Raw genomic sequence first — 113,780 nt, 5'->3', positions numbered from 1 at the left:
GCTACGGCGTTCCCGAGTACGTCGACTTCGAGGCCTGGGCGCAGCCGTGGATGGTGGCGTCGCAGAAGTAGCAGACCCCGGAAACCGTCAGCGCGCCCGCGCCTTCGGCAGCATGACCGTGACGCGAGCTCCCCGCGGCTCGTTGCCCTCGACCGCAATGGTGCCGCGGGCGCGCTCGACGAGGGCGCGGGCTATGGAAAGGCCCAGACCGCTGCCAGGCGTGGTGCGCGCCGCGTCGGCGCGGTAGAAGCGCTCGAACACGTGCTCTCGATCCGCCGGGTCGATGCCGCGGCCGGTGTCCGCCACCGACACCGCCACGCGTCCGCCGCGTTCCTCGCAGCGCAGCTCAACGGCGTCGCCCTCTTCCGTGTACTTGAGGGCGTTGTCCAGCAGGATGCCCACCACCTGCCGAAGCGCGTCGGCGTCGATAAGCGCCTCACCCGCAGGCTGCGCAACCACCGTCAGCGTTTTGCCGCCCACCTCCGCCACGTCGGCGTACAGATCGCCCACGTCCGCCACGACGCCTGACACGTCGACCGGCTCCGCCTCGCTGTCGTCGTCGACGGGCGCATCGGCCGACGACAGCGTCATGAGGTCGTCCACCAGGCGCGCAAGGCGCTTCGTCTCGTCCGTAACCGCGCTCACATCCTCGAACTTGTCCACGACGCGGGCGTTCGGATCCGCCAGCAGCCGTTCCTGCGCGGCGCGGATGATGGCCAGCGGCGTGCGCAGCTCGTGCGAGGCGTTCTGCACGAATTCGTTTTGGCGGTTCATGCTGGCCACGATGGGCTTGATGGTCTTGCGCGACAGGAAATAGCTCGCCGCCGCCGCGCCCAGCACGGCCGCGACCAGGTAGATGACGAGCATCTTCGTGAAGTGGTCGAGCAGCGCCAGCTCGGAGTCCACGTTCACGAGCACCTGCAGATAACCGCTGCCATCGGAATCGTCCACCGCGTAATTGACGCACCGGTACGCATGGCCGCCCGCCCGCGCCTCGTACACCCGGCCGATGTTTCCCTGGTCGAAGGGAACGTCGTTGAAGTACGAGGGATAGACGGAGTAAAGGCCCTCCGTATCGAGCGGCTTTCCGTCGGCATCGCGCCAAAGGTAAATGAGCTGGGGGTTCGATGCCACGTAAGCCTCGCTGGTGATGATGATGCTTTCGGCGGAAACATCGGCGTCGCCCTCGCCTCCGCCGCGTCGAGGAACGAGCTCGATGTCTTCGCGGATCTCGGCGCTCGAGCCCAAGGCCGGCTCGGATCCGACGCTGCCGACAGCCGGATCGACGGCAACGGCCGTTGCCACATCGCGCACTTCGCCCAACTGCGCGTCGGCCGTCCGGTACACGTTCGCGCTCACCAGCTGGAACACCAGCACGCCGAACAACGAGAACAGCACGGCGAACGCCGCGAAGAACAACAAGGTGTTGCGCGCGAGTATGCGGCGGACGCGCCGTTCCTCAAACTTCATCGTCGGCCGTCCACACGTAGCCCGCGCCGCGGATGGTTTTGAGAAAGCCGTCGAAACCATGCTCCTTGAGCACCTTGCGCAACGCGCTCACGTACACTTCCACCACGTTCGACGACGTGTCGTTCAGAAAACCCCACACCCGGTCGAACAGCTGCGTTTTGGAAACGAGCTGTCCTTCGTGGCTCACCAGGTACTCCAACACATCGTATTGCTTGCCTTTGAGCGCGACCGGGGCGCCCTCCACCGTCGCACGCTTCGTGTTGGGATCGAGGACCAAACCGCGAAATGTCAGGGAGTCGAGCGTGCGCACGCCCATGCTGCGCCGCATGATGGCCTGGGCCCGCAACACCAGTTCGTCGCGATCGAACGGCTTGGCCAAGTAGTCGTCGGCACCCAGCCGCAGGCCGCGCACGCGGTCGTCGCGCGCGTTCTTGGCCGTGAGCATGAGCACGGGCGTCTCGACGCCTTCCGCACGCAGGCGCTCCATGACGCCGTAGCCGTCGAGCGCGGGCAGCATGATGTCCAGCACCACGAGGTCGTACACGTTCTGACGCGCGAAGAACAACCCCTCTTCGCCGTCAAACGCCTGGTCAACGGCATAGCGATCGCCGAACGCCTCGGCTATGGCGCGCGAGATGGCGCGGTCGTCTTCGATGATGAGTATCTTCATGCGGCCATTCTAGCATCGGCCGCCTTAAAAGTTGCTGAAACGGGCAGCGGCGTTTCAAAGGCGCGGCAGCGGCGCGGAAAACCCACCGGCGTTTCAGGAAGTTTTAAGGCGGCTTTCGCTACGATGCCCCCCGCATTGAATGCCACGGGAAGGAGAACGAATGAGTTCCAGAACCATGAAGATCGTCATCGGCGTGCTGGCCGTTGCGCTGGTGATCGTAGGAGGGCTGGCCGTGTTGAAGAACATCGGGGGCTTGGGCGGCGGGCAGGAGAACCTCGAGCTACAGAGCGGCGGAGAGCTGTCTTCCGGCAAATCGACGGGAGAAACGACCGCCGACGTCGTGACCCGCAAAGACGGCGCCGCCGTCATCGACGGCAGCAACTAGAGACGGCAGGGACGAACCATGACTAACAGCAGCGTGCAACAACGCAAAAAGCCTTCCGTCGGCCTTGTCGTTCTCGCCTTCGCGCTCGCCTTGGCGCTGGGCGGGGCCGCCTGGTGGCTCGTCGCGGGAGACGAGGCTTTCGGCGGCGTCTTGAAAGGCTTAGGCGGAAGCGACCCTGCCGAAGAGGCTCCCTTGCCGACGGCACCGGTGACGAGGGAAACCGTCGAGAAGGCCGTTACCGGCGCGGGAGAGGTGAAGGGAAGCGCCACCGAAAAGCTCAAGCCCGCGAAATGGCGCTACTTCTCCAGCTTCGACGCGCCTCTGAACAAGCTCGTACGAGCGGGCGAGCCGCTCGTGTCCTACACGTACGGCGACCCCCTGGTCGCTCCGTACGACTTGGTGGTGAAGTCCTACACCATGCCCAAGGCCAAAGAGGAGCTCTCGCAAGACGAGCACTTCGTGGAAGTGGAGCGCATGGACACCGTGCATATCGAGATGCCGGTGTCCGAAAGCGACTTGGCCAGCTTGGCCGAGGGCCAGGAAGTCGACGTCGCCATCGGTGACCAGGCGCCCCGCGCGGGCGTCATCTCCAACATCAACCAGGTGGGCGCGTACAACGCGAGCGGGTCGAAGTTCACGGTGACGGTGGACGTGGTCAACGACGGCAGCATCTGGCTGGGCATGTCGGCCACGCTCTCCGTGAAGGTGGCCATGGCCGAGAACGTGCTCGCCGTGCCCGTAAGCGCCGTGTCGGGCGCCGACGACGCGAAAACCGTGACGGTGCAGGATGCCGACGGCACAACGCGCACCGTGCCGGTGACCACCGGCATCTCCGACGGCGCGCTGGTCGAAGTCTCGGGCGAGCTCAACGAGGGCGACCTGGTGGTGTTGAACGAGGTCCCTTCCGCTTTCGACGGCGAGGCGGGCGTGATCACGACCATGGTCAGCGAGGCGTCGGTATGATGACGGAGCGCAAGGGGACGCACGCGAAGGAACGCCCCTCGTCCGCTACGAGCGTCGCCTCTTCCACCATCCGCATGGAGCGGCTGGCCAAACGCTACCCCATGGGCGACGAGGTGGTCCACGCCCTTGACGGCATAGACTTCTCCGTGGACGAGGGGGAGTTCGTGACCATCGTCGGCCCGTCGGGTTCGGGGAAGTCCACCCTCATGAACATCATCGGGCTGCTGGACGTGCCCGACGAAGGCACGTACGTGCTGGACGGCCAAGACGTGGCGCTGCTCGCCGACAACGATCTGGCCGACCTGCGCAACCGCTCGATCGGGTTCGTGTTCCAAAGCTTCAACCTGCTGGGCTCGCTCACCGCGCTGGAGAACGTGAAGCTGCCGCTGGCCTATCGCGGCACGAAATCGCGCGAAGCCGACGCCACCGCTCGCCGCTACTTGGCGAAGGTGGGGCTGGAAGGCCGCGATCATCACCTGCCGAACCAGCTTTCGGGCGGCCAACAGCAGCGCGTGGCCATCGCGCGGGCGCTCGTGGGCGAGCCGAAGATCATCCTGGCCGACGAGCCCACCGGCGCGCTGGACTCGCGCACGAGCGTCGAGATCATGGAGCTGTTCAAAAGCCTGCACCACGAGGGGCAGACGGTCATCCTCATCACGCACAACCCCGACCTGGCCGAGCAGGCCGATCGCGTGGTGCGCATCGCGGACGGCCGCTTGTGCACGAGCGCGCACGGGCACGAGGATAGGCGCCGCGCGATTTGCGGCACCGCCGGGCGCAGCGACGCTGAGCCGACAGCCGCGACGGTGCGCCCGGCGGCGGAACGGGAAGGAGAAGCCCATGCGACGCGTGCAAACGGTTAGAACCGCGCTGTCCAGCATCTCCCGCAACAAGCTGCGCACGGCGCTCACCATGCTGGGGCTGGTTATCGGCATCTCGTCGGTCATCGTGCTCGTGGGCATGGGCGACGGCTCGAACCGGCAGGTGGAGGAGCGCATGAAAGCGCTGGGCGGCGACGTCCTGTCGGCCTTCGTGTTCGACAAAGAAGGGCTTGCCTACGAGGACATGGAAGCCTTGCGCGCTCTGCCCGGCATCGGCTCGGTCGCGCCGTCGAAGGGCGTGGGCGGCGACTTGACGGCCGGCGAGCGCAAAACCCAACGCGGCGTGATCGAAGCCTCCGACGAGCACTACCTGTCCGTGCGCAACCTGAAGCTTGCCGCGGGGCGCGACCTGTCGGCCGTGGATCGCGAGAACCGCTCCAACGTGTGCGTCATCGGCACGAACACGGCGAACGACCTGTTCGGCACCACGGACTGCGTCGGCAAGACGCTCAAGATAGCCGGCATCCCGTTCACCGTGGTGGGCGTGCTGGAAAGCACCGGCCAGACGATGGGCCTGAACGCCGACGCGCTCGTGCTCGTTCCGTTGACCGCCGCAACGAACTTGGGCGGCGACGCGAAGATCGAATCCGTGTACGCGCGCCCCGCCGCCGACGACGGCGTGCCGCTGGCGAAGGCGGTTTTGACCGGCTACCTGTCGGGCGCGAAGGGCATTCCCTCCAACCAGTTCTCCGTCATGTCGCAAGACGAGATGCTGGGCGCCTCCGACCAGATCGACCAAACGATGACGCTGCTTTTGGGCGGCATAGCCAGCATATCGCTCGTGGTGGCGGGAGTCGGCGTGATGAACGTGATGCTGGTGTCGGTGACGGAGCGCACCCGCGAGATAGGCATCAAGAAGGCGCTCGGCGCGCGGAGGTCGGACATCCTGCGGCAATTCCTGACGGAAGCGCTGCTGCTCAGCCTGATCGGCGGCGCCGTGGGCATTGCAGCGGGATTGGCTTTCGGCGCATTGGCAGAGAGCCTGGGCATGGCGTTCGCGGCGTCGTGGAGCGTCGTGGCCGTGGCTGCGGCCGCCAGCACCGCCATCGGCCTGGCGTTCGGCATCTTCCCCGCCTACCGGGCCTCGCGCCTCACGCCCATCGAGGCTCTTCGACAGGAGTGACGCACAGAAGCCCGACGACGTTGTCGCCGGGCTTCCCTTCATGCCGCCCCTGTGCACAGGGGCGGCGCCAAGCCGCATTCCCGAAGTCCTCGCAACGAGCAGGGCACTACTCGGGTTTCGAGGCAAGATCCTCGTCGGGCGCCGGTACGGCGACGGAGGCCTCGGGCGCCTTCGGGGCGTTCTTCGGAGCGCCGAAAGCGAGCTTGATCGACTTCGTGGGGCAGTTCTCCAGGCAGTCGCCGCAGAGGGTGCAGGCTTCCAACGTGGGAGCGTCCACCGCCGCCACGTCGATGTTCTCGGGGCACACGGTCGAGCACGTGCGGCACCCCTCGCTCGAGACGCAGGTGGCGCAGCTCGCCTGCGGGCGCACGCCGAAGCCCAGCTTCGTACGGGCCTTTTCCATCAGGCCGAAGAAGAAGCCCAGCGGGCAGATGGCCGCGCACCAGCGCTTGAACAGGAACAGCTCGGCCAGCAGCATGAGCGGGAACACGATGAGCTCCCAGCCGGGCTGCAGCAGCACGAACACGCGGTTGAGGGCCCACAGCGTGCCGAACACGAGCCCGATGGGGCACAGCAGACAGAACACGGGGAACCCCACGGCGAACGACACCACCAACAGCACCGCCAGCACGACGCCCTGCGTCTTGATGCTGGGCGCTCCCTTGGCGCAAGCCGAGCAGGAATGCGAAGGGGCCGCCTTTTCCGCAGCGGCGGACAAGGCGTCGTCCGTTCGCCCGGAAAGCTCGACGGGCGCGCCGCCGTCACCGGAGGACGCATCCTCGCACGCCGCTCCGCCGCGGCCGTAGAGACCGCGCGGCGTATGGCCGCCGAACACGTTCTTGAGCAGTTGCGACGGGCACACCCACGAGCAGAACACGCGCCCGAGCAGAAACACGATGGCCAGCACCGCCAACACGCCCGGCAGCAGATGCCAAGGGATGCTTTGCGACGCCGCCGCCACCTGGGCAAAGCCCACCGGACACGCCAGGCAGAGCGTCCCCACGGGCAGCGCTCCGCCGAAATGCGCGGATGCCACCGCCACCACGAGCACCGCCAGCGCCACGACGATGCGCAGCGTGCGCTTATGCGTTTTCATGGCCGGCCTCCTTCTTGTCGTGCGGGCCGTTCGGGTGGACGCCTTGCGAATGAGGGGCGAGCGCCTCAGACGCGCGCTCGTAACGCCCGGTCCCCAATTCTTCGCTGGTGACGGAGCGTGCAGCATGCGCCGACGCGCACGCGCGCGAAACCACCACGATTCCCTTGTTCTGCACGCTCGAATCGTAGGCCCGCAGCGAGGCCGAGGGGCACACCTGCTCGCAACGGCCGCAGCCGTCGCAGAAGTCGGGATGCACCACGGGGCGATCGTGATCGTCCAACGTGATGGCCCCTTCCACCGGACACTCGTCCTTGCACACCGTGCAGCCCGACCAATCCCAGGCCACGCAGGCATCCTTCACCACCACGGCCACGCCCAGATCGCGCTCCCGCGGGCCGCCGTAGGAAAGCGCGTCCGTCGGGCAGGCGTCCACGCACTGCATGCAGAAATCGCAGTATCCGTGCTCGAACGCGAGCAGGGGAGTGCCGTACGCCACCAGGCTCTCGCTCAGCGGCACCGGCGTTATTATGCCGTACGGGCACGCTTGCAGGCACCGCTGGCAGCGGTTGCACGACGCCGCCAACCGCGCGTTCGACTCCGCGCCCGGCGGCCGCACGAAAGGCCGGTCGGCCTGTCCCGTAGCGGCACCGAACCCGCCCACGCCCACGAGCGCCGCGCTGGCGACGCCCGCCGCCAAGAACCCGCGCCGCGTGATATCCGTCATCGTTCACCCCTCCATCCCCAATAGCCACCGCAGGGGCGACCTGCTGCCCGCCCCTGCGCAGAGCCAACCATCTGGTCGACCTCAGTCTTCCAAAACCTCCGCTACGGCGGCGTCGTCGGCTTTCAGGTACGCCTCGGTGAAAACGGCTAAATCGAGATAGAACCCGTCCTCGGCGGCTTTCCGCATGTCGCCGGCGAAACGCTCGATCCAATTCAGCAGATGGTCCCGCAGAAACGACAGCTGCGCACGCAGGTGCCGCTCGGCGCCCGCCTCGTCGCCGGCCCTCAGCGCCTCGACAGCGCGACCGCACAAGAGCGCCATGAAGGCCAGCTCCACGGCCAGATGGTCCTCCGGCTCGGTGAAGCCGGGGTTCTTCGCAAAGCCCGCCTCGCGGTAGACGCGGAGCACCTGGCTGTAGGCGTCCTGCATCATGAGGCCGCCTTCGCTCGTGTACACCGACTCGTACGGAAACGCCTTCTGCGCCGTGCGCGGCCCCATGCCGAAGAACACGCGGTCGAACGTCACGGCCAGCTGCTCCAACCGCTCGTCATCGCACGCCGCGACATCGGCCTGCAGAGCCGCAAAGCCCTCGGCAAGCGTCGGATCGTCCGACTCCACGCGCGCCGCATCCGCCAACTCGGCGGCGAACGCCGCATCCAGCTCCTTCTCGTAGCAACGCGACAACAACGCGTAAACCCGTGCGCGGTTCTCGCAGAAATCAACCAGGTTCTCCACCAATTCGGCTGACATGACCTCTTCCATGATTGACGCTCCTTCTTCGTTGTCGTCGGCCGTCCCCCGTGGCGGAACGCAGCGGGGAGGGGTGGCTGCATTCCGCCACGGGGCGCGGTCGAACAGGGCCCGACGCGGGCAGGTTGACTCCGCCAACCTGCCCGCCGCCAAGTCTTATCGGTAAATGAACTGCTCCACACTCGTGCCCACGCCGTACATGATGACGCGCAAAACCACCGCGCCGATCACCGAGCAAGCGCACGCCGCGAACATATACCCGGCCAGCGTCGACGGCTTCACCGTACCGGTGCCGCCCTCGCCCTTCGTAGCCTTCACGCAGGCCAGAGCCGCAAGCGCCGTCGGGGCAACGAGTCCCACCAGCACGACGCCCAGCCAGAACATCACGGCCAAGTCGCCCGACACCAAGCGCTCGATGGAGCGCGAGGGAGCCTGGTACGGCGCCATGGCGATCCAGATCACGTAGGCCAGCGACGTGACCACCATGATGACGACGCCCGCCAGGGCCAGCTTCAGCGCGAAGCCGCCCTCCTCGGAGGCCTTGCCGCGCAGCAGCACGAGCCCCGCCATGAGCGTCATGCCCATGGCCAGCCCGCCGCCCAGGAACATGAGGGGCAGCGCCGCGCTATCCCAAGCGGGACGCGCCGCGATCAGGTACGAGGCGCCGGCCACCACCGGCAGCACCAGGCCCAGCACCGCGCCCAGCACGCCGAACACCTTGCTCGCGCCGGGGTACTCCTTCTTCGCCAAGATAAGGTACACCAGCGAAACGATGCCCATGATGGCGACGGTGAACAGCTCCTTGGACAGCCCGGAACCCAGGTTGCCCAGCAGGTGCGTCGCGCGTTCCGGATGGCCCATGTGCAGCACCGACACGCAGCCGCCCACGGCCAGGCACACGAACGCGATCAACGCGCTCATGAACCGCACGTCCTTGAACTTGCCCCTGAGCTCGCCCACGCCCAAGAACACGAAGCATCCCGAAGTCACGCCCAGCAAAACGCTGAAGATCAGAAGGGGCCACTGAATTTCCATGCTTACTCATCCCCTTTCCAAGAGAACTTGTCCAAGCCGTACGTCACGCCCGGATGGTTCCCCACGTCCTTGAGCTTGTGCGTGCTCTTGCGGGCGATCATCTTCGACACGTCCGACTCGGGGTCGTCCGCGTCGCCGAACAGGCGCGCCTGGCCGGGGCAGTGCTTCACACACGCCGGCTTCTCGCCCTTGTCGATGAGATGCGCGCACATGGTGCACTTCTCGATGACGCCCTTATCCTTGTCGGCGTCGTAGGTGCGCACGCCATAGGGGCAGGCCATGACGCAGTACTGGCAGCCGATGCACTTGCTGTGGTCCACCAGCACCACGCCGTCCTCGCGCTTGTAGCTGGCGCCCGTCGGGCACACGTGCACGCACTCCGGGTTGTCGCAGTGCTGGCACGCCACGGGCAGATAGTACATTTCCAGGTCGGGGTACGTGCCGGACGGGCCCACCGTCAGCACCTTGTTGTAGTAGGTGCCCAAGCCCACGTTGTTCTCCTGCTTGCACACCACGGCGCAGGAGTGGCACCCGATGCAGCTGTCAAGATCGATTGCGATGATGTTGCGCGTCATGCTACTTCGCACCTCCCTTCACGGTCACCTGCGACACGCCGTCCTGCTGGTCGTCGGCGGAGATCTGCTCGGCGCTCAGAGGCAGGAATATCTTCAGGTCGTCTTCGTTCATGCAGATGTTCTTCGGCGCGCCGTCCTCGGCCTTGTAGATCTTGCACAGGCCGCCGAAGTTGTCGGTGCCCACGGCGGGGTCGTAGGGGCCGTTGTTCTCGAACAGGATGTTGCAGTTCGAGTCCAGGGCGCCGTGCAGGTCGTCCGTGGCCTCGCGCTCGGGGAACCACCAATCGTGCTCCACGTGGATCATGCCGGGCTTGATGGCCTCCGTGAGGTTCGCACGCTGCTTGATCTTGTCCACGTACGTTTCGATGACCACCCAGTCGTCCTGCTCGATGCCGTGCTCGGCCGCCGTGGCCGGGTTGATGTCCACCGTGGGGAACATGTGCACCTCGCGCATCCACGGGCTGTTGCGGTACTCCGTGTGGAAGAACGCGTGGGAGCGGCCGCCCGTGATGAGCGTGTAGGGGAACTCGTCCAGCAGGTCGGGGCGCGACAGCCTCGTGATGGGGGGCTCGATGTACACGGGCAGCGGGCCGTTTCCGTACAGCAGCAGGTCCTCGGACCACATTTCCATCTTGCCGTTGTCGGACTGCGGATGCGCCGGGATGACCTTGCCGTCCGGCGTCTTCGTGCCGGGGAAGCGGTACACCGAACCCATCTTGTTGCCGCGGTACATGGTGTTGAAGCCGGGCTTGAAGTCGCTCGTCTTGCGCATGAAGCCCGTCTCGTACTTCGGCGCGTTGCGCACCGTGGCCATTTCCACGCCGGTCACGCTGATGCGCTCGCGGAAGTCCTCGAAGCTCGAGCAGGAAAGTTGCGGCGGAAGCGTGGCAGGGCCCTTCACCATGTAGTCGAAGAACTCGTACTTGTCCTTCCAGTACATGTCCACGTCCATGTACTTCGCGAACTCGAAGCAGATGTCCATGTCGTCCTTGCACTCGCCCAGCGGCTCGTGGAACGGCTGGCGGATGAGGTACGTGTGGCTGGTGGGGTAGCCGTGGCCGGAGTGCGCCCACTCCACGCGGTCCACCTCGTTGGGGTGCGCGGCCGGCAGGATGATGTCGGCGAGCTCGCCCGAGGGGGTCATGTACAGATCGACGTTCACGAAGAAGTCCAGGTTCTTGAAGCCCTCGATGATCTCCTTGCCGCCCTCGATGGACAGGATGGGCTCGGAGGTCTGCTGCCAGTAGCCGTGGATCTGGAACGGGTCGCCCTGGGACATGGCCTTCGTCGTGGCCGCGCCGAAGCCGCCCTGCTGGCCGTAGATGACCTGGCCGCCGGAGTTCTGCGTGGTCTCGCGCAGCTCGCCCGTGGCGTCGTCGGCCACGAGGATCTGCTGGTAGCCGGTGTTCTGGCACACGGACAGCTTCTTGATGTTCATGGCCGTTTCCTTGCGGCGCTGTCCCATGCGGCCCTGCTGGTTGGGCACGACGTCGAACATGAACGAGTCGTAGCCGGTGGCGGGTTCGCGGCCGATGTTCTGGCCGCCCTTCGTGTCGAAGTTGCCGGCCAGCGCCATCATGATGGTGAACGCCTGCGAGATGCCGGACGTGTTGATGGAGAACTCCACCTTCTGGCCGCGCGTGAAGCACGCGTGCGGGCTGGCGTCGATGTAGGTTTGGATGGCCTCGCGGATCTTGTCCTCGGGCAGCTCGCAGAACTCGGCAGCGCGCTCGATGGTCCACGGGGTGACGTGCTCCACCAGGATGTCCCAGCTCGTGCGATACGTCTTGCCGTTGATCTCATGGCTGCCGGAGAGCGCCGGCTTCGCGTCGGCCACGATGTTGCCGGCCTCGTCGAGCCACTGGAAGGCCTTCTCGCCGCCCACGCCCTGCTTGTTCTGCCAGTCGCCGGACCAGAAAATCAGCTGGTCGTGAGCCTCGTCCCACGCGGGGTACAACTCCTCGTTGCCGCCTTCCTTCATGAGCGACTCGCGCAGCTGGTAGCCCGTGCCGTTGCCGTTCGCGTCCTTCTCGTCGATGAAGAACGGGGCGTTGGTGTAGAAGCGCGCGAAGTCCTCGGCGCATTTGTCCGAGTGGATGATCTCGTTGATGAACGCCAGCACGAGCGCCATGTCGGAGCCGGGGCGGATGGGCAGCCAGATGTCGGCCTTGCTGGCCGTGCACGTGTAGCGCGGGTCGACGCAGATGACCTTCGCGCCGCGCTCCTGCGCGCGCTTCACGGTCAGCCAGTCGTAGTAGCCGCGGCTACGCTCCTGGCGGCACCAGATAAGGATGCAGTTGGTGTTGTTGCCGTCCCAGCCGGTGTACTGCGTCTCGTCGCCGTACAGGCGCTGGCTGGTGAAGTACGAGCCCACCCAGCACAGGTTGCCCACGCCGAACGTGGCCGTGGAACCCAGCTCAAGCCACAGCTTGTTGATGGCCTGGAACTGCAGCATGTCGCGGCCGGTGCCGTACTGGTGGGCGATGGTGTGCCAGCCGTACTGCTCGCCGATCTCGGTGTAGCGCTTGGCGGCCTCCTCGTAGGCCTCTTCCCAGGTGATGCGCTTCCATTGGCCGGAGCCCTTCTCGCCCACGCGCTTCTGCGGGTAGCGCACGCGCAGCGGGTTGTACAGCTCCTGCGGGATGGCGAAGCAGCGCCCGCACAGCGTGCCTTCGCTGAACAGGTCGGGGTTGCCCTCGATCTTCACCAGGCGTCCGTCCTTGACGTGCCCGAACAGCGCGCAGCGGCCGTAGCATTGCCGGCATGCGCTCGGGATGATCTTCACGTCGTCGGACGAGGTCGCTTTCGCGCCGTCTACCGCGTCGTCCGCGAAGGCAGCCCCAGCCTGCGAACCCAGCAGCAGCGTCGAGGCGGTCGCTACGGCCGAGGCCTTCACGAAGCCTCGGCGGCTCATCTTAAGTGACATCTCTCCTCCTCCTTTTGATCTCGTCGCCAAGATTCGCCGCGACAGAGCAGGAGAAAGCGCGCGAACGACGCGCAAGCGGGATGCGAAGAACAAGCAAAGTAAACTGGTGCCGGCCCCTCGCGGTGTGCGCGCCCCTCGCGCGCTTCCCTCTCCTCCATGCGGCAAATTACTTGCAGTGCTAATTATATTTACTGCAATTATTAGTTCAACATGTAAAAACAAAGAATAATCTTGAACTGCCGCCTCGAGGGGTTTTTCGCTTTGGCACAGAATGAAATACAGCGTCGAGGCCCATCGCACGACACGAAAGGGAACAAAAGCTCAAGCGACGGACGCCAAGGGAAAGCGAAGACGCGGCTTTACCGTCCCTCGCTCGACGCTTGATGCATCGCGTTTGGCACAATAATCACCGATTCTCTGCACTCGAAACCGTCATCAGACCCTTTCGAAGTCCAACCATGTGCACGCCAGACGCGTTTCCGCAGTTGGTGAAATTCGCAAAGTCAGCCAAACCGCTTTGGATCGGTCCCGGACGCAGAGAATCGGTGATTATTGTGCCAAACGAACGCTTTTCCATGTTGTGCTTGCACAGGCACGCACCCGACTGGCTCGGCCCGCCCCGCGCAATGGCAAAGCCGTCTTCGTCGAACCGCGGTTGACGAAACGAGGTCGGCAAGAAGATTCGACCGAAAAACAGTTGGTTTCTTGACGGGGGCGGCCCGCTTATGGTTTCTTGTACGATGAGAGAACGCGAAACGCCGCGCCGAACGACCCCGCTTTCCCTTTGCGCGATCGTCCGCCCGTTGCCCGGCGCGATGCGCACAACCTACGCGACGGCGCATCGCCGCCGTCCGGCGCACGTCAGAAGGGTTCAGCATGGAGAGCAAGCACAACCGCCTGATAGGCTATCTCGTGTACGACGCACAGCGCTGCATCACCAAATCGCTCGAAACCACGCTCAAACCCTACGACATCACGCCTGGCCAGTGGAACCTCATCAACCAGCTCGACCAAGCCGGCGAGCTTTCGCAAAAGGACCTGGCCGTGCTCACGCACAAGGAGCAGGCCACCATCACGCGCTACCTGGACACGCTCGAGCGCAAGGGCCTCATCGTGCGCAACAAGCACAAAACCGACCGCAGAGCGCACGTCGTGTGCACCACCGAGAAGGCCCACGAGCTTATCCGCACCGTGCTGCCGCTCACCGTCGATACGGCGAACCGCCTGATAGAGGGCATTGACCAGCAAGACATCGACACGTTCGTGAGCGTGCTGGCCGAACTCAAGAAGAATGCGGAGATCATCTCCGGGGAATGAAGGGGGTGCGCGGGCGCTGCGCGTTCGCGCACTGGACCGCCCGCCGCGCTGCGCGACCGGCGCCAAACGACCTTTCAAGTCGCGCGACGACGCTCGTCGCCATCCCTCAAGAAAGCGCGCGTTTGCCCGTTCACAAGCAGCGGGTTCCCTGCTACAATGTCCCGGCACAATTTCATAGCGTCACCCCGTTGATACGTTCTGGATCGCACGAGACAGAACGAGGAGGGGCCTCTGGAGAATCCCGTTCACGGGTGCCGAAGGGGCAAGGCGGCCGAATGGCCCGCTGAAACTCTCAGGCAAAAGGACAGAGCAAAGCTGCCAACTTGTTGCGCGCCTGCGCTTTCCCTCACCCGCATATCCTCCAGAACGGCCGCCCATCCCAACGGGTTGCGCCGAACTTGCACGTTCGCGTTCGCATCGAGGAGGAGACTGGTGGAAAGCTTTTTCAACGTTATCAACGATGGACTCGTCGCCATAGACGACTTCATCTGGGGAGTGCCGCTCATGGTGCTCATCCTGTTCGGCGGCATTTTGCTGACCGTGCGCCTGCGCGCGGTGCAGTTCCGGCAGCTGCCGCGCGCCCTGCGCTACATGGTGAAGAACGAGAAGGACGGCACCGGCGAGGTCACGAGCTTCGGCGCGCTGTGCACGGCGCTGTCAGCCACCATCGGCACCGGCAACATCGTGGGCGTGGCGACGGCCATCGTGGCCGGCGGCCCGGGCGCGCTGTTCTGGATGTGGCTGGCCGCGCTGTTCGGCATGGCCACGAAGTTCTCCGAGGGCCTGCTGGCCGTGAAGTACCGCAGCATCGACAAGAAGACCGGCCACGTGCTGGGCGGCCCGTTCTACTACATCGAGCGCGGCATGGGCAAGAACTGGCGCTGGCTGGCGAAGATCTTCGCGTTCTTCGGCATGTGCGTGGGCCTGTTCGGCATCGGCACGTTCACGCAGGTGAACTCCATCTCGTCGGCGTTCACCGGGTTCTTCGATCCCGGCAAGAACGTGACGGTGAACATCCTGGGCATGGACTACTCCGTCTTCACCGTCATCGGCTCGCTCATATTGGCGCTGCTCGTGGGCCTGGTGGTCATCGGCGGCCTGAAGCGCATCGCGAAGGTGTCCGAGCGCGTGATCCCCGCCATGGTGGTGCTGTACGTGGGCTTCTCGCTCGTGCTCATCTTCACAAACCTCGACAAGGTGCCCGGCGCGTTCGCCGTCATCTTCGAGAGCGCCTTCGGCCTGCAGGCGGCGGCCGGCGGCATGCTGGGTGCCATCATCGTTGCTATGCAGAAGGGCATCGCCCGCGGCATCTTCTCGAATGAGGCCGGCCTGGGCTCCGCGCCCATCGCCGCTGCGGCAGCGCAGACGAAAGAGCCGGTGCGCCAGGGTCTCGTGTCCATGACCGGCACGTTCCTCGACACCATCGTGGTGTGCACGATGACCGGCCTGGCGCTGGTCATGACCGGCGCGTACCAGATCCCCGGCCTTGAGGGAGCCGCCGTGACCACGGCCGCGTTCCAGGCGGGCCTGCCGTTCATTCCGGCCGACGTGGTGTCGTTCGTGCTCATGGCGTGCCTGGTGCTGTTCGGGTTCACCACTATCCTGGGCTGGGACTACTACGGCGAGCGGTGCCTGGAGTACTTCAGCAACGGCTCGATGAAGGCCGTCAAGGTGTACCGTTGGCTCTACATCGCCGCCGTGTTCATCGGCCCGTACATGACCGTGGCCGCCGTGTGGACCATCGCCGACATCTTCAACGGCCTGATGGCGCTGCCGAACATGATCGCGCTCATCGCGCTGTCGGGCGTGGTGATGAAGGAGACGCGCGACTACTTCGAGCGTTTGAAAGCCGCCGGGGGCGAGGACGCCATGGAGCCGCACCTGCCCGGCGACGACTGGGGCATCCCGCCCATCGACCCCATGAACCAGCCGGATTCCGACGCGGCGGGAGCGCAGGCGTAGGGGCTTTTGAGAGCGGCCCTGTGCGGCTTCAGCCTACGGGGCCTACCCCAACGATGCGTTCAGTTTGGTGACGATGTCCGCGAACTGCCGTTTCTCCTCGTCGCTGAGAACGGACAGCTTCTTTTCGGCGAAAGCGCGCTGTCGGTCGCGAGCCTCTTGGGCGGCGGCGCGCCCCTTGTCGGTGAGCCTGAGCAGATGCACGCGCCGATCCTGCTCGAAAGGATCGCGGAGCACCAGGCCCTCTTGCTCCATGGCTGCTATCATCGCTCCCATGGACTGCGGGCGAACGCCCACGATATCGGCCAGCTCAGCCTGGGTCAGCAGGCGCGAGGCGAACCCCTCGGCTATGGCCTCTTCGTGCGACGCCAAGATGGCCAGCGCGAGCGAAACGCCCGTCGCGCCGCCATCGGCTCGCGCCTCGCGTTCCAATACCTGGTTGAGATGCGCCAACTCGCGCATAATCGAATCGTCTTTCAACAGCCTCCCCCTCGGTCGGTTCCGTTTGCGTCGACATCCCGCCAAACAGGATTCTACCTCTGAGAAAACGTTCCTGCGGCAGCAGCTTCGGGCATGGCAGGTGCCGCAGTAGAAGCTGCTGCGCCCCCGTCGCGCTGCCGACGCAGCTTGCGCACCTCCCAGAACACAAAGGCGGTGGTCGTGAGCGTGGCAAGTCCGTCGGAAACGGGAACGCTCACCACGACGCCCTGCAACCCCGTCAGTCCGAACACGGACGTCAGCACCGGCGGCAACAGCAGGTACAGCGGGATGAGGAAGATCACCTGGCGCGTCATCTCCAGCACGGCGGCCTTGAGCGGTTGGCCGCTGGATTGGAAGTAGCTCGACCCCACGATTTGGAACCCGACAAGCGGATACAGGATCGTGTATATCTGCAACGCCGTCACGGCGAACGACTCAAGGTCGCCCGTCACGCCGAACAAGGCCACGATCTGCACCGGTATCGCGTGCGAGAGCACGAGGAAGAACGTGCCGATGGCCACGCCCGTCACCGATGCCCACTTCAACGTGTCGAGCACGCGCTGCCACGATCGAGCCCCGTAGTTGTACCCGATGATGGGCTGCGCGCCCATGATGAGGCCGATGAGCGGTGTGATGGCGAACATCGAGGCCTTCTGCGCCACGCCGATAGCCGCCAGCGCGCCCGTCACGCCGATGGGGTCCTGGGCTCCGTAGATGCCGATGACCTGGTTCAGCACAACGCTTACCACCGTCGAGGCAACCTGCATGACGAACGATGCCAAGCCCAGCGTGAGGATGCTCCCCATAAGGCGCACGTCGGGTCGGCAGCAGGAAAGACGCAGGCGGAACGGAGCGCTCTTGCACGCCGCGAAGTACCACACCACCGGCACCATGCCGCACGCTTGCCCCAGCACCGTGGCGCCGGCACTGCCGGCCACCCCCCAGCCGAGCACCAGAACGAACAGGTAGTTCAGCACGATGCACATCAGGGTGCCGAACACCATGGTGCCCAGCGCCAGGTTCGGCTTGCCCGCCGTGCGCAGGAAGTTGTTCAGACCCATGCCGAGCGATTGGAACGCGAAACCCACGCAGATGATCTGCACGAACGTTCTGGTGGGCTCCCACAGCTCGGCGCTGGTTCCGATGACCGCGAGAATCGGGTCGATAGCCGCAACGGCGGCCACGGCCACGAGCACGGCGAGCCCGAGCAGCAGCACCGCCGAGTTCCCCAGCGTCTTCTCAACCCGCTCCCTGCGCCCCTCGCCCAGCTGGATGGCGGCGAGCGCATTGCCGCCCTGGCCGGCGACCATGGAGAAGCCCATGAGGATGGTCATGACCGGCAACGCAAGCGTGGTAACCGCCACGCCCGTGCCGTCGGGAAACGCCTGCCCCAAGAAGGCGGTGTCCACCACGTTGTACAGCGAGTTGAACACCATGCTGATGATGGCCGGTATCGAGAACTCCAGCAGCAGCTTGCCGACGCGCTCCGTCCCCAGCCTATCGGCGCCCCTCGCCGCACGCGCGCCTTCCGTCGCTTCGATCTGCTCCGCCATGCAAAACCTCTCGCTCTCGTCCGTATCGCCAAACTGCTTGTTTTTTCAAGCCAACGCTTCGTGGTTCACTGAAATAAGTAAGTTTCCTTAGTATATACCGTGCTTGAAATTGAAAAGTTATTTGTAAGTTTCCTTATTGTTTTTTCATAAATACTGTTTAAAGGCCATGTTCACCTGCAATATTGCAGCACGAAAACTCTTTCTGAATATATTCTGAATACATGGTACAATTCACGCAAAACGAGAAAGGATGCCTTATGGCTATCGTTAAGCCGTCGTCGGATTTGCAGCGCAACATCTCATCCATCTACGAGCTGTGCCGTGAGACGAAAGAGCCCGTTTACATTACGCGGAACGGAGAGATCAATCTCGTGGTCATGGATGCAGAGGCGTTCGACGACCGAATGAGCTTGGAGCGAAGGATCCTTGCACGAGAGATGAGCACCTACCAGGGAATCATGCGCGGCTACGAGGATGCCCAGGCAGGGCGCCTCACACCTCTCGACGAAGTGCGCAAGGAAGCTCGCGATGACCGGTGAGGAAGCCCGACCTTATCAAGTCCTCCTCACCGAAGGGGCAAAACAGACATACAAAAGAATACCTTCTGGGAAAGCTCTGAATCGAATCGACAGGATGCTGGACGTCCTCGACACCGTTCCTGATATCGGAAGCGTCTACCGTCCTCTATACGAAGCGGCGACGCCTCCATTCGAGCTCAAAGTGGTGTACGCAGATCGCTACGGCATCTACTATCGAGTTCTCGAAGAAATCGGCCAAGTGCACGTCTACTATATCGAAGACCAACGCCGCGACCCGTTGAACCGGTTTTCATGCTGAGCGCCCCATCGCGATAAGCATTCCGCACGACATGAACGCTCGCGAAGCGACAGCCTCAGTCGATGTCCTTCATAAACTCGCCCACCGTCATATCGAAACTGTTCGCTATCTTCTTGATATTGTCCAAACTGATATTGCGACGTCCGGTTTCGCAATCCCCGATATAAGAGTGACTCAGCCCGCACACGCTCGAAAGCTTCCTCTGAGACCATCCGCGCTCGTCGCGAAGCTCTTTCATTCGCAAACCGAATTGCACACGTATGTTGGGATCAGTGGACACACGCTCATTTCATCATTGCTGACTATGCAAACTGGACACTTTAAGTGTGCAATTGCTCTTGCGAAATGGTATTGTGGTCTTGTCGTTGATCGACTCTGCCGGTTTGCCGCTATTGCCAAGCGCTACAGATCGAGAGAGCTAAGACTAATTACCCTGTCGAGGAGCCCGATAGAGCATGCCCATCGTCCTGCATCTCGATCGCATCATGAAAGAAAGAGGGATGCCTCTTAGCGAGCTCGCCGATCATGTCGGCATTACCGCTGTCAACCTATCCCGTATGAAGACAGGCAAGGTTCGGTCTATACGTTTCTCGACGCTTGACTCGCTGTGCTCGATATTGAAATGTCAGCCTGGGGATTTAATTGAGTACGTGAATGGCGAAGCGGACGAGCATACGAATCGCGCGCATCGAAATTGAAATTTTAACTTCTAGCTGCTCTAGCTGAAGTATCACCAAAATACCGTTTTCCCAGATAAAACAAGGGACGGCCTGTGTTTCACGTGAAACACAGGCCATTTTCGCAATCGTGAATATAGGACGAGCCGGGACGGTCTATCCCAGCCTCACGCCGTTGGGAACTTCGCGCTCGGGGACGGCGAGGGCGGGGAGGATGCCGTCCTCGTAGCCGATGTCGTAGATCATGCCCTCGGACACCTCGCCGGCCATCTTGCGAGGTTCCATGTTCACCACGAACAAAGCCTGGCGTCCCTCTAGCTCAGCCTTGCAATCGTCGCGCTCCTCCTTCATGCCCGAGAGGATCGTGCGCGTGAAAGCGCCGAAGTCCACGGTCATCTTGATGAGCTTCTTCGACTTCTCAACGTCGTCCACGCGAACGATGCGCCCCACGCGGATGTCGAGCTTGTCCAAGTCGTCGACGGTGATCGGCGGTTTGACGGGCGCGACCTCGATCGGATCCACGGCGCACACCCTAGCGCAGCGCGTCGGCCACTTTGCGGGCGGCGGCGGTGATGGACAGGTCGTCGATGTTCACGGTGATCTCGGCGTACTGCTCGTACAGCGGCTTGCGCTCGTCGTAAAGCTCGCGCAGGCTCATGCCGATGCCGCCCTTGAGCACCACGCCGCGCTCCTGCAAGTCGTGCAGGCGGCGCACCAGCTCCTCGTAGGATATCTGCAGGTACACCACGCGTCCGATCTCGGCCAGGTGCTTCATGGCCTCGTCGGAGTACACGGCCGAGCCGCCCGTGGCTATGATGGAGTTCTCGGCCTGGATGTCGCGAAGGATCTCGTTCTCCACCTCGATGAAGCCCTCGGGGCCGCACGCGTCGATGAGCTTCTGCAGCGTCTTGTCGCACTGGCTCTGAATGACGAGGTCGGCATCGACGAACTGGTAGTTCAGTATCTTCGCCAGCACGATGCCCAACGTGGACTTGCCCGCACTGGGCATGCCGATCAGGACTATGTTGTTCCGCTCTTGCTCCATGATGCCTCCTCTTGCGTCGAATCGACGGCTGCCAGATCGCAGGTGCCCCGGCCGTCCAGCGCAACCGCCGCCTCCAAGGACACCACGGGCCCTCCGGGGGTTTCCAGCGCCACGGCGGGCACGTCGTCGTCCGCTTTGCGTTTCAACGGAAACGTTTCGCTCACCACTATAGCAACGAAGATGAGGGCGAAGCCGCCCACGAGGCGAAGCCCTATCTCTTCCCCATACAGCAGCACGCTGAACAGCACGCCGAACACGCTTTCCAAGCTCAGGAACAACGAGGCCTGCGCCGGCGGCACGTGCGCGAGCGCCACGTTCTGGATGACGAGCGCCACGCACGAGGCGAACACCACGAGGTAGGCCATGTTTATCCAGAAGGCAGGCGTGAGCGCCTCGGCCGGGGGCAGCGTTTCGAAGCAGGCGCCGTACGCCACGCCGCACACGCCGCCCACGATGAACTGGAGCGTGGTGAGCACGAGCACGTCGTTCGTCTCGGAGAACTTCGACACGTACACGATGTGCACGGCGAACAGCAGCGCCGACACCAGCGTCATGGCGTCGCCGAAGCCCATGGACAGCTCGGAAAGCGAGCCCGTGAGCGACACCAGGCCTATGCCGGCCACGGCCATGACGGCGGCGACGAGATTGAACGCCGTGGGCCGCTTGCGCGCGATGACCCACCAGGCGAACGGCACGATGACGCAGTACGTGGCCGTAAGGAAGGCGTTCTTGCCCGGCGTGGTGTGATCGAGCCCGATGGTTTGCACCCAGAACGCCAAGTAGCACAGCACGCCCAGGATGATACCCTTCACCAGGTAGTCCTTCGCCGTCTCATGCGAGAAGGCGATGCGCAGGCGGCGGAGGAACAGCGCGAGCAGGATGGCGCCCGTGGCCAGGAAGCGGAAGCCGATGAGGTAGGCCGGCTGCAGCACGTCCACGGCGTCTTTCATGACGACGAAGCTGAGGCCCCATATGACGGTGGCCACGACCAACAGGAGTTTGTAGGCCCCGGTGGGTATGCGATCCTGTATGCCGGCTAGATTTTTCACAGCGGCCCATTATACGGCGCGGACCAGCCAATTGAAAGGGCCGGCCCGTCAACGGTTCCGACGAGCCGCGCGCACCAGGACGACGCTCGCTCTTTCGACGGCCCACGGCTCGTGCAGACCCTGCTCAGCACGTTTTTCGCCAGGCGTCGAGCAAGCCGATCGAGAACCCATTGATCGTCTTTTCGCTCGAAACCCGTGCTACCGCGCTCCTTAAAAACCCGACGCCTCCGCTGCAGGGACAGGAGCTTTCGCAGAGCCGATTCGCGCTGCACGCCTCCTTTCATGCACCCTCACGCGCAACGCGAGCAAGAAGCCCGCGAACGCGAACGCCGACACCAACAACCCGGCCGCAAGGAAGCCTTCGCTCGCCGCCTCGAAAATCGGAAACCCGGCCGCTTCGCTGCCCGCTAGCACAGCAGCGTACACACCGGTGAGCAGCGACGACCCTATGCAACCTGCAACTTGGAACCCCATGCTCATAACGGTGACGCCGTGGGGGTTCAGCTCGGAGTCCAAATGCGACAGCGCGAAGCTCTGCACCGGACCGATGACGAGCGCCGATCCGCAAATGACGGGAACGTACAGCACGGCGATGACCGGTACCGACCCCCTGGGGGTGAGCAACGCCACGAGCGCGGCGAACACGCAGACGAACGCGAACCCCACCGGCAACAGCACTTTCGCTCCCCGCTTGTCGTAAACGCGTCCTGCCAAAGGGGAAACGACGCATGACAGCAGAATGGCCGGGAACAGGGCAAGCGACGCCACGAGCGAATCCATGCCCAACACGCTCTGCAAGTAGGTGGGAACGATGATGTTCATGGCGAAAACGGTGATCAGCGCCAGCATGTTCACCACCACGCCGACGACGAACGGACGGACCGAAAGAGGACGCAGGTCTATAAGCGGCTGTTCGAGACGACGCTGCCGACGTACGAACAGCGCCAAGAACAGCAAGCCGACCGCAACCGCAACAGCGGCCACGGGAACGCTTCCCGAGAACACCGTCGAAACGCCGTACATAAGCCCCACGAGCGAAACGCCCACCAGCGCCACCGACGGCGCATCGAGACGCGGATGCGTGAGCTGGGCGATATCGTCCAGCATGACGGCCCCGAATAGGAAGCACGCGGCCGCAAGCCCCGCGAACACCCACAACAACGCATGCCAGCTGAATGCCGACAGAAGCGTTCCGGCCACGATAACCGACAATGACGGACCGAGCGTGGTCATGGTGCCCATGACGCCCATGTACGTGCCCAGTTTCTCGCGAGGAGCCACCTGCAACGTGATGTTCATGCCGATGGGGATGAGCATCCCCGTGCCGAGCGCCTGCACGATGCGCCCCGTTAGCAGCACACCGAAATCAGACGCCAGCGCCCCCACAACGCTGCCCGCCACCAACAGCGCCACCGTGACCAGAAACAACGGGCGCGTCGGTACGCTTCGGTAGGCGAACGCCGACACCGGGACCATGACGGCCGCACCCAGCATATAGGCCGTCGCCAGCCATTGCACCGTGGACACGTCCACCTGCAGGTCAACCATGATAGGCGCGAACGCCACATTGAGGAACGTTTCATTGAACGTGGCCAAGAACGCGGCGAAAGCCGCAACGGCAACGATCGTCTGGGGTTTCCGAGTTGAGATCATAAGCAGGGTACCTCCTTCACGGCCCGCTTTGCGAAGCGGAACCTTTTCCGGGCAAATAAAAAACGACACGCTCGGAACCGTCTCGTACACGTAAATCAAATCTTGTACCGTGATCAGATTTACGCGCCGAACAGGCGCCACATGTGTCGTTTGCAATCAAGAACGATATTCAGTTATTGAAACCTTGGGTATTATATCGGTCGCTTTTTCAAAATTTCAAGCACTATTTTTTCGATTTTTACCGGATGAACGCCGAGCACCTCCAGCTCGACCACCTTGCCCGCGAAGGGTCTCCCAAGCCACGGCGGCCAACCCCGCCCAGATGAGGACGAAGCTCGCCAGCTGCCAGACGTCGGGCAGCTCGCCGAAGCACGTCACGGCCAGCATCATGACGATCGTGGGGCTGATGTACTGCAGCAGACCCAGCAGCGAAAGCGGCACCTTGTTCGCGGCGGCCGAGTACAGGGCGAGCGGCCCCGCCGTCACCACCCCGCTGCCCACGGACAGCACGGCCATGCCCACGGCCGACGTGACCGCCAAGGCGTCGGGCGCCGTGCGCGCCATGTCCCAGAAGCCGGGGTCGACCCAGCCGGCCGCGAACAGCCCCGCGCCGAGGACGGCCGCGAACAGCGACTCGACGGCCATCCCGGGCAGCGCGTCGTAGCCGCCGCGCTTCTTGACCGCGCCGTACGCGCTGAACGTCGCAGCCAGCACGAGCGATATCCAAATCGACCCGCCGTGCGCCGCTGCGAACAGGGAGGCCCCGCAGGCGGCCAGCGCCGTGGCGAGCTTCTGCATGCGCGAGAGCCGTTCGTGGAAGCACGCAAGCCCCAGCACGATGCTCGTGAGGGGGCAGAGGAAGAAGCCGAGGCTCGTCTCGAGCAGATGACCGCTCGTGGAGGCCCAGATGTAGACGCCCCAGTTGGCCGCGATGAGCACGCTCGAGGCCCCGAACGTCGCCCACGCGCGGCGATCGCGCAGCAGCGGCAGGAAGCGCACGCGCAACGCGAGGCACAGCACGATCGAGAACGCGCACGACCACACCATGCGCGTGGCCAGCGCCTGCAAAGGCGGGACAGCCGAGAAAAGCTTCCAGTACACGGGGATGACGCCCCAGATGACATAGCAGATCGCGGCTTGCGCCAACGCGGTTCGCCTTCCCCGTTCGGCGCCAGGCCCCTCGCGCGGCGTTCTCGCGCCCTTCATGGCCGCGCGCCTCTACCGGCCCTGCTCTGCGGCGCGCGCTTCGTTGCGGCGCAGCAGGCGAAAGAACGCCGCGAACCCCACCAGCGCCACCACCACGATGAGCGTCACCGCCGCGTACACCGCGAAGTCCCCGTTGTCCGCGCCGCCGAGCGCACGCGCGCCCCCGGCGGCGAACGAGCTGAGCAGGGCGGCGCTCGCCATGTTGAAGTTCGCGAGCGCGAGGTTCTCGGCGTAGTGCTTCTGCCCGAACTGGCTCCGGGCGAACGCGGAGGCGATCACCGGCACGCAGCCGTACGAGAAGCCCACGAGCAAAGCCCCTGCCACGAACAGGCCCGGGACGCGCGTGCCCGGCGCGAACGACCACGCCAGCGCCACCGCGCCGAGCAAAGCCGCCAACGACGCCGACGCCATGACCGCGCGCAGCCCGAACCGGTCGAACACCACGCCGATCACGATGCGCGCGACCCCGTTCGTGGTGGACACCAAACCCACGAGCAGCGTGGCGAACCCGGCCTCGAGCCCCACGGCCAGCGCGGCCGGCTTCGCGTCGCCGATGATCATGAGCCCCGCGCAGATGGCGCAGGTGGCCCACACGCTGTAGACCCAGAACAACGGCGTGCGCACCATGGGCGTCTCATGAGATGCGCCAAGGGCTTTGCCCGCAGCCGCATGTTCGCTTGAGCCCTCGGCCGAGCCAGCAACGTTGGAGGAGCCGGACGCGAGCATCGGAGCGGGCTTGATGACGAGCGCGGTCACGCCCAGAACGATTGCGATGAGCGCCGCCAGCACCAGGAACACCGTCCTCCATCCTGCCAGGTCGATGCCCGCGGCGGCGGCCGTTCCCAAGACGAGCCCTCCCAACCCGAAGCCCATCATGAGCGCGCCCGACGAGAACCCCACGCGCTCGGGGAACCACGCGTTCACCGTGGCGATGATCACGTTGTAGGCGATGCCGCACCCGCCGCCGCACAGCACGCCGTAGGTCACGTACAACGCCGGGAGGCCGCCCGCGTCCAGCACGAGCGCGGTGGAGGCGAACCCTCCCACCAGCAGCACCCCCGCTATGAGCATGGTCGGGCGGAACGAGAAGCGCCCGTTGAGCCTGGCCCCGAAGTAGCCTCCGAAGCAGAACGCGATGATGGACAGGGTGAACACGAACCGCATGCTCTCCCGATCCCACCCGAACTCCTCCCCGATGGGCGCGGAGAAGTTCGACCACGAGTATATGAGGCCGAGAAAGAGCAGCGACAGCACGCCGGTGGCAAGGTAGCGCATGCGATGGTTCATGGGTTCCTCCTTCGTTTCGCCGCGCGCTTCGCGACGGCGGTCAAAAGCTTGATGCGGTTCACCTGGTTGACCTCGCTCGTGCCGGGGTCGAACTCGATCGTGGCGAGGTTGACGTCCTCCCCCTCGGCCGCGCATAGCGCGCGCAAGGGCTTGAGAGCGCCTTGGCCCACCACGTGCCCGGCCAAGCACCCGAACGCCCTGACGTACACGAGGTCGCCCACGCCCGCGCGGACGAACAGCCGCGCGTAGCCCGCGATGGTCCATCCGGCTCCCTGCACCAGATGGCCCGGCACCACGTCTGCGGCGGCATGTTCCAAATCCTGCACGGTCGGACACGGGAAACCGTTCGCCGCGCGGCTTCGCAGCGCGACGCATCGATCGTCCAACGCCGTGCGCAGCGGCCCGGCGACGCCCTTCTCCTGCAGCGCGTAGGCCGCCAGCGGCAGCAGGTACGGCAGCGCCGCTTCGCAGCCTTCTCGCTCGACGCACGCCGCCAAACCCGCGTTCATGCCCTCGTCGAACACGGCGGGCACCGTTCCCACCACGCCCACGACGGGCCTGCCGTCGCGCTCGGGCACGCCGAAACCGGCCACCGCATCGTCGAAGGAGTCCAAGACGCTCTCGAACGGAATCCGCTCCTCGGAGGAGAGCGCCTTGCAGAACTTCTCGCGCCACGACGAAAGCAGGTCGTCGAGACCTCGGACCCCATCCGCGCCCAGGTACGGCCGAACCCGCAGACGCGTTTGCAGAAGCACGTCTCCCAAGGCCACCGCATCGGCGACGAGCTCGACCGCCCGAACGTCGCCGGCCAACGCGTCCAGCGCCTCGTCAGCGCCGAGGACGCCCACGCCCTCCCCCAGCCCGGCCACGTCGAGCGCGTGCGCCACCAGGTACGGCGCGTCGTCGCCTCGGCAGAACACGCAGGGAGTCGGCACGATCACGCGAACCGGGTCTGCGGCGACCCCGCTGCGGGGCTCCCGCAGCAAGGACATCGCGCGGCCGGCGGCCAGCAGCGCCGCATAGCAGGCGTCGTTGTTGACCGTTTCCAACCCGGCGCGCACCACGTCCTCGCCCGCCGCCGCAGGCACGCGGCACGGCCGGCCGGCGGCGGAAAGCGCGGCCTCGACGAGCGGCGCGTGCCAAGGAGAGAAAAACGGCACGACGATCATCGCGAGCCCCCTTTCCTCAATCGGTCCTCGCGCGCCGCCACCATGGAGCGCACGCGGATGCGCGTGGCGGCCAAATCCACCATCTCGTCTATCTTGAGCGCCGTGAGCGAGCGCCCGCGCCTTTTGAGCACGGCACGTGCCTGATCCACGGTCACGGCGTCCAGCCCGCATCCGAACGAGTACAGCATCACGAACTCCAGGTCATCGCGTTCGGCGACGAATCGCGCCGCCCGCAGGATGCGCTCCGGATACTCCCAACGGCTGCGCGACCCGCCCGACCCCGTTTCCACGTTCGGCGACGGAAGCGCGTCTTCGGTGAGCACGGCGAACCCGTACGAGCGCAGCAGCGCCGGCACCGCGTGGTTCGTCGCCGGATCGACATGGTACGGGCGACCCGCCAACACCACGCCCGGCACGTCGTGCTCGGCCATGTACGCCAGGGCGTCGCGCCCGGCATCGGCGACGTCCAGACGGAAGCGCCCCAGTTCGCGCGCGGCCTCGCGGGCGGCCCGCTCCACTTCGGCAAGGGCGAGGCCGGGTGCCAGGGGCTCCAGCGCCTCGAGCAGCGTCGAGGCGAGCCCCGCGGCCGGCCCGTCGCCGTCGAGCAGAGCCTTCACGCGCGGCATGACCAGCTTCATGCCGCGCTCGTGCACGAAATCCACGTTCGCGTCGAGCACGAAAGGGTAGCCGGCGAGCACCGGACACGACCGACCGCCCGGCTTTTCGGCCTCCACGTACGGCAGGAACGCCGCCGGCACGCCGCGCTCGGCCAAGTCGACGAGATGGGCGTGCATGAGCTTGGCCGGATAGCACAGCGATTCGGAGGGAATGGTCTCGAGCGCACGCCCGCGCAGCGCCGCATCCGGCAGATGCGAGGGCACCACGCGGAAGCCCAACCGCGTGAACAGCGTGTGCCAGAACGGGTAGAGGTCGTACATGCCCAGCGCCCGCGGCAAGCCCATGTCGCCGCGCGGCGCCTCGTTCGACGGCAGCGGACGGTACGCGAACAGCCGCTTGAGCCGGTACGCGAACAGATCGGGCAAGCCGTTGTCCGGGGCGTCCTCGCCCAACCCGCGCTCGCAACGGTTCCCCACGGTGAACGTGCGCACCGCGTCCCCGTCGTCGAAGGTCGTGATCGTCAGCCGGCAGGCGTTGCCGCACCGGCCGCATATCTCCGTGCGCTTGCTGCTTTCAAGCCGCTCGACCTTCTTGCGCGAAAGCAGACCCGAGCGGGCTCCTTCTTCGGCGCGGTCGCGCGCGATGAGGGCCGCTCCGTACGCGCCCATGTGCGCGGCCAGCGCGGGACGCGCCACCTCCGCCCCGTACAGGTTCTCGAACGCCCGCAGCACGGCGTCGTTCATGAACGTGCCGCCCTGCACCACCACCCGCCTGCCGAGCGACGCCACGTCGCGCGCCCTGATGACTTTGTACACCGCGTTGCGCACGACCGAGTACGCGAGCCCAGCGGCGATGTCGCCCAGCTCGGCCCCTTCCTTTTGGGCATGGCGCACGCGCGACGTCATGAACACGGTGCAGCGCGTTCCCAGGTCGACCGGGCGGCGCGCCCGCACCGCCGCGTCGAGGAACCGGTCGAAGCGCACGTTCATAGACCAGGCCATACCGCTTAGCAGCGCCCCGCATCCGCTCGAGCAGGCCTCGTTCAGCACGATGTCGTCCACCGCCCCGTCGCGCAGCCACACGCACTTGATGTCCTGCCCGCCGATGTCCAGGATGAAGTCGGCGTCGGGCACCAGCTCGCGCGCGGCGCGCACGTGGGCCACCGTCTCAACCTCTCCGGAGTCCAGGGCGAACGCGCGTTTCAGCAGCTCCTCCCCGTAGCCGGTCACGCACGCATGCGCCACCTCCACGGCTGGCGTGCCGTCGTGGCGCAGCGGCAGGTGCTTCCACAGATCCACGAGCATCGCCTGCGCGGCCTCCACCACGCTTCCCGCCGAGCGCTCGTAGTACGTGCGCAGCACACGGCCCTGCTCGTCCGCGAGCACGTACTTGATGGCCTCCGAACCCGAGTCCACCCCCAGGAAAACGCGGCCTTCGGCGCTGCTCAAATCCGCACGCGGCGCGGCGAGGGCGGCGTGGCGTTGCACGAACGCGTCGTACTCCTCCTCCGAGGCGAACAGCGCGTCGAGCCGCTCCAGCGTCGCGTCCTGGTCCCACTGCGCGGCGTCGAGCCGTTCGATGAGCGAGGCCAGCGTCATGCCCTCGCCGTCCCACGCGTCGAACGCGGCCCCTTCGGCCACGAACAGGTGGCCGTCGGGCGGCACGACCAGATGCTCGTCGTCCAGCCCCAGGCGCAGCTTGAACCGATCGCGCAAAGCCGACAGGAAATGCAGAGGGCCTCCCAGCAGCGCGACGGTCCCCCCGATGGGCCGCCCGCAGGCCAGGCCCGCGATGCACTGCGCCGCCACCGCGTCGAACACCGACCCGGCGATGTCCTCCTTCGGCACGCCCTCGTTGAGCAGGGGGCGCACGTCCATCTGGGCGAACACCGCGCAACGCGAGGCTATGGCGTGGACGGTGCGGCAGCCGTGAGCGCACACGTTCAGCTTCTCCGCGTTCATGTCCAGCATGCCGGCGATGGTGTCGATGAAGCCTCCGGTGCCGCCCGCGCACGTGCTGTTCATGCGCAGCTCCTCGCCGCCGGTCAAAAACAGGATCTTCGAGTCCTCGCCGCCTATCTCGATGGCCACGTCCGCCTGCGGGATGCGCCGCTCGATGGCCGTGCGCGCCGCCACGACCTCCTGGGTGAACGGGAGGTCGAGCAAGTCGGCCAACTGCATGCCCGCAGACCCCGTGACGCCCACCGTCATAGGTTCGCTCGGGAAATGGACGAGGGCGCGCTCAAGCGTGTACCCCAGCGTTTCCCGCACGTTCGACAGATGGCGTTCGTACGACTCGTAGAGCAGCGTCAGGTCATCGTCGAGCACCACGAGCTTGACGGTTTTCGACCCTATGTCCACGCCTGCGTGCAGCATATCCATCCCCTCCCCCTGAGAGCCGCAGATCACGAGCTCTTCGGCTCGTCCCACGGGTACACCGGCGCGGGGCGCTCCACGCGCCGTGCCTTGGCGGCGGCCGCCAACTCCAGGATGCGGTCGTGCTCCACCTTCTTCTTGTCCAGATACGCCTGCTTCGCGCGGTCGCGCATGTCGTCGGTGATCGGCGCGCCGCAGGCCGGGCACGCATCGTCGAGCAAGTTGATGGCACCGCCGCAGACGGCGCAGATGCCGTGCTTGTCGTAACACTTGCCGCAGCGCGAGCAATCGGTGCACGCGAACGTCATGACCCACCATCTCCTAACGCGTTTGCGAGAACATGCGATCGCCGGCGCAACGATCACGTTGCACCGGCGACGAAAAGGTGGCGGGCCCGCCCGCGGGGGACGGACGGGCTCGCCGGAGAACGTAACGCTATCGGTACAGCGCCAGATGGCCTTCGGTGGTGTCGGCCAACTGCTTCATTTCCTCGAGCTCGCCGACATGCAGGGCCTTCGAGATGCAGATGGCCGCGCACGGCGCGTTGCCCTCCTCCTTCTCCAGGCAGTTCGCGCACTTGTCCAAGCGGTACGCGTACGGCGACATGAACATCTCGTGGCGGCCGTCCACCACGTCGGGCTTGCCCAGGAAGCAGCGCATGTACGTTTCCGTGACGGGCAGCTGGTAGTAATCCTGACACGCGAGCTGGCAAGCGGAGCAGCCCACGCAATAGTCGAGCTCAACGAGCACGCCAATTTTCTTAGCCATGGTTCATCCTTTCGTTATTAACGCAACAGGTCCATCAAAGTCAGCGAGGGTTTCCGTGGCGCCCGAGATCGTGGGGAGGGCGAGGGTGAAGCGTACTTCGGTACGCGAACCCTCGCACTCGCCGCGAGATTGGGCGCCACGGGAAGCCGCAGCGTCGACCCGTTCCGGCGGCCGTCAGGCCGACGGAACCAAACTATTCGGTGAACTTCGAAATCTTGCACAGGCTGCTGCGCATGGGGGCGGCGCCGAACCCGGGGTCGGATCCGTCGGCCGTGGTCAGCACGTTCGGGTTGGCTTCGTTCCAGCTGTAGCCGGGCAGGTTGAGCTCCTTGCACGCGTGCTTGTAGTTCGGGCGGCACATGCTCACGGCACCCTTGATAACGCCCTTGGATATGCGGGCCTTGGCCTTGATCTTGCCGCGCAGGCTCTCCACCCACAGCCACTCGCCCTCGGAGATCTGGCGCTCACGCGCGTCTTCCTCGTTGAGCTCGATGTAGGGCCACGGCTCCAGGATGCGCTGGTGGGCGATGTTCGTCCAAGCGGAGTGGTAGAACGCGTAGTCGCGGGCGCCGGTGGTCAGGCACAGGTCGTATTCCTTGTACAGATCGGGCGTGGAATAGGGGCTTTCGAACGGCTCGTTGTAGCTGGGCAGCGGGGAATCGTAACCGTAGGAGGGCATCTGCTCGGAATACACCTCGATGCGCATGGTGGGCGTCTGGAACTTCACAAGGCCCTTCTCATGCTGCCGCGTCGTGCGATTCTCGCCGCCGTACTCGATGAAGTAGCCCTGCTTCGCCGCCACCTCGTAGTCGGTGATGGGCTCCTTGCCGTTGGGAATGAGATGGAACTCGTTCAGGCGCCACAGCTGCATCTCCTCGGAGCTGTCCCACGGCCAGAGCTCGGGGTCGAAGCGCTTGCCCAGGTTGCGCATGAAGTCCCAGTCGTCCCACGACTCGCCGGGGGCCTTCACGGCCTTCTGCGGGATGTTGAACGGGCACGGCTCGGGGTAGAGCTCCTCGTCGAAGTTGCCCACGCGCTCGGACCAGTGCGCGGCCGGCAGCACGATGTCGGCCAACTCGGCGCCCGGCGTCATGAAGTAGTCCATGTTCACGTTGAGCTCCAGCACGTCGGACAGCAGCGCCTCGTGGATCTTCGTGGCGTTCTCGAAGCAGCCCAGCGGGTCGTTGGCCACGGAGATCATGACCTTGACGGGCCACGGCTCGCCGGTGAGCATGGCGTCCCACACGTCGTTGGGAATGTTGGCGTTGCCGTACACCTGCGTGTACATGGGGTGCTTGTCGTAGCCCAGGCGCAGCTTGGGGGGCACGCGGTCGTACGCGGTGATCTTCGGATCGAGCATGAACTCCCAGAACGTGTTGAAGTAGATGCCGCCCTTGTCGTCCAGCGGCGGGTTCAGCAGAAGCTGCAGGATGGTGATGGCGCGGCCGGACTGCAGCGCGTTCGACGTCATCATGCAGGCGCCCAGGTAGGCGGTCAGAAGCGACGGCTTGTCGTCGGTGGGGTTCGTGATGATCTCGAACATCTCCAGGATCTTCTCCACCGGGGTCCACGTGACGGCCGAAACCTTCTCGGGCGTCCAAACGGCCACCTCGTCCTTGTAGGTTTCCAAAGCGGTCTTGCACGTTTTCTTGCTGCCGTCCTTGAGCTCGACCTCGAACGCGCCCATGAGCGTGGGCTTCACGCCGTCGCGGTCGAAGCTCTCGCTCTCGGGACGCCAGATGGCGATGCCGCCGGCGTTCTTGTCCCACACCACGTAATGCTCGTCGGAGCCGTCCTCCACCAGGTCGGACTCGCGCAGCATCATGCGGGCCTCGTTGTCCACGAGGAACGGGGCGTTCGTCCAGGTGGTGAGCATCTCCTCGGCGGCCAGGAACTTGCCGCTCTGGAACATGAGGTTGGTCAGGCCGAGCGCCAGCGCGCCGTCGGTGCCGGGGCGCACGGGAACCCACAGGTCGGCCTTCGCGGCGATGTCGCGGAACACGGGGTCCACCACCACGACGCGCGAGCCGTTGCGCTTGGCGTCCATGATGCGCAGGCCGCTGTACTGGCGCGAGCGGATGGGGTTCGTGCCCCACATGACGATGGAGCCGGCGTTGCGGTAGTCGCACGCCTCGTGCGGATGGAACATGCGGCCGTAGGTAACATGCGTCTGGGCCAGGTTCGGCAGCAGGCACACGTGCGTCGGCCACACCTTGCCGCCGCCGTTCCACGTGTTGTTCAGGCGGTCGAGAAAGTGGTTCGAGCCGCGGCCCGTGCCCTGCGAGATGATGACCGACTGCGGGCCGTACTCGTCGATGGTCTCGCGGATCTTCTTCTCGATGATGTCGAGGGCCTCATCCCAGGTGATGCGCTCCCACTTGCCTTCACCGCGCTTGCCGGCGCGCTTCATGGGGTACTTGAGGCGGTCGGGATGCGCGTGGATCTCCTGCGCGGAGAACGCCTTGACGCACAGGATGCCGTCGTTCACCGGGTTGTTCGGATCGCCCTCGACGCGCACGATCTCGTCGTTGTCGTTGACCGTGAGAATGACGCCGCACTTGGAATGGCAGTCGAAACAGACGGTCCTGACTTTCTTCTCCATGATGTACCTCCGTTTTCATCTCTCTCGTCGCTTCGCAGGCAGGGCCGTGCGAAGAAAACCTTGCGTGGCGCCGTGCCCTGCGCCCGAGGGCGTTCCCCTCTCGTCAACGGGCGCAGCGCGCGGCAGGAAACGCGGCTAGAACTTCTTGTCCTTCGTTTCGGGACCGAACAGGAACACCAGCAAGCCGGGAACGATGACCATGGCGGCGGCTATGTACATGGTCACGTACACGCCGAAGCTGGTCATGACGCCCGCCAGCACGATGGGGCCGACGATGGAGCCCATGCGCCCCCACGAGGTGGCCAGGCCGTTGCCCGTGGTGCGGATGCTGGTTTCGTACAACTCGGGCGTGTACAGCGCCAACATCATGGCGTTCAGGTACTTGCCGAACTGGTAGAGCACGCCGGTGACCAGCAGCATGACGAGCGTGGTGGACGCGCCGTAGGCGATGCCGAAGATGGACGTGCACAAACCGGCGATGAGGAACGTCTTTTTACGCCCGAACTTCTTGGCGGACCAGCTGGTGAAGAACCAGGCCGGGATGCCGCCCAGAATACCGATGGTCACGAAGCCGGTGGACTGCACCACGTCGAAGCCCTTCTCGATGAGGATGGTGGTGAGCCAGGTGGTGAGGCCGTAATCACTGAACATCGAGATGAACCAGATGAAGAAGCACAGCACGGTGACCTTGAGGTACTTGGAGCTGAACAGATCCTTGAACGACGCCTTGACGTTCGTGCGCTCGATGGTCTCGACGGGAGGCAGCTCCTTGTGCCGGGCGATGGCCTCTTTCTCGAACTTCGTGCAGATGGCGTCGGCCTCCTCGTAACGGCCCTTGGCCTCCAGCCACAGCGGCGACTCGGGGCATATCTTGATGATGCCGATGATGAACAGCGCAGGCAGGGCCTCGGCCAGGTACACGCCGCGCCAGTCGAAGTGCGGCAGGATGAGCACGGTGAGCACGCCCGCCACGGCGAAGCCGACCGGCGTCATGAGCTGGTAGAGCGTCATGAACCGGGGGCGGTCCTTGCCCGACACGATCTCGCTCAGATAGCTGAGCGCGACCGGGAACTGGGCGCCCAGGCCAAGGCCCAGGATGAAGCGCATGGTGAACAGGTAGTAGATGTTGGGCGAGAACACGAGCGCGAAGCCCGCGCACCCCCAGATGAGCATCGAGACGATGATGGTCTTCTTGCGGCCCACCTTGTCGGCGATACGGCCTGCGGCGATGGCGCCGAAGAACATGCCCAGGAAGCAGATGGACGAGTAGTACCCGCCCGTCGTGGCGTCCATGCCGAAGTACTCGCGGATGGTCGGCATTAGGAAGCTGGTGCCGCCCAGATCGATGGTCTCGGCGAACCAGCCCATGAGCACGAAGAAGATGATAAGCGCCGTATGCGGCGATGTCGGGATGCGATTCATGCGATCGGCTATCGAGACATGCCTCTCCCCTTTGGCTGCAGGCGGCGCAGCACCCCCGGCGGCAACGGCATCTGCCATACGATCAACCTCCTCTAGTTTTGATTTCCCCTTGCCGCATCGGCAGGTGCGATGCGGCCGAATTGGAGCGGTTGCGTGCGTCCCCCCTTTCCCGCTCGTTCCGCGTCAACCTTGTTCGCACAAGATACGCGGCGCGGAAGCGGCGGTCGATCAATGGCTCGTTGCGGCGGTTAAACGAATTGAGAAGGGGCGAAAAAAGCATGCGAAAGGCTATGACCTCGGTAAACGAGGCCGTGATTCTCCTGTTGCCGTTGTAGGGGCGCTCTCCTGAGCGCCCGCTCGCGCAAAGCGCGAGAACGCGAGCCGCGGTCGCTTTCCGGCTGCGCCGGAACGGGCGCTCAGGAGAGCGCCCCTACGGGCAACCGGGAAGATCTTCTACACCAGCTCGTACGTGTCGAGGTACCGTGGCTGCAGGCTTTTCTCGGCAACCGTCTTCTTGATGTAGTTCACCACCGCCTCCACATGCGGACGTGCGCGGTTCTCCGGCGTGGCCAGCAAACCGAACTCCGTGCTGAAGAATCCTTCGGTGGGCACCGTGACCACCCGGTCGGGCAGCGTGCGCAAGCCCTCGACGAGCTTGGGCGCGAAGCCCACGGCCTGATGCTCCAAGATCTGCACGAAGATGATCGCCCCGGCGTTCGTCACCGTCTTCACGTTGTCTTCCAAGATGTAGTCGTCGAGCGCGTCACCTAGCACGGTATCCTTGTAGCGGGCGACCGGGAAGGGATCGACGTCGCGAGGGCGCACGGCCTCCTGCTTGGCCAGCGGCGAGAACGACGACACCATGGCCACAAGCGGCGAGGTGAACAGCGGTTCGTACACCATGCCGTCGTTCTCGACGAGCTCGTCGATATAGCTGCGGTACTTCTCCGTCATGGGCAGCGAGATGATGCCGAACGACTCTTCGCTATCGCGCGACACGATATGCGGCACGATGCGGTAGATGTTCGACTCGTTGAGCTTCACCTCGAACGGGAACTGCCCGGGACGCTGCAGGCTCAGCAGCGCGATAAGGTACTGCGACACGCACGACGTCACCGTTATGCGCACGATGCCCTTCGCCGGCTTCATGTCGGCCAGCTTGTACTCGGTCAAAGAACCGCGTGCCTCGTCGTACAGCTCGACGATGGCGTCGATGCGGCGGCTGAGCTCCTCGCCGGCGGGCGTGAGCGCGATCATGTTGTTCCGATAGGTCATGAGCGTGACGCCGAAGTCTTTCTCAAGCTGGTGCAATGCCCGGCTGAGCCCCTGCGGCGTCATGAAATAGTGCGCGGCTGTTTTAGAGATCGACAGTGTTCGTGAGAAATCTTTGAAATAGTACAGGTACTCGATATGCATTGCGACCACACCTTCTCGTCTTCCCCAGAAACGTATGTGTGTAGCGCTCGAACGCGATGACCGCGGATAGTCTCCCCAGTCTACCCGACGGTCATCACGCTCGCAATTCCTTGACAGAGGGCGTCAGATTAACGATTCCCCCTCCCTCGTTGCCCCCTTAAGCGCCTGGGGTGGGCGGCTTCGGCTGCGGCGGCGTCGCAGGAGCCCCGGGCACTTGAGTAGCGCCGGGCATGGTGGGCACCGTGGGAGCATCGGGCCCCGGCAGCGGCTCCTTGCAGAACGGGCACGTAACCGGACGGAAGTTCGGCGAAACGATTTTCTTACCGCAGGCTGGGCAAATGAGTGGACCCGACGTGGTATCCGGCGGTCTGAAGCACATGGCAATCCCCTTTCCCCCTCGCGCATCAGCGTCGAGGAATGTCGTTCGGCTTTTTCACTATAGGAAAACGCCGCCCGGGGGACAAACAACGAACGATCTAACTCCCATCAACCGTTTGTTGCGCGGGAAGCAAGGCGCAGGACGTTGCGAAGGGCGATTTTGTCATCGATTTGTCAACTACTCCAAAGCCGGCGCAGGAGGCAACGCGCCGACAAAGGGCGGGCGGAGGCAACCCGAAGATGTCGCCCTAATGCTCGCGCAATGCGCCGTTCTTCAGCACGAGGGTGACCTTCGTGCCCACGCCCAGCTCGCTTTCCACTTCCATGCGCGTGCCCGACCCGAAATAGCCGCAAATGCGATCGTGGACGTTCTTCACGGCGATGCCGCAACCCGTGGACGACTCGGGATGCAGGATGTTCTGGCGCGCCTCCTCCGTCATGCCCACGCCGTCGTCCGCCACGCGCACCACGACGTCGTCGCCGTCCACCACGCCCGTCACGCCGATGGTGAGCTTGCCTTCCGAGGGCATGGCGTGGCGCACGGCGTTCTCAACCAGAGGCTGGATGAGGAAGGGCGGCACCATCATGTCGTCGACAGCCGGCTCGATGTCCACCTCCATGGCCACGCGATCCTCGCCGAAGCGCGCGATCTCGAACGTGAAGTAGCGCTTCGTCTGCTCCATCTCGCGCGCGAACAGGATAAGATCGGCCGAGTCTTCCAGCGTGCGGCGGTAGAACACGGCGAACTCGCGCAGCAGCACGCGCGCCTTTTCGGGGTTCGTGCGGATGAGCGAGGCGATGGTGTTGATGGTGTTGAATAGGAAGTGGGGGTTGATCTGGCTTTGCAGCGCCTTCAGTTCCATGCTGGTGGCGAGCTTCGTCTGCTCTTCCAGCGCCGACGCCGCCATCTGGGTGGACAGCAGCCGACCGAAGCCCTCGGCGATGGACTTCTGCGTCTCGCTGATATGGCGCGCGCGGCGATAGTAGAACTTGAGCGTTCCCTCCACGGTGTGCCCCACCACGAGCGGCACGATGATGGCGGCCTTGATGGTGGACGATCCAGACGGGAAGCCTATCTCCTCGGGCGTGAACAGGATGCGTCCGCGGCCGTCGGCGAGCGTGGCGTGCGTGGCGTGTGTGCGGATGACGCTGCCGGAGGGGTTGTCCGCCTCCTCGTAGCCGGCGTACCCCAGAATGTGGTCCTTGTCGGTCACGGCCACGGCGATGGCGGCCGTCGACGGCAACAGCAGCTGGCAGATGCGCTGGGCGGCCTTCTCGGTCATGCCCTCCTTCATGCAATCGAGCGTCTGGCTGGCCAGACGCAGCATGGCATCGGATTGACGCGCGCGCACCGAATCGGGATCCATGATCAAGCGAATGACGATGACCAGGGAAAACGTGAACACGATGCCGGCGACGATGAGCACGCCGATGCTGCGGTAAGGCGAGATGGACGACCATATGAGCACGAGGCCGGACAGCACCGTGATGGTGAACATGCCCATTTCCAGCGTGAAGAAGCGGGGCAGCGCGGGCTTGGCCTCCGTCGCGTCCTGTTGGACCTGTTGCAAGACGAACCTCCTCGTCGAGGGTGAGGGCACCATCCTACCAGCAACCGGCGCGATATGCACCCCCTAGTTGGCTTCGCCGAAGGCACCGCGCTTTCCCGCACGCATCGTCGGCGAGGGCATGCCGCCTCTAGCCCAAAACCCCCATCTCGTTCAACGCGAGCACGGCGGCGGCCACGATGAGGAAGCCGCCGAAGATGAAGCGCAGCGTGCGCTCGGGCACGAGGCGCACGAGGCGCGCGCCGATGACGGCGCCGGGGATGGAGCCGATGGCCACGGCGATACCGGCCAGATAGTCGATGTTGCCCAGCAGCCCCTGCTCGATGGTGCCGGGGATGGCGAGGAGCATGACGGCGATGAGCGACGTGCCGGACGCCTGCTTCATGGATATGCCCACAAGCGAGAGCATGAGCGGCACCATGATGAACCCGCCGCCGACGCCCACATACCCCGAGGCCAAGCCCGCGCCCAACCCGATAGCCGCCCCGATGAGCAACTGCTTGCGCGTGAGCTTGGTGGACGCAGCGTCCGACGCGTTACTCGAAGAAGCCGCAGCGTCGGCCGGTTCCGACGGCCGAGAGGCCGGCGGAACCGCGGAAGGCTTCATCTTCCACGCCTTAAGCAGCATATTCACGGCGGAGTAGCCTATGATGAGCGCAGCGGCCAGCATGACCATCCATGCAGGCGAGATCGTCGAAAGCCACACGCCGATGGGCGAGGTGCAGGCACCGCCCAGGCCCGCGGCCACGCCGAGCGACGGCACGCACGTTTTGTGCCTCACATGCGATACCGCGCCCGAGATCGACGTGGGGATGATGGTGAACAGCGAGGTGGCCGTCGACATGATAGGGCTCATGCCGAACGCCAACCGAAATATCGGTACCATAACCGTGCCGCCGCCGATGCCCAGCATGCCCGACAAAATGCCGATGCCGATGCCCACGATGGCGGGTATTACGAAAGAGGTGAAGATGTCCATGGACGCGCCTGCCAGTTCCTTACCAGATCAACGATATGCACGCGTCTCAGTGTAGCGGAACCGGCAGCACGCGCACGTCAGAGGCACGTCAATTCCGCGAACGTCAGACTTGCGTTGCCCGCGTGCCTATTCGGCGATGTTGAGACGGATCTCGCTCGTCACGCCGGGATCGATGCCCGCCGACGCCGCCCCGGCCGCGATGGCCTGGCGAGGAGCGTCCATGCCGGCCTGACGTTGAGCCGCCGACTTCACCAACGCCGTGCGCAGGATCTGGTCGTTCTCCATGCGAGCCATGAGCTCGGGCCACACGAATTGGAACTCGAAGTACTTGGAGCAGTTGCGCTGGGCGTACGTGGTGGCCTCGCCCGTGGCGGCCCTCGCGGCCTTGCGGTAGGCCTTCTTGTCCGGTCGTGCCAGGCTGCGCAGAAACGCCGTCAGGCGGATGCGCCGCGTGATGCCGGGTTCGAGGAACGGCCCCGGATACGGCTCGAGCGAGGAAGGCTTCACCTGCAGAAGATCGATCTGCGTGCGGCTGTACTCCATCTTGCGGAACTCGTAGAGCCAGCGGAAGATGTCTTGGCGGAAGCGCGTGCCCTCGCTCTCGGTCTCGGGCGGCAAGTGGCGCAGGCTCCACTGGTTGTCGAGCCAGATGTCCGATCCGTACATACGCAGGTCGAGCATGTAGTCCAGGTCCTCGCCGCGCGCGATCCACGGGTCGAACGACAGGCGTTTGAACGCCTCTTTGTGCAGCGCGAGGCAACCGCCGCACACGTGGTTCGAGCGAGACAGGCGCGGGCCGCGCATGGCCTTGGCCATCATCTTGTTGAACGCCTTGCCCTGCTGCCAGAAATGGTTGTACCACTTGTCCTGGCTCTTCGAGAAATACGTGCCCTCGGAGTTGAAGTAGAAGCCGGTCTTGGCCAAGATGGGGATGCCCTTCTTCGTGAGCTTTCCCAGTCCGTACATGGCCTTCTGCAAAAAGTCGGCGTCGTCCACGACCTCGTCGTCGTCGAGGAACACCACGGAATCGAAGCCGAGCGTGTTCGCCACCACCAGACCCAGGTTGCGGATGGCTCCGTATCCCGACAGGCCGATCTCCTTCGACAGCTTGCCCAAGCCCAGCTGCTCCATGCGCTGCTGGATAAGCCCGAGTTCGGGCGCCCCGACCACGGCCACGTTGAGCGACGGGTACTGGGACACCTGCGTCTGGACCTTCTCGGCCGCCTGGTTCTCGATGGAGGGCTCGCTGACCACGAGCACGACGATCTGCCCGATGCCGCGCACCTTTTGCAACGAGTGCAGCAAACGAGGCAGCTCGCCCGGAGCCGAGATGGGGGTGGCGTGATCGTAGGTGGTGAGCACGCTGCCGCCTTCCTTGCGGCGACGGGCAGAGACGAAAGTCGGTATGACGATAACCGGGTTCATGCGTTTCCTTCGGGGTCGGCGAGCCGACGGCGTCGCCTGTGCGTCCGCCGTCAAAACTGATTCATTGTACCGCGCCGACCGCGTTTTGGCCCAGCTCCCGTCTGATTACACCGAATATGCGAAGGGAACACGCGCAGGTCAGCCTTGGGACGCTTTCGTCGGTTGCTTCACCACGCCGAAGCGCTTGAGCGCCGTGAGCAACGGCAGGCCCAACACGTACATGACCAGCGCCTCGCCGAGGCCGGTGGCAACCAAGCCGAACAGGTACATGGGAATGTACGCCCCGTCGAGCGCGATGCTGGTGAACGGGATGGTGTAGAAGCCCAAGCCCTGCAGCAAAAGCGGAAGGTAAGCCGGCACGATGACCGCGTTCGCGACAACCGGGCCGAGCAGCGCGAGCTTCGGGCGCTTGCGCATCTTCCAGCACCACAGCGCGCCGAGGAGCGTGGCCAGGCTGCCGAACACCACATCGAGCAGGCCCAACGCGCCCGTGCCGTTCACGGCCAACGCGATGAGGTTCGCCACGATGCAGCCCACCGTGAGCCCCGGCACGGCCGCCGGCGTGAGCACGGCCAGCACGCACACGGCTTCGGAAATGCGGAATTGCACCGGTCCCCACGCCAGGCCCTGCAGCAGCAGAAGCGCGATGAGCGTGGCGGCGGCGTACACGGCCGCGATCATGCCCGCTTGGGCGACGTACGACGATCTTCCCTTGTTCATGGGGTGCTCCTTGTCTCCACACGGCCTATCGGCCGCGGGCTTTGGGCAACGAATAAACCGCGAGTGCAGGGCCCAACGATGCAAACACGGGGCAACGACCGAACGGAACGCGAGATTTCCCCCGAACGAAGCCGTTGCGAAGTATAGCACGAGTACGCCGGACAACGTTCTCTTATGTTCGGCACCGCCTCGCCGAAACAGCAAGAAGCCGGGTTCTTGATCGAGAGCCCGGCTTCGATTTCATGTTTGGCGGAGTGAGAAGGTTAACGGCGCTTGCCAGCGTACGTCACGTCATCGCGAGCGTTCTCCCATGAGGGCAGCTTGAAAACGCGGAATCCATCGCCTTGCAAGCGGTCCAGCTCTCCATAGAACGCTTCGCCGTAGGTGATGGCGTCGCACGGACAGCTTCGCACGCAGTACGGGTTCTCGCCCCGCGCAACAAGCGGAGCGCACTTGGTGCAGTCACCGCCCCACACCGGCAGCCACGACATAGTCAGATTCGGCCACACTCCCGCCGGACGATCGATACCGTCGCCGTTGCCCAGCGTACGAACCGTTTGGTAGTAAACATCGTCATCGAGCTGGTTGCCCACCTTGCAGGAAAGCGAGCACGTCCAGCATCCTATGCAGCGGTCAAGGTTGACCAGGATGTTCGTATCAGCCATTGTCGGCCTCCTAACCTTCGTATTTGCGCACGGCGCACGCGCAATCCCACAATGTGTCGAACGAACCGCTGACGAGCGACAGGGCCCCTGCGAAGAAGCTACCCACACCGTCGTTCTGCACGACATCCTTCCACCAGAATTCGCCCAGTTCGCCCGTTTCGGCGAAGCCTCCGTTTTCGGTCAACAACTCGGCGTACGTTCCCACTTCGTAATGTTTGCGACGCCAGCCGAACCACGCATGCACCATGCCGGGCTGTACGGACTCGTCTAGGCGCACCTTGGCAACCATGTGCCCACGATCGTTGTAAGCTTCGATCTTGTCGCCGTCCACGAAACCCTCGCGGTGCGCGTCCGCAGGATTCATGCGAATGGCGGGTTCGCCGCCGGACAACTCGCGCATCACGGGATCGTCGGTGAACATCGACTGCATGAAGAACCTCTGGCGTCCCGTGAAGAACTGGTAGGGGTGTTTCTCGTTCGGCTCGATCATCGGTGCCTCGAACGGTGGGAAGTACTTCGAAAAGCCGTAGCCGATCTCATCGAGCCGCTCATTGAACACTTCGGCGCGGGCCGATTGCGTGGGGAACACCATGTTGCAAAGCATGAACATATCGAGCGGCGGCAGATCCTCGGGAACCACCTTTATCATCTTTTCCTCTTCGAGGCGCTCCATGGTCAGCTTGGGGTCGAGCGCGTCGAACGGGGGCATTGCCTGAGACGAGTCGATGCGCAGACGGAGATAGTCTTCCTCGGTCATGTCGAAGTACTCCTCCAGACCCAGGCGTTTTCCCAGTTCGCGGTACAACCACGCTGGAGGCTTCTGCTCGTGAGGAGGCTCGATAGCGGGCTCTTGCAGCACGATATGGCCGTAATTCGCCGCGTACACGATATCCTTGCGCTCGTAGGGCATGCAATCGGGCAGCACGTAGTCGGCGTACTCGCCGGTATCGGTCATCCACACGTCGATGTCCACCACCAGCTCCATCTTGGGAAGCGTGTCGTCGACCCATCGACCGCGGTTCGAATAATTGTGCAGAGGGTTGCCCGATGCGAAGATGATGGCCTTGATCGGATACGGGTCTTCCGTTTTCACCTGCTTGAAGAACTCTCGGTTGGCGACGAACTTCGCCTTGTTAACGCCGTCGGGATGGATAAGCGGCTCGTCGTTGAAGGTGATGGGCGAGCTGGAGGGAAGGAACTCGCTCGTCACGCCGCCGCCTTCCACGCCGATGTTGCCCGTCAGGAGGCCCAGCAAGTACATGGCACGGTAGCTCTCGCCTTGGTTCTGATAACGCAGGCCGAGCGCACCGACGATATAGGCGCGATGAGCATGCGCGTACTCGTCGGTCAACCTCTCGATGCTCTCTGCGGGCAGCTTGGTCAGCTCGGCTGCGTACTCGACCGTGTACTGGGCCAAGTGGCGCTTTAGAGCGTCGAACGCCGTCTCGCACTCCTCACCGTTCACCGTGAAGTCACCCGAAAGGGCGGGCGTCGCATCGATCTCCTTGCAGCCCGGCTCCGTGGCGACGGCAGCCCCCTTGTCCTCGTCCCAAACGAAGTATCCGCCCGCCTCGGTGCGAAGCAACGTGCCGGAGGCCTTCGACATGAGCATGGGCAGGTTGGTGTGTTCGACCAGATATGCCGCGTCGTACCAGCCGTTCTGCACGATGACGTTCGCCATGCACAGAGCAAGTGCAGGGTCGGAGCCGGCGCGCACGGGCAGAAACCAATCGGCCATGCCCGCCGTGCCGTCGAAGATGAGGCCGATATCGACGATCTTCGCACCGGCGTTCTGAGCATCGACGAGGCTGCGCGCGATACGCATCTGGTTTTCCACGGGATTGGCACCCCACACGATGATGTAGTCGGACGACCTGAACACGCGCGGGTCGCAGTAGAAGCACAAAGCGGGCATGCCGAACGTGTATTGGCATGCGTACAGCGGGCCGTTGTCCAGTCCCATCGAGCAGATGGGGTCGGTTGCTCCCCACGTCGATTGCAGACGAACCGGGAGGACGTTGCCCAAGCCCATGCTGGGCGGAATGCTGGCGGAAAGGCTCCAGATGGCCACCGATTCCGGTCCGTACGTGTCGCGGATCTCCAGCATCTTGGCGGCTATCTCGTCGAGCGCCTGATCCCAGCTGATGCGCTCCCACTTGCCGCTACCGCGTTCCCCCACGCGCTTGAGCGGCCATTTCAGACGATCGGGATTGTAGGGCTGACGGCACCCCATGATGCCCTTCTGGCATATGAAGCCCTCGTCGGCAGAACTGCCGCAGTAATCAACCTGCTCGGAGCGCACGATCTTCCCGTCCTTCACGAACGTTTTTATCGCGCAGTACTCGTGGTCACCCCATCCAGGGCAGGACGTGTAGACGAAGGACTCTTCCGAACCGCTCATGTTCCTTCTCCTCTCTTTCGGCACTGCTGTGTCGATGGAGCATCGAGCAAACCCTTGTAAAGCGCCGGACTGCACGTGCGCCATCCCTGCAGCCCCCATGGTAAAATGTCCTTAGTACGAGTTGTGAAGCATTCGGCACGGCATGATCGTTGCCGTCAGGGTAAACACCCAAGTCGGGTGGCCGAAAATCGCAGCGGGCCACCGCAGCGGAAAGAGGGCATCGTGATATCCGAATACCCGAATATCACCAACCAGATCACCATGGTCCTGTTGTTCTGCCAGGCGGTGGAGCACGCCGCGGCCGAACAGGGGCTAAACTCGGGTCGAGAGTACCTCCTGCTCAAACGTATCGCCCGCAAAGACGGAAGCAGCGAGCGAAACATTGCGAACAGCATGAACATGCAGGTCAGCAGCGCATCGGGCATGCTCAACTTCATGGCGAGCGAAGGCATGATCCGTTTCGACCGGTCGCAAGACGACGGCAGACGAATCCGGTGCCACGTCACCGACGCCGGACTCGACCTCGTTAGCAGGTGCGAGCAATCTATCGATGAGCGCATAGATGATATCCTTGAGCCCGTCGCCGTGGGAAAGCGGAGCTTTTTGGATATGGGCATGGTTGCAACCGCTATCTCCCTTAGACGCGCAGAATGCGACGAAAGGGGCTTCAACAGGAACTCCGCCTATGCGGAAAGTTGTTTGCGATTCAGACGAAAACTCATTGAAATTACACGCTCTTTCGACAGCTCGCTGAACGGGTTTCGCTTGCTGCTGCTTTTGGGGGAATATCCTGACGGCATGCGTCCTAAAGACGCGTGTTCGCGCCTTCTGCTGAAAAAGTCGACGCTCAGCAGCGTAGCGAACACCCTGGTTCGACGAGAACTCGTAGATCGCACCGTCGACACACGGGACAAGCGAACTCAGATACTGCGAAACAGCAAGACCGGCGAGAACCTCGCAGCCAGGATCGTCGTGCCGATTGAGAACCACTTTATGTTCGGTCCGAAAAATTCCGACAAGCAAGAGCGTACCATGTACGGTCGCGTAGCCGAAGACATCGTCAACGCATGGTCGACACACTATCCATAGCCGACGGGGGAGGGGTCCTTCCTGGTTGGGAAGTCGAGCGCCCGCAAAGTTTCACGCCGACAGCGTTTGGGGCACCGCCTCAAGACGGTCGAGCAGGTGCTGTTTGGAGGCGGCTCCCGTTTTGCGGTAGATGTGCTTGACGTGGGTTTTGACCGTGTCCTCGGCGATGCCGAGCTCGGAGCCGATGCGAGCCCTGCTGCGCCCGCGCGCCAAGAGCCTGAGCACGTCGAACTCGCGCGGCGTCAAGCCGCAGGCGCCTGCGAGGGCGCAACACCGGGCATCGGCGGTATCGGTCGCGCGCATCATGCCGGCTCGCCTGCCTCGACCTTCGCGCCCGAGCGGCGATCGCGCACGGCGCGCACCACGCGAAGCACCGCGTAGGCCCCGAACACCGCCGTGTACACCGCCACGCTTATCTGCGCGGGCACGCCGCCGCGCAAGGCGGATGGCAGCAGCATGAGCAGCAAGTGCACGTACACCAGCCCGAAGAACGGATACGCCAAGAGCTGCACGCGCTTCCATGTGCTGGTCTTCATATGCTTCTTCACCACGTTGAACGAGGTGATTCCCAGCACCAGCAGCAACGCGAACAGCACCAGGGCCAACACCAGCGCAGCCAGCACGCTGCCGTCGACCCTTCCCGCAAACAAGCGAGGAGCATAGGAAACGAGGTACATGGTCATGTGGCCCAAGGACAGTATCCAAGCAACGATGGATAGCTCGGCGCGAATGGGCCGCAGCCAAGAACCCACCTTGGAATCGCGCCCGAACACGCCGATATACATGACCACCACGAACAAGGCCAAAGGAAGCATGCACTTCTGCACAAGCACAAGCAGGAGCGACCACACGGGCCTCGGCAACGGGATATACGCGCCAAGAACGAACACTCCAACCAGCGCGACAGCCAACACGTAAAACAACATCGGCCATCGCTTTATGGGAGTGCGCAGCACAAAGCAACCGAGAACCGTTGCCGCCAGAACGATAAAGAATTCCATGCGTTACCCTCGGTTCTTCCATTGGGAGACATCGGCTTCAACCATATAGAGGACGATTTTGCCCAGCGAAGCTAGCGCAGCGTACTCCTTGCCGTAGGTTTGAGCAGAACTCTCTTCTCGCGTTTTCTCCATGAAAGCCGAGAGCCAACACGACGCGTGCTCGTCCCAGAAACGAGCGATGCGATCACGCCAAACCTCGGCATCGCCATCACGCCCCTCCTGCAGAGCGGCAGCAAGACTTCCGTAGAGAAACGATAGGAACGAGAATTCGTTCCAAACGCTGTCGCTGGGCTCTCTTCGCGCGTTTTTAGGAAGCACGCCCGCCTCGCGCATGTGGCGCTCGACGTCAATCGTGCGTGCCGAGCGGAACAACGAGGGCGCTCCTTGATGGTTTTCCGCAGTATAGCGAAACGCGGCCTCGTACGGCCATACCGGTACGTCGTTTCCGGGGGTTAGGAACATAATAGTGTTCCCTTTGCGCAAAACTTCGATGAGCTCGGCGGCGTCCGTGCGAGCGAAATCGGTCAAGGCCGCCGAAGCTTGTCCAAGAGCCGTTTCCCCAGCATCGGCATCCAGCAGGCAAGCGAGAGCATCATCCATAAACAGTCCGCTTGACAAGGCGTTTGCCAGATCCTCATCGGGAAAAGCAAAGGCCGCCGACATAAGCTCGCATGAATCCGCCATGCCTATCGCATGAAGCAAAACGTCCTCGTTCACGTGACCCTCCTCGTCTGCCTTCTTTACCGAATCATCAGCTAGCCATCCCAGTTGAGCGAGGCAGGTCGAAGGGCCCGCAGAGCGCAGGGGCCCTTCGACCGCAGTTGCCGCACTTTGCACAGATGGGCAGATGAACAGCCGGCTTAACGAATGTAGCTGACCTTCGGGCTCGTTCCATCCTCTTCTTGCAGAAGCGTGGCCTCGCGGCTCGCAAGGTACTTCGAAACGTCGGACTCGGGGTCGTCGAGATCGCCCCAATAGCGAGCGCGAGCGGGGCATAGCTGCATGCAAGCGGGAACCTCTCCCCGATCGATGAGGTTATGGCAGAACGTGCATTTCTCCACCGTGCCCACCTTATGCGTGGGAGCATCGAACTCACCCACGACAACGTCGAGGTAGTATTCGGGCTCACTGCTGATCAAGGTGCGAACGCCCTCGTAGGGACAAGCTTTGATGCAAGACTCGCAACCGATGCACAGCTCGTTGTCGACCCAGACGATGCCGTCGTCGCGTTGCTGTGTTGCGCCCGTAGGACATACAGCGAGGCACGCCGGCTTATCGCAGTGCTGGCACTGCATTGGCAGGAAATCCAGCGTGCAATCGGGGTAGGATCCCGCAGCGCAATCGTTGCTTGTTCCTCCAACGGTGAGCACGCGATTGTACACCAGGTCTTTCGGCAGATTGTTGGCCACTTTGCATGCTGCGGCGCATGTTTGGCAGCCGTAGCAGCGGGTCATGTCGATAGCCATTCCGTAACGCGTCATGATCAACCACGCTCCCTACATCTTCTCTATCGCGACGGCCACGTCGTTGAACGCCTGGTTCGCACACACCTGGTTGTATTCCCTTGAAGGAAGGCTTGCGTAGTGTCCGTCGATGAAATCGTCTATCTGCCAGCTTCGGGCAGAGCTGATCATCTTGCGCGGAAGACCCGCGTTGATGGCGACCTTCATGACAACGAAACCTTGATCGTTGGAAAGCCTCACGATGTCGCCTTCGGCAATGCCCATCTCGGCCGCGTCATCGGGGTTGATGCGCACGATAGGCTCAGGCTCGTACTCCTTCACGTATTCGCAGTCCCACCATTGCGTGTGGGTATGGGTGCGCATATGCTCCGAAAGCAGATGATACGGATAGGTGGCGCGGTATTCGCGATCCTCGCCCGCAAACGTAGGCGTTTCCCAATGCAAACCGCGCTCGATGGATTCGTCGACTTCCTTGGCGGACACGTAAGCGCGCTTCACCGTATCCTGATACAGGTTGATGCGACCGGTTTCGGTTCCGAACACCTCGGCGGAGGCAATCTTGTCGCCTTCAGGGTAAATGCGGGCCGCCTTGTCGTTCTTGAGTTTCTCCACCGTGCAGCCTACGCTCTTCCAGTATTCGGAATCGAGCAGCGTTTCGAGGTACTCCTCTTCGGAAATGTCCCAGAATTCGCCTTTGCCCATCTTCTCGCACAGCAATTTGAATATCTGAAAATCGGGCTTGGCTTCGCCGAGAGGTTCGACGCATTTATCCTGCCAAAGCAGATAGGGGTGGGTGGAAAACAAGAATCCCAGATCCACCTGCTCGAACCAGTGTGCAGAAGGCAGGACGATATCGGCATGCTTGCACGTTTCCGTCATGCACATGTCGGCTACGACCACGAATTCGAGCTTGTCGAACCAGCCGGTGGTGTAATCGTGATCGCACATGGTGACCACCGGATTCGAACAGTGGATGTAGGCGCTCTTGATGGCGAGGTCCTCGCCCAAGAACTTGCCTGTGTCGAGAACATCTTGGATCTGCACGGTATGAATGAGATTGGCTTGCCCAGGACACGGTTTGCCCGAGGCGTCGGTGGGGCTGCATGCCTCTTTGCTATTCGAATAGAGCATCTGCGGAAGATATTCTTCTGATTGGCCGATAGCCGCTCCCGGCTTGCCCGCATTGCCCGTAAGCAGGGAAACCAGGTACACGGGCCATGCGCTGTAGTGGCCGTTGCGGTAATGGTTCATGCCCATCATGATCTCAGTGGTAACAGGACCATCCTCATGATATATACGGGCAAGCTCTCGCACATGATCTTCCGTGAGGCCGCAGACCGAGGCCGCCGTTGCCGGCGGGTACTCGGAAATGTAACCCATGGCGTTTTCGTACACCGTCTGCACCTTGACGCCGTTGACGTCGGGGACCCCCTCAAGGGCAGGCGTGGTCGTCTCGCTGAAAGCGACCGCTTTGCCAGCCGCCTCGTCCCACACTGCCGGCGGATCGACGACGGTAGGCTCTCCGGTCAGCGGGTTGGGGTCGCCCTTGGTGGGCTCCACTCCCAAATCGCTCATGCGCAGAAACGCGCCGTCCTCCTTGATGAGAAGACCGCAGTTCGTTTTGCCGCGCAACGTGCCTTGGTCTATCCATCCGTTTTCCAGCAGCACGTTCAGCACGCCCAGGGCCAAAGCGCCGTCGGTGCCCGCTTTGATGGGAACCCACCAATCGGCCTTCGAGACGGTAGCGTTGTAGACGGGATCGATGACGACGAACCGCGTTCCGTTCTCCTTGGCCTCCAAGAAGAAGTGCATGGTGTGCATGAGGGAAATGGTGGGGTTATTGCCCCAGATAATCTGGGTTTTGGCATTTTTGCGATCCGTGAGCTCGTTGGCCAGGTCGATGCCTCCCGTGGCGCGCGAGCTGCCGAAGCCCACGGCTGCGTCGACGTCGAGACTGCAGTACGAGCAGCCCATGACGTTTACGAAGCGCTGGTACGCACCCACGCTGTTGCAAGATCCGCTGAGAGCCGCGTAGTTGCCAGAGCCCAGGAAGAACATGATGGAGGTGGGTCCGTATTGCTCGGTGTATCCCTTCCATTTTTCGGCAATGGTGTCGAGGGCTTCGTCCCAGCTGATGCGCTCGAAGTCACCGGACCCGCGCTCGCCTACGCGTTTCATGGGGTACATAACGCGGTTGGCGCCGTACATGCGCCCGACATGGGTGAGCCCCTTCGTGCAAATACGGTTGTATTGAGGATCGGGCATATCGCGCGCCGACGTGCGCACCACTTGCCCGTCGCGCACATGCACGTTTAGGAAGCATCCCCCGCCGCAGTTGCCGCGGCACGTTCCGGAGAAAATTTGATCAGACGATTCAACGGCTGCCGGATCCGCTTTGTCCTTGTCATCCGTTTTTGGACTGCAACCCACCAGTGCGCCGGCGGCGGTCAAGGCCGCGGCCCCCTTGATAAAGCTTCTGCGTGAGAACCCGCGCGATGTTGCTGTCTCGGTCATGCGATGCTCCTCTCTCCCTTTTGCCGATGTTGCCGGACGAGTTGCCTGCTGCGCGCCCCGTCCGACAGCTCGAATGGCCTTGCCTGCGGAGGAGCGGGGAGGGAAGGTGTACCGCCCCCGCACGGCAAGGTTCGAAAAGCCATTCGTTCCCCCAGCTTTTCGTTGCATCTCACTCTATAAAGCTTTAGGGCTAATTACGATAAACCGGCAATAAGATTTGGATTAAGTAGTTGTTAACCCAATATTAATGATCGGTTAGCACAGCATTTTGCGCACCGATGCGAGGGCGTTTATGCGCTTTTCCGAAAGGTAGTCGCCGCGAGAGGTCGGCACCCGTGCAACTAAAGGCATCCACCCACATGGAAAGCCTCACAGAGCATCGGTCATCTTGTAACCAACCCGCTGCACGGTAAGCAGGTATTTCGGCTCGGAGGGGTTCTCCTCTATCTTCTCGCGGATCTTGCGCACGAACACGGTGATGCTGTTCGTCTTCACGTCCGCCTCGCCCTTGCCCCAGATGTACTCCTGAATCTGGTTGCGCGTGAACACCTTGCCGGGGTTCGACGCCAGAAACGCCACGATCTCGAACTCCTTCGTGGTGAGCGTCACGGGTTCGCCGCCCACCAGCACTTGATACTCGTCGAAATGCACTTCCAATTCGCCGATGCGCGCCACGCCCTCGCGGTTGCAGCAGCGCGCGAACTCGATGGTGTCCTTATGCCGGCGGATGTTCGCCTCGATGCGAAGCAACAGCTCGGTGGCGTTGAAGGGCTTGGTGACGTAGTCGTCGCCGCCCGCCTTGAAGCCGATGCTCTTGTCCACGATGTCGCATTTCGCCGAAAGGAAGATGATGGGAATGCGCCGTCCTTCCTCGCGAATACGGTGGCACAGGTCGAACCCGTTGATGCCGGGCAGCATGACGTCGAGCAGCAGCAGGTCGGGCTTCTCGTCGGCCAGAATCGCCAAACCGCTCTCCCCGTCCTTCGCACCGCAGAATTCGTAGCCGTTCTGCACGAGCAGCTTTTCGATGGCCTCGTGCAGATTGTCCTCGTCGTCTATGAGCATGACCTTGTACATGTCGCATTCCCCCTTCGGGCGCATGCGCCGCCGCGTGCGCTCCTCCCTTTAGCCGACTATCGCGTCGGACGGTATGATGATCGTGAACGTGCTTCCCTGTCCCAGCTCGCTTTCCACCGACACCGAGAAACCCTGCACGACCGCGTACTCGCGCACGAGCGCCAGTCCCAGGCCGCTGCCGTTGTACTTGCGCGTGGACGTGCTGTCCACCTGGAAGAACCGTTCGAATATGCGCTCGTGGTCCTCGGGCGCGATGCCGATGCCGTTGTCGATCATACGCAAGCGAACGTCGCCGTCCCCTCCCACGTCCACGCGCAGCTCCACGGTGCCGCCGTCGGGCGTGAACTTGATGGCGTTGCTGGCAAGGTTCTCCAGCATGCGCTGCGTCTTCTCGAAATCGCCGTTCACCAGCGGCACGTCGGACGCCACGCGCGTGCGGAACGCCACCTCGTACTTCTGGGCGAGCGGCGTCATGGTTCCTCTCACCGAGGACACGATGTCGCCCAAATCCATAGGCTCGCACGCCGTGCGGATGCTGCCCGCGTCGGAGCGGGCGATATCGAGCATGTCGTTGATCATGGCCAGCAGGATCTGGCTGTTCTTCTCGATCTCCTCCCATGAGTGGCGCTCGCTCTCGCGCTCGGGCGGGCACGCTTCGCGGGATATCTGCGCGAACGTGATGATGGACGTGAGCGGCGTGCGCAACTCGTGGTTCACCATGGACAGCAGGTCGGACTTGAACTGCGTCTCCTTCGCAAGATCGCCGTTGAGGCGCTCCAAGATGTCGCGCTGCCGCTCGAGCGCGGCGTTCGCCTTTCGCAGTTCGTCCGTGCGGTTCGCCACCTGCTCTTCCAAGTGGTCGTAAATCGTATGGAGCTCCGCCGCCGTGCTGTTGAATCGCTCGATGAGCCGGCTGATCTCCCGAGCGGCCTGCGCATCGTCCAACGACACGGCCAACCTGCCTTCGCCCATGTCGGCGAAAGCGAGCTTCATGCGGTCGAGCGGGCGGAACACGAAGAACGTGGTCACCGCGTACACCACGGCGCCGATGAGCAGCGTGATGAACAGGAAGTACGCCACGTCGCGCACCACGTTGTCGCGCATGGCCTGCTGTTGTTGGTCAAGCGGGATGACGATGCTGATGGCACCGCCCACGGAATCGAGCGTCCAGCCTTCCTTCGCCTTGCCGGTGATGTCGATCTCGCCCGCCGGCTCTCCATGGCATTCCAAGCAGCTCTTGTCCACCTCGAGCGCCTGCGCGTAGCGGAACCGCTCGACCCCTTGGAAGTCGGTCACCCCGTAGTGCTCCGTGACCGCGGCGTCGGCGTTGAACTTCTCGAGCGCCTTCGCCTCGAACTCGTCGGGCTCGTCTTGGATGTTGCGCGGATCGAAGTTGGTGTAGCGTATGGTGTAGTCGCTGCCCTTCGAGAACAGCGCGCCCACGCTCTTGCCCACCTTCGAGCAGTGCAAGCCCTTGAACTCGTACGTCCCGTCCTCCGCTGTGTTGATAACCGGCTGCGAGTTGTCCATGAACTGCCAAACGGCGTCCATCTCACGTGCGAACGTGCGGGCCTCCTCCAACATGGCCGCTTCGGTCTGCCGTTGCTGCGAGTGCAGGTCGAACAGCACGAACATGAGGAACGACACGGCGAACACCGCTGAAAGCGCGACCAGGTAGATGGTCTTCAAGCTGACTTTTTTCATATCTCCCCCAGCGGACCGCGGCCAAGCAGCCGCCCCTCCCCGCTCGCGCAGACTTTATCACGAAAGAGAGGGATACGCAAAAAGGTCAGTGATTCGAATCGACGCTTAGCGCCTCTTCCTCCGTGCGTTGCCTCCGCGCGGTTTGCCGCTGTTGGACGCCTTTTCGCCGCGCATGCGGCGAGCCTCCTCGCGACGCTCCTTCACCTGCACGGTCTCCTGTCGCAACGCTTGGTAAGAAGCGAAGCGCGCCTTGCTTAGCTCGCCGGACTCCACGGCGGCGCGCACGGCGCAGCCGGGTTCGTCCACATGGCGGCAATCGCGGAAGCGGCAGTTCTCGGCTATTCCCTCCACGTCGGAGAACGCGGCCTCGATGCCCGCGTCGGCGTCCCACAAGCCCAGCCCGCGCACGCCGGGCATGTCGACCACGTAGCCGCCTCCCGGAACGCCGATCATCTCGCGGCTCACCGTGGTGTGGCGGCCCTTGCCGTCGCCTTCGCGCACCTCGGCCGTCTCCTGCACCTCGTCGCCCACCAGCAGGTTCACCAGGCTCGACTTTCCCACGCCGCTCTTCCCGATGAACACCGCCGTGGTGCCCGGCGGCACGAGAGCGCGCACGGCCTCCACGCTGGCAGGGTCCTCGGCCGACACGACGACGGTTTCCGCAGTAGGGCCGGCCAAGTCGTGCACGCGGTCCCGCACGGACCGCACGGCCTCGTCGCTCTCGGCGAGATCGGCCTTCGTCAGCACCACCGACACGTCGGCGCCCGTCTCGTAAGCCAGCACGAGCTCGCGCTCGAGGCGCTTGAAGTTCATGTCGGAAAGCGGCTGGGCCACGAGCACGCGGTCGAAGTTGGCGGCCAGCACCTGGGGAAGCGCCCGTTCCGTAGGGTCCTTGCGAACGAACTCCCGCGAGCGCGGGCAGATGCGCTCGATGATACCCTTGTCGTGGCCTTCGGGAGCGTCCACCTCCACGAAATCGCCGATGACGGCGCGCATCCGCTCGCCCTTCACCAGTGCCGTAGCGTGTTCGCAGCGCACCAGCCGCCCCTCGTCCGTCCGCACGAGCGGATACCCCCGGTCCAACTTGACAACCTGTCCCTGCATCAGCGCTGCCGTTCCCTCAAATAGTAGAACACGCCCAAAAGCACCAAACCAAGCGCTGCGGCAACGGCACCCGGGATGAACGCGTTCACGTCGAACGCGTCCTCATGGAGTTTGCCTTTCTCCACCACCGTCACGATGTCGGCATGCAGGTCCGTGAGCCCCTCGTGCTCCGCGCACACCAGATGAAACGTACCGCGCACCTGAAGCCTCGTGCCCGTGGTGCCGTACTTTCCGTAGGTGTCGATCTTCGCGGCCTGTTCAGCGGTCATGTACACGGACACCGTGGCGTCAGAGTCTTTTTCGATGGCCATGAGCGTGATCCACCGATGCCGGCCGTCCATGCCTTCACGGATGCTATCGCCGACAACTTCGCCCACCACCTGCACGGTTTGATTGTCGTAGTACGCGTCGGCTTCGCCCAGGGCTGCGATGGACGTGTCGTAAATGAACGAGCTGTCGGGCCGCTGCTGGGGGTTTACCAGGTTCTCGTCATCGTCCGCAAACGCCGCAGGGGGAGAAAGCGCAACCACCACGAACGCGGCCACCACGAACGCGGCCAACATCCAGCCCGCACGGTGCAGGCGGAAGACGACGCGAGGGTCGCCGTGGGCTTTCGTCATTCTGTCGAGCGTCGCTCTCACCGCGCTGCCCTCTCCCGCTCGTGAGGCGCACGGCGGCGCGGCTTGAACGACACGAATATCTCCACGATGAGCGCCAGCAGCGTCACGAACTCCAAACGGCCGGCCCACATCTGCATGATGTAGAACACTTCCAAGGTGGCCGGCATGCCGGGCGAGGCCAAAGCCGAGGACACGCCGCCGTTCGACGCCATGGAAATCGATTCGAAGACGGCCTGCGTGGCATCGTAGCCATGCGCGATGCCCACGAGCGCTCCGACGACGTAGGTGAGCGCGTACAGCGTGAACACCGTCATGGCCTCCTTCACCACCTCGGGGGTGATCATACGGCGGCCGACGTGGTTGTACGCCACCACCACGCGCGCCGAGTCGGGCGCAAGCGCTTCCTTGATGGTGGCCACGATGGATTTCGCGATAATGCCCATGCGGCTGAACTTCACGCCGCCCGACGTGGACCCGCCGCTGCCGCCTACGGCCATGAGGATGGCCACCACCAGAAACGCGCCCGACGACAAGGCGCCGGTGAGCTGGTTCGTGGTGATGTTCTGGAAGCCGGTGGTGGAGAATGCCGAGACGATCATGAACGCGCCGCGCCTGAGCATGGCCGGCAGGTCCGAGAAGTTCAAGCTTGCGGACAACGAAGCCGCGAACACGCACGTCATCACGGACAACCACAGCACCATGGTGCGTATTTCCAGGTCGCGGAAGAACACGGCGACGTGGCCCTTCCACAGTTCGGAATGCAGCACGAAGTTGATGGAGCCCAGCAGCATGAGAAGCATAAGCACCACCTCGATAGGAAACGAGTGGTAGTACATGATGCTTTGGCTCATGGGAGCGAAACCGCCCGTCATGAACCCTGAGACGGACAGCCAAAACGATTGAAGCACCGCACGCAGCGGTTCCATGCCGATGGTCAAGCACATGACGGAGAGAACGGCCGTGGCCGCGATGATGAAGCCCATGCCGATCTTCGCGATGAACTGCGTGGTTTGCACGACGTTGGGCACGACGTGCTCGCTTCGTCCCTCCGACGAGTACAGGCTCGCGCCGGAGCGCTTGCCGAACAGTCCGAACGACAGCGCCACCACGATAAGGCCAAAGCCGCCCAGCAGATGCATCATGAAGCGCCACATATTGTCGGCGTACGACAGGTGGTCGAGGTCGATGATGACGCTCGCGCCGGTGGTCGTTATGCCGGACACGCCGTCGAACAGCGCGTCGAGGTAGCTGGCGTAGTGGCCCGACATGAACAGCGGGATGCTGGCCACGAACGCGAGGACGATCCACGCGAAGCCCGTGACGGCCAACGCCTGCTGGCGGCCGAGCCGACCCGGTTCGATGCGCAGGAAGCGCAGCCCCGATCCTAAAATGAGCGAAATACCGATGGTGAGCAGGTAATGCGTGGCGGGAACCCACTCGCCGCACGCGATGGCCGTGACCAGCGGCACGAGCAGCGCGACGGTGGAGAACAGCACGAGCACGCCCAGATAGTGCCCGATGACGCGTATGTCATAGAGGGAGAATCGCTGCCACATGACCTATCTCCGTCGAAGGTCGCCGCGCAGCGCAACCCGGCAGTCCGTATTCATCCCGCCACGACCCGCACCAAGATGATGAGCGTCCACAGCAGCAGCAGGAAGCACACGAGAAACAGCAGCACGATGCCATACCCGATCAGCGGGGTTGCGAGACGTTGCCGTATGCTCTGCTTCGAAGTGCGCATGCCGGTATTCTAGTACAAAAGACCCGCGCGCGATACGCCCGGCACGGCAACAGCGCGAAACGTTTGATGGTGCGAGGACGCAGCTACGGGCGATCGGGGCTCTCCTCACGTTCCTAAACGGAGGTGACGAGAAGAAAAACGGCCCGCAAGAATTGCGGGCCGTTTGGTCGAATCGGATGCTATTGCTCCAACAGCAGGTCGTCGAGGGCGGTGGCGTCGAGCTCCAACGGTTGCTCAACCTTGCACTCGTAGTTGCCGTCGACATCGATGTCGATGAGCACGTGGCTGCGGTCGCGCAGGTTGCCTTCCACCACCTTCTGGGCGATGCGGTCCACGATCTCCTTCTGAATGAGGCGCTTGAGCGGACGGGCACCGAAGATGGGGTCGTAACCGTCGATGGACAGGTGCTCCATAGCCGCCGGGGTCACGTCGAGCGTGACGCGGCGGTCGGCCAGGCGATCGCGCACCTCTTCGAGCTGAAGGTCCACGATGGGCTCGATGTTCGTCATGTTCAGCGCGTTGAACACCACCACGTCGTCGATGCGGTTGATGAACTCGGGCCGGAACGTCGCGCGCAGGGCGCCGTCGATGGCCTGCTTCATGGCCTTCTCGTCGTTGTGCTCGGCGAACTCGCGGATGAACTGCGAGCCCACGTTGCTCGTCATGATGATGATGGCGTTCTTGAACGACACCACGCGGCCCTGGCCGTCGGTCAGGCGGCCGTCGTCCAGCACCTGCAGCAGGATGTTGAACACGTCCGGGTGCGCCTTCTCGATCTCGTCCAGCAGGATGACGCTGTACGGCTTGCGGCGCACGGCCTCGGTGAGCTGGCCGCCCTCGTCGTAGCCCACGTATCCCGGAGGCGCGCCGATGAGGCGCTGCACGCTGAACTTCTCCATGTACTCGGACATGTCGATGCGCACCATGGCCTTCTCGCTGTCGAACAGGTACTCCGCGAGCGCCTTCGCCAGCTCCGTCTTGCCCACGCCCGTGGGGCCCAGGAACAGGAACGAGCCGATGGGGCGGTCGGGGTCGGAAAGCCCCGCGCGGTTGCGCCGGATGGCACCGGCCACCGAGGACACGGCCTCGTCCTGGCCCACCACGCGCTCGTGCAGCTTCTCTTCCAAGTCGACCAGCTTCGCCATCTCGCCCTGCATCATCTTCTGCACGGGAATGCCCGTCCACGTGGACACGACCTCGGCGATCTCGTCGTCAGACACCTCTTCTTTCAAGATGGCGCCGTCCTGCTGCTTCACGTTGAGCGCCTCTTCGGCGTCGTGGAGGCGGCGCTGCAGCTCGGGAATGCGGGCGTAGCGGATCTCGGACGCCTTCACCAGGTCGCCCTCGCGGGTGGCGCGCTCTTCCTCGAGCTGGGCTCCTTCAAGCTCGGACTTGAGGGCCTGCACGTTCTCGATGACGTCCTTCTCGTTCTGCCACTCCGCCTTGCGCTTGTCCAAATCCTCCTGGGCTGCGGCGATGTCGCGGCGCAGGGCTTCAAGGCGCTCCTTGGACGCCTCGTCGCTCTCCTTCATGAGAGCCTGCTCCTCTATCTGCATCTGGGTGAGCTTGCGGTCGGCGGCGTCCACCTCCTCCGGCATGGAGTCGATCTCGATGCGCAGGCGGCTGGCGGCCTCGTCCATAAGGTCGATGGCCTTGTCGGGCAGGAAGCGGTCGGATATGTAGCGGTTCGAGAGCTCGGCCGCGGCCACGATGGCGGCGTCGGTGATGCGCACGCCGTGGTGGATCTCGTACTTCTCCTTCAAACCGCGCAGGATGGCGATGGTGTCCTCCACCGTGGGCTCGGTCACCAGCACGGGCTGGAAACGGCGCTCCAAGGCGGCGTCCTTCTCGATGTACTTGCGGTACTCGTCGAGCGTGGTGGCGCCGATGGCGTGCAGCTCGCCGCGCGCGAGGGCGGGCTTGAGCATGTTGCCGGCGTCCATGGAGCTGTCGCCGGTGGAGCCGGCGCCCACGATGGTGTGCAGCTCGTCGATGAACAGGATGATCTGCCCCTCGCTCTGCCTCACCTCGCGCAGCACCGCCTTCAAGCGGTCCTCGAACTCGCCGCGGTACTTCGCGCCGGCCACCATGGAGGCCAAATCGAGCGCCACGATGTCGCGGTCCTTGAGCGACGAGGGCACGTCGCCGGCCACGATGCGCTGGGCCAGGCCTTCGACGATGGCCGTCTTGCCGGTGCCGGGCTCGCCGATGAGCACGGGGTTGTTCTTCGTGCGGCGGCTGAGCACCTGGATGGTGCGGCGGATCTCCTCGGCGCGGCCGATGACCGGGTCGAGCTTGCCCTCGCGAGCCTGCTGGGTGAGGTTCTGGCCGTACTGCTCCAAGGCCTCGAACTGCACCTTGTTCTGCTGGTCGGTCACGCGCGTGTCGCCGCGCAGTTCGTCGTAGGCCGCTTCGATGGTCTTGCGCGTCACGCCGGCCACGTTGAGGATCTTGCCCGCCGCGCCCTTGTCCTCGGAAAGGGCGATGAGCAGATGCTCGCTCGTGGCGTAGCTGTCGCCCAGCTTCTCGGCGATCTTCACGGCATTGTCGATCACGTTCATGAGCGCCGGGCCCGGCACGCCGCTCATCATCATGCCGCCGCTGGCGCTCACCTTCGGCATGTGCAGTATCTCGTCGTCCACGTTGGCAAGCAGCTGGAACGGCTCGGCGCCGATGCGCTTGATGATGGCGGACAGGTTGTTCTCCTTCGACTCCAGCAGGGCCTTCAACATGTGGATGGGCTCCGCTTGAGAAGCTTCCGCTTCGGAGGCGATGGTGATGGTTTGCTGCAGGGCCTCCTGCGCGGTAAGGGCCAATTTGTTCAGATTGCCCATGTTCATATAACGTTCCTCCTTCGCTTTCGTCCAATGGCAAAAGCCGAGAATGCAGTGGTTACGGTAAGCGCCGCAGGGCCGTGGTTATGTCGGACGCGCGCACGAGGGAGTTCACGCTTTCGCGCGTTTCCAGCTCGTGCACGCGGTCGGCCAAGCGGCGCACGCGTTTGTGCAGGTCGTCCAACTCGGTGTCGCGCTCGTCCAGGCGACCCTGAAGGTCGAGGATGCGGATGACGCCGGCCAGGTTGATGCCCTCGCCGGTGAGCTCGTTGATAAGCTCGAGCCGCTCGATGTCGGCCTGCGAGTACATGCGCGTGTTGCCGCTCGTGCGCTGCGGCGTGACGAGGCCCTTTTGCTCGTAGGTGCGCAGCGTCTGCGGATGCACGCCGGCGAGCTGGGCCGCCACGCTTATCATGTAGAGCGGCCGGTTGCGGTCGTTCCGATCGTTCATTGCCAGCTCCTCACGTCGTCCGTCGTGGCCGCCAGGAAGTCCTCCATGGCCTTCTTCTGGCCGTCGTTCATGCTCTTCGGCACCTGCACGTCTATCTTCACCTTCAAGTCGCCCGAGCCCTCGCCCTTCACGCGCGGGGCGCCCTTGCCCTTGATGTTGAGCACGGTCTCGTCCTGCGTGCCGGCGGGCACCTTCACGCGCACCTTCGTGCCGTCGGGCGCGGGCACCACGATGCTGGCGCCCAAGGCCGCCTCGGCAACGGTCACGGGGACGTTCACCTCCACGTCGGCGCCCTTGCGGGCGTAATAGGGATGCTCTTCGATCTTCGTCGTGATAAGCAGGTCGCCCGCCGCGCCGCCGTTCTCGCCGGGGCCGCCCTTGCCCTTGAAGCGCAGCCGGCCGCCGTCCACGGCGCCGGCCGGGATCTTAACGGTGAGCGTTTCCTTGTCGGCTCTGCCGGGAACGCGCACGGTCACCAGCTTCTCGGCACCCTGATAAGCTTCGTCGAACGATACGTTCAGCGTCACGTTCATGTCCTGGCCCTTGCGCGGGCGCGGCTGACGTGCGCCGCCCCCGAAGCCCGACATGTCTCCGAAGTCCCAATCGCTGCCGAAGGCGCCGTCGCCGTGGCGGATGCTCTCCAGGATGTCGGCCCAACTGCCGAACCCGCCGCCTCCGCCGCCGAAGATGTCCTCGACGTTCACGTTGCCGCCACCGCCCCATCCGTGCGGGATCTGGTTCTCGTTCGCGGTTCCGTACTGGTCGTACAGCTTGCGCTTCTTTTCGTCGGACAGAACCTCGTAGGCTTCGTTGAGCTCCTTGAACTTCGCCTCGTCGCCGCCGGTGTCGGGATGGTGCGTGCGGGCGAGCTTGCGGAACGCCTTCTTTATCTCGTCGGCCGTGGCCGTGCGTGGAACGCCCAGCGTCTTGTAATAGTCGGGAGTCGCCGCCATGCGCTCCACCTCCTTTACTCTCATGAAGCAGAAGCGGGCCTTATATCCGCCCGCTTCCGCCTGCCTCTATTTCTTATCGTTTCCGCCCTCGTCAGGCGTCTTTTCGCGTTTCGGACCTCCGCTGGTCACGGTCACCATGGCTGGTCGCAAGACCTTCGATCCCATCTTGTAACCTTTCTGGTAAACCTCGGCCACCGTCTCGTCGGGAACGCCGGCGTCGTCGACCGTCGCAACGGCTTGCGCCTCGAGCGCGTCGAACGCCTCGCCCTGCGGGTCGATGATCTCCACGCCGTCCTTCTTAAGCACGTCGACCATCTTCGTATGCACGGCGCTCACGCCGTCCAGCAGGCCCTGCTCGCCGTTCTTCGTCGCGTAGTCGATGGTTCGCTCGAAGTCGTCCAGCACGGGAAGCAGGCTCGACACCAGCTTCTCGGCGGCGCGGGCTTTCTCCATCTCGCGCTGCTCCGTGGTTCGGCGGCGGTACGTGTCCCACTCGGCATGCAGCCGAAGGAACTTGTCCTGCCACTCCGCGGCCTCGGCCTTCGCGGCAGCCACCTGCTCGCTGTCGGTCGGCTGGGCATCCATCGGCTCGCCTTCGAGAGCGGCTTCCGCCTCGGCTACGATGCGCTCGGCGTCGCTGCCCGCGGCCGGCCCGTTCGGGTCGGCCGCCTGGGCGGTGGCGCCGGGCTCAGAGGAGGGGGAAGAGGAGCCGGCGCCCGTGTCTGCGGGGTTCGCGGAAGGCCGAGGCTCCTCGGCCCCTCCGCGCGTGTCTTCGATAGGGATGTTCTTGCCTTCGCCGCGCGGCGAGCGCCCCGGCGAGGGTGTGCTCGGCTTGGCCATGGCGTTACTTCCCTTCCTTGCCGTCGTTCTCGTCGACGACCTCGTAATCGGCCTCGATGGTGTCGTCGGCAGGAGCCGTCTCGGCGGCGGCAGCGGCGGCGCCGTCGGCCGCGCCCTGCGTGGAGTACACGACCTCGGCCAGCTTGTAGCCCGCCTGCTGCATCTTCTCGGTGGCAGCCTTGATGGCGTCCAGGTCGGAACCCTCGAGCGCGCTCTTGGCCTCGGTGATGGCCTCCTGCGCGGCGCTCTTCACGTCCTCGGGGGCCTTGTCGCCCACCTCGGCGAGCGTCTGCTCGGTGGCGTTCACCAGAGCGTCGGCGTTGTTGCGGATCTCGACCTCTTCCTTGCGCTTCTTGTCTTCCTCGGCATGCTGCTCGGCGTCCTTCACCATGCGCTCGACCTCGTCGTCGTTCAACGCGGTGGAGCCGGAGATGGTGATCTGCTGCTGCTTGCCGGTGCCCAGGTCCTTCGCCGACACGTTCACGATGCCGTTGGCGTCGATGTCGAACGTGACCTCGATTTGCGGCACGCCGCGGCGCGCGGCCGGGATGCCGGTGAGCTGGAACTTGCCCAGCGTCTTGTTGTCGGCGGCCATCTGGCGCTCGCCTTGCAGCACGTGCACCTCGACGGACGTCTGGTTGTCGGCGGCCGTGGAGTAGATCTCGGTCTTGCGCGTGGGGATGGTGGTGTTGCGGTCGATCATCTTCGTCATGACGCCGCCCATGGTCTCCACGCCCAGCGACAGCGGGGTCACGTCGAGCAGCAGGATGCCCTCGACGTCGCCGGCCAAAACGCCGCCCTGGACAGCCGCACCCATGGCCACGACCTCGTCGGGGTTCACGGACATGTTCGGCTCTTTGCCGGTGAGCTTCTTCACGATGTCCTGCACGGCGGGCATGCGGGTGGAGCCGCCCACGAGGATGACCTCGTCGATGTCGCCGGCCGCCAGGCCCGCGTCCTTGAGCGCCTGCTCGACGGGCTTCTTCACGCGGTCGAGCAGGTCCTTCGTGATGCGCTCGAACTCGGCGCGCGTCAGCGTGTAGTCCAGGTGCTTCGGGCCGGAGGCGTCGGCCGTGATGAACGGCAGGTTGATGTTGGCCTGCGTGGTGGAGGACAGCTCCATCTTCGCCTTCTCGGCAGCTTCCTTCAAACGCTGCAGGGCCATCTTGTCCTGACGCAGGTCGATGCCGTTCTCGGCCTTGAACTTGTCGGCCAGCCAGTCGATGATGCGCTGGTCCCAGTCGTCGCCGCCCAGGTGGTTGTCGCCCGCGGTGGCCGCGACCTCGAACACGCCGTCGCCCAGCTCGAGCACCGACACGTCGAACGTGCCGCCGCCCAGGTCGAACACGAGGATCTTCTCGTCCTTGTTCGTCTTGTCAAGGCCGTAGGCCAGCGCCGCCGCGGTGGGCTCGTTGATGATGCGGAGCACTTCGAGGCCCGCGATCTTGCCGGCGTCCTTCGTGGCCTGGCGCTGCGCGTCGTTGAAGTACGCGGGCACCGTGATGACGGCCTGCGTCACCGGGGTGCCGAGCTGCTTCTCGGCGTCGTTCTTCAGCTTCTGCAGCACCATGGCGGAGATTTCCTCCGGGGTGTAGTCCTTGCCGTCGATGTCGACGACCGCGCGGCCGTCCTTGCCCTTCTGCAGCTTGTAGCTCACGGTCTTGCGCTCTTCCGGCGTCTCGTCGTACGAGCGGCCGATGAAGCGCTTCACGGAGGACACGGTGTTCTCCGGGTTGGTGACCGCCTGGTTCTTCGCGGCCTTGCCGACGACGCGCTCGCCGTCCTTGCGGAAACCTTCCACGGACGGCGTGGTGCGGTCGCCTTCCGCGTTCACGAGAATTTCGGGCTCGGAGCCCTCCATGACCGCCATGGCGGAGTTCGTGGTGCCCAAGTCGATGCCGAGAATCTTAGCCATTATCCTGTTCCTCTCTGTTGGAGTTGTTACCTAGTTTTTTGTCGTGCTCTGAGGTTCGTTTTCTATGCAAAGAGGCGCGCCGGGGCGCACCTTTCGCCGTCCGAACATCGGGCGACGGCGTTGACCTCTTTGCCGCTCAATCTTCTTTCGACGTTTTGCACTATATAATCTAAGTCTCTCGTTGTCAAGTTATTTCACATATCCATGTAGATGTTTTGTAACAATCAAAACTATACTCATGCAGAAGGGGCGTGGGCGGCACGATGGCGAGCGTTACGCCTTCTGCATGCGTTCGTTTACCGCACGACTCCCGAACGGTTTCTATGTGTGCGACGGATGAAGAAACGAGCCATCGGATCACGTGGGGGTGAATAGAACTTTGATGAAAAGGAGCCGTGCGTTTCACGTGAAACATGCGTACGCCATTCGAGCGGGCGCAGTTCCTGTGCTTCGTGCCGAGCTTCGTCTATCGCACCTCGACCTTCGTCTTTAGACGTCCTGAAGGACTTCGCATACCATTTTTTGAATTTCGACTTTTGGATAATGAAAAAGCTAGCTTCTGTTTCGGCGACGGTTGCAAAATCACGATCGTCCGCACATCGCAGGTGCCGTCGAAAACGCGAAGAGCCCCCGCTCTTTTTGGGAGCGGGGGCTCTTCGGCCGTTTCGGTTTCGCAGGATGTCCTGCAAGGCGCGTTAGTCTTCGACGACCTCCGGGATGGCGCCCATGGGGCACTCCTCGACGCAGTCGCCGCATGCGATGCAAGCGTCCTCGTTCACGACGTCGGCCGTGCCGGCAACCACTTCGAGCACTTCCTGCGGGCAGGCGTCAACGCAAATACCGCAGCCAATGCACTCATCGGCATCGATAACCGGGTGAGACATGTCATTCTCCTTCTCGTCCGAAAAACCCGCGGAAACACGGGTAACTTCCCCAAAAACTTACTGCCCGCAAGATACCATGGTTCCCTGCAAATGCAAGAAAAAACGACGATTTTTCAGGGTGCGGTATAAAAATGTTCACCAGCTAGTCGCGGGCCACCTGCAAGAGCGGGCTGAGAGCCTTTGAAACGAGCTAGCAAATCCTCGGCAGCTGCTCGCCCACGAGCATGTCCAAAATGCGCGTGCCGCCGAACGCCGTGCGCAGGAACACCTTCGAACCGCGCTCGGGCTGCGAGGCGGCCACCTCGCCGATGACGGCGGCGTCGGCGCCGTAACGATTGGCGCGCATGGCGGCCAGCGCGGCGTCGGCCTCTTCGGCGGCAACCACGCACACCATCTTGCCCTCGTTCGCCACCTGCAGCGGGTCGTAGCCCAACATCTCGCAGGCCCCCAGCACGGCCGGCTTCACCGGCACGGCGTCCTCGTCGACGGTGATGTCGGTACCCGACTGCGCGGCCAGCTCGTTCAACGTGGAGGCCAGACCGCCGCGCGTGGGATCGCGGAAGCAGCGCGTATGCGGCGCGGCCGCCAGCACGTCGGCGATAAGGTGGTTGAGCGGGGCGGCGTCGCTTTCCAAGTCGGACGAGAACGACAGCGACTCGCGGCAGCTCATGATGGTGATGCCGTGGTCGCCCAACGTGCCGGTGACGAGCACCTTGTCGCCGGGGCGGCACTGGGCACCGCCCAACTCCACACCCGGGGCGAGCGTGCCCACTCCGCTCGTGTTGACGAACACGCCGTCGCCGTGGCCGCGGTTCACCACCTTCGTGTCGCCCGTGACGAGCGCGACGCCCGCCTCGCGCGCGCATTCGGCCATGGAAGCGCAGATGCGCTTGAGGTCGTCGATGGGAAAGCCCTCTTCCAGGATGAAGCCGCAGCTGAGGTAGCGCGGAGTGGCGCCGCTCGTGGCCACGTCGTTCACCGTGCCGCACACGGCCAAGCGGCCGATGTCGCCTCCCGGGAAGAAATGGGGCGTCACCACGAAGCTGTCGGTGGAAAACGCCAACCGCTCGCCCGGGGCGGGCGTCGGCAGCACCGCGGCGTCGTCGCCGCGCAGAAGCTCGTCGCCCGCATAGGCGGCGAAGAACACGTCGTCGATGATGCGCTTCATCATCGTACCGCCGCTGCCGTGGCCGAGCATGACCGTGGTGTCCATATTGCTCCAATCTTTTAACGTACGTTAGCGCCAAGTTGTCGTCCTGAGCGAGCGAAGCCGCCATGTTGTCATCCTGAGCGAGCGAAGCATTCGACAGTCCGGTGGACTGTCGAACTCCCGAGCACGCGAAGCGAGCGCAGGGAGGCCCCGCGAAGCGGGGACGAAGGATCCCGTGCGGCGACAGCGGGAAGCTCTACTGCTGTCGCCGCACGGGATCCTTTCGACTCCGGCGCTTCGCGCCTCCGCTCAGGATGACAACCTAGGACGTTCGCTCAGGACGATTCCACATCTATATATGTTGTCCGGTGGTGGTGACCACCAGACGGCCGTTCTTCACGCCCTTCGTGCCAAGGATGAGGTTCGCTATGTCCTGCACGAGGCCCGTCTCGCCGCGGAGCACGATGACTTCGAGGCAGTTGTGCTGGTCGAGGTGCACGTGCATGGAAGACACGATGGAGTCGAGGTATTCGTGCTGGATGGCGTGCAGCTTTTCCTGCAGGTCGCTGGCGTGGTGGCTGAACACGATGGTGAGCGTGCCCATGACCTCCGTGCCCGGCGTCGCGCACTCTTCCTCCACGAGCGCGTCGCGCACGAGGTCGCGCACCACTTCGCTGCGATTCTTCGCCAAGCCGCGACGCGCGACGAGCCGATCGAATCGCACGAGCAGATCCTCGGGCATCGCCACCGAAAATCGCATGAGGTCGTTGCTCATGAACGCTGCCTAGACCAGGTTGACGGTAACGTTGCTGGCGGCGTCGGCATCGTCTTCCAGCGCGTCTTTCGCCTCGTCGAGCAGGGCGCGCACGTCGTCGAGCATCGCTTGGGCGGCATGCATCTTCTCGGACACGGTGGCGAAGCCGGCGTCGCCCGCCATGTGCCCTAGCGTGTGCGCCCAGCGGCGCTCCAGCTTCACATGGTCGTCGATCTGTTCGATCATCTGCTCGAACTGCCCGGTGTTCACTCCGTTGGTGCACATAAGCTGCCTCCTGTATCGTTTTACGGCGGGCGCCGAGGCGCGCATCGCCGTTTCCGTTCGTTCTTGTTATCATGATCGTTATACGTGGAAAGTCCGGCGACTGCAAGGCACAGTGTGAAAATTTCCGCAAAAGGTAACATGTACGAGGCGACGCTCGAAGAGACGCGGGAGCTGTTCGCGCCCTACCTCGAGGGCGCACGCTCCGGCACGGTGTGCATCGTGGCGATGCGGGCGCTTGGCGACGAGGCGCGAAGGGCCCTTGAGAGCTCGGCGTCGGCGTTGGGATACGGCCACGCATGCTGCACGTACGCCATCTTGCACCCGGAAGGCGCCGATGGAGATGCGGCGCTCGACGGCCAGGCGCTGTTCCTGTTGGTGGAAGGACTGGACCCGCTGGTCGTTATCGCTGCGGACGCCGTGGCGTCTCGGGCGCTCGGCGGAGCGTACCGGCAAGACGTCCCCGTCGACGCGCCCTGCCGCCTGTTCGGCCGCGACGCCGTGGCGTTCGCGTCGTTCGAGAGCATGTTGGGCGACGCGCAAAGCAAACAGGCCGCATGGGCTCTGCTGAAGAAGCTGCCGAGGTTCGGCGAGCGCTAGCTTAGGGCCCGCGGCAGGTTGACCGTAGGGACAGGCCGTTGCCCGCCCGGCGCGGCACCGGCGCAGACCCCTTGAAAACGATGCGGCGAGCGCACCGCGCGCTCGCCGCATCGTTCAGTCTTCTTCAAGCGTTCAGGCGCCGGGCGGGCAGAAGTCCGTCCCTACGCAAAAACCTCGCGCCCACTGCACTTCGAGGGCGCGGGACCGCCCCGCCGCCGGTGCCTTCCCGATACGCTCGTTTACGCGGTCACCACTTTTTCGGCGGCGTCCAGTAAGTCGTGCACTTCGTCCACCGTCTCAGCCTCGGCGTACACGCGCACGAGCGGCTCGGTGCCGGAGGGGCGCATCATCACCCATGCGTCGCCTTCCAGGTAGAACTTCACGCCGTCGCGGCGGTCGACGTCCACGACCTTCTTGCCGCACACCTCGTCGGGCGCGTAGCCGGGCACGACGCTGGCGCGGAAGTTCGCCATCTGCTCCTCGGTGATCTTGAGGCCGCGGCGCTCGAACTCCAGCTTGCCCACCTTCTGGAACATGTCGTCCACCAGCTGGCCCAGGCTCATGCCGCGCTGCGCCATGGTCTCGGCCAGAAGCAGCGCCATGAGCAGGCCGTCGCGCTCCATGACGTGGCTGGGGATGCCGATGCCGCCGGACTCCTCGCCGCCCAGCATGACGTCGCCCTTCTCCATCTCGGCGTAGATCCACTTGAAGCCCACCGGCGTGCTGGTGAGCTCCAGCCCCAGGCGCTTGCACTGGCGCGCGAGCATGGCCGACGCCGTGATGGTGGACACCACGCGGCCGTGCTGGCCCTTGTCCTCGGCCAGATGGGAGACGAGCAGCGTGATGATGCGGTGCGGGTTCACGAAGTTGCCGTGCTCGTCAACCGCGCCGATGCGGTCGGCGTCGCCGTCGTTGATGAAGCCGGCGTCGAAGCCCAGCTCGGGCACCTTGGCGATGCAGCGGTCGACCCAGGGCGGAATGGGCTCGGGGTGCAGGCCGTCGAACGTGGGATCCTCGGCGTTGTTGATCTCGCACACCTCCACGCCCAGATCGCGCAGCAGCCCGGCGAGGTGCTTGCGGCCCGCGCCGTACAGCGGGTCTACAACCACGCGCAGCCCCGCCTTGCGGATGGCGTCCGCGTCGACGCCCTGCTTGAGGGTGTCGAGGTAGGAGGTCATGAGGTCGACTTCCTCGCAAGCCCCGCGCGCGTCGGTGGCGGTTTCGGGCAGCACGGCCTCCACGCGGTCGGTGAAGTCCTTACCAGCGGCCCCGCCGTCGGCCATGCGCAGCTTCACACCCAGGTACTCGGCCGGGTTGTGGCTGCTCGTGAGCATGATGCCGCCCACCGCGTCGGCGTCCTGCGCCACCGACCAGCACAGCGTGGGCGTGGGACAGTAGTCCTGCGTGAGCCGCACGTTGAAACCGTGGGCCGCCGCGACTTCGGCCGCCAACCGCGCGTAGGCGTGCGCGTCCCGACGACAGTCGTGCCCTACTATGATGGTGCCGGGAGCATCGGCCGGGCGCCCGGCCGAGACCGCATCCTCTTTGAAAATGCGGGCCGCCGCGTCGACGACGCGCACCAGGTTGTCGTCCGTGAAGTCTTCGCCGATGATGGCGCGCCATCCGTCGGTGCCGAAGTGTATGTCTGCCACAGGTTGTCCTTTCCGCACGGGAAACTTCGAAGGCGGGCGGATGATGCGCGCCCGTCATGCTCTCGTATTATAGTCAAAGGCTTCGCCACGCGGCCGAATCTTGCCAAGTCGATGCAGGATCATCATCGAGCATTATCAAAAGAGGTTGAGTTATTCTGAAGCGAAGCGAATCTAAACGGGACAACTCGATTTTTCAAACCGCTTTCCGCAATCAAAAAAATATCGTCGTTTTTCGACTGTTGATTTCACCGTCTTTTTTCGAGCGCGCACTTTTCGAGCGCGCACTCGAAAATCTGCCGTTGTTCTTACGGTACCAAAACCGCGCTTCGAAAAACCGGTACCCGGAAATTGAAAATCGAAAATTGCCATCAGGGTATCTGCACCCGAAAAATCGAAGAGCCACGAGAGCGGGGCCGAAAAGGTTCAGAGCGCCTGACGCGCTGCTGGAATGTTTCACGTGAAACGAGGCTGGACGCAGATCGAGGCCGCAGGGGGGAGCGCGGCCTCGATCTGGACGAGTGAAGAGAGAAAGAGGGAGGAGTTTTTCTCTTGCTCGACGCATATCTTATCTGATGAATTATACTTTGTCAAGAATATCTTTATATTCGGATAAAGATATTCTTGACACGTGTTGCACAAGCGTCGTCCCATGTAAACTACTATGTTGCTTTCGGCGAGAGCGTTCCTCCCCCGCCTTGTTGTCGTTACAATTGCTGCGACGGAAAAGCTCAGGCGCGGCGGCGGCCGGCGCCGGAAACGAAAGCGAGAAAGCCATGGCGAACAAGAGCCTTGCGAAGGACCATGCCGACACCTGCGTGCTCGTCACCGGAGGGGCGGGCTTCATCGGCAGCCACACGTGCGTCGAGCTGCTGAACCAGGGATACCGCGTTGTCGTGGTAGACGACCTGAGCAACTCAAGCGAAGTCGCGCTCGACCGCGTGCGGCGCATCACCGGCGTGGACGATGATCGGCTCGCCTTCTACGAGGCGAACGTGCTCGACCGCGAAGCGCTCGCGCAGGTTTTCGAAGAGCACGACATCGACGCCATCATCCACTTCGCGGGTTTCAAAGCCGTGGGCGAGAGCGTGCAGAAACCGCTCGAGTACTACTGGAACAACTTCGCCGGCACGCTCGTGCTGTGCGACGTGGCGCGCGACCACGGCGTGAAGAACATCGTGTTCTCCTCGAGCGCCACCGTGTACGGCGAACCCGAGTTCATCCCCATCACCGAGGACTGCCCGAAGCACGAGGCCACCAACCCCTACGGCCAGACGAAGAGCATGCTGGAGCAGGTGCTCACCGACCTGTACGTGGGTGACGGCGAGTGGAACGTCGTGCTGCTGCGCTACTTCAACCCCATCGGCGCGCATGAGAGCGGCCTGATCGGCGAGGATCCGAAGGGCATCCCGAACAACCTGCTGCCCTACGTGGCGCAGGTGGCCGTGGGCAAGCTGGAGCGCGTGGGCGTGTTCGGAGACGACTACCCCACGCATGACGGCACGGGCGTGCGCGACTACATCCACGTGGTCGACTTGGCGCGCGGGCACGTGGCGGCGCTCGACTGGATGGGCGGCAAAGTGGGAACTGGCAAAGCCGACACGCTCGGCACCCTCGCCGGCGAACCGGCGGCGGACGGCACGCGGCGCGGCGTGGGCATCTTCAACCTGGGCACGGGCACGGGCTCGAGCGTGCTCGACGTCATCCACGCCTTCGAGCGCGCGTGCGGCAAAACGCTTCCCTACGAAGTGAAGCCGCGCCGCGCAGGCGACGTCGCGGTGAACTACGCCGCCTGCGACAAAGCGCGCGAGGAGCTTGGCTGGACGGCCCAATACGACCTTGAGCGCATGTGCGCCGACGGCTGGCGCTGGCAGTCGCAGAATCCGGACGGCTACGCAACGGCCTAGCGTCCGAACGCGCGCCGCGCGCCGCCCCGAGGAAAGCTCCGGTCCGCCAAATCGACCGGGACTTTCTTTTTCGCAGGAACTCCGCCTATCGGCGTTTCCGTTTGTCCTGGTACATGGCGCGGTCGGCAACATCGAACAGCTCCTGGTACGTCGACCCCTCGGAGGGGTGGCGCGCCGCGCCGACGCTCAGAGTCACCGGCACGCCCAAGTCGCGCGATACGGCCGCGACACGCTCGCGAAGGGCCTCCCGCTTCGCCGACACGACGTCCTCGTCGTCGATACCCGGAACGAACGCGACGAACTCGTCGCCGCCCACGCGCCCGACGGGGTCGTCGCACCGAAACACGTCGAACAGCGCCCGCGCAATGGCGACGAGCATCCTGTCTCCCATGCTGTGGCCGCACCGGTCGTTGATCTGCTTGAAGCGGTCCACGTCGATCACGAACAACAGCCCGCGGTCGCACCGGGCGAGCGCCTCGGCGATCTTCTCCTCGGCGGTGACCTTGTTCAAAGCCTTTGTCAGGCCGTCCACCTGAGAACGCAAGGTAAGCTGCTCCTCCAGGTCGTGCTGCTGGGTGACGTCGACCATCTTCCCGACGACGGCGTACGGCTCGGGCCCTTCGTACAGGTACCGGAAAGTGATGGAGAACCAACGGTACTCGCCGGAGAGCACGCGCACGCGAACGGTGGCCTCGCGCGTCTCTCCCGGCGGCGACGGATTCTTCAGCACCTCATCGATCTCGGCAAGATCGTCTTCGTGGAAGTCGACGAGCGTCAGGTTCCGCTCCAAGTAGCGCTCCCGCCGCAGACCGTCGAGCGAGAACACGTTGCGGGCGTTGGGGGTAAGCTCCAAAACATCGTCGACGTAGGAGTATTCGAACAGCACCGTGTCGGAAAACTCCGCAAGCACGGCGTAGCGCTCGGCCTCCCGTAACGCGCGTCGGCGGAAGCGGCTTATGACGAGAGCGACCGCGATGCACGCAACGGCGCTGACGGCGACGAGCGCCGCTCCGGCGATCACGGTGTCGCGCAGAATAACCTGGGAGTATTCGGCGATCGTGTTCTCTTGGGTGATGTTGACGATGGTCCAATCGTTCACGCTGAGTCTCACGGAGGTGAAGAACAGCATCTTGCCGTCGCGCTGCCCGATGGGCACCGTGGCGACGTCGTTGTCGTTCTCGACGTTCGCACGCATCTCCTGCACGACAGAATCCGAAAATCCGTTATCGCGCAGCACATCGTACAAGTTGAGGCCGTCGTACAACTCCGATTCGTCCGAATCGGTGATGATAGTCCCGTTGCCCTTCATGAGCACGGACCCCAGAAGCGCGACCTGGGACTTGATCTGCTTGGTTTCGATGAGGCTGTGCGCATTCACCACGCTGCGCAGCACGCCCACGACCTCGCCGTTCTTCTTCACCGGTTCGGCGATGCTGTAGAAATACCCGCCCAATCGGTTTGATTTGCGCACGTCCGACGCCACGTCGTCGCCGGCCTCGATCTTGTCCAGCGTTTCAAGGTCCTGCTCCGAGGAGGCGTCGATCCCTGCTTCGAGCGACGCGATAGAGGAATACGTCACCCGGTACGATCCACGCTCGTTCCACGATTCCAAAAACTCCGTGAACACCGCTCCTTCAGGGTCGATGTCCGACGATTCCGCCAACGTTCTTATAGTCGATATCGTATTGCGGATCTCGCTCATGGACGATTCCACTTCGACTTTCTGCGCCGTGGTGAAATCGTTCATCCCTTCGCTCGACATCTTGTAGAACTCGTTGCTGAGCGACAACGAGTAAGCAGCGAACACCCCGTACACGACGAGGCCCGCGACAAGGATCGATGCGCCGAAAACAGCGATGGTGCGAGGAGAATCGAACAAGCGCCGACGAGCGCGCCGCCCGCCCAACGTGTTGTCGCGTTCTCCCATCCGGTGGATTCTTCCTCGCTATCGAACAGCCGACCGAAAACGCAAGGTTTTTCAGCCGTCGGCTGCATCACGGAATCGTCAGTATGCCTCGGGCGGATTGAAAAAACAAGGTCGCCGAAAAAGCGGTCTCGTTTCGTTACGCGGCGCCGCCCGCCCCTGCCGTGCCGGCGGGACGGGCGGCGGTTCGCGTTTCGGGTTGAAGGCTAGGCGGCGTATCCGCCGGCAGGCGCATCCGGGTAACCGGAATAATCACCGCCGGAGTAGTCTTCGCCTCCATTGTCGTAACCGGCACCGTCATCGAGGTAGTCGCTGCTGTATCCGTAATTGGGGTCGTAGTTGGGGTCGTAGCCCGAATCGTAGCCGGAACCGCTGCCGTACGAATCGGCGCTGTATCCGTAACCCCCCGAGCCTCCGGAGCCCGACGAGTACGAGCTCGACGTGCTCGACCCGGACGAATAACCCGGACCGGACCCCGTGACGCCCACGATGCTGCTGGGATCGCCGCCTTCTTCGACCACTTTCATCATCTGCTTCGTGGCCGTAGGATCGTTCAGCACGTAAGACTGGCCGTCTACCAGCTCGTTCATGAACACGGTGGGCGCCATGGCGGAGTACACCGTCAAATCGCCCTTGCCCTTGAACTGCTCCGCCAAAGCGACGATGTCGGTGACCGACAGATCCGTCGTCACGCACTTCGCCGCGCTCTGGACAATGCCGGGAAGCTCGGTGACGGGCATTTCGAGAACCTTGTTGACCAAGGCCATGATGAGCTTGCGCTGGTTGGCCGTGCGGGTGAAGTCGCCGTCGGCGTAAGCGCGGCTGCGTGCGAACACGAGGGCCTGGTCCCCATTTAAATGCTGCGGCCCTTCCTCGATGATGATGCGCTCGCCATATGGGTTGTCCGTAGTGTTGTCGGCGTCCGTGTCGTCGATGCGCTCGTCGACCTCCACGTCCACGCCGCCAACCACGTCAACGAGCTGAATCAGGCTTTCGAAGTTGACTTCAGCGTAATGCGAGATATCCACACCGAGAAGCTGGCTGGCTTCCCTGATAGTGGAAGAAACGCCGCCGTAGTTGTACGCCGCATTGAATTTCGCACGGCCGACACCGTCTATCTCGATCATGGTATCGCGCGGGATGGACACGAGTTCGGCCAGGTTCTTCGTGGGATCCACGTACACGACGATGTTCGTGTCGGAACGGGCGCCGTCTTCGTCGCTGCCCGCACGGGCGTCGGAACCCACGAGCAGCATGTAAAACGGCTCGTCGAAGCTCTTCTTCGGAGCGAGAACGTCTTGGATGGCCTGCATCTCCTCCGACGTTTTGTTGCCGGAAAGCTCGCTGTTGATGGAATTGACGTACAGGGCGAACGCCGTGCCGCAGCCCACGACGGCCACGAGAACGGCGGCGAGCACGCCGATGGCGATTTTCTTGCCGCGACCCATGCGCTTGCCCGCGTTGCGGGAATACTGGGGATTGTTGCGGGAATACTGGCTTGCCGCCGACTGCCGCGAGTAGGCGGTGTTGGCGCTGCGCCCCTGGCTGCCGGGGGTATATGCCGATCGGTACGCCGAAGGACTGGCTTGCTGGCCTCCCCGGGAGAATTGCTCTGCGGCGCCCCTCGAGGCAATGCGTCCCGATTGGGCGGCTTTCGCCGAGCGCACGGCACGCGCAGACTGGGGTGCGCGCGACGAGCGCGCAACCGGTCGGTTGGTGCGAGAGTTTCGTGACGCCATGTACTTCTCCTCAACAGCCTCGGCCTTGCAGCGCGCAGGCGCAACGCAGGGCCGGCGGGCGCGCCGCCGCCGATTATTCCGATGGCGTCGGCCGCGCAGGCGAAGCTCGCGTCAAAAACGAGCGCCGATCCGCGCCGCCGCGATTCCACCCGGGCGACGTTCGCTTCATCGTCCGAGGTGGTATGCGCAAACCGCACAACATACCCGTATATTCTATCACCGATGGTCAATCCGCCATAAAAATGGCATGGCATAGGGACAAACCATTCACAGCCAAGCATTTCTCGGCAATTCGCCAAAACGTATTCTTGCGGTTACATCGTTCGCCGCAAGAGCGGATAGGCTTTTGTTCATGGTGAACAAAGTCGGACAGACGACAGGCGCTTCGCATGCGGCTCCAGACTATGGAAACGAGGATTCCATCGTGCTGGGCCGCAACGTCACGCGCTTGCGCAAGCAGGCCAAGATCACCAAGCAGAAGTTCGCCCTCATGGTGAACGTGGGGCGGCCCTTTCTCAATCGCATCGAAAACGGGACCGCCGATCCGCGGCTTTCCGTCATTCTCCGCCTTGCCGCCGCGTTGGACACCACGCCGCAGGAATTGCTGACCGACCAAAGCGAAGCCCCCACGAAAAGCGATGCCTCGACGCGCCATGCGCGCTTGGGCTGATCACGCCCTCTCTTGCTGAACGGCCCGACCTCGGCGCTTGAACAGCAGGTAGGCCAATCCGGCGCCAAGTCCCCCGCCTGCAGTGTCGACGATCCAATCCACGGGATCGCACATGCGCCCCGGCACGAACAGCTGGTGGAACTCGTCGGTAGCGCCGTACAAGCTGGCGCATGCGACGCCCACGAGGCAGGCGCGCCGCAGCGGCATATGGCACCGCAGCGCGTTCGCCAGCAAAGCCCCGAACAGCGTATACTCGCAAAAATGGGCGATGGAAGACACCGCGTCCGCATCCGGCCCGAGCAATTGGGCTTGCACGGCCTTCAGCTCTTGGAACAGATACGAAAGCGGACCCAGGTCGCGATCGAGGCCGGTGTCGGTGTTCGACGACATGAAGAATATGAAGCAGGCCCATAGCACGACGAGCGCCCAGCTCGCAACGACGAAGGCCGTCGATTTCCTTGGCATGGTGGCAATCCCTTCTCGGCGGTTCTCTACAACTGGTCGACGAGGCTGCGCAGCTTGTGCACAAGGCCCTGGGGTATCGGCACGTTTTCGCAGTTCATGGCATGTACATCTTCGACGCATTTGATGGCTGCGTGCAAAGCGCGACTGGCGCCGTCCTGCGTCTTGGGACGAAGCTGGCCAAGCCGTCGCTCGCTATGGATGCGACGAGCTCTTCGAGCTCGTCTTCTTCCATGGAGTAGTCGTTGTCGGGGTGCGGCTCGATCGCATCGAGGGGCAGGGACAGCGTCCTGTACGACGACCGGGCGGCGCTTCGGCTCATGGCCGCCTACCCCATCAAGTCGACGAGCATGCGAGGGTCGTCGATGACGAGATCGGCCGAGGCCTCGCGCAAACGCTCGGCGGCATGGTAGCCCCAAGACACGGCCACGGCCAAAGTGCCGGCGTTGCGGGCCACGGCGACGTCGCCCGTCGAGTCGCCCACATAGGCGGTGCGCTCGGGCACGGATTCCAACTCGGCGATCGTTCGCAGCAGTCCGGCGGGGTCGGGTTTGCGCGGGATGTCGGCGCTTTCCCCGTGCGCGACGGCGAACAGCCCGGGCAGGTACGTGCCGATGACGTCCTGCACACCTGCATCGAACTTGTTCGAAAGCACGCCGAGCCTCGCGCCGCGGCGCTTGAGCTCGGCCACGGTCTCGGGAATGCCGGCGTAGGCTTTCGTCAGCTTGTGCCCGTACTGAGGATAGAGTTCCTTCCAGCGGCCCATGGCGGCCTCGACGGCGGCCTCGTCCGCATCTGCGGGAACGGCTTGGTACATGAGCGCCTTCACGCCGTTGCCCACGAAACCGAGTATCTCGTCGGTAGTCCGCTCGGGAAACCCGCACTCGCGCAGCACGGCGTTCGTGAGAGCCACCAAGTCGGGCAGCGTGTTCAGCAGCGTGCCGTCGAGATCGAACACGAACGTGTCGACGCGCGGCGGCGCACCGGCCCCGGCGTGCGTTGAGGATGCGATTGCGGTTTCCATGGCGTTACCTCGGCTCATGATACGAAAAATCCAAGCCGAAGCTTGGATCGTGGGTTGCTATGGAGCGGGTGACGGGACTCGAACCCGCGAATACAAGCTTGGGAAGCCTCTATCCTTCTTGGTTCGCTTCTGCCCAAATTCCCTGTCTGACCTCGCATCCTTTTATTACCGAATTCGATTCTACCAAAAGTACTGGACAAAGTACTGGAAAACTCGTGCGATTCTCAAATGTTCCCGTTTTGGGGTCGGTAAGAGCGAAGGCCGCCAAAACCGGCGACCTTCGACTGAAATCTATGGAGCGGGTGACGGGACTCGAACCCGCGAATGAGAGCTTGGGAAGCTCTTGCCTTACCACTTGGCCACACCCGCATGCTAACGGATTATAACCTTACATCCCCCTCTCTTTGAAGATAATTATCGAATAATCCATCGAAAGGATCAGGCAGTCCGCCTCAGGAAGTTCATGTACCTGGTTCCGATGCCGAGCCCCGTGTTGGGCACGTAGCCGGCGTAGAGGTCCAGGGTGTAGGCGGAGCTCGCATGGCCCATCAGCACCGAAACCGTCTTGATGTTCTCGCCGTTGGCGAGGTTCAAGGTGGCGAAGGTGTGGCGCAGGGCGTAGGGCCTCATGCCCTCGAACCCGGCCTTGGCTACGAACCGCTGCCAGTTTCTCAGCCAGTTCTGGTAGGACCAAGCTTTCATCCCCGGGCTGCAGAGCGGCATGCTCATGGTGGGCTTGAATCCGAGCTCGCGCATCTCCTGCGACTTCAGCTCGATCCAGAGCTTCGCGATCTGCGCCGTGTACTCGTCGACGGGGATCGAGCGCCTGGAGGCGTCGGACTTGGGGTAGTCGACGATCTTCTTCCCGTCGCGGCTGACCACGCTCGTGATCTTGATGAGCGTCTCGTTCTCCCCGAAGATGATGTTGCCAGCGCGCACCGCGAGCATCTCCTCCGGCCGCATCCCCGTGTTGAGGAGCAGCAGCAGCAGGCTGAGCTTCATGAAGCCGAGAGAAAGCGCCTCAGTCTCGTGCAGGAACCGCGCCGCCTCGTCCGCCATGAGGGGGTCGATGAGCGGCCTGCTCTTCTTGAACACGCGGGTGAGGAACTTCGCCTTCGCGACGTTCTTCGCGATGTCGTCCTTTTCGAGGGCGTAGTTCATCACCTCGCGCAGGAACTTCAGTATCTTCGCCTGCTTGTCCGGCCCCGCCACCTTGATGGGTTTGTAGGGTTTGGCGAGGGTGCCGTGCTTCTTCGCCCACTCAGCGGTCTTGCGGTTCTCCTCCCACGCGCGCTGCCGTTCGAGCGCCCACTTCTCGGACAGCTCGGGCACCTTGAGGAGGCATTCCTCGATGTCCTCGGAAGTCACCTCGCTTATGGGGATGCTCCCGATGGTGGCGCTCACGTATTTCGCGTGGGATGTTTCGTTCCTGATGGTTCCGGCGGAGACGGAGCCGTTGCTGCGGATGGCGATGTAGCGCTCGATGTAGTCGCCCAAAGGCGTCGTGCATAGGCCGGGTTCTCGCCCGCTTTCCTCCTGCTTCACCCAGCCGCGCTCTTCCAGCTTGCGCTCCAGCTCGGCGTTCTTCTCGTCTTCGAACGCCTCCGTCTGGGTTTTCAGGTCGTCCCTCTTGTTGAGGGCGAAGACGTTCCGGACCAGCTTCCTCTTGCCGTCGAAGTAGGCGCGGTACTCCTCGGGGATGCGGATGGTGAGCTCGTACTGCGTCGCGCGGGAATCCTTGCGCCTCCGCCTCGGCAGCCCTTTCTTCTTGCGCGCCTCGTCTACGTCATAGGGCTTGTCGCATCTGAGCTTCTTCATGGCTGGAGCCTTCCTCGCTTGGGCGACCTCGGTAGAGGTAGTTGAGGAGGCCCAGCTTCGGCACCAGCCAGCGCACCCCGATCCGGCACCCCTGCAGCTCCCCGCGACCAAGCAGCTTGCGGATCTCCTGCCCCGTCGCGCCGGTGAACGCCGCCACCTGGTCGGGCGTCATCATGTAGGGGTAGTCCTCCAACATAAACAGGTAGAGCCCGTCGGGATCCGCCGCCAGAAGCCTGGCCTCGTCGATTCCGATGTCGCCAGATTCGTTTTCCATAGCTGCCCCCTTTCTTCAAAAGGCGGCTTGCGCCGCTAATGATGGTCCTCGCCCGGGATGATCGCTATGATGCGACAGAGCGTCTCGCATGTTCGCGAAGCCGCCAAGATGCCGCTACGGCATACCGAGCTGAATATGGGATTGATGGAACGACGATACGCTCGATGCGGTTGTCAAAGTGCTGCAGAGCCATACACGCATGTTTCGCCTGTAGCGCGAGAGCATGGACGACGCCGCAGAGGCAACGCTAGAGCCTTTGCGCGGAAGATGGCTGAAATGGTGTCAAAAGAGGAAGAAAGATTCTCAAAATGGCCAAGGCGGCCACATCGATCTTGCTGCAATCACTCAGAGTAAGCGCAGGTTGATTTTTGCCAACAAACAAAGCCGTACCTAACTGCCGAATAAGCAGTAAGGAATGTATCTAACGTGAGCGCAGGGGTTTTACAGCGAAAACAATGGTACGTGCTCTTTGCAGTCGGACAAAACATTGCGCTCGTGGGTGGACGGTTCGGCCTGTAAGAGCAGAAGCCCGACCAAGCGGTGCCATCAATAGCGGTTGACCCCGCAGCGCTCCTTAATTTCGCGGATATCGGGTGGCATGTCCGCGGGATCCATCGAATGGGGAACCTCGGTGGATCCCGCTTCGAGCGCCTTGTCGTAGAACCAACACTTGTAAGTGATGAAGTCGAGCGTGTGCTGCAACTTCGCCATCTCCTCCTCAAGCGCCTGCTTGCGCGCGTGGAACATGCTCCGACGCTGCTCGATGGTGCCGTCCCCTTCGAGGTACCAATCGACGAACTGCTTGATTTCCTTGATGGTGAGCCCCGATTTCTTCAAGCGCTCGATGAATTGAATCCATTCGAGATCGTCCTCCCCGAACATGCGCATGCCGCTGCCGCTGCGGTTCATATGGGGCAACAGCCCTTCTTTATCGTAGTAACGCAGCGTCGATGCGGAGAGCCCCATCTTTTTCGCAGCATCCCCGATGGTGTAGAGCATGGCGAGTCCTTTCGCGGTTTTTTGAAAACACCCCTTGACTTAAAGTTAACTTTAAGTTTTAGCATCCAACTATAAGCTTACGGACGTATCGTACCGCGTCGCATCGGATTCGTAAAGTCCGCAGCAGCGAGGCACGACGGAGGCAACCTTCGAAGGGCACCCTGGGCAACGCCAACGGATGGGAGTGATCATGGAGAAAAGAAAGATCGGAACGCTGGAAGTATCGGCCATGGGGCTGGGATGCATGGGGTTCAGCCACGGCCACGGCCCCGCGCCGGAGCACGACGAAGCGATCAAGCTGATCAGGGCGGCTCACGACAAGGGATGCACCTTCTTCGATACGGCCGAGGGCTACGCGAAGGGAGCGAACGAGGAGCTGGTGGGTGAAGCCGTGAAGCCCTTCCGCGGCGACATCGTGCTGGCCACGAAGCTGCACATCCCAGAAAACCCCGACGACCTGGGCAAGGCCGTGCGCCAACACCTCGACGCATCCCTCAAGCGTCTGCAAACCGACTACGTCGACGTGTACTACCAGCACCGCATGAATAAGACCGTCCCAGCTGAAGACGTGGCCGTGGTCATGGGCGAGCTCATCGCCGAAGGAAAGATCCGGGGGTGGGGGCAGTCCCAATCCAGCGAGGACGAAGTGCGTCGCGCGCACGCCGTCACGCCGCTGACCGCCGTGCAGAGCGAGTACTCGATGATGGAGCGCATGTTCGAGCGCGACGTCATCCCCGCCTGCAAGGAGCTGGGCATCGGTTTCGTGCCGTTCTCGCCGCTCGGCGAAGGATTCCTGAGCGGCAAGTACACCGAGCGCGACGTGTTCGTGGGGGACGACGTGCGACGGGCCATCACGCGCTACAAGAAGGAGAACATCCGCGCCAACCAGCCGCTGCTCGACCTGCTCCACCGCATCGCCGGCGAGCACGAGGCGACGCCCGCGCAGATCGCGCTGGCCTGGATGCTATGCAAGGAAGGCTTCATCGTGCCCATCCCGGGCATGAGAAGCATCGCGCGCTTCGACGAGAACTTCGGCGCCTGCGACGTCAAGCTGTCCTCCGACGACATCGCGCGCATCGAAGGTGAACTCTCCCGCATCGAGATCCACGGCAACCGCACCGACGAAGACATCATCGGCTTCGACTACCGGTAAAAGCGATGACGAAGCCACGCCCAGCCCCTCTCCGTCGCCTGCGCTTCGCGCTCGACGTCCTTATGACCAGCGCCCTTATGGCGCAAATGTGCTACCCCTTCACGGGCGACACGCTGCATCTCTGGATCGGCATCGCCTTCGCGGCGCTTGCGATCGCCCACATCGTCCTCAACCGGTCTTGGTTCGCGCAGCTTGCGCGGGGGCGCTGGTTCGTCCTGCGCATCGTGCGGGCGGCGGCGGTCTTCCTCGGGCTGGCCGCGCTGGTCGCGGTGCCGGCAAGCGGAATCCTCATGTCGCCGATAGGGCTTGCCGCCCTGCCCGAGATCGCGGGCATGTCGACCATCCGGCTTATCCACTTGGCGGGAACCTATGCGGCGTTCGTGCTGTTCTCGCTGCATCTCGGCCTGAACATCGCGCGACTCCGGAAGCCGTCGGCATCGGGTAAGACCCGCCCGGCAGTTCGCATCGCCGCATGCGCGCTGGTCGCGATCGACGCCGCTTACGGCGCTTTCGCGTTCGGAAAGCACGGAATCGTCGACTACCTGACGTTGCGCAGCCAGTTCGCGTTCTGGGACTACAATGCGCCGATTGCGTTGTTCGCCTTCGATTACGCCTCGATGATGGTGCTCTTCGCAGCCCTCGGATGCACGCTGGGCGCGCTCGCCTCGCCTCGACCCTCGGCCGCCGATCCATCGCAACAGCCCGCAGCGGATCGGCGGATCGCCGTCAAGCGGAGCCGCTTCGGCGCAGGAGCGCGTCTTGCCGCCGCCGGTGCGCTCATCGCCCTCTCTGCGGCCTTCATCGTCGGAGGCAGACTGGCGACGGCGCGCGAGGGCCAGGCGACGTGGTCGTCGGAAAGCTCGACATGGACGAGCGCTTCCGCTCCCGTTGGCTCGGACACGACGCAACCCGACCCCCAAACCGTCGCCGTCGAAGCGCCGCGCATCCTCGTCGCTTACTTCACCTGGGCAGACAACGCCGTCATCGAGGATCCAAGCGCTCTCGACGTCGACGCCGTGACCACAGCGAGCGTGTTGCCGCCCGGAAACGTCGGCCTCGTCGCCCGGCAGGTTCAGGACGAGACCAACGGCGACCTCTACGCCATCGTCGCAAAGGAGCCTTACCCCAGCGACTACGACGCCTGCCTGGAGCGCGCCATCCGGGAAAGCGATGCCGGAACACGGCCTGAACTGACGGGGACCGACATCGACGTGGAAGAATACGACGTCGTTTTCCTGGGCTTTCCCAACTGGTGGTACTCCTGCCCCATGGCCGTGCTCTCGTTTCTCGAGCAGCACGACTTCTCGGGCAAGAGCGTGATCCCCTTCTGCGTCCACGGCACGGGCGGCTTGGCAAGAAGCGTGCAGGCGATTCGGGAAGCCGCGCCCGGCGCCCAAGTGCTCGACCCTTTGGGCATAAGCCGCGAGACCGCGTCGTCGTCCGAGGAAGCCGTCGACAGCTGGATCGCCAGCTTGGATATTTCCTGAACAGGGCGTAAGAAACGCCGACAACCGACCACCTACGAACGAAACGAGGAGAAACATGAACTGCAAGACAACCGCTTTCAAGCCCTTCCCCCTGCTCGTCGCCGCCAGCCTCGCGCTGCCCCTTGCCGGCTGCGCAAGCGAGGAGACCGGAGCCCCGGCTGTCGAGCCGACGACGCAGGCTCCCGAACCCGAGCAAGCCGAGCAGGTCGGGAAAGCCGACGAGCTACCATCGGACAGCAAAGTGCTGGTCGCCTACTTCAGCAGGTGGGAGAACAGCGTGCAAACCGGCGACGTGGACACCATGACATCGGCGAGCGTCGTGGTGCAGGGCGACGAGATCACCGGCACCACCGAGTACGTCGCTGACCAGGTAGCCGCCTACACCGGGGGCGACCTGTTCCAGATGCGCACGTCCGAGCTCTATCCCGAGGACTTCGACGAAACGGTGGACGCGGCGCACGAGGAGCGCGATGCGCCCTACCTGCCCCCTCTGCAGAATACGGTGGACAACCTGGACCAGTACGACGTGGTGTTCCTGGGCTTCCCCATCTGGAGCTCCACCGCGCCCAACGCCGCTGCCTCGTTCCTGGCAGAGAACGATCTGTCGGGCAAGACCGTGGTGCCCTTCTGCACGCACGACGGCTACGGCCAAGGATCGAGCTTTGCACGCGTCGGAGAGTTGTGCCCCGCTTCGACGGTACTCGAAGGGCTGGCCGTGCCCGCTGCGGAAGTGCAAAGCTCGCAGACCGACGTGGTAGCCTGGCTCGAAAGCATCGGCGCACCGCACGTGGAAGAGAGCCCCTCGCAGCAAGCCGGGGAAACACCGGTCTCCATCGACATCGGCGGCACGGCGATCGAGGGCGTGCTGTTCGACACTCCCGAGGCCCGCGCGTTCCAAGCCATGATGCCCTGCACGATCTCGATGGTCCGCTACGGCGACCGCGAGTACTACGGGAGCATCGAGGGCTCGATAGAAACTGACGAGACGGGGGACCTCTCGTTCGAGGACGGGGCGATCACCTACTGTCCCACGAACAACACGGTCGCCTTCTTCTTCTCGCAGTCGAGCAACCCCGACCTCACCATGGGAGTGATCCCCATCGGACGCGTCACCTCCGACCTCGCGGCGTTCGATGCGATGGGCAGCCGCGTTGAAGCAAGCTTCCAAAACTAAAACGACGACCGACCGCGAAGAAACGAGGTTCACCATGGACAATCTCATCGATCGCCGAACGTTTATCCTGGGGGCGGCTGCAGCGGGCATTGCGACCCTCGCTGGCTGCTCGACGACGGATGACGAGCTCGATGGTTCGGAAGACGCGCCTTCCGAACCGAATCCGCCCGACGCTGCGGAGCAGGACGAAGCGGTTCTGGACGAGCAAGCCGCACAAGAGCCGCCCAGGGTCTATCTGACTCGGAGCATCGATCCCGACGGGCTGTCGCGAGCCTTCGGCGCGCTGGAAACGAGCTTGGAGGGCCCCGTGGCCGTCAAGGTGTCCACCGGCGAGGCGGGCAGCAACTACCTGCGCGCCGAGCTTATCGGAAGCTTCGTGCAGTCCCTCGACGGCGTCATCACCGAATGCAACACCGCCTACGCCGGGCCGCGCGGCGATACGGAAAGCCACCTTCAGCTTGCGGCCGACCACGGGTTCACCTCGTTCGCCGACGTCGACATCATGGACGCAAACGGCTCTTTGAGCCTGCCCGTCCGCAACGGCGTGCGCCTCCAAGAGAACCTGGTGGGCGCGAACTTGGCGAACTACCGCTCGATGATGGTCTTGTCGCATTTCAAGGGACATCACATGGACGGCTTCGGAGGGGCGCTCAAGAACATGTCGGTGGGGATCGCGTCGGCAGCCGGCAAGTGCCTCATCCACAGCGCCGGGGTCAGCGACAGCGACCGGCTGCTCGACGAAACGCCGCAGGACAGCTTTCTCGAGGCGCTGGCGGAATCGGCATTGTCCGTCGCCGACTACTTCGAGGGGCGCATCGTCTACGTCAACGTCATGAACCGGCTCTCGGTCGGATGCGACTGCCAGTCGTATCCTCCCGAACCGGCCATGGCCGATGTGGGCATCCTCGCTTCCCTCGATCCTGTGGCCCTCGACCGGGCCTGCACCGATCTCGTGTACGCGGCCGAAGACGGCCAGGCGCTTGTCGAGCGCATGGAATCGCGCCATGCCTCATACGCGCTCGACCATGCCGAAGCGATAGGCGTTGGATCGCAAGCGTACACCCTCATCGACATAGACTAGCTGAAAAGAACACGGCAAAGGAAAGCAGCAACATGAAATCCAACAAGAACTACCTGGTTCCCATTCTATTCTTAGGAACGTTCGGCATCCTCTGCACCGAGACGGGAATCATCGGCATCCTGCCCCAGATCGCCGCCCGGTTCGGCATCGACCTCGCGCAGGCCGGCCTGCTCGTGAGCCTGTTCGCGCTCGCGGTCGCCGTCTCGGGAGCCACGCTGCCCGCGGCGCTCTCGCGCGTGAACCGTAAGACGATGATGCTCGTCGTGCTGGGCGCGTTCGCCCTCGGCAACGTCGTGTTCGCGTTCGCTCCCACCTTCGAGGTGGCGCTCGCTGCCCGCGTTCTGCCGGCCTTCCTCCACCCGGTGTACTGCTCCGCCGCGTTCGCGCTGGCCGCGGCGTCGGTGTCGGAAAGCGAGGCGCCCAAGGCCACTTCGAAGGTGATGATGGGCGTGTCGCTGGGAATGGTGGTGGGCGTGCCGTTGTCGAGCCTTCTGGCCAACGCGCTCTCCGTGCAAGCGGTCATGATCGCGTTCGCGCTCATCAACGTCGTCACGTTCATCGGCACGCTTCTGCTCGTCCCCTCCATGCCCGTCGCCCAGAAGATGAGCTACGCGCAGCAGGTGTCGTCGGTCAAGAGCCCCCTCGCGGTGGCGTCGCTTGCCGCGACCGCCTTCATCCAGGCGGCCATCTTCGCGACGTACGCCTACGTCGCCGAGTACCTGGGCGACGTGATGGGCATAGAGGGGAACGCGCAGTCGGCCCTCCTGCTGGGATTCGGCGTGGCGAGCCTGCTGGGCAACTACCTGGCCGGGCGGCTGCTCTCGAAGGCGGCGCGGGCGACGCTGCTCGCCTTCCCCGTCGCCGTGCTGGCCGTCTACCTGCTTCTGTACTTCGGAGCCGATGTCTTCCCGCTCGCCGTCGCCGCCGTCGTCGTGTGGGGGCTGGCGTACGGCTTCGGCAACAACGTCCAGCAGTTCGCGACCTCCACGTCCATGCCCGACGCGCCCGACTTCGCCAACGGGCTGTTCATCTCGTTCGGCAACATCGGCATCACCCTGGGAACCGCGGTGGGCGGCGCGGCCCTCGCGGCCTTCGGCCCGCAGGCCACCGTCGGCGCCTCCGTCGCGTTCGTCGTGCTGTCCGCGGCAAGCCTCGTCGTCCGCTCGCGGCTCGTGCGGAACCGAGGCTAGCAGGCACCCACGCTCGGAGCGTTCATCGGCATATTCGCCATGGCGGTAGGCACGACGGCACGGCGTTGGGTACGACGAGGGCATTGACGGCCATCCCCTGCTGGCGCTGCCCACGGCGAGCACATAGCCGATGGATAGAAAGATACGCCAACCGAACAAAGAAAGGAACATCATGCGAAAGAAGACACTGGTGGCATACTTTTCGGCAAGCGGAACGACGGCGCGGGCGGCCAAGGCGCTTGCCGAAGCCGTCGGCGCCGATCTGCACGAGATCGTGCCCGAACGGCTCTACTCGACGGCCGATCTGAACTGGAACGATCGCTCAAGCCGCAGCTCGATGGAGATGAACGACGCGGCGGCCCGCCCTGAAATCAAAAGCAAGGTGGCCGGAATGGACGACTACGAGGTTGTCTTCGTGGGCTTTCCCATCTGGTGGTACGTTGCCCCGCGCATCATCGAAACGTTCTTGGAAAGCTATGACTTCTCCGGCAAGACCGTCGTGCCCTTCGCCACATCGGGCGGCAGCGACATGGGCGGCACCGAAGCGATCCTGAAAAAGCGCTGCTCGGCGCAGACCGACTGGCGTCCGGGCAAAATGCTCAACGGACGCCAGTCGGACAAGGCGCTGCGCTCGTGGGCGGACGGGCTCGGCCTGTAGGAGCAGGCGCCCGCCCACCCGGAGGCACCGAAACGAAGGACACATGAATAGGAGACACACCATGCAAGAACAAACAGTCACGAGCCTCGACCGCCGCCGCTTCCTCAGGCTCGCCGCAACGGCAGGAGCGACGCTGCTCGCAGGCGGGGCGATTGCCGGCTGCTCGGCCGAAAGCACAGAACCGCGCGGCGGCACCCCGAACGCCGCATCCGATCAATCGGGAGATTCGACTGCAGCGACATCCCCCGAAGCAAATGCCCCCGCCTCCCCCAAAACGCTTGTCGCCGTCTTCTCGTGGTCGGGGCACACGCTGCAGGTCGCCGAGCGCATCCACGAACTGGTGGAAAGCGATCTTTTCCGAATCGAGCCCGCAGAACCTTACACGAGCGATTACAACGCGGTGCTCGACGTCGCCCAGCGGGAGCAGGACGACGACTATCGCCCTGCGTTGGCGGCATCGGTTGAGAACTGGGACGATTACGGCACCGTCTACCTGGGATTTCCCGTGTGGTGGTACCACGTGCCCCAGATCATCAAGACGTTCGTAACTGAGCACGATCTCGCGGGCAAGAACGTGGTGGTGTTCGGCACGAGCGGCGGAAGCAGCATAGCCGGCACGGTTCCCGACATCGAGGCGCTGTGCCCGAACGTGACGATCTCCGGAAACATCACGCTCGACGGCGACACCGTTTCCTCCCAGCTCGATCGCGTAGACGCATGGCTCGGCGATTTGGGGCTGCGGTGAGCGAGACGGCCATCCCCAGAAGAGCTTTCTTGAAGGCGGGAGCCATCCTCGGCAGTGCGGCAATTGCGGGCGGATTCGGTCTTATAGGCTGCTCTCCGTGGATTCCGCGGTCAGCGACGACGGAAAACCGCGACGAAGCCCTGGAAGATGAAGGCGGTGCGATGAACGACACAGCGGCATTCGATGTGCAAGACGGGTTCGTCTCCATCCCTGGAGGAACGTTCGCTATGGGCAGTCCGGAAAGCGAGAATTGGCGCGGCGAGGACGAGACCGTCCACGAAGCGACGATATCGGATTTCTTCATGGCTCCCTACGAGACAACGCAATCGGACTACGAAAGACTCATGGGATCGAATCCGAGCGCCTTCGTCGGGTCGAACCTGCCCGTTGAAAACGTGACTTGGCATGATGCGGTTTCGTATTGCAACGCGCTTTCTGAAGAAGCGAACCTCTCCCCCGCATACGTCATCGACGGGGCGTCCGTGACATGGGACCTGTCGGCCGACGGCTACCGCCTGCCTACGGAGGCCGAATGGGAGTACGCCTGCCGCGCCGGCACGGCCACCCCCTTCAACACGCAAACGTCTATCAGCGCCGACAGCGAAGCGAACTACTACGGCACCTATCCCTACGGTATCGAGGAGAATTACTTTTCGCAAGGAAACCTGGATACGCACCCGGGCGTGTATCGCCAGACGCCTATCGAGCCGGGGAGCTTTGCTCCGAACGCCTGGGGGCTCTACGACATGCACGGCAACGTGGCCGAATGGGTATGGGACCGATACGGCTCCTATGACGCAGAACCGCAGATCGACCCCACGGGTGCCCCGTCGGGCGCTTTGCGCGTGAACCGCGGAGGCGGGTGGAACGATTTCGCCAAGAGCCTGCGCAGCGCCTATCGAGCCGCCCTGCCCGCCGACGGCGCAAGCCCTAGCGTCGGCTTCCGCGTTGCCCGCAGCGCGCGGGCGCGGGCGGGTGCGATAGGATCAGCGGAAACGACTGCGCAAACGTTCGGCGGCGAAGCGCTGGTTGTCTTCTTCTCTTGGGGCGGCAACACGCGCGGTATCGCGCAGGAGATCGTACGTCAGACGGGCTTCGACGCCGTGGAGCTGGAATGCGAGCATCCGTACTCGTCGGACTACAACACGGTTCTCGAAGAGGCGCAGCGCGACCAAAATTCCCAGGCACGCCCCGCGCTGGCTTCGCGCATCGACGATATGGGCCGCTACAGCGCCGTCCTTCTTGGATATCCCAACTGGTGGGCATCTATTCCCATGCCCATCGCATCCTTTTTGGAAAGCTACGACTTTTCGGGAAAAGCCATCGTGCCGTTTTGCAGCCATGGCGGCGGTCGGTTCGGTCAAAGCGTATCGGCGATCTCCAAGCTGGCCCAGCGCGCCTCGCTCGGCGAAGGCTTGTCGGTGCACTATTCGGGCGGCTCGAGCTTGGCGTCCGACGTTTCCGCCTGGCTCGAACGAAACGGGCTTGCATGACGGGCTCCAGAAAACCTCAGGCGGCCATCCGAACCGCCCCGAAGCGCTTTTCCATGCCCGACAAACGCAGGTGCGGACGCAGCGAGGCTCGTCGGGTGCTGAAAGTCGCGGTCGATCTTGGACTGGCGGGCGTGTTCGTGGCGCTCATGGCCACGGCAACTGTGGAGGAATTCGCCCACGAATGGCTTGGAATGGCGGCCTTTGCACTGTTCGTCGTCCATCAGGCGCTGAACCGGCGTTGGTGGGCGCACCTTTTCAAGGGCCGTTACAACGCCGTGCGCATGCTGACGACAATCGTGAACCTGTGCCTCGCGCTCTGCATGATCGGGCAGGCCGCCTCGTGCCTGGTGCTTTCGAAATACGCACTGGGCTGGCTTCCTGCTTTCGACGGCGCATGGTGGGCGCGTATCGTGCACATGGCGGGCTCGTACTGGGCGTTCGCCTTGGCATCGGTTCATGCAGGGTTGCACTTCTCTGGCGCCTCCCTCGCGTTTAGACGGCGCAGCGGCGCAATAACGTGGATTGTGCGGGCAGCCGCTGTCGTCGTCGCCTGTGCCGGAGCATGGTCGTTCGTTCAGCTCGATCTGGCAACGTACCTGCTGATGCGGAGCCAATTCGTATTCGTTGACCCTACGGTACCGCCCCTCTTGACAGCCGCACGATACGCTTCGACGGGGTTCCTGTTGGCAGCGCTTGCGCACGGAGCCGCGACGCTGTTGCGCACAATCGCCCGGAAACACACGCAATCCAACTGCGAAGACGACGAAAAGCATGTTTCTGGTGAATGCAAGCGAGGCGGCTTTCCAACCCGGCGCCCAAAAAACCCATACGCTCCCAGTACGAGAGCAAACGCAGGCAAACCGGAGAGGTCCTATTCGAAAGAACAGCAACCAAGGAGAAAGGATCTATGATGCCATACGAAGACAACAGCAATGCAAGCGCGGGCTCCCTGGGGCGCGGAATAGACAGTTTGATCAACAGAGAGGAATCCGCACCTTCGCCGAAAAAGACGGCGGGCACGACAGAGGGATCGAGCATGGCGTTCGCACCCGTGGCAAAACTCGTCGGCGCGGCAGCGGCGGGCACCGTGGCCGTGGCCGCCTGCACCTTGGTAGGAGTGAAAGCCGTATTGGCCATGCAGCTACACGGAGGCAAGTGACGGCATTCGCGGCCAGCAAGGTTACGTGCTCTGGCCGGACACGTCTAACGTGAGCCGCGACACCACGCAGACCTCGCTCGACATCGACCTCGGAACGGTGGACGACCAGCCGGAGCCGAAGGTGGCCACCGAAAGCACCGACAAGGCCGACGGGGACCACGTGCTGGCACCCGAAGCCGGCAACGTGGTCGTAGACGAGGTGTCTTACGCCACTCTCGTTCCCGGTAAGACCTACACGGTGCGGGGAACCCTCATGGACAAGGCCACCGGCAAGCCCGCCGAAATCGACGGGGCCGGCGTGACGGCCGAGAAGCGGTTCGCCCCCTTCGCGCCTTTTGGCACGGTAGCGGTGGAGTTCGCCTTCGACGCGTCGACGCTGGCGGGCCGGGACCTCGTGGCGTTCGAGAGCCTGGAGCACGAGGACCGCGAGATCGCCGCGCACGCCGACATTTACGACGAGGGGCAGACGGTGGCGGTTGCGGACAAGCCCGAGATCAGCACCGTGGCCACCGACGCCGCCGACGGCGACCACGAGGCCTCGGCCGATTCGACCGTTCGCATCGAGGACCAGGTGTTCTACAGCGGCCTCGTGCCCGGAGAGCCCTACCGCATCGAGGGCATCCTGATGGACGCCGAGACGGGCGAGCCCGTCCTTTCGGGCGGGAAGACCGTAGAAGGCGAGGTCCGGTTCGCACCGCTTGCGCCGTCCGGGTGCGAGACGGTGACCTTCGAGTTCGACGGAAGCGCCCTGCGCGGCCACGACGTCGTGGCGTTCGAGGCGCTGTACCGCGCGGGCGAGAAGGTGTGCGAGCACGCCGACATCGCCGACGCGGGCCAGACGGTGCATTTGGGCGAGCCCGCACCTGAGATCGGCACCACCGCCACCGACGCCGACGACGGCGACCACGAAGCGGTTGCCGACGAGGAAGTGACTATCGTAGACGAGGTTCGCTACGAGAACCTCGTTCCCGGAAAGGAGTACGTGCTCACGGGAACCCTCATCGACAAGCAAGCCGCGAAGCCCGTTGAGAAGGACGGCCTGCCTCTCGCCTCCGTCGTGGCGTTCGTCCCCGAGGAGCCGAACGGCTCGGTCGAGGTGACGTTCAGCTTCGACGGCAGCGCGCTTGCGGGGCATACGGCGGTCGCCTTCGAGAGCCTGTCCCTGGACGGCGCGGAGGTCGCGGCCCATGCCGACATCGACGACGCCGGGCAGAGCGTCGAGCTCGTGGAGCCGCCCGCCGGCGCCCCTCCCTCCAGGGGAGAGCCGAATTCCGGGCTTCCCCAGACAGGTGACACCGCTCCCTTGATCCCGTTCGCATGCGCCGCGGGGGCGACGGCCTGCATTGTCGCCATTGCGGCGCTCGGCTGCCGCAGGAAGCACGACGAGAGTGCCGAGAAGGCCGCGGATCAGGAAGGAGGTGAATAGCATGGGCCTCGCCGCGTACCTCGTAGGCTTCGTCATGGGAGCCGCCGCGCTCACGGGCTACGCCTGCATCAGAGTAGGTGCCGAGGCCGAGCGTGCCTGCGAGTGACCCAGCACGCCGACGATAGCTGCTTTAAGCCGACAGCGCCCCCGCAAACGCAGGGGCGCTACTCTCTTCTCTTCCGCTTCGAAGCCTCCGAAACGAATTCGACCATGCCTCTCGTGATGAAGCTGCGCGGATCGATTCCGAGGGCGACGCACAGCATCAGGAACTCGTCGACCCTCATCTCCCTCTGCCCGTGGAGCACATACCACAGGCGCTTGCGGTCGGTTCCGATACGTCGAGCGAGCTCGGCCACGCTGATACCGCGCTCTTGACGGGCTTCCTCCACCAAAGTGGGTACGCGAACTTCGCTGCCCATGCTGCCGACACCTCCGAAGGCGCTTCAAGCTCTTGCGAGCGGATCATCCCTACGCGGCACGTCAGCTTGCAGCTTTGTTGATTCGCGACAGCTCGACCACCTCGTCCGCGGCAGCGCACACCCTGCTGCTGTGGGTCACGACGATCACGCACTTGCCGTCCTCGTGGGCGCAGCGCTTGAGGACGTCGATGATCGAGGCTTCCGTCTCTTCGTCGAGGTTGCCCGTCGGCTCGTCAGCGAGGAGAACCTCGGACGTGCCGGCCAAGGCGCGGGCTATGGCCACGCGCTGCTGCTGGCCGCCCGAGAGCCGAAGCACGCTCCTTCCGCGAAGACCCGCGTCGATTCCCACGCGGGTGAGGAGGGTGTCGGGGTCGCAGGGCCCTCCGAGCAGCACGTTCTCCCGAACCGTCAGGTAGTCGATGAGGTTGTAGCTCTGGAAGACTAGGGACATCGCGTCCCTGCGGTACGCGAGCAGGCCGCCCTCGCGGATGTCCTTCCCTTTGAGGAGGATCCTTCCCGAAGTCGGGGCGTCCAGGCCGGCGAGGAGCGAGAGGAGCGTCGTCTTCCCCGAACCGCTCGGCCCCGTCACCGCGTACATCGTTTTTTCGCGGAAGCCCGTGCAGATGCCGCTCAGCACCTCGTGCGAATCCTTGCCGCGGTAAGCGTAGCCCACGCCGTCAAGGAGCAGCGTCTCCTCTTCGTGCGCAGGGGAAGGTGCGCCGGCAGCGCTCGTCGAGCCGCCGCACGCTGAAGCCTTGTTACCTTGATATGTCATGTCCATGCCTCCTCATTCGGATTTCTCGAGCGCTCTTCTCGGCCCGCGCGCGACGGCAGGGGCCACGGCGGCCGCAGACGACGCGGCCACCACCGCGATGCACGCCGCCGACACCGCGCAAGCCTGCAAGGGGTCGGGCGAGGCGGACGCCCCGACGACGTTTTTCTCGGCGGCCTCGCCGCCGCCTGCAACCCGATCGGCCTCTGCCCGGGCGGACTCGGCCTCCTGCTGCACCTGCTTTTCGACGATGGTCCCGGCGACAATTCCCGATACCGGCCAGGCAAGAGCACACCCCGCGATGCAGCCTGCGAGCGCGAGGGTGACGGCCTCCTCGACGACTTGGCCGACCACCGCCCTGCGAGCGTTGCCCAGGGAGAGGAGGATCCCCGCCTCCCTTCTGCGCGTCTTCGCCCAGAAGGCCATCGACAGCGCCACGAGCACGATGCTGCACCCGGCGACGGAGGCCATAAACACCCACGTCGTCCGCTCCAGCCCGTTGAAGTTGCCGGACATGCGCGCGGTGGCTCCCGAGTCGTCCACGAGCTGGTACCGGCCCCAATCGATATCGGCAGACTTGAGCCGCTCGCCGATCGCCTCGTAGTGCGCAGGATCGTCGACCTCGAACGTTGCGTACGAATAGGTCGGATCGTCGGGACAGCCCGCCACCTCCTGCGAGAATGCCAGGTCGGAGAACACCGTGTTCTCGGAGCGGTACGTGTCGCCCGTCATGGTGCTCGGTATGTCGTGGACTATGCGAAAGATGCCGCATACGCGTGCGGCGGTGGGCGCATGGCTTTCGGGATCCTTGGCATCGACGAACTCCATCTCGTCTCCGACGGAAAGGCCGTTGAGCTCGGCGAGTTCCTCGGAAATCGCGACCGACCCCGTATCGTCGGGCCCCACCCAGGCACCGTCTACGAGCTCGATGTTCCCGGACACGACGTTTTGTTCCTGGCTTTGGTCTCTCACCCCGACGATGTTCACACCGCCGAAGTCGCGCGTTTGGTCGCGTTTGGGATCCTCGATGCGCGCCATATCGGGGAGAAGGGCGGGGACGGGAACCGCCACGACGTTCCACCTCGTCACGCCTTCCGTCTCGGAGAGCTTCTCCACGTCGCCCATGAGCACGCTTTGGAAGGCGTTGTCGGGAATCTTCGTAGAGTAGTTTCCGTTCTCGTCGATGTAGTTGAATTCCGGCGGCAGTTCGTTGAGGCGCTTCCTCAAATTGCCGACGTCGAACTCAAGGCGATAGTTCCCGGAAGCGGCTCCGGCTCCCTCGACCTGCGTCTCGACGCTCGCAGTGAGCGTCGAGAGGGATGAGACGAGCAGGCACGCGGACAGCGCGACGATGCCGGCGAGCAGGACGCTCCTTGCGGGATGCCGCGCTGCCGAGCGGAGCGCCCTCGACGACGCTCCGAGCGGCTTGCCTCTGTTCTCCATATGATCAGCTCCTTTCCGAGAAGAGCTCGACGGGGTTGCGGGCGGTCGTCGCGGCCGCAACCGCGACCGACGCGGCGATCGGCACGAGGACGGCGGCGCAGGCCGCAGCGGCTATCGCGACTGCGGGAACGCCCGACTGGGACGCCTGCTGGGGAAGCGCCGACGAGAGCAAAGGCGGCAGGATCGTCGCCGCGACGGCCGACGACGCGGCGACGGCGAGGGCGGCGACGAAGAGCGACTCGAAACCCGCTTGGGCGAACACCTTCGCCCGGCTCGCACCGAGCGACAGGAGCACCGCCCGCTCGTGAACCCTGCCCTTTCCCCAAAGCGCGAGGATGGACGACACGGCGGCTATCGCAACTGCGGCGGTCAGGGCGAGCACGGCCGACGCCGAGGAGACGGTCGAGTTGAGCGCAGGCGCGACCTTGTCGTAGGCGGACGAGAGGACCTCCGTCAGGTAGCCCGCGCCAAGGTCGGCGTCGACGGCGTCCGCGAGCTTGGCCGCGCCGTCGGGATCAACAGGCGAAACCCTCACCTCGCCGAAGCCCGCCATCCCCAGGGCGACTGCGGTCTCGCAGTCGGCGTAGACCTGATTGAAGGATTGCGTCCTGGCGGTGGACAGCCCCTGATCGCCCTCGCTTCCGCCGGCGGCAGCGAAAAGCCCGACCACCTTCGCCTCCGTCTCCTCGCCCGTTGCGGATCGGAAGCGCACCGTGTCGCCCACATGCAACCCGTTCACCTCGGCGAGATCGGAGTGGAGGAGGACGGCGCCCTCGTCCCCCGGCTCGACGAGCCTTCCTTCCGCAAGGCGGAGGAGCTGGTCTTCGAAGGGGCTTCCCTGCGACAGGTCATCGAACGCATGGACCCGGACGGCGTCGTCCCATCCGGGATCGGGCACTGCCGCCTCGATGGCGTTGAAGCCCACCGGGAGCGCGTCCACCTGCCCCATCCTGTTTACTGCGGCGACGTCGCCTCTGCCCGAAAGATCCCCGGCCGTCGCGGCAGAGATGCTCTCGTCATCTTCCCGATAAACCGCGACGCTCGGCCTCGAGCCCTCTTTTATCTTGTCGGAAAGCTCGCTTGCCCCCTCGATGATCCCCGCCGAAGCCATGACCGTGAGGCTCGTCGCGAACACCACCGCGACGAGCAGGGCCGTCTTGCCCGGATTGCGCGTCAGGTAGCGGATCGCCCTCTTAAATGCGCCCATGCCGCCACCTACTCGGTCCTGAAGACGGCGACCTTCTCGACAAGCCCGCTCGCATCAAGCCAGACGTACGCCGAAGCGTCCTTCTTCACGGTCTCGGCGGTCGCGGGTTCTTCCGATACCGTGCCCGTCGAAACGTTTCCGTGCGCGATGACGAACTGGCAGCCGTCGGCGTATTCGAGCCGCTGCTCCGCGCCGGTCTCTATCAAGGATATCTTTGCCGTCTCGTCGTCGCCTTCGTCAGGGCGCAGGGTGAGGCCGCTTTCGTCGAAATCGACGACGAGCCCGTTCAAGTCGGCTCCCGAAAGGCCGCTTTTGTCCGTGGGGGCCGCCTTGTCGTTGGGGGAGGCCATATCATCTGAAGCGGATCCCGTCGGCGTCGAGCAACCGACCAGCGAGAATACGGCCGCCGCGACAGCCGCCGCCGCGACGGCGGCCGTCAGGCGGCGCATCCACATGGTTTTCTTTATCAGCATGTCTGCTATCCTTTCCTTGGTTCGGGTATGCACCACGAGAATATGCCGGGCGTTCTCGAACGGTCATCAAAGCGGTTCGGGATTTTCCCCGAGCGTTTAGATGATTTTTCGATGCGAGCAGTGGTATCAACGCACATGGAAGCTGGCAATAGCGGAAGAGAGCCGATGAAAGCATTGGTCATAGAGGACAACGAAAGCGTGTCGAGGCTCGTCAAAGAGGGCTTCGAGGCGGCCGGATGGACCGTCGACGCAGCACTTTCGGGCGAGGAGGGCCTGATGCTCGCCCTCGATGTGGGACAAGGGTACGACCTCGCCGTCGTGGATCGCATGCTCCCCGTCGTGGACGGCCTCACCATCGTGCGGGGCATGCGCGAAAAAGGCGTTGAGACCCCGGTCATCGTGCTCACGGCCCTCGGCTCGGTGGAGAACCGGGTCGAGGGGCTCAACATGGGCGCGGACGACTACCTGTCGAAGCCCTTCGCCATCGAGGAGCTGCTCGCCCGCGCCCGAGCGCTGTTGAGAAGGCCGCACGAGATCGCTTCGGCGGAAATCTCGTTCGGGGATATCTCTCTCGACCCCGAGACGAGAGTGCTCACGGTCGGCGGGAAGCGCAGGGTCGACCTGAGCGGCAGGGAGTCCTCAATGCTGGAAGCGCTGATCCTTGCGGGAGGAAGCCCCCTCTCCCGCGACAAGCTGCTTGCCAAGATCTGGGGCATCGACCGGCCCGTCGAGGCGGGGAACGTGGACAACTACGCGTACTTCCTGCGGCGAAAACTCAAGACCGCCAAAAGCGCCGTGGGCCTAGAATCGGTCAGAGGACTCGGATACCGCCTCGTGGAGCTGCCGTGACGAGGGGCGGCGCGGTTCGGGATCTGGAGAGGCGCATCGGGCGGCTCTACCTCGCCGCATGCGCGGTCGTGTTCCTGATAACGGCGTGCTCGTTTCTCGTGATCCAGCACGCGCGAGCCCTGGGCGAGGCCGAGGCGGCCTGCGCGAACATCGCGCGGCTCGCGCTGACCGAGATGTCCTCCGGCGGCACCGACGCGGTCCTCTCCCTCATGGAGGGCGACGGGATGGCGGAGTGCTCGGTCCGCATCGTCAAAAGCGACGGGACGGTGCTGGTCTCCGTGGGGGAAAGCAGGCCCTGGGACGTCGTCGTCGGCATCCAGGGAACCTCGGCAGACGGAACGCCGCTCTCCGCCGAAGTGAGTTACCGGCGGCCGGCGGCCGTATCCGCAGGCGACGCCGCGCTCTTCGCCGCCGCAGCCGCCGTTGCCGCCGCATTCGCCTTCGCCACGAGGGGTCCGCTGGTCCGCCGCGCGACGGGCCCGGTGGACGAAGCGCTCGCCCGTCAGCGGGAGTTCATCGCGGCGGCATCGCACGAGCTGAAATCGCCCCTCTCCGTGATAACGCTCGACCTGGAAGCGATCTCCACATCCCCCGCAAACCCCGGTCGCGTGGCGGAGCTTGCAAGGGAGGGCATGGCGGAGTGTAGACGCACGGCAGACCTCGTGGAGGACCTTCTCGCGCTCGCCGCCGGAGACGCCGCGGGCTGGACGCTGAACCGCGTGCGCTGCGATGCCGCGGCGATATTCGTCGACGCGTTCGAGCAGATCGAGAGCAAGGCAGCCGCTGCGGGCACGGCCGTAACGCCCTCCCTTCCCGAGGAAGAACGGGAGATCGTCGTGGACGCCGACCCGGCAAAAGTTGCCCAAGCGCTACGGGCTGTCCTCGAGAACGCCCTTGACCACGCCCCGAAGGGGACTCCCGTCGGATTCTCCTTGATCGCCCGGCCCGGGCAGGCGGCGTTCTCCGTCTCCGACGAGGGGGCGGGCGTCCCTGACGAGCTCAAGGAACGCATATTCGAGCGCTTCTACCGAGCGGATCCGTCGCGCGGATCGCGCGCCCACCACGGCCTGGGACTCTCGATAGCGCGGGAGATAGCCGAAGCGCACGGAGGCTCCCTGCGCGCCCTCGACAACCCCGGCGGCGGAGCCGTGTTCGAGCTGACGATCCCGCTTGCGCGGCAAGATCTCGGAACCTGGACGGCCTAGACGACCGGGCGGGCCCGAACGAGCGCGTGCGGAGGCTCGGAATCTTCGCACGCCGCCTCGGTGGCTTCCAGAATGACGTCGAGGGCGGTATACGCCTCTTGCAGCGAGTCGACGGCCTCGGCGATGCGCCGCTGCTCGCGCTTCAGGGACGCGACCGCCTTCGGGCACAGCGGGACGGCGCCGTCGATGCCGTCTTTCAAGCACGGGGCGATGCCGCAGATGGACTCGGTGGAAAGGCCGGCGGCGAGCAGCTGCCTGATGCGGCGGATGCGGGCAAGGTCCTCCTCGTCGTAGACGCGGTAGCCCGCCTCGGTTCGCTTCGGCGCAAGCAGCCCGCGGCTCTCGTAGTAGCGCAGGGCCCGCGGCGTGACCCCCGCAGCCTTCGCCGCCTCGCCGATGTTCATGAGCCCTCCCTGCCGCGTTCCTTGATTTCTCCGCTTGCCTTGACGCCGACGTCAAGGTTCATACTGCCATGGTAGACGCTATGCGAGAAAGGATTAACCGATGATCATCGACAGCCACCAACACGTCATACTCCCTACGAGCATGCAGCTTGAGGGCATGGACCGCGCCGGCGTGGGAAAAGCGGTCCTGTTCGCCACGACCCCGCACGTCGAGCGGGCGAAATCCGCCGCGCTGGCCGACATCGACCGGGAAATGCAGGCCCTCTACCGGCTGCTGGGCGGTGCCTTCACGGAGCAGCAGCGCAGAGCGCAGATGGAAGGGACGATCGAGGAGCTGAAGCAGGCCGTCGCGACGGCACCCGACCGGTTCGCAGGATTCGGCCCCGTCCCGCTGGGACTTTCCGACGACGACACGGCCGCGTGGGTGGAGGATCGGGTGGTGGGCAACGCGTTCAGGGGAATAGGCGAGTTCACGCCGGGGTCGACCGCGCAGGTTGAGCAGCTGGAACCGGTGTTCCGCGCCGCCTCGGACCACGCGGGCCTGCCCCTCTGGGTGCACACGTTCAACCCCGTCGCGCCCGACGGCATCGCGGCGCTCATGGACCTATGCCGGCGCTACCCCTCGGTGCCCGTCATCTTCGGCCACGGCGGCGGGTACAGCTGGATGGATGTGACGGCGTTCGCCAAGCGGCACCCGAACGCCTACGTGGACCTCTCCGCGGCGTTCACCCCGCTCTCGGTGAAGACCGCCCTGTTCGAGGTGCCCGAGCAATGCCTGTTCAGTTCGGACGCCCCGTTCGGGGAGCCCGAACTGTCACGCAGGCTCGTCGAGTTCGCAAGCCCGTCGCCGGAAGTGACGGCACTCGCGCTCGGAGGCAACACCGCGCGCCTTTTGGGGCTGTGAGGCGACAGGCGTTTAGCCGTATCGCCGCGAAGTTCTCTAATCCGGCATCATGCGTTCATGCTCTGAAGAAAGGGCGCAAGCGCGGCGGAGAAGCCGGCGGCGTTCGATGCCGCCTCCGCTAGATCGCCGTCCTTCCCGTAAAAGGCTCGCATCAGGAAGCCATGCGCGATCACGGCCTGCGGCACGTACTCCTCCGCAACGTCGTAAACCCACGAAAGGGCCGAGACGTCGACCAGTTCGTCGGCGATTCTGACGAGAACGGTCTCGCCGTCCACGGTCAGGCGGTTGAGTTTCTGAATGTCTTCGGCATCGGCGACGAGGAAGCTCCAACCGTCGCGCCTGCGGGCGACGGGGAGGCCCTTCGGTCCTGGCTCGTCTTTGTACGCCTGCACGGCTTCGTAGTAGTAGGAGCGCAGCCACAGGCTTTCGTCGTTCACGTCGGCCAGTTCGAGCGTATAGTTGGTGAGGAGGTTTCCGGGTTGCGGCGGGCGGTCGACCATGTGGTCGGTGTCGAACACGTCGATGCGCCCGCCGGCGTAGTAGGCCTTCACTATCATCTGCCCTTGTCTTCCCTTCTGTCCTGCTGTCGGTTGAAAGCAGGCGGCGCGTCGCCTCGGGTGGCTCGCTCGTCTGCGATGGCTCCTCTTGAGTCCCGTTCGGAAGCAGCGCCGCCCCGGTGGGCGTTTCTCGCGCTTGCGGGCTTTCGGGGCTGCAGCGCGGGGCGTTGCTCGGGAAGGATCTTCATCGCCCTGGCGTAGCTGGCGACCACGGCGATGTCCCGTGCGTCTAGAGAAGCATTGCGCGCGGCTAGGACGTCCAGGTCGGCGAGGCTCGACACCCTCGCGGTTTCGATGAGGGCGACCGCCTTCGAAAGCAGGCTCAGCTCCTCGAGGTTTCCGACTTCGACGGCCCTCCGCGCGACGTCGACCACCGCGCTCTCGCCCTCTTCGGGGATCCTTCCCATGCCGCCCGAACGCAGCAGGGACTCGAGCCTTTCGCGCCCGTACGACAGCCCGAGCCGCTCGCCGCTCACGCGCCACGTCGGGTGGTCGGCAAGCGCGTAGATCCAGTCGCGGCGCGGGGTGCGGGGCGAGTTGTCCGATACGGTCACGCCCAGGGTGCCGAGCAGGTTTCGGAACTCGGGCTCGCTGCGAGAGACCGAGCGGGCTATGCGCACGCGCGCCCTGATGTCGGCGGTCCACGAGTACTCGCCGCGATCCTGCAGCTCCTTCTCGGCGCGGCGCACGTACTCGCTTCGATAGGTGGAGGGCCGCGCCCTTGGGCTGCGCCTTTCAGCTCGGGCGGCCACGCCGCTCGGCTCGGGGGACTTGAGGGCGCTCAGCCCGCGTTCTTCGGCCATCCTCTGAAGCGAGGCGGCGAGTGCCTTCGGATCGGGGTCCTGCAGGCGCCTGCCCGTCTCCAAGTTCGTGTTGTTCACGATCAAGTGGGCGTGAGGTATGCCGTGCTCGTTGTCGTCGTGGTAGACGATCGCCATCTCGAAGTCGCCGAAGTGCTCGGCCGCCCACGCGACGGCCAGCTCTCGCAGGGCGGGAAGCTCGATGCGGTCCTTCGGGTCGGGCGACACCACGTAGTGCTTGTAGGTGCGCACGCGCCGTCCCCGCCAGGGAACGTCGTTGCCGAAGGAGTGGCGCGTCCCGTCCATGACGGCCGCCCAGTCGAAGGCCGATTCCGGGTGCTCCAGATCGGGGTTGTCGATGTTGAGGTAGTCGCTCGCGAGGGCCCGGTTCTTCTTGGTGAGATAGCGGCATATCCCGCGCGTTGAGGTGTGGCCCGATATGGTCTTGAGCATCGGCATGCGGCTCACCTGCCGAGCGGCGCTATCGTGCGGTCGGAGATCCTCTCCGCCTCGGCCCTTAGCTTCGCAACGCCCGGCTGCATGGCCTCGAGCTTCGCCGAGGCCCGTCCGAGCTCTTCAAGGACGTCGGGCGCGTCCATGTCGTTTGAGCGCAGGTAGTAGGCGATGGCGTTCAAGGCATGCACGGCCTGGTTGTAGTGGTGCCCCCACCGCCGCATCTCGCGGGAGATCTTGACGGCGGTCGCACGGTCCACCACGACGAGGGCCGGCGGCATGTCGCCCTCGGCGCCCGCGCCGTCCAGAAGGAGGCGCACGAGCTGCGAGAGGGTAAGGTTCGCGGAGTCCGCGACAGTGCGGGCGTGCGCGAGGCCGTCGTCTGTCATCCGCACGAAGATGCGGCGCGGGTACTTGTCCATTCGGCATCCTTTGCATCGTGGCCGCCCGAAAGACGTGGAAGCGGGCAGCCGGGTATCGCCCTTTGCCAGGGGCGCGGGGAATCCCCCGCATGAAGCCTAGCGCAGAGGCGTCGCCTCGCGCTAGGCTGCGATGCCGCCCGCGGAACCCCCGCGACACCCGACTAATGTCGCGGGGTCGTGGGCTTCCGCGACGTGGAATGCCGGCATCCAAGAGCTGCTCGCGCGCTGTGCGCACAGAGCAGGCCTCTTGCTTTGTTTGGCTTTGTCTGGGAGTTTGGACTGAAGGGATGAACCACCTTTCAATATTTCACTAACTGAGCTAATATTCCATATTGATGGAACATTAAACGCGATATTGGAATATTATATCGGAGGAAGCATGAAAAGCGTCTCTTTGACCATCGAGAGGATCCTGCACCGAGTCATCGACGACGCGGCGGTCGTTGGCGAGCTGGACGGCGTGGCCCCCCTCAGTCCTTTCCTCGCCTCCAGTTTCGACTTGTACCAGGCGCGCGTGCTCGGCCAAGACATCATCGTCGCCGAAGATGTCGCCGATACCGACGGCGCGGAAAAGCGCCTGCAAGCCCTTGCCAAAGCCGTCGGCGAACCCGTAGCCGCCTACCTGCGCAGCGCGACCCCCGCTCGAAGAAAGGATCTGATGAAGAGCCGCCAGGGCTTCATCACCCGAGAGGGAGACCTGTATCTGCCTCAGCTCGCCATTGCGCTCCAAGCGAATCCTCCTTCCGAAAGCCTCCGCCCGCGAGGATTCAGCCCCTCGCAGCAGCAGGCGTTCCTCTACTGCCTTTACGGCCGTGAGCCACTCACCCAAGAGGGGCTTCGCGAGGCGACCGGCATGTCGGCCGCAGGTGCCTCGCGAGCACTCTCGTCGCTGGCTGACATGGGCCTTGTCGATTACACGGCAGGCGGTAGGACGGGGCGGAAGCGGTACTACTTCGTGCCAGACAAAAAAGAGTTTTTCCGTCGCGGCAGGGAGCTGTTTGGAGACCCCGTCAAAAGAATCCTTACTGTGTCCGCTTCCCCGTTGACTACAGCGAGTCCGAGCAGCGGGCTGTCCGCCCTTGCCATGCGGAGCGACCTCGTGGCTCCGAAGCGGAGGACCGTCGCCGCAGGATCGGCTTCGGCAGGCGACCTCGGCAAGTCAGGGGATGACGGCGAAGAAAAGATCGACGTCCAAGTCCTGCGCTACGACCCCCTTCCGTTCTCCTTGGCGGGCATGGTGGATCCCTTCACCATGCTTGCAACCGTAGGCGAAAAGGACGAGCGTATCTCGATGGCGCTTCGGAAAGCATTGGAGGATTGCGAATGGTACGAGGACTAGACATCTTTAGGAAGTGGTTCGCGGACTATCAGTCGAGATACGTCGTCATCGGCGGCACGGCATGCAACCTCGTATTCGCTCAATACGGCGCTCCCGAGCGCGCCACCCACGATATCGACATGGTCATCGTGGCCGAAGCGTTCGACCAGGAATTCTACAAAAGGTTCGTCTCCTTCGTACGAGAGGGCGACTATCGCAACAAAAGCAAGGCGGACAAGTACGTTCTCTACCGTTTCGAGAATCCCAACATGGAGGACTTTCCTCCCAAGATCGAGCTTCTGAGCAAGCGCCCGGAGTACCTGGAGGGAATAGAAGCCGACCTGGGGAGGCTTCGAACCATCGACGCTGCGGGAAGCCTCTCGGCGATACTCCTCGACGACGAGTACTACGAGCTTCTTGAGCGGGGAATCGAGGAGATAGACGGGCTCCCGGTGTTAGGGCTCCACTATCTCCCCGTCTTCAAGATACATGCATGGGCGAATCTCACGAGGGACAAGACGGAGGGAAAGAGCGTGCACAGCGACGAGATCAATAAGCATCGCCGAGATGTTTTGCGCCTTTGCGCACTCTTCGAGCCGGGCACGCGAGTCGAGCTGCCTTCAAGCATCGTCGACGAGGTACTCCGCTTCGTCGAAGCGCGTCCTTGGGACGACAACATGATGAGGAACTTAGGATTACGCGTAACCGCAGAAGACATGGCCGAACTGATCGCCTCCTCTTACGTCCGATCTTAATGGCTTAGAATCAAGAAAAGAGGGCATCGTGAGCAGCAAGAAAATACGAAGCGATCAGGACGATCAAAACCCGAATTCTGCGAAGCTGAGTAAAATCGCCTACTTCGATGAAGGATCCGCAACGGATTTGATTCAAATGACCCATGACGGCAACTTGGAAAGAACGCTGGAGCTTTTCGACACAGACACCGCAAGCGGCAATGCCGGAATGCAGGTCGAAGCGAAAGTAGGACTAGGTAAGATCATACAAGGGCTTATGGGCGTCGGGGCGTCGGTTGAGGGAGAGGCGTCCCTATCCTCCTCGTTCAGCTCCAACCAGGTTGCTCGAAACATCATAACAAACACCGTACTGACTGATTTTCTTGCTTGCGTCGAAAAGAGCAGAGGGGCGGTCAAAAAGCTCGAAGGCTATGAAGTGTCCGCGATCGACAACGCGATGTCGAGCATGATGCTGATAACACCCTACCTTACGATGCTCCGAAGCGGCAAGGGTATTCCCGCTGGTGATTTCAATCTCTCGCTCGACAGAATCGACGATGCCATACGGAAGGCAAAAGGGTATTACGAGTTTCTAGCCAAGAAACAAGATGAGGCTCCTATTATCTTGCGATTCAACCATAGCTCGTTCAAGAACAACTACAAGCTGCCGGATCTCCTAAAGATGGATCTCGTTATCTACGCGGTATTGGTCGGAAAGTCTTCAATAGATTCGCTCGATATAGAGAAAGAGCTGAAATTCACATCTTCGAGCAACCAGAAAAATCCAGACTATCCGATTAACCTGTCAAAAGGAAAGCCTTCTGAAAAAACCGAGCAACTCGACGAAAGAACAACGCCTTACGAGATGTACGATGTGATCCTTGCGGGGGTGGCTGGACACGATGCCTAAGATCATAGTTTTCACTGGCTCCGATAAGGACTACGAAGCATTCCTTAAGGACAGGATCGACGACCCCTGCAATTCCGTTGACTTTCTCGAATTGATTCTTCTCTACAACGCAAAAATCCGAGCGACGCAAGAATACGCCGGAGGCGAACCGCATATTGAAGACGAGTTCGACAGTGTTGTAGTCAGAGCCGCAGACTTCGGCTCCGTGGTAAGTCATGTGATTAGCAATTTCGCCACGATCGCAACGCAAGGATGCACGTTTAACAAGCTTTACGTCCAGAACCCTCCCAAACAGTCGCTCCATTCGCTTATAGCCGCCTTTCCAGATGAAATAGAATACGTGGGAACGGTCTATCCCCATGTGGAAAAGAATTCGATAAAAAGGATCTACTCGGACTTGGCTTCGACGGTCTTGGGTCAGGCGACCAGCAAGCAAGAAATAGCGGCGAGCCTTTACCAACTTTCTTCTATGCGGGACGAAAGGCCTATTGTCCTGCTTTTTTATGGGCCATCGGGAGTAGGTAAAACGGAGACAGCAAAGTGCGTGAGTGAAGCATTGGGCGGAAAGTTGACTCGGGTGCAGTTCTCCATGCTTCAGAACAACGAGGCCTACGACTATATCTTCGGAGCCGAGCATTCGAAAGGGAGCTTCGCGAGAGACCTTCTGGGGCGCGAGTCAAATGTTGTACTGCTCGACGAGTTTGACAAGGTGAATCATGGGCTGTACAACGCCTTCTACGAGTTATTCGACGAAGGGGTCTTTGTTGATTCCTATTATCGCGTCGAGATGCAGGATGCCCTATTCGTCCTAACCTCCAACTTCCATTCGACGGATGAAATTCAAAGCGCGTTGGGACCTGCAATGTTTTCACGCATTAGCGCCTGTATCGAGTTTGAGGATCTTTCGGCTACCGAGAAGATCGTTCTTGTAAAGCGTCATTACGAAAAGATCCTCGGCTATCTCGATGCGGATGACAAGGCTGCTGTCAAAGCTTCAAACATCGAAAGCTGGTTTGTTGATCATGCCGGAAGCTACGATAATATTCGAACGATGAAGACAAAAATGGAGCGTGCCATTTTCGGTTTTCTAACGGCTTCCATGATTCAGGGAGACGAAGCCCCTTCTTCTTGAATGCCTGCATTCAACACGCGATACAAAAAGCCCTCCGGCCGAAAGGCCGGAGGGCTCGCCCCTCGCGGAGGGGCCAGGAGGTCTAGGCGACCTCCGGGAGGGCTTCTTCGGGGAGCTCGATATCCGCGCACAGGGAGTTGATGTGGTGGCGGATCATCGCGCGGTCGGGCGAGATGGCGACGAGGCTCACGTCGTCGAAGCGGATGGGGATGTCGACGGCATCGTGCTGGGCGAGGTAGGTCATCACAACCCGCTCGCGCACGGCGCGCTCGGAAGCACTGTGTCGTTCGGCGGGAAACCCGGCCTCTGCGCCGGATCGAGCTCGCACCTTCACGAAGACGAGCGCATCCCCGTCCTCCGCGATGACGTCGGCCGTCCCCGCCTCGCTTCTCCAACCGACCTCGAGCACGGTGTAGCCCCGGTGATCGAGATACGTGCTTGCGGCTTTCACGGCCCTTGTCTTCAGCTCTTTCATGGTTGACCTCCTGATCGTTGTCGGCCTGCCCCGATGGCTTAGCCTCGTGGCCCGGATGCCGCCGAGGTTCGCGCACGGCCGCAAGGGAGAAAAGCGAAACCCGGAGGGCCCGAGTTTCCAGGCGCCCTCTTGGACCGTCCTGGAAAGTTTTCGCGGCCCTTGCGGCCGTGCGCGGTTCTCGGCGAGTATGCGGGTTCGGAGGCGGCAGGGGCGGGCCGATGCGCGGGAGGTCGGAAGCGGGAGCGGAAGTCCTGGGGCGATTGCGGCGGCATCCGATACGGCGGCCGGGGCACAGGCGCCGACGGATAAGAGAAGCGAAGAGAAGCCCGCCAGCCGCTTGGGCTGACGGGCTGTAGAGAATCGCGCGGGGCGCTCGCCTACACGCGGGGCTTGATGCGCGCGGTGTCGCCGTGCACGTAGTTGTTCGAGTTCCAGCTGAAGTCGCCGTCGTGGTCGTACCTGGCGGCGTAGGGCCTGTCCGGGTAGGTGACCTCGCGCCTGCCGTCCGGCGCGTCGATCCACACGGCTATGCGGTTGGTCTTGGGCTGGCCGAACCCCACGACGGGATAGGCCTCCCACGTGCCGCCGACTCCGAAAAGCCACACCTCGTCGCCCAGCCGGACCTCGTCCGCCGGCACCTCCACCGAATCGAGGAACTCGCCGAGCCGCAGACGCTCGGGCATGGCGTTGTCGAACTCGCGCAACATGTCATCGAAGTCGTACACTTGCTGCTCGTAAGGATCGCCGTAGGCATAGATGCGATCGACGATCTTCCAGCCTTCGATGACGTAGATGCCGTTGTCGCCGGGGTTCATGCGCTTGTCGGTCGTGTAGTCGCCGATGCCGAGCGAGAGCGATCCCCCGAAGTAGTTGCCCATCACCTGGCACATGCGCGCCCAGCCGTAGCCGTCGGAGCTCGGCGAGCGGTAGCCTTGCAGCTCGCAGTACTTCAGCAGCGGCTCCACGGTGTCGCATCCTCCGTTCCAGTGCAGGTAGACGCCGATCTCGCGCTCGCGCGTGGTGATGACGGCACAGTTTCCCATGGTGACCTCCTTATGAGTCGCGGCGCCCTCCTCTTCCGGGGCGCCTCCTTGGGTCGCGCGTCCGCACGGACGGCGCTTCGGGGCGCAAGGGGTCAAGCGAAAACCGCAGGCCTGAGCTTTCGGTCGCCAGCTTGGTTTGTCAGCGGAAGGTTTTTCGCGTCCCTTGCGCCTCGGGGAGCCGTTCGGGCAGCATGCTCCCAAGGCGGTGCACGGGAGAAGGAGGCCGGGCGCGGAGGGGGCGTATGGGAGGTCGGGATGCCGTCTCGCACTCTACCGGCTCTCGCCGCCGAGCAGGATGCGGAGAACCTCGCGCCTGCCGGACCCGATGGAATCGGGAGACGCGAAGCGTTCGACGACGCGCGCGCATTCCGCCTCCGTCACGTCGCGGCTCTCGCCCGTCTCGGCATCGAAGCCGACGCATACCATGTCGCCGAACACGACGTCGAAGAGCTCGCCTTCGACGACGGCGCGGTCGGGGTCGCTCGGGCTGGCGTATCCGGCCTCGGCCATCTCCCTCGTCGCGTAGACGGCCCGGTTCGCCTCGAAGAGCGAGGATCCGATCTTTCCCTCCGCGTTGCAGTAGACGGCCGGGGCGTCGTCGAAGAGGTAATCCATAGGCTCGATGTGGCCGCCGACGCAAGACTGCAGGGCGCGGAGGAAGCCGCCGTGCTCGTCTGCCGCGAGCGTCTTGTCGTAGGGCGCGCGCCCCACGGGCGCGATCATCACGTTCAAAGTCGGTTTCATGGGAGGAGTCCTTTCTGCGGGAAGGAGGCCGACCGGCCCTGGATGGAGCCGGACGGCCTTGTCGGCATATGCGGTCAGGCCGCCATCGCGGCGGGCGCGACGATCTCGTCGGCGTCGAAGGGAGGCTCGTCGCCCTCGTCGGCTTCGGCATCGGCAGGCTCGAAGGCTTCGCCCGTCGCCTCGCCGTCCTCGTCGGAGAACATGCCGTGCAGGTGCTCCATCACCTCGAGCTCGTCGGACGTGGGCTCGTAGCCTGCGGGTACGAGGATGTCGTCCACGAAGGAGACGAAGCCGAGCAGATCGTCGAGCGAGTAGTAGGAGGGTTCGAACCCGTCCCTGAGCGCTCCCCAGGGAAGCTCGGGAACGCATTCCGGAACGGTGCGCATCAGGACGAACTGGTCGAGCGCCTTGCCCCGCGGCTCCTTCACGTCGGCCCAGGCGTCGTCGGCCTCGCACCCGTAGCGCGCCTCGAAGGCCTCGTGCGCCCACTGGCGCAGCTTCGTATGGCCCTTGCCGGGGAACTTCGGGTAGATGGACTTGGCGAACCCCGTGGCGTGCTCCCGAAGCTCGTCGTACGCCGCCGTGCGCTTCTGGAAGGCCTCCTCGGCTGCGACCTCCTCGGCGCTCGGCTCGTGCACGTGCTCCGCGTCGTCGCAGTAGTAGCTTGCGCTGGCCTCGCCGTAGTAGGTCGTGCTCACCACCGCGACCATCCCGTCGTGGCCGCACTCGCCGTCGCACCAGTGCATGCCCTCGACGTCGGCGCGCTCCACCACCTTGATGCCCTCGGTGGAGAGCTTCTCCGCGAGCGCCTCCTTGTTCGCGCGGCCGCGCGCCTTGCGGCAGACCTCCAAGCGATCCCACGGATTCGTCTTGGAGAACACCTTCACCACGTCGTCCTCGGTGAGGACGTCGTCGTACTCGCCGATGAGGGCCACGGCGTCGAAATCCAGGTTCACGGCGTCCACCGGCACCAGCTTGGAGCCGCGCACGTACGCCTCGGCCTTGCCCTCGTCCACGTCGGCGCTCACGGCGGCGTCGGCCACCGGGACTCCGAGCGAGAGCATCGTCTGGATGCCCTGGCCGCGCTCGGCCTCGGTGAGGTCCTTGCGGTGGTTGTTCTCGGCGTTGAGCACCCGCGCGATGCGCGCGTCGTCCCAGCCGTCCATCACGTAGGCGTCGGCCTCCTCGAGTCCGAGCTTCTTCATGGCCGCGGTTCGGCGGTGCCCCGCGACCAGCTGGTAGGTCTCGCCGTCGGCCACCACGATGAGCGGGGTGATCTGGCCGTTCACTTCGATGCTGCGGGCCAGCCCCGACACGTCGCCCAGGCTCGTGCGGTTCTGCAGCTTGCTCTCGATGCACTGGTTGAGCGGGATCTTGGTCGTTTCCATTTTCTTGACCTCCTGTTCGGTTCGGCCTCGCCCCTTCTGGGCGGGCCTTGTGGCCCGTGCTCCGACCGGGGTTCGGGCACCGCGCAAGGGAGGAAGCGAAACCCGCCAGGGCTTCGAGTTTTCGGGAGGCCTTGGACGGGCGCGCCGCCCTGCCGGAAAGTTTTCGCGGCCCTTGCGCGGTGCCCGGTTCCCGGCCGAGCATGCGGGTTCCAAGGCCGCCGGGGCGAGGCGCGCGGAGGAGGTCGCAGGAAGCGACGGATCGGTCGCGCCCGCTGCGTCGATGCGATGCGAAAGCGCCCGCAAGCTGAAACGGTGTGCGTGTTGCTGGTAGAATGAAACAGACGCGGGAAAGGACGCATGTGGATCTGAGCAAACTCGATAGCTACAAAGAGGGCAACCGCCTGGAGGCGAAGGAGGCTCAGGGAGGCTTGCCCCGGAGCATCTGGGCGAGCGTCTCCGCGTTTGCCAACACGAACGGCGGGATCATTCTGCTCGGCGTGGCCGAGCGGAAGGACAAGGCACTCGAAGTCGTCGGCCTCAAAGATGCCCACAGGATGGCCGATGACTTCTGGAACGCGGCGCACAGCCCAGACAAACTGAGCCCTTGCGTGCTTGCCGACAAGGACGTCCGCATTGAGAGTATCGACGGCAAAGACGTGCTCGTCATCGAAGTTCCGAGGGCGAAGAGGCAGCAGAGGCCCGTGTATATCAGCGGCAACCCAGTGAGGGGAACCTACCGACGCGATCACACGGGAGACTATTCGTGCGGGATGAGCGAAATAGAGGCGATGTACCGCGACGCCTCGAACGAATCAGCCGATCTGAGGCTGCACGAAAGCCTCTCCGTGACCGACCTGAGCACGGAGACCGTGGACTCCTACCGCAGGAGATACGACCTATACCACCAGAGTAGCGCTTGGAAGGATCTGCCCAACGAGGAGTTCCTATGTCGCATCGGTGCCGCGTGCATCGGCGAAGATGGCAAGGCGCATCCAACGAGCGCAGGTCTTCTCATGTTCGGCGAGGAATGGCGCATCATGGGGGAATTCCCCCACTACTTCCTCGACTACCGCCAAGAGACGAGCCCCGAAACGCGCTGGCAGGACCGCGTCACCTCTCAGACTGACGAGTGGCCCGGCAACGTTTTCGGCTTCTACCAACGAGCGTACGAGAAGATGCGCCAAGCGCTGAAGGTGCCCTTCAAACTGGACGAGAACAGCCTTCGTGTTGACGAGACCTCTGCGCACGAGGCACTGAGGGAGGCTATAGCCAACTGCCTCACCAACGCCGACTACAACGAACGTCGCGGCGTGGTCTTGCTCTGGCAGGAAAACGGGCTCAAGCTGTCGAACCCGGGAGGGTTCCGCGTGAGCGTGGAGGACGCCTACGCAGGAGGCATCTCCGATCCGCGTAACGAGACGATGATGAAGATGTTCACGCTCGTGCACGTCGGGGAGCGCGCCGGCAGCGGCATCCCTAACATGGTGAAGAACTGGACAGAGGCAGGATACGGAACCCCCGTGCTCAGCGAGCAGATAAATCCCGAGCGCTCGACTATCTTTCTGCCGCTTTCGGGTGAAACGGCTCCCGACGAGGTGAACGGCGACTTCTTGGCCCAAGGCAAAAGCCGTGCTATTTCACTTGAGCTGTATTCCCAAATGAACGACACCGAGAAAGTCGCCTTGCGCTTGGTTGCCGAGCAAGGGCGCGTTACAACCGCCCTTTTGGCAACTCAGGCCGGAGTGTCGAAATTAACCGCGACTCGCACCTTGAAAGGGCTGGTAGATAAGAACGTTCTTGTCTGGCGAGGGAGAAATAAGACGGATCCCGCCCAGTATTATGAAATGGCATCGAGCAGTTAAGAGCAGTTAAGAGCAGTTAAGAGCAGTTAAGAGCAGTTAAGAGCAGTTAAGAGCAGTTAAGAGCTGCTCTTAACCCTTGCATTGATTAGAGGGTCTTTATGCAGGATCGAGAAGATGAGCTTGGAAAACAAATAAAAAAGTGGCTTCGATCTCAACCGCCATGGTACTCTCATGCGCTCCATCTATCGATAAGGGGTCTGGCCTCGGAAGCCGAAATAAATACCCTTGCCGGCAAGGCATGCATCGAGGCAGGAGTAAACGTCAATATCGCGCAAAGAGGCGTCGAATTGGAGGGGTTTCAGGAAGAGGACCTTGCCCTTTTGGGGACTTCTGGAAGGGAAGTGATACTAACTGCGATAACAGCGGAAAAGGGGGTCAACGCTTTAACAGAGAACTCGACGCTTACTTTCGAAACAGACGGCCTGACTGTGGTTTACGGAGAGAATGGCTCGGGAAAGTCTGGATTCTGCCGCCTCATCAGGAATGCATGCACGTCTCGCGCTGGAGCCGAAGACATCCTTTCGAACGTTTTCGCACCCAGCGAAAAACCAGTAGCGATCTATAGAGCGATCGTAGATGGTGGTTCTTTTGCTTTTCGATGGACGTCGGGGGAGACTGAATGTGCAAGTTTTCCTGAAGTGATGTTTTTCGACTCCGCATGCGCAGCCTTAGAAATTGAAGGAAGGCAGAACGAAGTACTCTACACCCCTCCAATTCTTGGCGCGTTCGAACGTTTATCGCAGCTTGTATCAATAGTGTCAGATACCCTGAAAAGGTATGCGGACAACCTCCCAACCCTGATAACGGCATCCCTGCTTCCTGATTTTGCCAAAACAGACCCGTCTGTTGCCTCACTGCTGGCAAGCAGCGATCCCGAAGCCGCTCTTCGCGTTTTTGAAAAGATTGAGCTTTCGGAGCCAGAAATCGAGCGATTGGAATTGCTCCCGGAGCTCATTAAGGCTGATCCAAATGTGGAGTTGCCGATATTGCAAAGAAGATTTGATCAGCTTTCGAATTTACGTGAACAGCTTGCGGCGCTCTATAGACACTGCGAAGCGAAATTTCAACAAGAGTATGCGACAGCCGTTCAAGAAAGAGATCGGGCTTGGATTGCCGTTAATGCTGCACGCAAGTTATTGTCCGACTCTTCGGAACTAAAGGATGTGGGCGGCGATGATTGGAGAGCCTTGTGGGAGTCGGCGAGAACTTACTCGAATGATCATGCATATTCGACCGAGGCGTTTCCTTTTGTGGGAGAAGGGGCGATATGCCCACTGTGTCAGCAGCCTTTGTCGCAAGAAGCGGGACACCGGCTAACGAGCTTTGAAAAATACGTCACAAGTGCCGCAGAGACTGTTTACCAGAATAAAGCGGCAGCGTTGACTTCTTTGGAACGGGCATTTCTCAACGCCGCCAGGAATGTGATCGACGAGAAAGCTGGCATCGCAATAATCGAAAGCGGCGAGGCCAGAGACGCTATGGACAGATTGATCGACAAGCTCAACTCAATCGAGGCGTTTCCTGGCAGCGAGACCTTGGCGGAGCTTCTTGAGTCCACGAAAGGTATCGGGAAATCTGTTCGAAGGGCTATGGACGGTCTCAGCAGAAAAATGTCCTCCCTTAAGGAGCATCTGAAGCCCGATTCTTTGGCGAGAATGCAGGCGGAATATCGTTCCCTTCAGTCCAGAAGGTGGGCCATGCAGAATAGGCAGCAACTTCTGGCGGATGTAACGAATCGATATACTAAAAACGGACTCGAACGAGTTAGGAAGGACTGCACAACGCGGTCAATTACTGCTTTTGTATCCGAAATATCTCGGTCAGAAGTAGTCGGCAGAATGCAGGCGAGTTTCACTCAAGAGCTCACCGAGTTGAACGCAGAAGGCCAACCGGTGTCATTTGGCGCGAAAACGAAAGCCGGACGGGAAATCCAAGAAATTGCACTTGTAGGTGCGATTGATAACCTGAAGGCTGCAAAGGTGCTGAGCGAGGGTGAGAGAAAGATCATTGCGCTTGCGGGGTTTTTCGCTCAAGTCGACGTGATGCCTAGCCAATCGACTATCGTTTTAGATGATCCTGTAACTTCCCTTGACCACAAATGGAGGGAATCGGTCGCTTGTCGAATTGTTGATGAGGCCCGTAAAAGGCCCGTGGTTGTCTTTACCCATGACCCTAGGTTTTGCAGCTATCTCACTATTCATGCAGAACAAAGAGAAGCTGGAATAGAGTACCGGACGGTGCGCAGGAAAGGAAACGCATCGGGGGTTATCGTCGACGGTTTAGACTGGGGAGCATGCAGAACGAAGCAGAGAGTAATAATTCTGCAAGAAGAAGCCGATGCGCTGAAGGCTAAACAAAAAAGCGGCGATTTCGAAGACGATTCTGTCCTGGACCGCGAGATCCATACATGCTACGGCAGGCTGAGGTCGGCTTGGGAGCGCGCTGTTGAGGAAGTACTCCTCGCTGGCGTAATAGAAAGAATGAGCCCTCCGGTTCATACGCAGCTGCTTAAGAAGATTAGCGATATCGACGCCAATGATATTGCTGTTGTCGATCAGAATATGAGTAAGTGCTCAACCGTGATTGATGCACATGATGACCCGATGGCCGCACCAGTGCGGTGCCCGACGGTTGAGGATCTCATAAGCGATATCGACGCATTGAGGCGATGGATGAAGTCTATCAATAAACGCCGGGGGAATTAGGCCCTTTCCCATGCCCCGTCCAGATCGGCAGCGCACTTCTCAACGATGCAGCGGACGGCGGAGAGCTCGGATGCGGTTATCCGCCGGTTCCCGGCCTTGTCCTCGAGCATGGCGAGGATGGAGGCGGCGCCTTCCAGCTTCTCCGACGATTGCACGATTGCAGCCGCGATCTCTTCGGGTAGAGTGGTTTGCGGGATGCCGTCCATGGGCTTCCTTTCGCTCGGTGCCTCCACTGAGGAAACGGCAAGCCCCTTGGAAGACGATATGAGTAGAACATTGTGAGCCCCTACTTCATATCGTCTTCTCATTTGACCGTGGATCTTTGGGCTGATAATGGTCGCGTCCATACAACCGGCAATTCTTCCCAGGTTGCCACATATACG

At 63.3% G+C, this 113,780-nt stretch carries 107 protein-coding genes, 1 tRNA gene and 1 riboswitch (1 of these 109 running past the window's edge); of the genes, 34 read left to right on the top strand and 74 right to left on the bottom strand.

Annotation, left to right across the window (positions count from 1 at the left end; all coding sequences use genetic code 11):
- On the top strand, positions 1–71 hold the end of the coding sequence (locus C1878_RS00535; protein WP_114599770.1) for a hypothetical protein. 655 nt of this gene lie to the left of the window's left edge; only the last 71 of its 726 coding nucleotides appear in the window; its start codon lies beyond the left edge, outside the window; the stop codon is at positions 69–71.
- Between the two features lie 16 nt (positions 72–87).
- On the opposite strand, the gene C1878_RS00530 is transcribed toward C1878_RS00535, so the two are convergent.
- Together C1878_RS00530 and C1878_RS00525 are read right to left on the bottom strand one after the other, a co-directional pair.
- Positions 88–1,470, bottom strand: coding sequence for a cell wall metabolism sensor histidine kinase WalK (locus C1878_RS00530; protein WP_114599769.1), 1,383 nt, complete (start codon positions 1,468–1,470; stop codon positions 88–90).
- Positions 1,460–2,140, bottom strand: a complete 681-nt coding sequence (locus tag C1878_RS00525; RefSeq protein ID WP_114599768.1) for a response regulator transcription factor — start codon at positions 2,138–2,140, stop codon at positions 1,460–1,462. The genes C1878_RS00530 and C1878_RS00525 overlap by 11 nt, the downstream gene beginning before the upstream one ends.
- A gap of 160 nt (positions 2,141–2,300) precedes the next feature.
- Between C1878_RS00525 and C1878_RS00520 the strand changes: the two genes are divergently transcribed.
- From C1878_RS00520 to C1878_RS00505, 4 genes are all read left to right on the top strand, one after another.
- Complete coding sequence (locus tag C1878_RS00520) at positions 2,301–2,525, top strand: hypothetical protein (RefSeq protein WP_147272878.1); 225 nt, start codon at positions 2,301–2,303, stop codon at positions 2,523–2,525.
- Positions 2,526–2,543: 18 nt separating this feature from the next.
- Positions 2,544–3,488: an efflux RND transporter periplasmic adaptor subunit gene (locus C1878_RS00515; RefSeq protein ID WP_114599766.1), complete on the top strand. Its 945-nt coding sequence runs from the start codon at positions 2,544–2,546 to the stop codon at positions 3,486–3,488.
- A 74-nt stretch (positions 3,489–3,562) separates the two neighbouring features.
- The gene (locus tag C1878_RS00510; protein WP_369833494.1) at positions 3,563–4,351 is read left to right on the top strand and encodes an ABC transporter ATP-binding protein; all 789 of its coding nucleotides are present in this window, start codon (positions 3,563–3,565) and stop codon (positions 4,349–4,351) included.
- On the top strand, positions 4,329–5,492 hold the full coding sequence (locus tag C1878_RS00505) for an ABC transporter permease (protein ID WP_114599765.1): 1,164 nt from the start codon (positions 4,329–4,331) through the stop codon (positions 5,490–5,492). The genes C1878_RS00510 and C1878_RS00505 overlap by 23 nt, the downstream gene beginning before the upstream one ends.
- Before the next feature lie 106 nt (positions 5,493–5,598).
- On the opposite strand, the gene C1878_RS00500 is transcribed toward C1878_RS00505, so the two are convergent.
- The 6 genes from C1878_RS00500 to C1878_RS00475 form a co-directional block, all read right to left on the bottom strand.
- A complete protein-coding gene (locus tag C1878_RS00500; protein ID WP_114599764.1) occupies positions 5,599–6,588 on the bottom strand; it encodes a 4Fe-4S binding protein in 990 nt (329 codons plus the stop codon).
- Positions 6,575–7,312: a 4Fe-4S dicluster domain-containing protein gene (locus C1878_RS00495; RefSeq protein ID WP_114599763.1), complete on the bottom strand. Its 738-nt coding sequence runs from the start codon at positions 7,310–7,312 to the stop codon at positions 6,575–6,577. The genes C1878_RS00500 and C1878_RS00495 overlap by 14 nt, the downstream gene beginning before the upstream one ends.
- A gap of 81 nt (positions 7,313–7,393) precedes the next feature.
- Positions 7,394–8,074, bottom strand: coding sequence for a molecular chaperone (locus tag C1878_RS00490; RefSeq protein ID WP_114599762.1), 681 nt, complete (start codon positions 8,072–8,074; stop codon positions 7,394–7,396).
- Between the two features lie 144 nt (positions 8,075–8,218).
- Positions 8,219–9,097, bottom strand: coding sequence for a DmsC/YnfH family molybdoenzyme membrane anchor subunit (locus C1878_RS00485; protein ID WP_114599761.1), 879 nt, complete (start codon positions 9,095–9,097; stop codon positions 8,219–8,221).
- Between the two features lie 2 nt (positions 9,098–9,099).
- On the bottom strand, positions 9,100–9,672 hold the full coding sequence (locus tag C1878_RS00480; protein WP_114599760.1) for a 4Fe-4S dicluster domain-containing protein: 573 nt from the start codon (positions 9,670–9,672) through the stop codon (positions 9,100–9,102).
- Between the two features lies 1 nt (position 9,673).
- Positions 9,674–12,598, bottom strand: coding sequence for a molybdopterin-dependent oxidoreductase (locus C1878_RS00475; RefSeq protein ID WP_114599759.1), 2,925 nt, complete (start codon positions 12,596–12,598; stop codon positions 9,674–9,676).
- Positions 12,599–13,474: 876 nt separating this feature from the next.
- Between C1878_RS00475 and C1878_RS00470 the strand changes: the two genes are divergently transcribed.
- Positions 13,475–13,915 (top strand): MarR family winged helix-turn-helix transcriptional regulator, encoded by a 441-nt coding sequence (locus C1878_RS00470; RefSeq protein ID WP_114599758.1) that lies wholly within the window; start codon positions 13,475–13,477, stop codon positions 13,913–13,915.
- Positions 13,916–14,136: 221 nt separating this feature from the next.
- Positions 14,137–14,233, top strand: a riboswitch (glycine riboswitch).
- 111 nt (positions 14,234–14,344) lie between these two features.
- Positions 14,345–15,877 (top strand): sodium:alanine symporter family protein, encoded by a 1,533-nt coding sequence (locus C1878_RS00465; RefSeq protein WP_114600092.1) that lies wholly within the window; start codon positions 14,345–14,347, stop codon positions 15,875–15,877.
- A 42-nt stretch (positions 15,878–15,919) separates the two neighbouring features.
- Here the strand turns inward: C1878_RS00465 and C1878_RS00460 are convergent, their stop codons facing one another.
- Positions 15,920–16,354, bottom strand: a complete 435-nt coding sequence (locus tag C1878_RS00460; protein ID WP_147272877.1) for a MarR family winged helix-turn-helix transcriptional regulator — start codon at positions 16,352–16,354, stop codon at positions 15,920–15,922.
- A gap of 53 nt (positions 16,355–16,407) precedes the next feature.
- On the bottom strand, positions 16,408–17,907 hold the full coding sequence (locus C1878_RS00455) for an MATE family efflux transporter (RefSeq protein ID WP_114599756.1): 1,500 nt from the start codon (positions 17,905–17,907) through the stop codon (positions 16,408–16,410).
- Positions 17,908–18,164: 257 nt separating this feature from the next.
- Between C1878_RS00455 and C1878_RS00450 the strand changes: the two genes are divergently transcribed.
- Positions 18,165–18,446: a type II toxin-antitoxin system Phd/YefM family antitoxin gene (locus C1878_RS00450; protein ID WP_158539640.1), complete on the top strand. Its 282-nt coding sequence runs from the start codon at positions 18,165–18,167 to the stop codon at positions 18,444–18,446.
- The gene (locus tag C1878_RS00445; protein ID WP_114599754.1) at positions 18,436–18,744 is read left to right on the top strand and encodes a hypothetical protein; all 309 of its coding nucleotides are present in this window, start codon (positions 18,436–18,438) and stop codon (positions 18,742–18,744) included. The genes C1878_RS00450 and C1878_RS00445 overlap by 11 nt, the downstream gene beginning before the upstream one ends.
- A 55-nt stretch (positions 18,745–18,799) precedes the next feature.
- Here C1878_RS00445 and C1878_RS00440 read toward each other — a convergent pair whose 3' ends face one another.
- On the bottom strand, positions 18,800–19,000 hold the full coding sequence (locus C1878_RS00440) for a helix-turn-helix domain-containing protein (RefSeq protein WP_255417919.1): 201 nt from the start codon (positions 18,998–19,000) through the stop codon (positions 18,800–18,802).
- Between the two features lie 199 nt (positions 19,001–19,199).
- Between C1878_RS00440 and C1878_RS00435 the strand changes: the two genes are divergently transcribed.
- Positions 19,200–19,442: a helix-turn-helix transcriptional regulator gene (locus C1878_RS00435; RefSeq protein ID WP_114599753.1), complete on the top strand. Its 243-nt coding sequence runs from the start codon at positions 19,200–19,202 to the stop codon at positions 19,440–19,442.
- 135 nt (positions 19,443–19,577) lie between these two features.
- On the opposite strand, the gene C1878_RS00430 is transcribed toward C1878_RS00435, so the two are convergent.
- The 19 genes from C1878_RS00430 to C1878_RS00340 all read right to left on the bottom strand — a co-directional run bounded on the left by C1878_RS00430 (position 19,578) and on the right by C1878_RS00340 (position 44,167).
- Complete coding sequence (locus C1878_RS00430) at positions 19,578–19,943, bottom strand: tRNA-binding protein (protein WP_241963545.1); 366 nt, start codon at positions 19,941–19,943, stop codon at positions 19,578–19,580.
- Positions 19,944–19,953: 10 nt separating this feature from the next.
- Positions 19,954–20,466 carry a shikimate kinase gene (locus C1878_RS00425; protein WP_080144103.1) on the bottom strand — a complete coding sequence of 171 codons (513 nt, stop codon included), beginning with the start codon at positions 20,464–20,466 and terminating at the stop codon, positions 19,954–19,956.
- Positions 20,442–21,515 (bottom strand): DMT family transporter, encoded by a 1,074-nt coding sequence (locus C1878_RS00420; RefSeq protein ID WP_241963544.1) that lies wholly within the window; start codon positions 21,513–21,515, stop codon positions 20,442–20,444. The genes C1878_RS00425 and C1878_RS00420 overlap by 25 nt, the downstream gene beginning before the upstream one ends.
- Before the next feature lie 210 nt (positions 21,516–21,725).
- A complete protein-coding gene (locus tag C1878_RS00415; RefSeq protein ID WP_114599752.1) occupies positions 21,726–23,168 on the bottom strand; it encodes an MFS transporter in 1,443 nt (480 codons plus the stop codon).
- Between the two features lie 216 nt (positions 23,169–23,384).
- The gene (gene rarD, locus C1878_RS00410; RefSeq protein ID WP_158539639.1) at positions 23,385–24,314 is read right to left on the bottom strand and encodes an EamA family transporter RarD; all 930 of its coding nucleotides are present in this window, start codon (positions 24,312–24,314) and stop codon (positions 23,385–23,387) included.
- 72 nt (positions 24,315–24,386) lie between these two features.
- The gene (locus C1878_RS00405) at positions 24,387–25,661 is read right to left on the bottom strand and encodes an MFS transporter (protein ID WP_158539638.1); all 1,275 of its coding nucleotides are present in this window, start codon (positions 25,659–25,661) and stop codon (positions 24,387–24,389) included.
- The gene (locus C1878_RS16505) at positions 25,658–26,830 is read right to left on the bottom strand and encodes a hypothetical protein (protein ID WP_158539637.1); all 1,173 of its coding nucleotides are present in this window, start codon (positions 26,828–26,830) and stop codon (positions 25,658–25,660) included. The genes C1878_RS00405 and C1878_RS16505 overlap by 4 nt, the downstream gene beginning before the upstream one ends.
- Positions 26,827–29,823, bottom strand: coding sequence for an acyl-CoA dehydratase activase-related protein (locus C1878_RS00395; RefSeq protein ID WP_158539636.1), 2,997 nt, complete (start codon positions 29,821–29,823; stop codon positions 26,827–26,829). The genes C1878_RS16505 and C1878_RS00395 overlap by 4 nt, the downstream gene beginning before the upstream one ends.
- A gap of 29 nt (positions 29,824–29,852) precedes the next feature.
- On the bottom strand, positions 29,853–30,131 hold the full coding sequence (locus C1878_RS16500) for a hypothetical protein (protein WP_158539635.1): 279 nt from the start codon (positions 30,129–30,131) through the stop codon (positions 29,853–29,855).
- A 127-nt stretch (positions 30,132–30,258) separates the two neighbouring features.
- Positions 30,259–30,591 carry a hypothetical protein gene (locus tag C1878_RS00390; RefSeq protein WP_080144108.1) on the bottom strand — a complete coding sequence of 111 codons (333 nt, stop codon included), beginning with the start codon at positions 30,589–30,591 and terminating at the stop codon, positions 30,259–30,261.
- 193 nt (positions 30,592–30,784) lie between these two features.
- On the bottom strand, positions 30,785–33,193 hold the full coding sequence (locus C1878_RS00380) for a molybdopterin-dependent oxidoreductase (protein WP_114599747.1): 2,409 nt from the start codon (positions 33,191–33,193) through the stop codon (positions 30,785–30,787).
- A gap of 135 nt (positions 33,194–33,328) precedes the next feature.
- Positions 33,329–34,693: an MFS transporter gene (locus C1878_RS00375; RefSeq protein ID WP_114599746.1), complete on the bottom strand. Its 1,365-nt coding sequence runs from the start codon at positions 34,691–34,693 to the stop codon at positions 33,329–33,331.
- 375 nt (positions 34,694–35,068) lie between these two features.
- On the bottom strand, positions 35,069–36,031 hold the full coding sequence (locus tag C1878_RS00370; protein ID WP_114599745.1) for a LysR family transcriptional regulator: 963 nt from the start codon (positions 36,029–36,031) through the stop codon (positions 35,069–35,071).
- A 626-nt stretch (positions 36,032–36,657) separates the two neighbouring features.
- Positions 36,658–38,013, bottom strand: a complete 1,356-nt coding sequence (locus C1878_RS00365; RefSeq protein WP_114599744.1) for a histidine kinase — start codon at positions 38,011–38,013, stop codon at positions 36,658–36,660.
- A 94-nt stretch (positions 38,014–38,107) separates the two neighbouring features.
- A complete protein-coding gene (locus C1878_RS00360) occupies positions 38,108–38,956 on the bottom strand; it encodes a sulfite exporter TauE/SafE family protein (protein ID WP_114599743.1) in 849 nt (282 codons plus the stop codon).
- A 126-nt stretch (positions 38,957–39,082) separates the two neighbouring features.
- Positions 39,083–40,381: a hypothetical protein gene (locus tag C1878_RS00355; protein WP_114599742.1), complete on the bottom strand. Its 1,299-nt coding sequence runs from the start codon at positions 40,379–40,381 to the stop codon at positions 39,083–39,085.
- Between the two features lie 138 nt (positions 40,382–40,519).
- Positions 40,520–41,101 (bottom strand): QueT transporter family protein, encoded by a 582-nt coding sequence (locus C1878_RS00350; RefSeq protein WP_114599741.1) that lies wholly within the window; start codon positions 41,099–41,101, stop codon positions 40,520–40,522.
- A 263-nt stretch (positions 41,102–41,364) separates the two neighbouring features.
- Complete coding sequence (locus tag C1878_RS00345; RefSeq protein WP_114599740.1) at positions 41,365–41,766, bottom strand: hypothetical protein; 402 nt, start codon at positions 41,764–41,766, stop codon at positions 41,365–41,367.
- Positions 41,767–41,776: 10 nt separating this feature from the next.
- A complete protein-coding gene (locus tag C1878_RS00340) occupies positions 41,777–44,167 on the bottom strand; it encodes a molybdopterin-dependent oxidoreductase (RefSeq protein WP_158539634.1) in 2,391 nt (796 codons plus the stop codon).
- Between the two features lie 222 nt (positions 44,168–44,389).
- Between C1878_RS00340 and C1878_RS00335 the strand changes: the two genes are divergently transcribed.
- Complete coding sequence (locus C1878_RS00335) at positions 44,390–45,256, top strand: MarR family transcriptional regulator (RefSeq protein ID WP_158539633.1); 867 nt, start codon at positions 44,390–44,392, stop codon at positions 45,254–45,256.
- A gap of 51 nt (positions 45,257–45,307) precedes the next feature.
- Here C1878_RS00335 and C1878_RS00330 read toward each other — a convergent pair whose 3' ends face one another.
- From C1878_RS00330 to C1878_RS00240, 20 genes are all read right to left on the bottom strand, one after another.
- Positions 45,308–45,562, bottom strand: coding sequence for a response regulator transcription factor (locus tag C1878_RS00330; RefSeq protein ID WP_114599737.1), 255 nt, complete (start codon positions 45,560–45,562; stop codon positions 45,308–45,310).
- Positions 45,559–46,257, bottom strand: coding sequence for a hypothetical protein (locus C1878_RS00325; RefSeq protein WP_114599736.1), 699 nt, complete (start codon positions 46,255–46,257; stop codon positions 45,559–45,561). Before C1878_RS00325 ends, C1878_RS00330 begins: the two co-directional genes overlap by 4 nt.
- Positions 46,258–46,260: 3 nt before the next feature.
- Positions 46,261–46,974: a molecular chaperone gene (locus C1878_RS00320; protein ID WP_114599735.1), complete on the bottom strand. Its 714-nt coding sequence runs from the start codon at positions 46,972–46,974 to the stop codon at positions 46,261–46,263.
- Between the two features lie 143 nt (positions 46,975–47,117).
- The gene (locus tag C1878_RS00315; RefSeq protein WP_114600089.1) at positions 47,118–47,738 is read right to left on the bottom strand and encodes a 4Fe-4S dicluster domain-containing protein; all 621 of its coding nucleotides are present in this window, start codon (positions 47,736–47,738) and stop codon (positions 47,118–47,120) included.
- 15 nt (positions 47,739–47,753) lie between these two features.
- Positions 47,754–50,234, bottom strand: a complete 2,481-nt coding sequence (locus C1878_RS00310) for a molybdopterin-dependent oxidoreductase (RefSeq protein WP_158539632.1) — start codon at positions 50,232–50,234, stop codon at positions 47,754–47,756.
- Between the two features lie 369 nt (positions 50,235–50,603).
- Positions 50,604–51,311, bottom strand: coding sequence for a response regulator transcription factor (locus C1878_RS00305; protein WP_114600088.1), 708 nt, complete (start codon positions 51,309–51,311; stop codon positions 50,604–50,606).
- Positions 51,312–51,359: 48 nt separating this feature from the next.
- Complete coding sequence (locus tag C1878_RS00300) at positions 51,360–53,015, bottom strand: DUF3365 domain-containing protein (protein ID WP_114599733.1); 1,656 nt, start codon at positions 53,013–53,015, stop codon at positions 51,360–51,362.
- A 105-nt stretch (positions 53,016–53,120) separates the two neighbouring features.
- Entirely contained in the window at positions 53,121–54,119 is a 999-nt protein-coding gene (gene rsgA, locus C1878_RS00295) for a ribosome small subunit-dependent GTPase A (RefSeq protein ID WP_199519255.1), read from the bottom strand.
- Entirely contained in the window at positions 54,119–54,760 is a 642-nt protein-coding gene (locus tag C1878_RS00290) for a hydrolase (RefSeq protein WP_147272876.1), read from the bottom strand. The genes rsgA and C1878_RS00290 overlap by 1 nt, the downstream gene beginning before the upstream one ends.
- Positions 54,757–56,295: a TrkH family potassium uptake protein gene (locus C1878_RS00285; RefSeq protein ID WP_114599730.1), complete on the bottom strand. Its 1,539-nt coding sequence runs from the start codon at positions 56,293–56,295 to the stop codon at positions 54,757–54,759. Before C1878_RS00285 ends, C1878_RS00290 begins: the two co-directional genes overlap by 4 nt.
- 50 nt (positions 56,296–56,345) lie before the next feature.
- Entirely contained in the window at positions 56,346–56,483 is a 138-nt protein-coding gene (locus C1878_RS16660) for a hypothetical protein (protein ID WP_167510306.1), read from the bottom strand.
- A 179-nt stretch (positions 56,484–56,662) separates the two neighbouring features.
- Positions 56,663–59,323, bottom strand: a complete 2,661-nt coding sequence (gene clpB, locus C1878_RS00280) for an ATP-dependent chaperone ClpB (RefSeq protein ID WP_114599729.1) — start codon at positions 59,321–59,323, stop codon at positions 56,663–56,665.
- A gap of 52 nt (positions 59,324–59,375) precedes the next feature.
- Positions 59,376–59,768 (bottom strand): heat shock protein transcriptional repressor HspR, encoded by a 393-nt coding sequence (locus tag C1878_RS00275; RefSeq protein WP_080144125.1) that lies wholly within the window; start codon positions 59,766–59,768, stop codon positions 59,376–59,378.
- Complete coding sequence (locus C1878_RS00270) at positions 59,765–60,721, bottom strand: DnaJ C-terminal domain-containing protein (protein WP_114599728.1); 957 nt, start codon at positions 60,719–60,721, stop codon at positions 59,765–59,767. The genes C1878_RS00275 and C1878_RS00270 overlap by 4 nt, the downstream gene beginning before the upstream one ends.
- Before the next feature lie 66 nt (positions 60,722–60,787).
- The gene (locus C1878_RS00265; protein ID WP_114599727.1) at positions 60,788–61,561 is read right to left on the bottom strand and encodes a nucleotide exchange factor GrpE; all 774 of its coding nucleotides are present in this window, start codon (positions 61,559–61,561) and stop codon (positions 60,788–60,790) included.
- Between the two features lie 4 nt (positions 61,562–61,565).
- Positions 61,566–63,476, bottom strand: a complete 1,911-nt coding sequence (gene dnaK, locus C1878_RS00260; protein WP_114599726.1) for a molecular chaperone DnaK — start codon at positions 63,474–63,476, stop codon at positions 61,566–61,568.
- 695 nt (positions 63,477–64,171) lie between these two features.
- Entirely contained in the window at positions 64,172–64,360 is a 189-nt protein-coding gene (locus C1878_RS00255) for a 4Fe-4S binding protein (RefSeq protein WP_114599725.1), read from the bottom strand.
- 190 nt (positions 64,361–64,550) lie between these two features.
- A complete protein-coding gene (gene hypE / locus C1878_RS00250; RefSeq protein ID WP_114599724.1) occupies positions 64,551–65,573 on the bottom strand; it encodes a hydrogenase expression/formation protein HypE in 1,023 nt (340 codons plus the stop codon).
- A gap of 289 nt (positions 65,574–65,862) precedes the next feature.
- Complete coding sequence (gene nikR / locus C1878_RS00245) at positions 65,863–66,285, bottom strand: nickel-responsive transcriptional regulator NikR (protein ID WP_114599723.1); 423 nt, start codon at positions 66,283–66,285, stop codon at positions 65,863–65,865.
- 9 nt (positions 66,286–66,294) lie between these two features.
- Positions 66,295–66,549, bottom strand: coding sequence for a dynein gamma chain protein (locus C1878_RS00240; protein ID WP_114599722.1), 255 nt, complete (start codon positions 66,547–66,549; stop codon positions 66,295–66,297).
- Between the two features lie 138 nt (positions 66,550–66,687).
- Here C1878_RS00240 and C1878_RS00235 point away from each other — a divergent pair, with 138 nt between their 5' ends.
- Complete coding sequence (locus C1878_RS00235; protein WP_199519254.1) at positions 66,688–67,146, top strand: hypothetical protein; 459 nt, start codon at positions 66,688–66,690, stop codon at positions 67,144–67,146.
- A gap of 239 nt (positions 67,147–67,385) precedes the next feature.
- Here C1878_RS00235 and C1878_RS00230 read toward each other — a convergent pair whose 3' ends face one another.
- Complete coding sequence (locus C1878_RS00230) at positions 67,386–68,798, bottom strand: phosphoglucosamine mutase (RefSeq protein WP_114599720.1); 1,413 nt, start codon at positions 68,796–68,798, stop codon at positions 67,386–67,388.
- A 773-nt stretch (positions 68,799–69,571) separates the two neighbouring features.
- On the opposite strand from C1878_RS00230, the gene galE reads away from it, so the two are divergent.
- Positions 69,572–70,702, top strand: coding sequence for a UDP-glucose 4-epimerase GalE (gene galE / locus C1878_RS00225; protein ID WP_114599719.1), 1,131 nt, complete (start codon positions 69,572–69,574; stop codon positions 70,700–70,702).
- Positions 70,703–70,787: 85 nt separating this feature from the next.
- Here the strand turns inward: galE and C1878_RS00220 are convergent, their stop codons facing one another.
- Positions 70,788–72,629: a diguanylate cyclase domain-containing protein gene (locus tag C1878_RS00220; protein WP_114599718.1), complete on the bottom strand. Its 1,842-nt coding sequence runs from the start codon at positions 72,627–72,629 to the stop codon at positions 70,788–70,790.
- 203 nt (positions 72,630–72,832) lie between these two features.
- Positions 72,833–74,074 carry an LCP family protein gene (locus C1878_RS00215; RefSeq protein WP_241963543.1) on the bottom strand — a complete coding sequence of 414 codons (1,242 nt, stop codon included), beginning with the start codon at positions 74,072–74,074 and terminating at the stop codon, positions 72,833–72,835.
- Between the two features lie 643 nt (positions 74,075–74,717).
- Between C1878_RS00215 and C1878_RS00210 the strand changes: the two genes are divergently transcribed.
- Positions 74,718–75,035: a helix-turn-helix domain-containing protein gene (locus C1878_RS00210; RefSeq protein WP_241963542.1), complete on the top strand. Its 318-nt coding sequence runs from the start codon at positions 74,718–74,720 to the stop codon at positions 75,033–75,035.
- Here the strand turns inward: C1878_RS00210 and C1878_RS00205 are convergent, their stop codons facing one another.
- The 7 genes from C1878_RS00205 to C1878_RS00175 all read right to left on the bottom strand — a co-directional run bounded on the left by C1878_RS00205 (position 75,036) and on the right by C1878_RS00175 (position 79,612).
- Positions 75,036–75,500: a VanZ family protein gene (locus C1878_RS00205; RefSeq protein ID WP_114599716.1), complete on the bottom strand. Its 465-nt coding sequence runs from the start codon at positions 75,498–75,500 to the stop codon at positions 75,036–75,038.
- A gap of 94 nt (positions 75,501–75,594) precedes the next feature.
- Entirely contained in the window at positions 75,595–75,819 is a 225-nt protein-coding gene (locus C1878_RS16410; protein WP_147272875.1) for a ParB/RepB/Spo0J family partition protein, read from the bottom strand.
- Between the two features lie 6 nt (positions 75,820–75,825).
- The gene (locus tag C1878_RS00195; RefSeq protein WP_114599714.1) at positions 75,826–76,521 is read right to left on the bottom strand and encodes an HAD family hydrolase; all 696 of its coding nucleotides are present in this window, start codon (positions 76,519–76,521) and stop codon (positions 75,826–75,828) included.
- Positions 76,522–76,815: 294 nt separating this feature from the next.
- Positions 76,816–76,890: transfer RNA gene (locus tag C1878_RS00190), tRNA-Gly, on the bottom strand.
- A 69-nt stretch (positions 76,891–76,959) separates the two neighbouring features.
- Positions 76,960–78,339 (bottom strand): site-specific integrase, encoded by a 1,380-nt coding sequence (locus C1878_RS00185; protein ID WP_114599713.1) that lies wholly within the window; start codon positions 78,337–78,339, stop codon positions 76,960–76,962.
- Positions 78,308–78,613 carry a helix-turn-helix domain-containing protein gene (locus C1878_RS00180; protein WP_114599712.1) on the bottom strand — a complete coding sequence of 102 codons (306 nt, stop codon included), beginning with the start codon at positions 78,611–78,613 and terminating at the stop codon, positions 78,308–78,310. The genes C1878_RS00185 and C1878_RS00180 overlap by 32 nt, the downstream gene beginning before the upstream one ends.
- Positions 78,614–79,159: 546 nt before the next feature.
- A complete protein-coding gene (locus tag C1878_RS00175; protein WP_114599711.1) occupies positions 79,160–79,612 on the bottom strand; it encodes a MerR family transcriptional regulator in 453 nt (150 codons plus the stop codon).
- A 190-nt stretch (positions 79,613–79,802) separates the two neighbouring features.
- Here C1878_RS00175 and C1878_RS00170 point away from each other — a divergent pair, with 190 nt between their 5' ends.
- The 11 genes from C1878_RS00170 (at position 79,803) to C1878_RS00120 (ending at position 91,178) form a co-directional block, all read left to right on the top strand.
- Positions 79,803–80,765 carry an aldo/keto reductase gene (locus tag C1878_RS00170; RefSeq protein ID WP_114600087.1) on the top strand — a complete coding sequence of 321 codons (963 nt, stop codon included), beginning with the start codon at positions 79,803–79,805 and terminating at the stop codon, positions 80,763–80,765.
- Between the two features lie 77 nt (positions 80,766–80,842).
- A complete protein-coding gene (locus C1878_RS00165) occupies positions 80,843–82,252 on the top strand; it encodes a flavodoxin (RefSeq protein ID WP_158539631.1) in 1,410 nt (469 codons plus the stop codon).
- A gap of 55 nt (positions 82,253–82,307) precedes the next feature.
- Positions 82,308–83,426, top strand: a complete 1,119-nt coding sequence (locus C1878_RS00160) for a flavodoxin (protein ID WP_114599709.1) — start codon at positions 82,308–82,310, stop codon at positions 83,424–83,426.
- A 34-nt stretch (positions 83,427–83,460) separates the two neighbouring features.
- Positions 83,461–84,507 carry a DUF362 domain-containing protein gene (locus C1878_RS00155; RefSeq protein ID WP_114599708.1) on the top strand — a complete coding sequence of 349 codons (1,047 nt, stop codon included), beginning with the start codon at positions 83,461–83,463 and terminating at the stop codon, positions 84,505–84,507.
- Between the two features lie 32 nt (positions 84,508–84,539).
- On the top strand, positions 84,540–85,697 hold the full coding sequence (locus tag C1878_RS00150; protein WP_114599707.1) for an MFS transporter: 1,158 nt from the start codon (positions 84,540–84,542) through the stop codon (positions 85,695–85,697).
- Positions 85,698–85,869: 172 nt separating this feature from the next.
- A complete protein-coding gene (locus tag C1878_RS00145) occupies positions 85,870–86,355 on the top strand; it encodes a flavodoxin (RefSeq protein ID WP_114599706.1) in 486 nt (161 codons plus the stop codon).
- A gap of 61 nt (positions 86,356–86,416) precedes the next feature.
- Positions 86,417–87,100, top strand: coding sequence for a flavodoxin (locus C1878_RS00140; RefSeq protein WP_158539630.1), 684 nt, complete (start codon positions 86,417–86,419; stop codon positions 87,098–87,100).
- Complete coding sequence (locus tag C1878_RS00135; protein WP_369833481.1) at positions 87,073–88,593, top strand: flavodoxin; 1,521 nt, start codon at positions 87,073–87,075, stop codon at positions 88,591–88,593. The genes C1878_RS00140 and C1878_RS00135 overlap by 28 nt, the downstream gene beginning before the upstream one ends.
- Entirely contained in the window at positions 88,590–89,504 is a 915-nt protein-coding gene (locus C1878_RS00130) for a DUF4405 domain-containing protein (protein ID WP_114599703.1), read from the top strand. The genes C1878_RS00135 and C1878_RS00130 overlap by 4 nt, the downstream gene beginning before the upstream one ends.
- Positions 89,505–89,629: 125 nt before the next feature.
- Positions 89,630–89,752 (top strand): hypothetical protein, encoded by a 123-nt coding sequence (locus C1878_RS16970; RefSeq protein WP_255417901.1) that lies wholly within the window; start codon positions 89,630–89,632, stop codon positions 89,750–89,752.
- Positions 89,753–89,777: 25 nt separating this feature from the next.
- Positions 89,778–91,178, top strand: coding sequence for a VaFE repeat-containing surface-anchored protein (locus C1878_RS00120; RefSeq protein ID WP_147272874.1), 1,401 nt, complete (start codon positions 89,778–89,780; stop codon positions 91,176–91,178).
- A gap of 164 nt (positions 91,179–91,342) precedes the next feature.
- Here the strand turns inward: C1878_RS00120 and C1878_RS00115 are convergent, their stop codons facing one another.
- The 5 genes from C1878_RS00115 to C1878_RS00095 form a co-directional block, all read right to left on the bottom strand.
- Positions 91,343–91,597, bottom strand: coding sequence for a helix-turn-helix domain-containing protein (locus tag C1878_RS00115; protein WP_114599700.1), 255 nt, complete (start codon positions 91,595–91,597; stop codon positions 91,343–91,345).
- A gap of 61 nt (positions 91,598–91,658) precedes the next feature.
- Positions 91,659–92,372 carry an ABC transporter ATP-binding protein gene (locus tag C1878_RS00110; RefSeq protein WP_114600086.1) on the bottom strand — a complete coding sequence of 238 codons (714 nt, stop codon included), beginning with the start codon at positions 92,370–92,372 and terminating at the stop codon, positions 91,659–91,661.
- A 12-nt stretch (positions 92,373–92,384) separates the two neighbouring features.
- Positions 92,385–93,812 (bottom strand): ABC transporter permease, encoded by a 1,428-nt coding sequence (locus tag C1878_RS00105; protein ID WP_114599699.1) that lies wholly within the window; start codon positions 93,810–93,812, stop codon positions 92,385–92,387.
- A gap of 4 nt (positions 93,813–93,816) precedes the next feature.
- Positions 93,817–95,019, bottom strand: coding sequence for an FtsX-like permease family protein (locus C1878_RS00100; RefSeq protein ID WP_114599698.1), 1,203 nt, complete (start codon positions 95,017–95,019; stop codon positions 93,817–93,819).
- Between the two features lie 8 nt (positions 95,020–95,027).
- A complete protein-coding gene (locus tag C1878_RS00095; protein WP_114599697.1) occupies positions 95,028–95,492 on the bottom strand; it encodes a hypothetical protein in 465 nt (154 codons plus the stop codon).
- A gap of 165 nt (positions 95,493–95,657) precedes the next feature.
- On the opposite strand from C1878_RS00095, the gene C1878_RS00090 reads away from it, so the two are divergent.
- A complete protein-coding gene (locus tag C1878_RS00090) occupies positions 95,658–96,341 on the top strand; it encodes a response regulator transcription factor (protein WP_158539629.1) in 684 nt (227 codons plus the stop codon).
- Positions 96,338–97,546: a sensor histidine kinase KdpD gene (locus tag C1878_RS00085; RefSeq protein ID WP_114599695.1), complete on the top strand. Its 1,209-nt coding sequence runs from the start codon at positions 96,338–96,340 to the stop codon at positions 97,544–97,546. Before C1878_RS00090 ends, C1878_RS00085 begins: the two co-directional genes overlap by 4 nt.
- On the opposite strand, the gene C1878_RS00080 is transcribed toward C1878_RS00085, so the two are convergent.
- Positions 97,543–97,950, bottom strand: a complete 408-nt coding sequence (locus tag C1878_RS00080) for a MerR family transcriptional regulator (protein WP_114599694.1) — start codon at positions 97,948–97,950, stop codon at positions 97,543–97,545. The two genes, C1878_RS00085 and C1878_RS00080, sit on opposite strands and share 4 nt — an antisense overlap.
- A gap of 100 nt (positions 97,951–98,050) precedes the next feature.
- Between C1878_RS00080 and C1878_RS00075 the strand changes: the two genes are divergently transcribed.
- Complete coding sequence (locus C1878_RS00075; RefSeq protein WP_114599693.1) at positions 98,051–98,854, top strand: amidohydrolase family protein; 804 nt, start codon at positions 98,051–98,053, stop codon at positions 98,852–98,854.
- 47 nt (positions 98,855–98,901) lie between these two features.
- Here C1878_RS00075 and C1878_RS00070 read toward each other — a convergent pair whose 3' ends face one another.
- Genes C1878_RS00070 through C1878_RS00060 form a run of 3 tightly spaced genes read right to left on the bottom strand, consistent with a single transcriptional unit; the run spans position 98,902 to position 101,086 of the window.
- The gene (locus C1878_RS00070; RefSeq protein ID WP_241963541.1) at positions 98,902–99,411 is read right to left on the bottom strand and encodes a hypothetical protein; all 510 of its coding nucleotides are present in this window, start codon (positions 99,409–99,411) and stop codon (positions 98,902–98,904) included.
- Positions 99,408–100,670, bottom strand: a complete 1,263-nt coding sequence (locus C1878_RS00065) for a relaxase/mobilization nuclease domain-containing protein (RefSeq protein WP_241963540.1) — start codon at positions 100,668–100,670, stop codon at positions 99,408–99,410. The genes C1878_RS00070 and C1878_RS00065 overlap by 4 nt, the downstream gene beginning before the upstream one ends.
- 5 nt (positions 100,671–100,675) lie before the next feature.
- A complete protein-coding gene (locus tag C1878_RS00060; RefSeq protein WP_114599692.1) occupies positions 100,676–101,086 on the bottom strand; it encodes a hypothetical protein in 411 nt (136 codons plus the stop codon).
- A 394-nt stretch (positions 101,087–101,480) separates the two neighbouring features.
- Between C1878_RS00060 and C1878_RS00055 the strand changes: the two genes are divergently transcribed.
- From C1878_RS00055 to C1878_RS00040, 4 genes are read left to right on the top strand one after another with little or no spacing between them, the layout of a single operon-like run.
- Positions 101,481–102,425, top strand: coding sequence for a helix-turn-helix domain-containing protein (locus tag C1878_RS00055; protein ID WP_147272873.1), 945 nt, complete (start codon positions 101,481–101,483; stop codon positions 102,423–102,425).
- On the top strand, positions 102,410–103,159 hold the full coding sequence (locus C1878_RS00050) for a hypothetical protein (protein WP_114599690.1): 750 nt from the start codon (positions 102,410–102,412) through the stop codon (positions 103,157–103,159). Before C1878_RS00055 ends, C1878_RS00050 begins: the two co-directional genes overlap by 16 nt.
- A gap of 28 nt (positions 103,160–103,187) precedes the next feature.
- Complete coding sequence (locus C1878_RS00045; protein ID WP_114599689.1) at positions 103,188–104,048, top strand: DUF6414 family protein; 861 nt, start codon at positions 103,188–103,190, stop codon at positions 104,046–104,048.
- Entirely contained in the window at positions 104,041–105,180 is a 1,140-nt protein-coding gene (locus C1878_RS00040; RefSeq protein ID WP_114600084.1) for an AAA family ATPase, read from the top strand. Before C1878_RS00045 ends, C1878_RS00040 begins: the two co-directional genes overlap by 8 nt.
- Positions 105,181–105,262: 82 nt before the next feature.
- Here C1878_RS00040 and C1878_RS00035 read toward each other — a convergent pair whose 3' ends face one another.
- The 4 genes from C1878_RS00035 to C1878_RS00020 all read right to left on the bottom strand — a co-directional run bounded on the left by C1878_RS00035 (position 105,263) and on the right by C1878_RS00020 (position 108,830).
- Positions 105,263–105,655, bottom strand: a complete 393-nt coding sequence (locus C1878_RS00035; RefSeq protein ID WP_114599688.1) for a YraN family protein — start codon at positions 105,653–105,655, stop codon at positions 105,263–105,265.
- Between the two features lie 377 nt (positions 105,656–106,032).
- Positions 106,033–106,698, bottom strand: coding sequence for a hypothetical protein (locus C1878_RS00030; protein ID WP_114599687.1), 666 nt, complete (start codon positions 106,696–106,698; stop codon positions 106,033–106,035).
- 270 nt (positions 106,699–106,968) lie between these two features.
- On the bottom strand, positions 106,969–107,442 hold the full coding sequence (locus C1878_RS00025) for a DUF3846 domain-containing protein (protein WP_114599686.1): 474 nt from the start codon (positions 107,440–107,442) through the stop codon (positions 106,969–106,971).
- Between the two features lie 74 nt (positions 107,443–107,516).
- Positions 107,517–108,830, bottom strand: a complete 1,314-nt coding sequence (locus C1878_RS00020) for a ParB/RepB/Spo0J family partition protein (RefSeq protein WP_114599685.1) — start codon at positions 108,828–108,830, stop codon at positions 107,517–107,519.
- 359 nt (positions 108,831–109,189) lie between these two features.
- Between C1878_RS00020 and C1878_RS00015 the strand changes: the two genes are divergently transcribed.
- Positions 109,190–110,692 carry an RNA-binding domain-containing protein gene (locus tag C1878_RS00015; protein WP_158539628.1) on the top strand — a complete coding sequence of 501 codons (1,503 nt, stop codon included), beginning with the start codon at positions 109,190–109,192 and terminating at the stop codon, positions 110,690–110,692.
- A gap of 98 nt (positions 110,693–110,790) precedes the next feature.
- Positions 110,791–113,397 carry an AAA family ATPase gene (locus C1878_RS00010; RefSeq protein WP_114599683.1) on the top strand — a complete coding sequence of 869 codons (2,607 nt, stop codon included), beginning with the start codon at positions 110,791–110,793 and terminating at the stop codon, positions 113,395–113,397.
- Here the strand turns inward: C1878_RS00010 and C1878_RS00005 are convergent.
- A complete protein-coding gene (locus tag C1878_RS00005) occupies positions 113,394–113,603 on the bottom strand; it encodes a hypothetical protein (protein ID WP_114599682.1) in 210 nt (69 codons plus the stop codon). The genes C1878_RS00010 and C1878_RS00005 overlap by 4 nt on opposite strands.
- Positions 113,604–113,780: the final 177 nt, after the last annotated feature.

The organism is Gordonibacter sp. 28C, from assembly GCF_003339845.1.
Taxonomy (GTDB): Bacteria; Actinomycetota; Coriobacteriia; order Coriobacteriales; family Eggerthellaceae; genus Gordonibacter.
The sequence above is the reverse complement of the archived record's forward strand: the minus strand, read 5'-3'. Positions and strand labels throughout refer to the sequence as shown.

What these genes read in the sequence shown, in the direction of transcription:
- C1878_RS00370 (WP_114599745.1), bottom strand. Translation starts at nt 36,031, where the DNA reads ATGCATATCGAGTACCTGTACTATTTCAAAGATTTCTCACGAACACTG.
- C1878_RS00100 (WP_114599698.1), bottom strand. Translation starts at nt 95,019, where the DNA reads ATGGGCGCATTTAAGAGGGCGATCCGCTACCTGACGCGCAATCCGGGC.
- C1878_RS16660 (WP_167510306.1), bottom strand. Translation starts at nt 56,483, where the DNA reads ATGCGCACTTCGAAGCAGAGCATACGGCAACGTCTCGCAACCCCGCTG.
- C1878_RS16970 (WP_255417901.1), top strand. Translation starts at nt 89,630, where the DNA reads ATGGCGTTCGCACCCGTGGCAAAACTCGTCGGCGCGGCAGCGGCGGGC.
- C1878_RS00530 (WP_114599769.1), bottom strand. Translation starts at nt 1,470, where the DNA reads ATGAAGTTTGAGGAACGGCGCGTCCGCCGCATACTCGCGCGCAACACC.
- C1878_RS00345 (WP_114599740.1), bottom strand. Translation starts at nt 41,766, where the DNA reads ATGGCTGATACGAACATCCTGGTCAACCTTGACCGCTGCATAGGATGC.
- C1878_RS00510 (WP_369833494.1), top strand. Translation starts at nt 3,563, where the DNA reads ATGGAGCGGCTGGCCAAACGCTACCCCATGGGCGACGAGGTGGTCCAC.
- C1878_RS00525 (WP_114599768.1), bottom strand. Translation starts at nt 2,140, where the DNA reads ATGAAGATACTCATCATCGAAGACGACCGCGCCATCTCGCGCGCCATA.
- rsgA (WP_199519255.1), bottom strand. Translation starts at nt 54,119, where the DNA reads ATGCAGGGACAGGTTGTCAAGTTGGACCGGGGGTATCCGCTCGTGCGG.
- C1878_RS00215 (WP_241963543.1), bottom strand. Translation starts at nt 74,074, where the DNA reads ATGGGTCGCGGCAAGAAAATCGCCATCGGCGTGCTCGCCGCCGTTCTC.
- C1878_RS00170 (WP_114600087.1), top strand. Translation starts at nt 79,803, where the DNA reads ATGGAGAAAAGAAAGATCGGAACGCTGGAAGTATCGGCCATGGGGCTG.
- C1878_RS00080 (WP_114599694.1), bottom strand. Translation starts at nt 97,950, where the DNA reads ATGAACATCGGCGAGGCGGCGAAGGCTGCGGGGGTCACGCCGCGGGCC.
- C1878_RS00150 (WP_114599707.1), top strand. Translation starts at nt 84,540, where the DNA reads ATGAAATCCAACAAGAACTACCTGGTTCCCATTCTATTCTTAGGAACG.
- C1878_RS00210 (WP_241963542.1), top strand. Translation starts at nt 74,718, where the DNA reads ATGGTGAACAAAGTCGGACAGACGACAGGCGCTTCGCATGCGGCTCCA.
- C1878_RS00090 (WP_158539629.1), top strand. Translation starts at nt 95,658, where the DNA reads ATGAAAGCATTGGTCATAGAGGACAACGAAAGCGTGTCGAGGCTCGTC.
- C1878_RS00205 (WP_114599716.1), bottom strand. Translation starts at nt 75,500, where the DNA reads ATGCCAAGGAAATCGACGGCCTTCGTCGTTGCGAGCTGGGCGCTCGTC.
- C1878_RS00455 (WP_114599756.1), bottom strand. Translation starts at nt 17,907, where the DNA reads ATGGCGGAGCAGATCGAAGCGACGGAAGGCGCGCGTGCGGCGAGGGGC.
- C1878_RS00405 (WP_158539638.1), bottom strand. Translation starts at nt 25,661, where the DNA reads ATGAACCATCGCATGCGCTACCTTGCCACCGGCGTGCTGTCGCTGCTC.
- C1878_RS00450 (WP_158539640.1), top strand. Translation starts at nt 18,165, where the DNA reads ATGGCTATCGTTAAGCCGTCGTCGGATTTGCAGCGCAACATCTCATCC.
- C1878_RS00515 (WP_114599766.1), top strand. Translation starts at nt 2,544, where the DNA reads ATGACTAACAGCAGCGTGCAACAACGCAAAAAGCCTTCCGTCGGCCTT.
- hypE (WP_114599724.1), bottom strand. Translation starts at nt 65,573, where the DNA reads ATGGACACCACGGTCATGCTCGGCCACGGCAGCGGCGGTACGATGATG.
- C1878_RS00435 (WP_114599753.1), top strand. Translation starts at nt 19,200, where the DNA reads ATGCCCATCGTCCTGCATCTCGATCGCATCATGAAAGAAAGAGGGATG.
- C1878_RS00390 (WP_080144108.1), bottom strand. Translation starts at nt 30,591, where the DNA reads ATGGCTAAGAAAATTGGCGTGCTCGTTGAGCTCGACTATTGCGTGGGC.
- C1878_RS00165 (WP_158539631.1), top strand. Translation starts at nt 80,843, where the DNA reads ATGGCGCAAATGTGCTACCCCTTCACGGGCGACACGCTGCATCTCTGG.
- clpB (WP_114599729.1), bottom strand. Translation starts at nt 59,323, where the DNA reads ATGAACATGGGCAATCTGAACAAATTGGCCCTTACCGCGCAGGAGGCC.
- C1878_RS00300 (WP_114599733.1), bottom strand. Translation starts at nt 53,015, where the DNA reads ATGAAAAAAGTCAGCTTGAAGACCATCTACCTGGTCGCGCTTTCAGCG.
- C1878_RS00040 (WP_114600084.1), top strand. Translation starts at nt 104,041, where the DNA reads ATGCCTAAGATCATAGTTTTCACTGGCTCCGATAAGGACTACGAAGCA.
- C1878_RS00425 (WP_080144103.1), bottom strand. Translation starts at nt 20,466, where the DNA reads ATGGAGCAAGAGCGGAACAACATAGTCCTGATCGGCATGCCCAGTGCG.
- C1878_RS00035 (WP_114599688.1), bottom strand. Translation starts at nt 105,655, where the DNA reads ATGAAAGAGCTGAAGACAAGGGCCGTGAAAGCCGCAAGCACGTATCTC.
- C1878_RS00375 (WP_114599746.1), bottom strand. Translation starts at nt 34,693, where the DNA reads ATGGCAGATGCCGTTGCCGCCGGGGGTGCTGCGCCGCCTGCAGCCAAA.
- C1878_RS00325 (WP_114599736.1), bottom strand. Translation starts at nt 46,257, where the DNA reads ATGGAATTCTTTATCGTTCTGGCGGCAACGGTTCTCGGTTGCTTTGTG.
- C1878_RS00155 (WP_114599708.1), top strand. Translation starts at nt 83,461, where the DNA reads ATGGACAATCTCATCGATCGCCGAACGTTTATCCTGGGGGCGGCTGCA.
- C1878_RS00220 (WP_114599718.1), bottom strand. Translation starts at nt 72,629, where the DNA reads ATGGGAGAACGCGACAACACGTTGGGCGGGCGGCGCGCTCGTCGGCGC.
- C1878_RS00025 (WP_114599686.1), bottom strand. Translation starts at nt 107,442, where the DNA reads ATGAAACCGACTTTGAACGTGATGATCGCGCCCGTGGGGCGCGCGCCC.
- C1878_RS00495 (WP_114599763.1), bottom strand. Translation starts at nt 7,312, where the DNA reads ATGACGGATATCACGCGGCGCGGGTTCTTGGCGGCGGGCGTCGCCAGC.
- C1878_RS00070 (WP_241963541.1), bottom strand. Translation starts at nt 99,411, where the DNA reads ATGATAGTGAAGGCCTACTACGCCGGCGGGCGCATCGACGTGTTCGAC.
- C1878_RS00395 (WP_158539636.1), bottom strand. Translation starts at nt 29,823, where the DNA reads ATGCTGCACGCAGGCGTGGACATAGGGTCGAAAACCGTCAAGCTCGTG.
- C1878_RS00140 (WP_158539630.1), top strand. Translation starts at nt 86,417, where the DNA reads ATGCAAGAACAAACAGTCACGAGCCTCGACCGCCGCCGCTTCCTCAGG.
- C1878_RS00355 (WP_114599742.1), bottom strand. Translation starts at nt 40,381, where the DNA reads ATGAACCCGGTTATCGTCATACCGACTTTCGTCTCTGCCCGTCGCCGC.
- C1878_RS00285 (WP_114599730.1), bottom strand. Translation starts at nt 56,295, where the DNA reads ATGTGGCAGCGATTCTCCCTCTATGACATACGCGTCATCGGGCACTAT.
- C1878_RS00265 (WP_114599727.1), bottom strand. Translation starts at nt 61,561, where the DNA reads ATGGCCAAGCCGAGCACACCCTCGCCGGGGCGCTCGCCGCGCGGCGAA.
- C1878_RS00500 (WP_114599764.1), bottom strand. Translation starts at nt 6,588, where the DNA reads ATGAAAACGCATAAGCGCACGCTGCGCATCGTCGTGGCGCTGGCGGTG.
- C1878_RS00240 (WP_114599722.1), bottom strand. Translation starts at nt 66,549, where the DNA reads ATGTGCACCAACGGAGTGAACACCGGGCAGTTCGAGCAGATGATCGAA.
- C1878_RS00065 (WP_241963540.1), bottom strand. Translation starts at nt 100,670, where the DNA reads ATGCCGATGCTCAAGACCATATCGGGCCACACCTCAACGCGCGGGATA.
- C1878_RS00490 (WP_114599762.1), bottom strand. Translation starts at nt 8,074, where the DNA reads ATGGAAGAGGTCATGTCAGCCGAATTGGTGGAGAACCTGGTTGATTTC.
- C1878_RS16500 (WP_158539635.1), bottom strand. Translation starts at nt 30,131, where the DNA reads ATGACGTTCGCGTGCACCGATTGCTCGCGCTGCGGCAAGTGTTACGAC.
- dnaK (WP_114599726.1), bottom strand. Translation starts at nt 63,476, where the DNA reads ATGGCTAAGATTCTCGGCATCGACTTGGGCACCACGAACTCCGCCATG.
- C1878_RS00145 (WP_114599706.1), top strand. Translation starts at nt 85,870, where the DNA reads ATGCGAAAGAAGACACTGGTGGCATACTTTTCGGCAAGCGGAACGACG.
- nikR (WP_114599723.1), bottom strand. Translation starts at nt 66,285, where the DNA reads ATGAGCAACGACCTCATGCGATTTTCGGTGGCGATGCCCGAGGATCTG.
- C1878_RS00105 (WP_114599699.1), bottom strand. Translation starts at nt 93,812, where the DNA reads ATGGAGAACAGAGGCAAGCCGCTCGGAGCGTCGTCGAGGGCGCTCCGC.
- C1878_RS00350 (WP_114599741.1), bottom strand. Translation starts at nt 41,101, where the DNA reads ATGAACAAGGGAAGATCGTCGTACGTCGCCCAAGCGGGCATGATCGCG.
- C1878_RS00480 (WP_114599760.1), bottom strand. Translation starts at nt 9,672, where the DNA reads ATGACGCGCAACATCATCGCAATCGATCTTGACAGCTGCATCGGGTGC.
- C1878_RS00160 (WP_114599709.1), top strand. Translation starts at nt 82,308, where the DNA reads ATGAACTGCAAGACAACCGCTTTCAAGCCCTTCCCCCTGCTCGTCGCC.
- C1878_RS00445 (WP_114599754.1), top strand. Translation starts at nt 18,436, where the DNA reads ATGACCGGTGAGGAAGCCCGACCTTATCAAGTCCTCCTCACCGAAGGG.
- C1878_RS00305 (WP_114600088.1), bottom strand. Translation starts at nt 51,311, where the DNA reads ATGTACAAGGTCATGCTCATAGACGACGAGGACAATCTGCACGAGGCC.
- C1878_RS00030 (WP_114599687.1), bottom strand. Translation starts at nt 106,698, where the DNA reads ATGGGAAACTGTGCCGTCATCACCACGCGCGAGCGCGAGATCGGCGTC.
- C1878_RS00360 (WP_114599743.1), bottom strand. Translation starts at nt 38,956, where the DNA reads ATGGACATCTTCACCTCTTTCGTAATACCCGCCATCGTGGGCATCGGC.
- C1878_RS00255 (WP_114599725.1), bottom strand. Translation starts at nt 64,360, where the DNA reads ATGTCTCACCCGGTTATCGATGCCGATGAGTGCATTGGCTGCGGTATT.
- C1878_RS00475 (WP_114599759.1), bottom strand. Translation starts at nt 12,598, where the DNA reads ATGTCACTTAAGATGAGCCGCCGAGGCTTCGTGAAGGCCTCGGCCGTA.
- C1878_RS00010 (WP_114599683.1), top strand. Translation starts at nt 110,791, where the DNA reads ATGCAGGATCGAGAAGATGAGCTTGGAAAACAAATAAAAAAGTGGCTT.
- C1878_RS00340 (WP_158539634.1), bottom strand. Translation starts at nt 44,167, where the DNA reads ATGAGCGGTTCGGAAGAGTCCTTCGTCTACACGTCCTGCCCTGGATGG.
- C1878_RS00115 (WP_114599700.1), bottom strand. Translation starts at nt 91,597, where the DNA reads ATGGGCAGCGAAGTTCGCGTACCCACTTTGGTGGAGGAAGCCCGTCAA.
- C1878_RS00110 (WP_114600086.1), bottom strand. Translation starts at nt 92,372, where the DNA reads ATGACATATCAAGGTAACAAGGCTTCAGCGTGCGGCGGCTCGACGAGC.
- C1878_RS00380 (WP_114599747.1), bottom strand. Translation starts at nt 33,193, where the DNA reads ATGGAGAAGAAAGTCAGGACCGTCTGTTTCGACTGCCATTCCAAGTGC.
- C1878_RS00235 (WP_199519254.1), top strand. Translation starts at nt 66,688, where the DNA reads ATGTACGAGGCGACGCTCGAAGAGACGCGGGAGCTGTTCGCGCCCTAC.
- C1878_RS16410 (WP_147272875.1), bottom strand. Translation starts at nt 75,819, where the DNA reads ATGAGCCGAAGCGCCGCCCGGTCGTCGTACAGGACGCTGTCCCTGCCC.
- C1878_RS00185 (WP_114599713.1), bottom strand. Translation starts at nt 78,339, where the DNA reads ATGAAGAAGCTCAGATGCGACAAGCCCTATGACGTAGACGAGGCGCGC.
- C1878_RS00470 (WP_114599758.1), top strand. Translation starts at nt 13,475, where the DNA reads ATGGAGAGCAAGCACAACCGCCTGATAGGCTATCTCGTGTACGACGCA.
- C1878_RS00020 (WP_114599685.1), bottom strand. Translation starts at nt 108,830, where the DNA reads ATGGAAACGACCAAGATCCCGCTCAACCAGTGCATCGAGAGCAAGCTG.
- C1878_RS16505 (WP_158539637.1), bottom strand. Translation starts at nt 26,830, where the DNA reads ATGATCGTCGTGCCGTTTTTCTCTCCTTGGCACGCGCCGCTCGTCGAG.
- C1878_RS00060 (WP_114599692.1), bottom strand. Translation starts at nt 101,086, where the DNA reads ATGGACAAGTACCCGCGCCGCATCTTCGTGCGGATGACAGACGACGGC.
- C1878_RS00180 (WP_114599712.1), bottom strand. Translation starts at nt 78,613, where the DNA reads ATGGAAAACGAATCTGGCGACATCGGAATCGACGAGGCCAGGCTTCTG.
- C1878_RS00050 (WP_114599690.1), top strand. Translation starts at nt 102,410, where the DNA reads ATGGTACGAGGACTAGACATCTTTAGGAAGTGGTTCGCGGACTATCAG.
- C1878_RS00315 (WP_114600089.1), bottom strand. Translation starts at nt 47,738, where the DNA reads ATGACGCGTTACGGAATGGCTATCGACATGACCCGCTGCTACGGCTGC.
- C1878_RS00005 (WP_114599682.1), bottom strand. Translation starts at nt 113,603, where the DNA reads ATGGACGGCATCCCGCAAACCACTCTACCCGAAGAGATCGCGGCTGCA.
- C1878_RS00310 (WP_158539632.1), bottom strand. Translation starts at nt 50,234, where the DNA reads ATGACCGAGACAGCAACATCGCGCGGGTTCTCACGCAGAAGCTTTATC.
- C1878_RS00175 (WP_114599711.1), bottom strand. Translation starts at nt 79,612, where the DNA reads ATGCTCTACACCATCGGGGATGCTGCGAAAAAGATGGGGCTCTCCGCA.
- C1878_RS00505 (WP_114599765.1), top strand. Translation starts at nt 4,329, where the DNA reads ATGCGACGCGTGCAAACGGTTAGAACCGCGCTGTCCAGCATCTCCCGC.
- C1878_RS00270 (WP_114599728.1), bottom strand. Translation starts at nt 60,721, where the DNA reads ATGGCGGCGACTCCCGACTATTACAAGACGCTGGGCGTTCCACGCACG.
- C1878_RS00275 (WP_080144125.1), bottom strand. Translation starts at nt 59,768, where the DNA reads ATGAACGATCGGAACGACCGCAACCGGCCGCTCTACATGATAAGCGTG.
- C1878_RS00415 (WP_114599752.1), bottom strand. Translation starts at nt 23,168, where the DNA reads ATGATCTCAACTCGGAAACCCCAGACGATCGTTGCCGTTGCGGCTTTC.
- C1878_RS00365 (WP_114599744.1), bottom strand. Translation starts at nt 38,013, where the DNA reads ATGGTGCCCTCACCCTCGACGAGGAGGTTCGTCTTGCAACAGGTCCAA.
- C1878_RS00195 (WP_114599714.1), bottom strand. Translation starts at nt 76,521, where the DNA reads ATGGAAACCGCAATCGCATCCTCAACGCACGCCGGGGCCGGTGCGCCG.
- C1878_RS00075 (WP_114599693.1), top strand. Translation starts at nt 98,051, where the DNA reads ATGATCATCGACAGCCACCAACACGTCATACTCCCTACGAGCATGCAG.
- C1878_RS00095 (WP_114599697.1), bottom strand. Translation starts at nt 95,492, where the DNA reads ATGCTGATAAAGAAAACCATGTGGATGCGCCGCCTGACGGCCGCCGTC.
- C1878_RS00130 (WP_114599703.1), top strand. Translation starts at nt 88,590, where the DNA reads ATGACGGGCTCCAGAAAACCTCAGGCGGCCATCCGAACCGCCCCGAAG.
- C1878_RS00520 (WP_147272878.1), top strand. Translation starts at nt 2,301, where the DNA reads ATGAGTTCCAGAACCATGAAGATCGTCATCGGCGTGCTGGCCGTTGCG.
- C1878_RS00135 (WP_369833481.1), top strand. Translation starts at nt 87,073, where the DNA reads ATGGCTCGGCGATTTGGGGCTGCGGTGAGCGAGACGGCCATCCCCAGA.
- C1878_RS00330 (WP_114599737.1), bottom strand. Translation starts at nt 45,562, where the DNA reads ATGATGCGCGCGACCGATACCGCCGATGCCCGGTGTTGCGCCCTCGCA.
- galE (WP_114599719.1), top strand. Translation starts at nt 69,572, where the DNA reads ATGGCGAACAAGAGCCTTGCGAAGGACCATGCCGACACCTGCGTGCTC.
- C1878_RS00485 (WP_114599761.1), bottom strand. Translation starts at nt 9,097, where the DNA reads ATGGAAATTCAGTGGCCCCTTCTGATCTTCAGCGTTTTGCTGGGCGTG.